This is a genomic window from Halomonas sp. SIMBA_159 (genome assembly GCF_046536035.1).
In the GTDB taxonomy this organism is placed as follows: domain Bacteria; phylum Pseudomonadota; class Gammaproteobacteria; order Pseudomonadales; family Halomonadaceae; genus Vreelandella; species Vreelandella venusta_A.
The window spans coordinates 1-113,605 of sequence record NZ_JAWJBT010000006.1; the positions used below are offsets into that span (position 1 = coordinate 1).

The 113,605-nt window shown below is 57.7% G+C and carries 104 protein-coding genes, 2 tRNA genes and 1 pseudogene (1 of these 107 cut by a window edge); 73 read left to right on the forward strand and 34 right to left on the reverse strand.

The window, feature by feature from the left end:
* Window positions 1–80: 80 nt before the first annotated feature.
* Window positions 81–809 carry a CDP-alcohol phosphatidyltransferase family protein gene (locus R0J87_RS05125; protein ID WP_404465517.1) on the reverse strand — a complete coding sequence of 243 codons (729 nt, stop codon included), beginning with the start codon at window positions 807–809 and terminating at the stop codon, window positions 81–83.
* Between the two features lie 259 nt (window positions 810–1,068).
* Here R0J87_RS05125 and R0J87_RS05130 point away from each other — a divergent pair, with 259 nt between their 5' ends.
* The 4 genes and pseudogenes from R0J87_RS05130 to R0J87_RS05145 form a co-directional block, all read left to right on the forward strand.
* Window positions 1,069–2,049, forward strand: a complete 981-nt coding sequence (locus tag R0J87_RS05130) for a zinc-dependent alcohol dehydrogenase (RefSeq protein WP_498884782.1) — start codon at window positions 1,069–1,071, stop codon at window positions 2,047–2,049.
* A 30-nt stretch (window positions 2,050–2,079) separates the two neighbouring features.
* Entirely contained in the window at window positions 2,080–2,478 is a 399-nt protein-coding gene (locus R0J87_RS05135; RefSeq protein WP_188637931.1) for a 6-pyruvoyl trahydropterin synthase family protein, read from the forward strand.
* Window positions 2,475–4,409: a glycosyltransferase gene (locus R0J87_RS05140; RefSeq protein WP_498884785.1), complete on the forward strand. Its 1,935-nt coding sequence runs from the start codon at window positions 2,475–2,477 to the stop codon at window positions 4,407–4,409. The genes R0J87_RS05135 and R0J87_RS05140 overlap by 4 nt, the downstream gene beginning before the upstream one ends.
* A 3-nt stretch (window positions 4,410–4,412) precedes the next feature.
* A pseudogene (locus R0J87_RS05145) lies at window positions 4,413–5,282 on the forward strand (lysylphosphatidylglycerol synthase transmembrane domain-containing protein); the annotation flags it as partial.
* Between the two features lie 144 nt (window positions 5,283–5,426).
* Here the strand turns inward: R0J87_RS05145 and R0J87_RS05150 are convergent.
* Entirely contained in the window at window positions 5,427–6,257 is an 831-nt protein-coding gene (locus tag R0J87_RS05150) for a RibD family protein (protein WP_498884961.1), read from the reverse strand.
* A 97-nt stretch (window positions 6,258–6,354) separates the two neighbouring features.
* Here R0J87_RS05150 and ribA point away from each other — a divergent pair, with 97 nt between their 5' ends.
* A complete protein-coding gene (ribA, locus tag R0J87_RS05155; RefSeq protein ID WP_404345063.1) occupies window positions 6,355–7,458 on the forward strand; it encodes a GTP cyclohydrolase II RibA in 1,104 nt (367 codons plus the stop codon).
* Here ribA and R0J87_RS05160 read toward each other — a convergent pair.
* From R0J87_RS05160 to R0J87_RS05175, 4 genes are read right to left on the reverse strand one after another with little or no spacing between them, the layout of a single operon-like run.
* On the reverse strand, window positions 7,455–8,255 hold the full coding sequence (locus R0J87_RS05160; RefSeq protein ID WP_498884787.1) for a creatininase family protein: 801 nt from the start codon (window positions 8,253–8,255) through the stop codon (window positions 7,455–7,457). The two genes, ribA and R0J87_RS05160, sit on opposite strands and share 4 nt — an antisense overlap.
* A gap of 56 nt (window positions 8,256–8,311) precedes the next feature.
* On the reverse strand, window positions 8,312–9,115 hold the full coding sequence (locus R0J87_RS05165; protein ID WP_498884789.1) for an FkbM family methyltransferase: 804 nt from the start codon (window positions 9,113–9,115) through the stop codon (window positions 8,312–8,314).
* The gene (gene mdoH / locus R0J87_RS05170; protein ID WP_404345066.1) at window positions 9,116–11,086 is read right to left on the reverse strand and encodes a glucans biosynthesis glucosyltransferase MdoH; all 1,971 of its coding nucleotides are present in this window, start codon (window positions 11,084–11,086) and stop codon (window positions 9,116–9,118) included.
* Window positions 11,079–12,608, reverse strand: coding sequence for an OpgD/OpgG family glucan biosynthesis protein (locus tag R0J87_RS05175; RefSeq protein WP_498884792.1), 1,530 nt, complete (start codon window positions 12,606–12,608; stop codon window positions 11,079–11,081). The genes mdoH and R0J87_RS05175 overlap by 8 nt, the downstream gene beginning before the upstream one ends.
* Before the next feature lie 180 nt (window positions 12,609–12,788).
* Between R0J87_RS05175 and R0J87_RS05180 the strand changes: the two genes are divergently transcribed.
* Window positions 12,789–14,387, forward strand: a complete 1,599-nt coding sequence (locus R0J87_RS05180; protein ID WP_498884794.1) for an alkaline phosphatase family protein — start codon at window positions 12,789–12,791, stop codon at window positions 14,385–14,387.
* Window positions 14,384–15,793 carry a mannose-1-phosphate guanylyltransferase/mannose-6-phosphate isomerase gene (locus tag R0J87_RS05185; RefSeq protein WP_498884796.1) on the forward strand — a complete coding sequence of 470 codons (1,410 nt, stop codon included), beginning with the start codon at window positions 14,384–14,386 and terminating at the stop codon, window positions 15,791–15,793. The genes R0J87_RS05180 and R0J87_RS05185 overlap by 4 nt, the downstream gene beginning before the upstream one ends.
* Before the next feature lie 23 nt (window positions 15,794–15,816).
* Here R0J87_RS05185 and R0J87_RS05190 read toward each other — a convergent pair whose 3' ends face one another.
* The 4 genes from R0J87_RS05190 to R0J87_RS05205 form a co-directional block, all read right to left on the reverse strand.
* Window positions 15,817–16,167, reverse strand: a complete 351-nt coding sequence (locus R0J87_RS05190) for a DUF4870 family protein (RefSeq protein ID WP_188637941.1) — start codon at window positions 16,165–16,167, stop codon at window positions 15,817–15,819.
* A gap of 12 nt (window positions 16,168–16,179) precedes the next feature.
* Window positions 16,180–17,112: a lysophospholipid acyltransferase family protein gene (locus R0J87_RS05195; protein WP_498884798.1), complete on the reverse strand. Its 933-nt coding sequence runs from the start codon at window positions 17,110–17,112 to the stop codon at window positions 16,180–16,182.
* 3 nt (window positions 17,113–17,115) lie between these two features.
* Window positions 17,116–17,520 (reverse strand): DUF4870 family protein, encoded by a 405-nt coding sequence (locus tag R0J87_RS05200; protein ID WP_404465536.1) that lies wholly within the window; start codon window positions 17,518–17,520, stop codon window positions 17,116–17,118.
* Window positions 17,521–17,635: 115 nt separating this feature from the next.
* On the reverse strand, window positions 17,636–18,016 hold the full coding sequence (locus R0J87_RS05205) for a VOC family protein (RefSeq protein WP_285262668.1): 381 nt from the start codon (window positions 18,014–18,016) through the stop codon (window positions 17,636–17,638).
* Between the two features lie 39 nt (window positions 18,017–18,055).
* Here R0J87_RS05205 and R0J87_RS05210 point away from each other — a divergent pair, with 39 nt between their 5' ends.
* The 13 genes from R0J87_RS05210 (at window position 18,056) to R0J87_RS05270 (ending at window position 31,884) form a co-directional block, all read left to right on the forward strand.
* Entirely contained in the window at window positions 18,056–18,694 is a 639-nt protein-coding gene (locus tag R0J87_RS05210) for a class I SAM-dependent methyltransferase (RefSeq protein ID WP_498884801.1), read from the forward strand.
* Between the two features lie 135 nt (window positions 18,695–18,829).
* A complete protein-coding gene (locus R0J87_RS05215; protein WP_404465540.1) occupies window positions 18,830–20,200 on the forward strand; it encodes an MFS transporter in 1,371 nt (456 codons plus the stop codon).
* Window positions 20,201–20,314: 114 nt separating this feature from the next.
* Entirely contained in the window at window positions 20,315–22,111 is a 1,797-nt protein-coding gene (locus R0J87_RS05220; protein ID WP_498884804.1) for an acyl-CoA dehydrogenase, read from the forward strand.
* Between the two features lie 107 nt (window positions 22,112–22,218).
* Window positions 22,219–23,865, forward strand: a complete 1,647-nt coding sequence (locus tag R0J87_RS05225) for an acyl-CoA synthetase (RefSeq protein ID WP_498884806.1) — start codon at window positions 22,219–22,221, stop codon at window positions 23,863–23,865.
* The gene (locus R0J87_RS05230) at window positions 23,814–24,710 is read left to right on the forward strand and encodes a 3-hydroxybutyryl-CoA dehydrogenase (RefSeq protein WP_399842436.1); all 897 of its coding nucleotides are present in this window, start codon (window positions 23,814–23,816) and stop codon (window positions 24,708–24,710) included. The genes R0J87_RS05225 and R0J87_RS05230 overlap by 52 nt, the downstream gene beginning before the upstream one ends.
* Window positions 24,711–24,819: 109 nt before the next feature.
* Window positions 24,820–25,593: an enoyl-CoA hydratase-related protein gene (locus tag R0J87_RS05235; RefSeq protein WP_188637950.1), complete on the forward strand. Its 774-nt coding sequence runs from the start codon at window positions 24,820–24,822 to the stop codon at window positions 25,591–25,593.
* A 76-nt stretch (window positions 25,594–25,669) separates the two neighbouring features.
* Window positions 25,670–26,368: a glutathione S-transferase family protein gene (locus R0J87_RS05240; protein WP_498884808.1), complete on the forward strand. Its 699-nt coding sequence runs from the start codon at window positions 25,670–25,672 to the stop codon at window positions 26,366–26,368.
* Between the two features lie 86 nt (window positions 26,369–26,454).
* Window positions 26,455–26,994, forward strand: coding sequence for a YaeQ family protein (locus tag R0J87_RS05245; protein WP_188637953.1), 540 nt, complete (start codon window positions 26,455–26,457; stop codon window positions 26,992–26,994).
* Between the two features lie 194 nt (window positions 26,995–27,188).
* Window positions 27,189–28,208 (forward strand): lipid A deacylase LpxR family protein, encoded by a 1,020-nt coding sequence (locus R0J87_RS05250; RefSeq protein ID WP_498884811.1) that lies wholly within the window; start codon window positions 27,189–27,191, stop codon window positions 28,206–28,208.
* A 57-nt stretch (window positions 28,209–28,265) separates the two neighbouring features.
* On the forward strand, window positions 28,266–28,586 hold the full coding sequence (locus R0J87_RS05255; RefSeq protein WP_498884813.1) for a hypothetical protein: 321 nt from the start codon (window positions 28,266–28,268) through the stop codon (window positions 28,584–28,586).
* A gap of 63 nt (window positions 28,587–28,649) precedes the next feature.
* Window positions 28,650–29,168: a DUF421 domain-containing protein gene (locus tag R0J87_RS05260; RefSeq protein WP_498884814.1), complete on the forward strand. Its 519-nt coding sequence runs from the start codon at window positions 28,650–28,652 to the stop codon at window positions 29,166–29,168.
* Between the two features lie 84 nt (window positions 29,169–29,252).
* Window positions 29,253–29,570, forward strand: coding sequence for a DUF6693 family protein (locus R0J87_RS05265; protein WP_044627911.1), 318 nt, complete (start codon window positions 29,253–29,255; stop codon window positions 29,568–29,570).
* A gap of 214 nt (window positions 29,571–29,784) precedes the next feature.
* Window positions 29,785–31,884 (forward strand): TonB-dependent siderophore receptor, encoded by a 2,100-nt coding sequence (locus tag R0J87_RS05270; RefSeq protein ID WP_498884815.1) that lies wholly within the window; start codon window positions 29,785–29,787, stop codon window positions 31,882–31,884.
* Window positions 31,885–31,960: 76 nt separating this feature from the next.
* Here R0J87_RS05270 and R0J87_RS05275 read toward each other — a convergent pair whose 3' ends face one another.
* The 4 genes from R0J87_RS05275 to R0J87_RS05290 form a co-directional block, all read right to left on the reverse strand.
* Window positions 31,961–32,191, reverse strand: coding sequence for a DUF2798 domain-containing protein (locus tag R0J87_RS05275; RefSeq protein WP_498884816.1), 231 nt, complete (start codon window positions 32,189–32,191; stop codon window positions 31,961–31,963).
* 23 nt (window positions 32,192–32,214) lie between these two features.
* Window positions 32,215–33,075 carry a glutathione-dependent disulfide-bond oxidoreductase gene (gene yghU / locus R0J87_RS05280; RefSeq protein ID WP_404345083.1) on the reverse strand — a complete coding sequence of 287 codons (861 nt, stop codon included), beginning with the start codon at window positions 33,073–33,075 and terminating at the stop codon, window positions 32,215–32,217.
* Between the two features lie 252 nt (window positions 33,076–33,327).
* The gene (locus tag R0J87_RS05285) at window positions 33,328–33,753 is read right to left on the reverse strand and encodes an organic hydroperoxide resistance protein (RefSeq protein ID WP_498884817.1); all 426 of its coding nucleotides are present in this window, start codon (window positions 33,751–33,753) and stop codon (window positions 33,328–33,330) included.
* 134 nt (window positions 33,754–33,887) lie between these two features.
* Window positions 33,888–34,337 carry a MarR family winged helix-turn-helix transcriptional regulator gene (locus R0J87_RS05290; protein ID WP_498884818.1) on the reverse strand — a complete coding sequence of 150 codons (450 nt, stop codon included), beginning with the start codon at window positions 34,335–34,337 and terminating at the stop codon, window positions 33,888–33,890.
* A 253-nt stretch (window positions 34,338–34,590) separates the two neighbouring features.
* On the opposite strand from R0J87_RS05290, the gene R0J87_RS05295 reads away from it, so the two are divergent.
* The 6 genes from R0J87_RS05295 to R0J87_RS05320 all read left to right on the forward strand — a co-directional run bounded on the left by R0J87_RS05295 (window position 34,591) and on the right by R0J87_RS05320 (window position 40,213).
* Window positions 34,591–35,664 carry a TRAP transporter substrate-binding protein gene (locus R0J87_RS05295; RefSeq protein ID WP_498884819.1) on the forward strand — a complete coding sequence of 358 codons (1,074 nt, stop codon included), beginning with the start codon at window positions 34,591–34,593 and terminating at the stop codon, window positions 35,662–35,664.
* 72 nt (window positions 35,665–35,736) lie between these two features.
* On the forward strand, window positions 35,737–36,363 hold the full coding sequence (locus tag R0J87_RS05300; protein ID WP_498884821.1) for a TRAP transporter small permease: 627 nt from the start codon (window positions 35,737–35,739) through the stop codon (window positions 36,361–36,363).
* A gap of 5 nt (window positions 36,364–36,368) precedes the next feature.
* On the forward strand, window positions 36,369–37,649 hold the full coding sequence (locus tag R0J87_RS05305) for a TRAP transporter large permease (protein ID WP_044627905.1): 1,281 nt from the start codon (window positions 36,369–36,371) through the stop codon (window positions 37,647–37,649).
* A 57-nt stretch (window positions 37,650–37,706) separates the two neighbouring features.
* The gene (locus R0J87_RS05310; RefSeq protein ID WP_498884962.1) at window positions 37,707–38,207 is read left to right on the forward strand and encodes a gluconokinase; all 501 of its coding nucleotides are present in this window, start codon (window positions 37,707–37,709) and stop codon (window positions 38,205–38,207) included.
* A gap of 79 nt (window positions 38,208–38,286) precedes the next feature.
* Complete coding sequence (gene gntR / locus R0J87_RS05315) at window positions 38,287–39,282, forward strand: gluconate operon transcriptional repressor GntR (RefSeq protein ID WP_404345088.1); 996 nt, start codon at window positions 38,287–38,289, stop codon at window positions 39,280–39,282.
* Window positions 39,283–39,370: 88 nt separating this feature from the next.
* Window positions 39,371–40,213 carry an MOSC domain-containing protein gene (locus R0J87_RS05320; protein ID WP_498884823.1) on the forward strand — a complete coding sequence of 281 codons (843 nt, stop codon included), beginning with the start codon at window positions 39,371–39,373 and terminating at the stop codon, window positions 40,211–40,213.
* On the opposite strand, the gene R0J87_RS05325 is transcribed toward R0J87_RS05320, so the two are convergent.
* Entirely contained in the window at window positions 40,167–41,072 is a 906-nt protein-coding gene (locus tag R0J87_RS05325; protein WP_498884825.1) for a DMT family transporter, read from the reverse strand. The two genes, R0J87_RS05320 and R0J87_RS05325, sit on opposite strands and share 47 nt — an antisense overlap.
* Window positions 41,073–41,275: 203 nt before the next feature.
* On the opposite strand from R0J87_RS05325, the gene R0J87_RS05330 reads away from it, so the two are divergent.
* From R0J87_RS05330 to R0J87_RS05340, 3 genes are all read left to right on the forward strand, one after another.
* Window positions 41,276–42,061, forward strand: coding sequence for a MotA/TolQ/ExbB proton channel family protein (locus R0J87_RS05330; protein ID WP_404345091.1), 786 nt, complete (start codon window positions 41,276–41,278; stop codon window positions 42,059–42,061).
* Between the two features lie 3 nt (window positions 42,062–42,064).
* Window positions 42,065–42,934 (forward strand): MotB family protein, encoded by an 870-nt coding sequence (locus R0J87_RS05335; protein WP_498884827.1) that lies wholly within the window; start codon window positions 42,065–42,067, stop codon window positions 42,932–42,934.
* Between the two features lie 109 nt (window positions 42,935–43,043).
* The gene (locus R0J87_RS05340; protein WP_498884828.1) at window positions 43,044–43,466 is read left to right on the forward strand and encodes an OsmC family protein; all 423 of its coding nucleotides are present in this window, start codon (window positions 43,044–43,046) and stop codon (window positions 43,464–43,466) included.
* A 135-nt stretch (window positions 43,467–43,601) separates the two neighbouring features.
* On the opposite strand, the gene R0J87_RS05345 is transcribed toward R0J87_RS05340, so the two are convergent.
* Window positions 43,602–44,081 (reverse strand): PRC-barrel domain-containing protein, encoded by a 480-nt coding sequence (locus tag R0J87_RS05345; RefSeq protein ID WP_498884830.1) that lies wholly within the window; start codon window positions 44,079–44,081, stop codon window positions 43,602–43,604.
* 300 nt (window positions 44,082–44,381) lie between these two features.
* Here R0J87_RS05345 and R0J87_RS05350 point away from each other — a divergent pair, with 300 nt between their 5' ends.
* Complete coding sequence (locus tag R0J87_RS05350) at window positions 44,382–45,347, forward strand: L,D-transpeptidase family protein (RefSeq protein ID WP_498884831.1); 966 nt, start codon at window positions 44,382–44,384, stop codon at window positions 45,345–45,347.
* A 7-nt stretch (window positions 45,348–45,354) separates the two neighbouring features.
* On the opposite strand, the gene R0J87_RS05355 is transcribed toward R0J87_RS05350, so the two are convergent.
* From R0J87_RS05355 to R0J87_RS05370, 4 genes are read right to left on the reverse strand one after another with little or no spacing between them, the layout of a single operon-like run.
* The gene (locus tag R0J87_RS05355; protein ID WP_498884833.1) at window positions 45,355–46,008 is read right to left on the reverse strand and encodes a response regulator transcription factor; all 654 of its coding nucleotides are present in this window, start codon (window positions 46,006–46,008) and stop codon (window positions 45,355–45,357) included.
* Complete coding sequence (locus R0J87_RS05360; protein WP_498884835.1) at window positions 46,008–47,537, reverse strand: PAS domain-containing sensor histidine kinase; 1,530 nt, start codon at window positions 47,535–47,537, stop codon at window positions 46,008–46,010. Before R0J87_RS05360 ends, R0J87_RS05355 begins: the two co-directional genes overlap by 1 nt.
* A 20-nt stretch (window positions 47,538–47,557) precedes the next feature.
* Entirely contained in the window at window positions 47,558–48,226 is a 669-nt protein-coding gene (locus R0J87_RS05365; RefSeq protein WP_498884837.1) for a 2OG-Fe(II) oxygenase, read from the reverse strand.
* Entirely contained in the window at window positions 48,223–48,894 is a 672-nt protein-coding gene (locus R0J87_RS05370) for a CoA pyrophosphatase (RefSeq protein WP_498884963.1), read from the reverse strand. The genes R0J87_RS05365 and R0J87_RS05370 overlap by 4 nt, the downstream gene beginning before the upstream one ends.
* A 94-nt stretch (window positions 48,895–48,988) precedes the next feature.
* Here R0J87_RS05370 and R0J87_RS05375 point away from each other — a divergent pair, with 94 nt between their 5' ends.
* On the forward strand, window positions 48,989–49,546 hold the full coding sequence (locus R0J87_RS05375) for an NUDIX hydrolase (protein ID WP_404345099.1): 558 nt from the start codon (window positions 48,989–48,991) through the stop codon (window positions 49,544–49,546).
* Between the two features lie 6 nt (window positions 49,547–49,552).
* On the opposite strand, the gene R0J87_RS05380 is transcribed toward R0J87_RS05375, so the two are convergent.
* Window positions 49,553–49,864 carry a YqfO family protein gene (locus tag R0J87_RS05380; protein ID WP_404465567.1) on the reverse strand — a complete coding sequence of 104 codons (312 nt, stop codon included), beginning with the start codon at window positions 49,862–49,864 and terminating at the stop codon, window positions 49,553–49,555.
* 124 nt (window positions 49,865–49,988) lie between these two features.
* Here R0J87_RS05380 and R0J87_RS05385 point away from each other — a divergent pair, with 124 nt between their 5' ends.
* From R0J87_RS05385 to R0J87_RS05435, 11 genes are all read left to right on the forward strand, one after another.
* A complete protein-coding gene (locus R0J87_RS05385) occupies window positions 49,989–50,942 on the forward strand; it encodes a sugar-binding transcriptional regulator (RefSeq protein WP_498884839.1) in 954 nt (317 codons plus the stop codon).
* Between the two features lie 164 nt (window positions 50,943–51,106).
* Window positions 51,107–52,429 carry an ABC transporter substrate-binding protein gene (locus R0J87_RS05390; protein ID WP_305947835.1) on the forward strand — a complete coding sequence of 441 codons (1,323 nt, stop codon included), beginning with the start codon at window positions 51,107–51,109 and terminating at the stop codon, window positions 52,427–52,429.
* A gap of 77 nt (window positions 52,430–52,506) precedes the next feature.
* The gene (locus R0J87_RS05395; protein ID WP_062359322.1) at window positions 52,507–53,397 is read left to right on the forward strand and encodes a carbohydrate ABC transporter permease; all 891 of its coding nucleotides are present in this window, start codon (window positions 52,507–52,509) and stop codon (window positions 53,395–53,397) included.
* A 32-nt stretch (window positions 53,398–53,429) separates the two neighbouring features.
* Window positions 53,430–54,281 (forward strand): carbohydrate ABC transporter permease, encoded by an 852-nt coding sequence (locus R0J87_RS05400; RefSeq protein ID WP_159341468.1) that lies wholly within the window; start codon window positions 53,430–53,432, stop codon window positions 54,279–54,281.
* A gap of 11 nt (window positions 54,282–54,292) precedes the next feature.
* Window positions 54,293–55,450 carry an ABC transporter ATP-binding protein gene (locus R0J87_RS05405; protein WP_498884841.1) on the forward strand — a complete coding sequence of 386 codons (1,158 nt, stop codon included), beginning with the start codon at window positions 54,293–54,295 and terminating at the stop codon, window positions 55,448–55,450.
* A complete protein-coding gene (locus R0J87_RS05410; protein WP_498884843.1) occupies window positions 55,447–56,145 on the forward strand; it encodes an HAD family hydrolase in 699 nt (232 codons plus the stop codon). The genes R0J87_RS05405 and R0J87_RS05410 overlap by 4 nt, the downstream gene beginning before the upstream one ends.
* The gene (locus R0J87_RS05415; protein WP_498884845.1) at window positions 56,129–56,914 is read left to right on the forward strand and encodes an L-iditol 2-dehydrogenase; all 786 of its coding nucleotides are present in this window, start codon (window positions 56,129–56,131) and stop codon (window positions 56,912–56,914) included. The genes R0J87_RS05410 and R0J87_RS05415 overlap by 17 nt, the downstream gene beginning before the upstream one ends.
* Window positions 56,915–56,921: 7 nt before the next feature.
* Entirely contained in the window at window positions 56,922–57,542 is a 621-nt protein-coding gene (locus R0J87_RS05420) for a nucleoside/nucleotide kinase family protein (RefSeq protein WP_498884847.1), read from the forward strand.
* A 36-nt stretch (window positions 57,543–57,578) separates the two neighbouring features.
* Window positions 57,579–59,066, forward strand: a complete 1,488-nt coding sequence (locus R0J87_RS05425; protein ID WP_498884848.1) for a mannitol dehydrogenase family protein — start codon at window positions 57,579–57,581, stop codon at window positions 59,064–59,066.
* Entirely contained in the window at window positions 59,066–60,550 is a 1,485-nt protein-coding gene (xylB, locus tag R0J87_RS05430; protein ID WP_498884850.1) for a xylulokinase, read from the forward strand. Before R0J87_RS05425 ends, xylB begins: the two co-directional genes overlap by 1 nt.
* 73 nt (window positions 60,551–60,623) lie before the next feature.
* Window positions 60,624–61,463, forward strand: coding sequence for a fructosamine kinase family protein (locus tag R0J87_RS05435; protein ID WP_498884851.1), 840 nt, complete (start codon window positions 60,624–60,626; stop codon window positions 61,461–61,463).
* A 16-nt stretch (window positions 61,464–61,479) separates the two neighbouring features.
* On the opposite strand, the gene cynS is transcribed toward R0J87_RS05435, so the two are convergent.
* From cynS to R0J87_RS05455, 4 genes are read right to left on the reverse strand one after another with little or no spacing between them, the layout of a single operon-like run.
* Window positions 61,480–61,920, reverse strand: a complete 441-nt coding sequence (cynS, locus tag R0J87_RS05440) for a cyanase (RefSeq protein WP_159341475.1) — start codon at window positions 61,918–61,920, stop codon at window positions 61,480–61,482.
* On the reverse strand, window positions 61,913–62,869 hold the full coding sequence (locus tag R0J87_RS05445; RefSeq protein WP_404465579.1) for an ABC transporter ATP-binding protein: 957 nt from the start codon (window positions 62,867–62,869) through the stop codon (window positions 61,913–61,915). Before R0J87_RS05445 ends, cynS begins: the two co-directional genes overlap by 8 nt.
* A 10-nt stretch (window positions 62,870–62,879) precedes the next feature.
* A complete protein-coding gene (ntrB, locus tag R0J87_RS05450) occupies window positions 62,880–63,737 on the reverse strand; it encodes a nitrate ABC transporter permease (RefSeq protein ID WP_159341477.1) in 858 nt (285 codons plus the stop codon).
* A gap of 2 nt (window positions 63,738–63,739) precedes the next feature.
* Window positions 63,740–65,164: a CmpA/NrtA family ABC transporter substrate-binding protein gene (locus R0J87_RS05455; protein WP_498884853.1), complete on the reverse strand. Its 1,425-nt coding sequence runs from the start codon at window positions 65,162–65,164 to the stop codon at window positions 63,740–63,742.
* A 292-nt stretch (window positions 65,165–65,456) separates the two neighbouring features.
* On the opposite strand from R0J87_RS05455, the gene R0J87_RS05460 reads away from it, so the two are divergent.
* The 5 genes from R0J87_RS05460 (at window position 65,457) to R0J87_RS05480 (ending at window position 74,466) form a co-directional block, all read left to right on the forward strand.
* On the forward strand, window positions 65,457–67,415 hold the full coding sequence (locus R0J87_RS05460) for a sigma-54 interaction domain-containing protein (RefSeq protein ID WP_498884854.1): 1,959 nt from the start codon (window positions 65,457–65,459) through the stop codon (window positions 67,413–67,415).
* Between the two features lie 149 nt (window positions 67,416–67,564).
* On the forward strand, window positions 67,565–69,040 hold the full coding sequence (locus R0J87_RS05465; RefSeq protein WP_404345115.1) for a TolC family outer membrane protein: 1,476 nt from the start codon (window positions 67,565–67,567) through the stop codon (window positions 69,038–69,040).
* A 65-nt stretch (window positions 69,041–69,105) separates the two neighbouring features.
* On the forward strand, window positions 69,106–70,374 hold the full coding sequence (locus tag R0J87_RS05470) for an efflux RND transporter periplasmic adaptor subunit (protein ID WP_498884856.1): 1,269 nt from the start codon (window positions 69,106–69,108) through the stop codon (window positions 70,372–70,374).
* A complete protein-coding gene (locus R0J87_RS05475) occupies window positions 70,374–73,565 on the forward strand; it encodes an efflux RND transporter permease subunit (RefSeq protein ID WP_498884858.1) in 3,192 nt (1,063 codons plus the stop codon). Before R0J87_RS05470 ends, R0J87_RS05475 begins: the two co-directional genes overlap by 1 nt.
* A gap of 226 nt (window positions 73,566–73,791) precedes the next feature.
* Window positions 73,792–74,466 (forward strand): hypothetical protein, encoded by a 675-nt coding sequence (locus R0J87_RS05480; protein WP_498884860.1) that lies wholly within the window; start codon window positions 73,792–73,794, stop codon window positions 74,464–74,466.
* Window positions 74,467–74,478: 12 nt separating this feature from the next.
* Here the strand turns inward: R0J87_RS05480 and R0J87_RS05485 are convergent, their stop codons facing one another.
* The gene (locus R0J87_RS05485) at window positions 74,479–75,405 is read right to left on the reverse strand and encodes an alpha/beta fold hydrolase (RefSeq protein ID WP_498884861.1); all 927 of its coding nucleotides are present in this window, start codon (window positions 75,403–75,405) and stop codon (window positions 74,479–74,481) included.
* 72 nt (window positions 75,406–75,477) lie between these two features.
* Window positions 75,478–76,089: a TetR family transcriptional regulator gene (locus tag R0J87_RS05490; protein WP_404345120.1), complete on the reverse strand. Its 612-nt coding sequence runs from the start codon at window positions 76,087–76,089 to the stop codon at window positions 75,478–75,480.
* Between the two features lie 258 nt (window positions 76,090–76,347).
* Here R0J87_RS05490 and R0J87_RS05495 point away from each other — a divergent pair, with 258 nt between their 5' ends.
* Both R0J87_RS05495 and R0J87_RS05500 read left to right on the forward strand, forming a co-directional pair.
* Window positions 76,348–77,379 carry a succinylglutamate desuccinylase/aspartoacylase family protein gene (locus R0J87_RS05495; RefSeq protein ID WP_404345121.1) on the forward strand — a complete coding sequence of 344 codons (1,032 nt, stop codon included), beginning with the start codon at window positions 76,348–76,350 and terminating at the stop codon, window positions 77,377–77,379.
* 186 nt (window positions 77,380–77,565) lie between these two features.
* The gene (locus tag R0J87_RS05500) at window positions 77,566–79,017 is read left to right on the forward strand and encodes a catalase (RefSeq protein ID WP_498884862.1); all 1,452 of its coding nucleotides are present in this window, start codon (window positions 77,566–77,568) and stop codon (window positions 79,015–79,017) included.
* A 67-nt stretch (window positions 79,018–79,084) separates the two neighbouring features.
* Here R0J87_RS05500 and dusA read toward each other — a convergent pair whose 3' ends face one another.
* Window positions 79,085–80,131, reverse strand: a complete 1,047-nt coding sequence (gene dusA, locus R0J87_RS05505; protein ID WP_498884965.1) for a tRNA dihydrouridine(20/20a) synthase DusA — start codon at window positions 80,129–80,131, stop codon at window positions 79,085–79,087.
* 454 nt (window positions 80,132–80,585) lie between these two features.
* Between dusA and R0J87_RS05510 the strand changes: the two genes are divergently transcribed.
* From R0J87_RS05510 to R0J87_RS05520, 3 genes are all read left to right on the forward strand, one after another.
* Complete coding sequence (locus tag R0J87_RS05510) at window positions 80,586–80,837, forward strand: type II toxin-antitoxin system RelE family toxin (RefSeq protein ID WP_498884864.1); 252 nt, start codon at window positions 80,586–80,588, stop codon at window positions 80,835–80,837.
* A 33-nt stretch (window positions 80,838–80,870) separates the two neighbouring features.
* Window positions 80,871–81,233, forward strand: a complete 363-nt coding sequence (locus R0J87_RS05515) for a helix-turn-helix domain-containing protein (protein WP_498884866.1) — start codon at window positions 80,871–80,873, stop codon at window positions 81,231–81,233.
* A 227-nt stretch (window positions 81,234–81,460) separates the two neighbouring features.
* Window positions 81,461–82,039, forward strand: coding sequence for a hypothetical protein (locus tag R0J87_RS05520; RefSeq protein ID WP_498884867.1), 579 nt, complete (start codon window positions 81,461–81,463; stop codon window positions 82,037–82,039).
* Between the two features lie 20 nt (window positions 82,040–82,059).
* On the opposite strand, the gene R0J87_RS05525 is transcribed toward R0J87_RS05520, so the two are convergent.
* Complete coding sequence (locus tag R0J87_RS05525; protein ID WP_404345131.1) at window positions 82,060–82,584, reverse strand: helix-turn-helix domain-containing protein; 525 nt, start codon at window positions 82,582–82,584, stop codon at window positions 82,060–82,062.
* Window positions 82,585–82,871: 287 nt separating this feature from the next.
* Between R0J87_RS05525 and gltX the strand changes: the two genes are divergently transcribed.
* From gltX to R0J87_RS05540, 3 genes are all read left to right on the forward strand, one after another.
* Complete coding sequence (gltX, locus tag R0J87_RS05530; protein WP_498884869.1) at window positions 82,872–84,350, forward strand: glutamate--tRNA ligase; 1,479 nt, start codon at window positions 82,872–82,874, stop codon at window positions 84,348–84,350.
* Between the two features lie 129 nt (window positions 84,351–84,479).
* Window positions 84,480–84,555: transfer RNA gene (locus R0J87_RS05535), tRNA-Ala, on the forward strand.
* Between the two features lie 50 nt (window positions 84,556–84,605).
* Window positions 84,606–84,681 (forward strand) — tRNA-Glu (locus R0J87_RS05540).
* Between the two features lie 376 nt (window positions 84,682–85,057).
* On the opposite strand, the gene R0J87_RS05545 is transcribed toward R0J87_RS05540, so the two are convergent.
* Window positions 85,058–85,939 carry an NAD(P)-dependent oxidoreductase gene (locus R0J87_RS05545; RefSeq protein ID WP_498884870.1) on the reverse strand — a complete coding sequence of 294 codons (882 nt, stop codon included), beginning with the start codon at window positions 85,937–85,939 and terminating at the stop codon, window positions 85,058–85,060.
* A gap of 113 nt (window positions 85,940–86,052) precedes the next feature.
* Entirely contained in the window at window positions 86,053–87,339 is a 1,287-nt protein-coding gene (gene gltA / locus R0J87_RS05550) for a citrate synthase (protein WP_083026630.1), read from the reverse strand.
* A 488-nt stretch (window positions 87,340–87,827) separates the two neighbouring features.
* Between gltA and sdhC the strand changes: the two genes are divergently transcribed.
* The 9 genes from sdhC to sucD all read left to right on the forward strand — a co-directional run bounded on the left by sdhC (window position 87,828) and on the right by sucD (window position 99,590).
* A complete protein-coding gene (sdhC, locus tag R0J87_RS05555; RefSeq protein WP_217352983.1) occupies window positions 87,828–88,205 on the forward strand; it encodes a succinate dehydrogenase, cytochrome b556 subunit in 378 nt (125 codons plus the stop codon).
* Window positions 88,199–88,546, forward strand: a complete 348-nt coding sequence (gene sdhD / locus R0J87_RS05560) for a succinate dehydrogenase, hydrophobic membrane anchor protein (protein ID WP_062373586.1) — start codon at window positions 88,199–88,201, stop codon at window positions 88,544–88,546. The genes sdhC and sdhD overlap by 7 nt, the downstream gene beginning before the upstream one ends.
* Before the next feature lie 3 nt (window positions 88,547–88,549).
* Window positions 88,550–90,325, forward strand: a complete 1,776-nt coding sequence (gene sdhA / locus R0J87_RS05565; protein WP_188638011.1) for a succinate dehydrogenase flavoprotein subunit — start codon at window positions 88,550–88,552, stop codon at window positions 90,323–90,325.
* Window positions 90,326–90,352: 27 nt separating this feature from the next.
* The gene (locus R0J87_RS05570; RefSeq protein ID WP_404345134.1) at window positions 90,353–91,063 is read left to right on the forward strand and encodes a succinate dehydrogenase iron-sulfur subunit; all 711 of its coding nucleotides are present in this window, start codon (window positions 90,353–90,355) and stop codon (window positions 91,061–91,063) included.
* A 333-nt stretch (window positions 91,064–91,396) separates the two neighbouring features.
* Window positions 91,397–94,231: a 2-oxoglutarate dehydrogenase E1 component gene (locus R0J87_RS05575; protein WP_404345135.1), complete on the forward strand. Its 2,835-nt coding sequence runs from the start codon at window positions 91,397–91,399 to the stop codon at window positions 94,229–94,231.
* A 38-nt stretch (window positions 94,232–94,269) separates the two neighbouring features.
* On the forward strand, window positions 94,270–95,832 hold the full coding sequence (odhB, locus tag R0J87_RS05580) for a 2-oxoglutarate dehydrogenase complex dihydrolipoyllysine-residue succinyltransferase (RefSeq protein WP_498884873.1): 1,563 nt from the start codon (window positions 94,270–94,272) through the stop codon (window positions 95,830–95,832).
* Between the two features lie 114 nt (window positions 95,833–95,946).
* Complete coding sequence (gene lpdA / locus R0J87_RS05585) at window positions 95,947–97,386, forward strand: dihydrolipoyl dehydrogenase (protein ID WP_404345137.1); 1,440 nt, start codon at window positions 95,947–95,949, stop codon at window positions 97,384–97,386.
* Window positions 97,387–97,551: 165 nt separating this feature from the next.
* Window positions 97,552–98,718 carry an ADP-forming succinate--CoA ligase subunit beta gene (gene sucC / locus R0J87_RS05590; protein WP_016914526.1) on the forward strand — a complete coding sequence of 389 codons (1,167 nt, stop codon included), beginning with the start codon at window positions 97,552–97,554 and terminating at the stop codon, window positions 98,716–98,718.
* On the forward strand, window positions 98,718–99,590 hold the full coding sequence (gene sucD / locus R0J87_RS05595; RefSeq protein WP_188638016.1) for a succinate--CoA ligase subunit alpha: 873 nt from the start codon (window positions 98,718–98,720) through the stop codon (window positions 99,588–99,590). The genes sucC and sucD overlap by 1 nt, the downstream gene beginning before the upstream one ends.
* Before the next feature lie 86 nt (window positions 99,591–99,676).
* Here sucD and gpgF read toward each other — a convergent pair whose 3' ends face one another.
* Both gpgF and gpgS read right to left on the reverse strand, forming a co-directional pair.
* The gene (gene gpgF, locus R0J87_RS05600) at window positions 99,677–100,693 is read right to left on the reverse strand and encodes a glucosaminyl phosphatidylglycerol flippase (RefSeq protein WP_404465598.1); all 1,017 of its coding nucleotides are present in this window, start codon (window positions 100,691–100,693) and stop codon (window positions 99,677–99,679) included.
* Window positions 100,671–101,789 (reverse strand): N-acetylglucosaminyl phosphatidylglycerol synthase, encoded by a 1,119-nt coding sequence (gene gpgS, locus R0J87_RS05605; RefSeq protein WP_498884876.1) that lies wholly within the window; start codon window positions 101,787–101,789, stop codon window positions 100,671–100,673. The genes gpgF and gpgS overlap by 23 nt, the downstream gene beginning before the upstream one ends.
* A gap of 381 nt (window positions 101,790–102,170) precedes the next feature.
* Between gpgS and R0J87_RS05610 the strand changes: the two genes are divergently transcribed.
* Together R0J87_RS05610 and R0J87_RS05615 are read left to right on the forward strand one after the other, a co-directional pair.
* Window positions 102,171–102,587, forward strand: coding sequence for a ribbon-helix-helix domain-containing protein (locus R0J87_RS05610; RefSeq protein WP_188638019.1), 417 nt, complete (start codon window positions 102,171–102,173; stop codon window positions 102,585–102,587).
* Between the two features lie 53 nt (window positions 102,588–102,640).
* The gene (locus tag R0J87_RS05615) at window positions 102,641–103,876 is read left to right on the forward strand and encodes an extracellular catalytic domain type 1 short-chain-length polyhydroxyalkanoate depolymerase (RefSeq protein WP_498884879.1); all 1,236 of its coding nucleotides are present in this window, start codon (window positions 102,641–102,643) and stop codon (window positions 103,874–103,876) included.
* An 82-nt stretch (window positions 103,877–103,958) separates the two neighbouring features.
* On the opposite strand, the gene R0J87_RS05620 is transcribed toward R0J87_RS05615, so the two are convergent.
* A complete protein-coding gene (locus R0J87_RS05620; protein ID WP_498884967.1) occupies window positions 103,959–105,899 on the reverse strand; it encodes an exoribonuclease II in 1,941 nt (646 codons plus the stop codon).
* 181 nt (window positions 105,900–106,080) lie between these two features.
* On the opposite strand from R0J87_RS05620, the gene R0J87_RS05625 reads away from it, so the two are divergent.
* The 7 genes from R0J87_RS05625 to R0J87_RS05655 form a co-directional block, all read left to right on the forward strand.
* Window positions 106,081–106,878, forward strand: coding sequence for a Cof-type HAD-IIB family hydrolase (locus R0J87_RS05625; RefSeq protein ID WP_498884881.1), 798 nt, complete (start codon window positions 106,081–106,083; stop codon window positions 106,876–106,878).
* Window positions 106,879–106,994: 116 nt separating this feature from the next.
* The gene (locus R0J87_RS05630; protein ID WP_498884883.1) at window positions 106,995–107,720 is read left to right on the forward strand and encodes a response regulator; all 726 of its coding nucleotides are present in this window, start codon (window positions 106,995–106,997) and stop codon (window positions 107,718–107,720) included.
* 74 nt (window positions 107,721–107,794) lie between these two features.
* On the forward strand, window positions 107,795–109,198 hold the full coding sequence (locus R0J87_RS05635) for an ATP-binding protein (RefSeq protein WP_498884969.1): 1,404 nt from the start codon (window positions 107,795–107,797) through the stop codon (window positions 109,196–109,198).
* A 166-nt stretch (window positions 109,199–109,364) separates the two neighbouring features.
* The gene (locus R0J87_RS05640; protein ID WP_054645203.1) at window positions 109,365–110,645 is read left to right on the forward strand and encodes an ABC transporter substrate-binding protein; all 1,281 of its coding nucleotides are present in this window, start codon (window positions 109,365–109,367) and stop codon (window positions 110,643–110,645) included.
* Window positions 110,646–110,743: 98 nt separating this feature from the next.
* Entirely contained in the window at window positions 110,744–111,658 is a 915-nt protein-coding gene (locus R0J87_RS05645) for a carbohydrate ABC transporter permease (RefSeq protein ID WP_253505931.1), read from the forward strand.
* Window positions 111,651–112,529 carry a carbohydrate ABC transporter permease gene (locus R0J87_RS05650; RefSeq protein WP_498884886.1) on the forward strand — a complete coding sequence of 293 codons (879 nt, stop codon included), beginning with the start codon at window positions 111,651–111,653 and terminating at the stop codon, window positions 112,527–112,529. The genes R0J87_RS05645 and R0J87_RS05650 overlap by 8 nt, the downstream gene beginning before the upstream one ends.
* 19 nt (window positions 112,530–112,548) lie before the next feature.
* Window positions 112,549–113,605: the 5' portion of an ABC transporter ATP-binding protein gene (locus tag R0J87_RS05655; protein ID WP_404465608.1), read on the forward strand. It continues 65 nt past the right edge of the window; the window shows 1,057 of its 1,122 coding nt (coding positions 1–1,057); its start codon is at window positions 112,549–112,551; its stop codon lies off the right edge, out of view.

Genomic DNA, 113,605 nt, shown 5'->3' on the forward strand with positions numbered 1-113,605 from the left:
ACCGGCACAAGTGTTCCTGGGAGAGTATTCAGGAGCGCTGGAAACCGCGGGTGCTGCGCTTAATGTTTGAATTCAGGATATCAATACTCTTGGCGATGTTTATGTAACCACTTAACATCAATGCCAAAAGAGTAAGTTAATGTGATTAATGCACTCAGTGCCAGCAGGCCCGCTAAAAAGGGCGAGGTAAGCGGTGTTAGCGCTAGCAACATGGCCACCACTTGCCATACGCACACGGCTTTGCGGCGGTAGCTCTCATTGAGCGGTGCATTAAGCCAAGGGAAGGGCAAGCTGGCCGCGACAAACAAATAGCGCATGCCGCCAATCAGCAGCACCCAAAGCCCTAAGCCTTCTTCCATGATTAAGCCAACGCACAGCAGCATGATCAGCAGGGCGTCTAGTTCCATATCAAAGCGCGCGCCGAAGGGCGAATGGCTGCGAGTACGCCGTGCGATCCATCCATCCACTCCGTCTAGCAATAGAGCGATGACTGCCACACCTAGCCATAGCCAAATAGCGTGAATGAAGGCGTTATTGACCAAAGCGCCAGCTACTAGCGCCACCAATACGGCGCGCCCAAGCGTCACGCGATTGGCCCAGCCCAGCGGCCCATGAGGCCAAAATGCCATGACCAAGGCGCTAATCAACACATAGAAAGCACTAGCTGCCCACCAGTTGGCCGCACTCGCCATTAATGGACTCAGCAGTGCGCCCAGCCCTGCCAGCACTAAAGCGCCCAGCAGAAGCTCAAGACCGCTAAATAGACGTTTAGGGAGTGAGTAAGAGGAGGTGTTAGACACAGGCGGCATGGTGGCTCACGAAGCGGTGCAATCGTCCGCAGTTGAAATTAGTGATGCAATAATTTATCTATGTACCATTGTTGTATAGGGTGTATGGTTGTCTAAGGTCAGAAAAGTTCCCTTTTTAAATTAAGTTGAAGGTTGGCAAGCGTTAATAGACCGATTGCTTTTCTACGCTAAGCTATAGGGGTGATAATGAAAAGTCGCCAGTGCTTAGTGACGTTAAGATCAACGGATGAAAGCAGCGCTTCAACGATAAGGAAATGTCATGTCGGCGCCTGATACGGCTGTGGCTTTTTGGGTAACGCAACCCGGCCATGGCGCACTGCAGCAAGAAACGCTGCCTGCAATAGGTGAATCAGAGGTTCGCGTTCGCGCCCTGTACAGCGGCGTTAGCCGTGGCACAGAGTCGCTGGTGTTTAATGCCCGCGTACCGGAAAGCGAAACCCAGCGCATGCGCGCACCTTTTCAAGTAGGTGAATTTCCTACCCCGGTTAAGTACGGCTATTGCAGCGTAGGTCGTGTGACCCATGGCCCACGTGAGCTCGTCGATAAATCCGTTTTTTGTCTTTACCCCCATCAAGACCACTACGTGGTACCTGCCGCGATGGTGGTTCCAATCCCAGAGAACGTGCCTGCCCACCGTGCGGTACTAACCGCCAACATGGAAACTGCCCTAAACGGCGTCTGGGACGCTAACCCCATGCTAGGTGAACGGGTGTGCGTCATCGGCGCAGGGGTGGTCGGTGCGCTGGTGGCGTATCTGTGTGCTCGCATCGCGGGGGTTGAAGTCACGCTGGTCGATATCAATCCCGAGCGTGAACCTCTGGCCCGTGCTCTGGGCGTACCGTTTGCCCTGCCTGAGCAGGCCCCTATTGACCAAGACTGCGTGATTCATGCCAGCGGTCATCCAGACGGCCTGCGCTTGGCGATGGGCTTGGCAGGCAATGAAGGCCGCGTGATTGAAATGAGCTGGTTTGGCCAAGGCGATGTATCGCTGCCGCTGGGCGGGGCGTTCCACTCGCAGCGTTTAACTCTGCGCGCCAGCCAAGTAGGCCAACTGCCCGCCAAGCTGCAGCCACGCTGGGATTATCGCCGTCGTTTGAACGTGGCGCTACGCCTGCTCGCCGACCCCACCTTGGAAGCGCTGATCAGCAGCGAATGCGATTTTGCGGACTTCCCTGCGCTGGCCCCTACGCTCTTTGGAAAACAGAGCACCGCGCTTTGTCATCGAATTCGTTACCCCTAACGTAATACCCATTGATGGATAGGAGTTGCCATGTACCGTTTATGCGTTCGTGATCACTTTATGATTGCCCACAGTTTTAAAGGCGAAATTTTCGGCCCTGCTCAGCGCACCCACGGCGCTACTTACGTGGTGGATGTCGTGTTCCAGCGCCCGGAACTGGATCAGGATGGCTTGGTCATTGATATTGGCTTGGCCAGTGAAACGGTCAAAGAAGTGCTTGCGGGCTACAACTTCCGCAACCTGGATGAGGTAAGCGAGTTTACCGGCCAAAACACCACCACCGAGTTCATGGCCAAAGTCATTTTTGACCAGCTCGCTGCGGCGATTAAAGCAGGCCGCATGGGCGAAACCGCTAAAGGTCTGACCAAAATGGATATCAAGCTGCATGAGTCTCATGTGGCATGGGCAAGTTACGAAGGAGCACTATGAGCCAGCGCTTTACCTTACTGGTAGCGGGTGACCCTAACCAGCGCACCGGCGGCTATATCTATGATGCGCAAATCGTCGCTGCGCTGCGTGAACAGGGCGTTCAGGTGGACGTTGTTGGTCTGGAAGGCCGCTTCCCGCAGGCGGATGAAACGGCTGCCCGCGCTCTTACCGGTGCGCTGGAAACCCTGACTGATGGCGAGCGCGTCATTATCGATGGCTTGGCAATGGGGGCGCTGCCTGATGTGGTCGCCCGTCATGCGGACCGGCTGGATATCACTTTGCTGCTGCACCATCCGCTGGGTGATGAGCAGGGGCTGTCCAGTGAAGAGCAGCAGCACCTACACCGCAGCGAGCTTACCGGGCTTGCGGAAGTCGCCCGTGTAATTGTCACCAGCCGTTTTACCGCTCGCCGTTTAAGCGAACTGGCTGAATGCTACTCCCTGCCGATTACTGCACCTATTACGGTAGTGGAGCCCGGCGTTGCACACGCGCCGGTCAGCTCCGCTGCTGAGCAGGGCGAAGCCATTCGCTTGCTGTGCGTGGCCACGCTCACGCCGCGAAAGGGGCAAGATGTGTTGGTCAATGCGCTGGCCCAGGTAGAGAGCGATCAGTGGCAGTGTGACTGTTTCGGCGGCGCGCGCGATGCTGAATTTAGCACTAAGGTTCAGCAGCTGATTGATGAGCACCAGTTGGCTGAGCGCGTCACCCTTCACGGTGAGTGCGATGCCGAAACCTTGGAAGCCGCGTACCAGAGCGCCCACGCGCTGGTGCTGCCCTCTTGGTATGAAGGCTACGGCATGGTGGTCACCGAAGCCTTGGCCCACGGCCTGCCGGTGATTACCACGACTGGCGGCGCACTGCGCGATACCCTGCCAAAAGGCGCAGGTATCAGCGTTGCGCCTGGCGATGTGAAGGCGCTCAGCGCGGCGATTAGCAATTTCTGCACCAACGAAGCGCTGCGCACCGAGCTGCGTGCGGGTGTGGCGGTAGCCCGGGGTGAACTCAACGACTGGCAGGCAGCGGGCGCTGAGTTTGCGCAGGCGTTAAACGATGAAAGCCCGGCCGAACTGTCGGCAGGCAGCCAGTTTGCCGCCAGCTGGCTCACGCTGCGGGAAACCGTGGATAGCCACGCTCGAAGTGAAGCGCTGGTCAGCCGACTTAATGCGTGGCTGGCCAAGCGTGAAGCGCCTGTGACGCTGGCGGATTTAGGCTGCGGCCGGGGTAGCAATATGCAGTTTTTAGCCCCTCGGCTTGCTAGCCCGCAGCAATGGGCGCTGTTTGATCATGACGACGCCCTGTTAAAAGAGGCGCGCAGTCGGGCAGTGCCGCTGCACGATGCGTCAGGCCAGCCGTTGAAAGTAGAAACCCACTGCGCATCGCTCTCCAAGCTCGATCATCCGGCCCTAAAAGCGGTGGACGTAGTCAGTGCCTCTGCGCTGATTGATTTGGTCTCTCAGCAGTGGATTGATGCGCTGGCACAGCAGTGCGCTACGCATCAACAGGCGCTACTAGTGAGTTTAAGCGTCACCGGCGAGTGGTGCTTTACTGATGCGGACCAACAGCCCCTCGATGAGCCAGAAGACCGCTTTGTGCTGGGGCTCTTTAACGCTCACCAACAGCGGGATAAAGGCTTGGGCGAGGCGCTCGGCGGAGACGCCCACCAGGCGCTGTATCACGCCATGGCACAGCAGGGCTACGTAGTAGAAGAAGTGTCAACGCCTTGGCGGTTAGTCGCAGGCAGCCACGAGCAGCAGCCGATGGTCAGCTCGCTGATTAACGGTTGGGCGGAAGCAGCCACCGAACAAGCCCCTGAAGCGGCCACCCGGATTGCCGAGTGGCGCACTGCGCGCCTAGATGCCGTGGAACGCGGCCAAGTGGGCGTTTGGGTGGGCCACCGTGACCTGCTGGCGCTGCCAGCGGCGAAGGGCTAGCCCATGCTTGCCGGGCATTTTCTACGTCGGCCGTGGGTGCAGCGCGGCATCGTCAGCGCTGTGCTATTGGCAGTCGTTGCCCTTTGGGTAGAGCCCGCGGCTATTCTGGCCGAAGTGAAACGCCTGGCTCCTGCGTGGGTGTTGGCGGCACTGGTGATTAGCGTACTGCAAGTCATGCTAAGCGCTTGGCGCTGGAAGCTTACGGCTGGGCTGGTGGATGTTCCGCTGCGTTTTGGTTATGCCTTGCGCGAATACTATCTGGCGCTGTTGGTGAATCAGTTACTACCAGGAGGCGTGCTGGGTGATGCTGGCCGTGCTCATCGCCACGCCCGTCAGGCGGCTTCTAAAGGCAGCGCCTGGCGAGCCGTGGTGATTGAGCGTGCCTCGGGGCAAGTGGGGGTGGCGCTGCTAACGCTGGTGGCGCTGTTCTCTTCGCCTCTCTGGCACGCTGCGCTAGGTGCGCCGCTGTTACTTACCATAGCGGCTAGTCTGGTGGCCGTGCTGGTGGTGTTGGTAGCACTCGGCGAGTGGATGCGGCGTGGACATGGGCTCACGCTTCCTGCTTGGTGTAATGCGTTGGGCCGAGATATTCGTCGAGGGCTGTTGCAGCGTGGCGTGTGGCCGCTGCAGTTGGTCTCTTCACTGGCCATTGTGCTCAGCTATGGCTTCGTCATGGTCTGTGCGGCCAGGGCCATTGGAAGCGAGATGTCGGCCTTAGAGATACTCGCGCTGGCACCGGTGCTGCTGCTGGCCATGTTGGTGCCGCTATCGATTGCCGGATGGGGTGTGCGTGAAGGCGCCGCTGCCGGTATTTGGGTGCTGGTGGGCTTACCCGCTGCTCAAGGGGTGGCGATTTCGCTGGCCTACGGCGTGCTGGTGCTGCTTTCCAGCCTGCCGGGGGTGTGGGTAGCGTTTGCCAAGCGTGCCCACGCTACCCCCAGTTCCTCATTGTCTGGCCCGGCTTCTTCTGGTTCTACTTCCGCTGTTCCCACGTCTGTTTCCACTCCGGCGGATGGGTTAAAAGCCCCTCAGCTCCACGTCGAACAGCGTGTCGTCTCCACACCGGAACGAGCGCATCGTGGGGCGCAGCGCACTCTCAAGCGTTTCGATGGGCGTCATTTGCAGGCCGGGCCTGCCGGAGCCTATCAGCAGCGGGGCCACCATCAGGTGCAGGCGATCAACGCATTGGGCCTCAATGAACTGGGAAATGGTAATACCGCCACCCTCTACCAGCACCCGCTTAAGCCCGCGTGCCGCCAGCAGTTCCACCACATCCGCTGGGGCAAACTGCCCGCTGGCGTTCAAGGGCAGTACACAGTGCTCCGCATGGCTTGCCGCTGGCGCGGCGTCTGGCCCAGTAATATGCAGGGTGTCGACTTCGCCGCTAGTAAACAGCGCCATCTCGCTGGGTACGCGCCCACGCGGGTCAAGTACCACTCTAGTTGGGTGGCGGCCGCTCACGTGGCGCACGGTGAGCTGGGGGTTGTCGGCGGCGGCGGTGCCTGCGCCGACCACCACCGCATCCGCCAGGGCGCGCAGCCGGTGCAGGTGCACCAGGCTCTCATGGCCATTGATGTAGTGGGAGTGGCCGCTTTCCGTGGCAATTCGCCCATCCAGGCTCTGGCCCAGTTGGGCGATCACCCAGTGGTCATGCAGAGCCAGCGGGGTAAGGCAATCCAACAGCGCCTCTGCCTGGGGCGTAACGGCCTGCGGCGATTGCCACTGGCCGCTGCTTACCATCGATATCTCGACAGCGCTGGGCGAACCGTCGCTTTTGGCTGTCAACCACGACCACGCCGTCTCAAGATCGATCGCGTGGGATTGTTCGGTACTGCTGGAGTCGGGCATGACGCCTCCACACTGAAAATAACCTCAGATCATGCGGGGCCATGTTGCCCAACGCAAGCAACCTTTGCCCAACTCATTAGGCAACCTGGAGGCCTACATGTATCAAATTGAACGCGCTATTTTCGATATTCGTCGCGGTTTGCCGGTCGTTATTAGCAGCGGTGAGCAGCGCCTTCTGGTTCAAGCGTTAGAGGGCAGCCGTTCGGTGGATACCCTGGCACGTTTGGCCGGGGCGCGGCCTGCACTGGTGCTGACACGGCACCGTTTGGAAGCGATGGGCTTATCGCTGACCGCAGAGGCTGCCTGTTTGCCTTTAGCGGAGCACGTTAGCGAAAGTGAGCTGCACCAATTAGCGGTAGCGCACTCAGGCAGCCAGCCCAGCGCTCTGCTCAGTGGTTTAAAACCGGCGGGTAGTGCCGAGCGGGGCGCGGTGGCGTTAATGCGCCGTGCGTTGCTAATCCCCGCCGCGTTGACCGCCGTGGTCAGTGACGAAGCTCAGAGTGAGATTGCTGAGCAAATCGCCCAGGGACGGCTGTTGGAAGTAAAGGCAGAAGAAGCCCAGAAGTGTTTGGCGGGAGCGCCGGGCATGCTAAAGCGGGTAAGCGAAGCGAGTATTCCGCTGGAAGACGCCCCCGACAGCCGTTTTGTGCTGTTTCGCGAGCCAGACGGCCTGCGTGAGCACGTAGCGGTGGTGATAGGGCAGCTCGATAGTCTGGATGGCCCGGTGCCGCTGCGGTTGCACTCCGCCTGTTTAACCGGTGATCTGTTTGGCAGCCTGCGCTGTGATTGCGGCGAGCAGTTGCGCAACGCCGTGGCGGATATCCAGGCCATGGGCGGCGGTGTGCTGCTTTATCTTGCTCAGGAAGGACGCGGGATTGGCCTCGCCAACAAGCTGCGCGCCTACACGCTGCAAGATAGCGGGCTGGATACCGTAGATGCCGACCAAGTGCTGGGCTTTGGCGACGATGAGCGCCAATACGCCGTGGCGGTGGATATGCTGAATGCCCTGAGTATTGATCAGGTACAGCTACTCACCAACAACCCGCTGAAAATGTCGGCGCTGCGTGAAGGGGGGATTGAAGTGGTGTCGCGCCAGGCGCTCTATGGCAGCGTGACGGATCATAATCATCGCTACCTGAGCGCCAAAGCCAACCGAGCGGGTCACTTTTTAGATGAGGTGCTAGAAACCCGTAGCCGTTAACGCGTGCCCGCCGCTGGAGCCCCCAGCGGTGGCAGCTGGGCCGTTTCTGCCACAACCTGGGCAAGCTGCGCGGCATAGTGGTGCACTAATCTCCCGCCCAGCGCAGCGTTTGCCTGGGTTGCATCTCCGGCGACGCCGTGCTGGCTTAAGTCCTCTCCTAACCACGCAAAGGCGGCACTGCCTTCAGGGCTCACTAGGGCACCGTTGGTCGGTGTGGCCGGGGCCGTGGGTGTGTAGCCTTCAAGCGTGACTAACTGCGGTGCCAAGTGTTGCATCATGGCGGTTTCCAGCAGGCCGCCGTGTAACCCGTAGCGCAGCTCATCGGCGTTCATAGCGCCTTCCAATGCCGGCAGCCGCGTGTAGGTCGCCTTTACTACGCGCATAGCGCAGCGCCGACGCAACGTGAGCGCGGCTAAGTCCATCACCGCTTTATTGCCGCCGTGGCTATTAATCAGTACTAGCTTATGAATGCCTGCGCGGGCAATGCTTTCACCGTAGGCTTCTAGCGTGGCAATGGCTAACGGTGCGGGCAGGCTGAGCGTGCCTGCGAAACTTGCGTGCTCGTCGCTGGCACCCACCGCGATAGCAGGCAGGCACAGTACCTCGACGTTGACGCCTGAATTCTCTAATTGTTCCAGCATGGCGGCCTGCAACCCCTCACCAATGATGAGATCGGTGCCAAGCGGCAGGTGCGTGCCGTGCTGCTCAATCGCCCCTAGCGTAATCACCGCCACCGGGTCGCGCTGGGCAAGGGCATTCAGTTGAGGGGCGGTGAGATGCTGCCAGTGATAAACCATGAAAATCTCGTTAATGAACGTGTGAATTAGAGAGCGTGCGATTAGTGAACGCGTGATTAGAGAGGCGCGCGGGACACGCTGTGTGAGGAGGCCAGTAGCGGGTGGTTGCTGCGGCAGGCGTAAATATCGCCCGAGGCGAGTTGCTCAGCGCCTTCGGCTAACCAAGAGGCCATGGCGTCTGGCGTCAGCCAGGAGTCAAAGCGGAACTGGCGCTGCTCACCGGCAATGGCGTTAAAGCGGTAATCGCCCAGCCGGTTAATCTGCTCCAGGCAGGCGTGGCTTACTTCAAGCATGCCTGCCACAAACTCCACCGAGAGGGCGGCCACGGGGTGGCTCAGGCCTTGCAACACTTCGGCTTCAAAACCCTCTACATCAATTTTGATAAAGCGTGGTTCGCCAAAGCGTTCAATCAGCGCATCTAGCGTGGTCATCTCTACCCGCAGGGTTTGCTCCCAACGCACACGCTGAAAGCCGGGGTTACGTTCACCTACTTGGCTGCGCCATTCGGTGGCTAGGGTAGAAAGCGTAGGGTTACCCACGCTAATCGCAATCTCGGCATGGCCCGGTTCGGGGCCAACGGCCAGGGGCAGCAGCGTGATGTGGGGACTTTTTAACAGCCGCTGAAACCACTTAGCGAGCGTTGGCTGTGGTTCCAGGGCCACTACCTGGGCACCTAACGCTTGAAAGGCGGCGCTGCGGTCACCTAAGTGAGCGCCAATGTCGAAGGCGATATCGCCCGGTGCTAAAAAAGGCTGATAAAGCCGCTTTAAGCTGCGTTGACGCCCAGGCCGCCAGTAAATAAACAGTGAGCGGGCCAAGCCACTGGCACTGCGAAGCTGCTGTAGCGTCGAAGAGGGCATTTAGTGAGGCTCCTTAGCGCGAGAAGAGGGCGGCTCATTTGGGGCTTTAACCTGTTTGAGCAGTTGGCTGGGCATTTCGCCGTACAGCTCGCTGGGCGGCATGTTCAGCGGGGCAGGCTCTTGGGTATTGATCGCCTGGGGGCTGCGGGCCATAAGGTCCGCAAAATCCTTTAGCAGGATGGGTTTTAAGCTAATGCTGGGCGTGTGTAACAGCCCAAACCGGTGGCTGACGACACCGCCCCAGGTGCCGCTGCTGGAGTATTTTACCAACGGTGCGGCGGCCACTAAGCCCAGCCAGGCGGGGGTTAGCCAGCCAAATGCGGAGGGTGAAAAGAGCATCATCACGCCTGCCCACAGCGCACCGCAAAGTGACATCCATCCAGTATGTCGCCAAGTTTCGCGCCAGCTTAATGAGCGCTCGCCACGGTGCTGGGTTTGCCAGTCGATGGCGCGGCCAATCAGCACGTTAATAATAAACAGGCTATGCCAAGCCATCATTAACGGTGCGATTAAAGCAGCAAACACCACTTCTAGCAGCGTGCTGGCCACCAGCTTAAAGCGCCCGCCAAAGGCGTGTGGGTACTGGCAGAAAGCGAGCAGTAAGCCCAGTAGCTTGGGTGCAATCAACATGCCTAAGGTAGTGCTTAGTAGCCACAAAGAGAGCGCTTGGGGCAGCAGCGGTTCGGCGTTGTCGTCAATGGCGTGGTAGCCCACCATCAGGCTGGTGCATACCAAAAGCCCCAGCCAGACCAGCGATGATAAATAGGCAAAGGCACCAAAAAAGAAGTGCAGTCGGCTGATCGGGTGGAAGCCCGCGCCCGTCAGTAGGCGTAAGTGCTGTAAATTGCCCTGCAGCCAGCGGCGGTCGCGCTTGGCAAAATCAAGCAGGTTGCTAGGCATGGCTTCAAAGCTGTTGCGTGATGCGCTGGCATGCGGGTTGTGCCGGGAGAGCGCCGCCGTGGCTGACGTATCTAACAGCACCTGCCAGCCGCCGCGTTTGAGTAGCGCGGCTTCCACAAAATCATGGCTGAGCAGTTCGCCCCCTAGCGGTGGTTTGCCCGACAGCGTAGGTAGCCCTGCATGGGCCATAAAGGCGCGGGTACGAATAATCGCATTGTGCCCCCAGTAGTTGGCGGCGTCGCCTTGCCAAAAGCTTTGGCCCGCTGCCAGCATGGGGCTATAAAGCGCCGAAGCCAGCTGGGTAAAGCGGCCAAATAGCGTGCGCTGACCCACGGGTATAGGCACCGTCTGGATCAAGCCAACGGTCGGGTAGCGCTGCATCTGATGCACCATGTGCAGCAGCGTATCGCCACTCATTAGGCTGTCGGCATCCAGCACCACCATATAATCGTAGCGGCGGCCCCAGCGGCGGCAGAAGTCGGCAATATTGCCAGCTTTACGCTCGTGGTTATTGGGGCGACGGCGATAGTGAACCGCTAACTGACCCGCCAAACGCTGCTGCAGCGCGGCCACATGGGCGGCTTCTTCTTCGGCGTGGGCGGGGTCTTGCGTATCACTCAGAATAAATACTTCAAAGTGCTTGCTGATCACGCTCGTGGTGTCGTCACCCTGTGGGGTGGGTTGCTGAAGCAGCGAGCGGCAGGTGGCTTCCAGCCCGGCAATGGTGGGTATGGGCGGCTCTGCGTAAATCGGCATCACCAAGGCGGTGCGGCTGACTAAGCGGCTTGTGGTGGGGCGCTCGGCCGTTAAGCGTTTAAGGCTTAACGGGTCCAGACGCAGGGCGCAGATTACAAAACCGCACAAAGCCCCCCAAAAGGCCAGCGCAATCCAGCTAAAGGTGAGGCCAAACAGCGTGAGCATGGCGATTTGCCAGCCCAGGGCTAAATTAGCCACCACCTGTGCCATTGCCACGCAGCCCGCGATGCTAGAGCCGATGACTAACGTGGCTAACAGTGCACGCCGGGCATTGAGCCACGGAATAGACGGTATCAACGCCGCTGAATTATGCATCGGGATACCACACGTAATTCCAAGTTTCGGTGACTGGCTCGCCGTCGCGCATCAGGCGTAAGCGGATATCGCTGGGTGCACTGCTAGGGGGGAGCCTGAACGTCGCGCGTCGGCCGTTATCGGGCAGCACCTTCACCTGGGGCAGCAGCGCTTCGCCATTGATCACGCTAATATCCAGCGTGAGCTCTGCATCGGCTGCCAGCTCCTCTAAAGCGCCGCCGGCAAAGTCGACCACAAACTGGCGCTGCTCGGCGGAAGGGGAGTCGGCTTCACCCGGCACCGCGGCGGTGCCGTGGCGAGTGCGCACCACTTGACCCAGCGAGTGTTCTTCCGGTTGCTCGTTTAGAGTGTAGGTGCGGTAGTGCAAACGCTGGGAGTCACCGGCGTTGAGCGCCTCGTCGGCTACCCAATAGGCCACGATATTGTCGTGGGTTTCATCCGGCGTGGGAATTTCCACCAGCTCTACGTGGCCGTTGCCCCACGCATCCAGCGGCTCGACCCATTGGCTGGGGCGGCGGTGGTAGTTGGCCTCTAGGTCGAGGTAGCGGTCAAAGTCGCGCTCCCGTTGCATCAGGCCAAACCCTTGGGGGGCGTCATCGGTGAAGCTTGAAACCCGTACCTCAGCAGGGTTGCTCAAAGGCCGCCAGATCCATTCGCCGCTGCCGGTATGCATCAGCAGGCCATCGGAGTCATGCACCTGTGGGCGGAAGTCATCGGGCCGTTGGGCGCTGGCCTTACCAAAGGTGAACATACTGGTCAGCGGCGCAATGCCTACTTTCTCGATATCGCTGCGAGCAAAAATTTCAGCTTCGACTTCCGCTTCGGTGTGTTCTCCGGGAGTGAGGGTGAAGCGATAAGCGCCGCTCAGCGATGGGCTATCCATCAGCGCCATCAGCGTAATACTTTCGGCATCGCTGTCAGGGGTGACCAGCCAAAATTCACGAAAGGCAGGAAACTCTTCGCCCTGGGAAGAGGCGGTATTGATCGCCAGCCCCCGTGTAGATAAGCCGTAGGCTTGATGTTGGCCTACCAAACGAAAGTAGCTGGCCCCTAAAAAGACCGCGAATTCGTCCGCGTAGTCGGGGTTGTTGATCGGATAGTGGAGCCGAAAGCCTGCATGGCCGCTGCCGCTAAGATCATGTTCGAGCAGTTCGCTGGCTTCACCGTCGTAGCGAAAGTCATCGGCGGTGAAGTCGAGCGGTACGACCTCGCCGTTTTCAATCCTATTCAACGTCACCGGCGTCTGGAATAGAAAGCCGCTATGAAACAGCTGTAGGCTAAAGGGGGCTTCATCACGCCAGTAGGCGCGTTCAGGATTGAAGCGTATTTGCCGGTAGTCGTCGTAGGTGAGTGCTTGCAGGGCCTCGGGTAGGCTCGCCTCAGGCGCTTGATACGGGGTGGCCGCTAGCTGTTTGGCACGTTCGACAACTTGTTGAAACACAGTATCTTCACTGGCGGAGGCGGGAAGGGCGAGCAACCAACTAAGTGATAGCATCCATTTTGCAGCAGTACGACAACCCATTGGCGAGTTCCTTTCGTTACCTGATAAGAGAGCCTAAAACACGTCATTGTGTGAAATATTTAAACAAAAACTATACGCTTAACAAGTTGGGTTAAAAAATAGCAGTTTAAACGCAGCGACGCGTGTACCGCTTGTCGGTTATACCGCTGATGTTCTCTTCAATGCTAGTGGTGGTGATTGATGCTTCGTCTCCTATTAACGGCCAGTGCGCTCAACATGCTGCTGGTAATGCCTTTATGGTGGCGTTTTGGCACGCTGGGTTCGCCACTCATTGCCTGGGAGGCATGGGTGATTGCTCCAGCCATGCTTCTGTTACCCCCTGGTAGATGGCGGCGTTGGGGTGGCGTATGTGTGGTGAGCGTGCTGGCGCTGGCAACAGCAGCCAATTTAGGTGATGCCGCCACATTTACGGCGTTTGGAAGGCCGCTGAATCTCTATCTGGATGTGCCGCTGGTGCGCTCTATTTACCATCTTCTAGTGGGTAATGTAGGCCAACTTGCGGCAATTTTCCTGATGCTGCTGGGTGGCATCGTGCTGTTTAGCTTGTTGTGGGGGATGCTTCGCCTACTAATCCCCGCTAACGCATTGGTACGCCAAGGTGGGTCTGGCAAGATCGCTGCATGTATGTTGATCTTGGCAACGTGCATGCTGGTATTAGAGGCAAATCGCTACCGTTTGGTTCCCCATACAGCGCTGCCCATGGTCAATACCGCGCGCTTTCAGTGGGCGCAGGTGGTCGATACCCATCGCGCTCGGCATGCATTTACTGAGCAGTTGGAGGAGTCGCCACTGATGGCCCAGGCGCTGCCGGGCTTGGCGGGGCGTAACGTATTACTGACGTTTATTGAGTCTTATGGTGTCTCCGCGCTCGATGACCCGCGTTACAACCGCACGCTGCTACTCACCCTGGAGGATATCAAGCGTCGATTGGCTGACAGCGATGTGCACGTGGTGTCGGGGTTAGTGGAATCCCCTATCCGTGGCGGGCAGTCTTGGCTTGCCCACGCCACCACGCTTAGCGGGCGTTGGATCGACAATCAGCTGTGGTATCGGCTGATGCTGGAGAGTGATCATTCGACGATGATTGATGATTTTCGCGCCACCGGCCAGCGTACGCTGAGCGTGATGCCTGCGATTACTTTAGCGTGGCCCGAAGGCCGTGCTTATGGCTTTGACGAGATCGCCGCTGCTAAAGATATTCCCTATGCTGGGCCGCCACTTAACTGGGTGACCATGCCGGATCAGTTCACGCTGGACTATACCCAACGAGAGCTATTGGGCGATTCGCCGCTGTTTGCGCAGCTCGCGCTGATTTCCAGCCATGCGCCCTGGACACCTATTCTGCCAGTGCTGGAAAACTGGTCGCTGGTGGGCGATGGCAGTATCTATGCGCCCTGGGAAAACGCAGGCGACCCGCCCGAGGTAATCTGGCGAGATTTGGAGCGCATCCGCGACCATTACGCATGGTCGGTGGATTACGCTGTTAGCGTGACAGGGCGCTGGGCTGCGAGAGTGGCCGATGAGCAGACGCTGCTGATTGTCTTGGGCGACCATCAGCCCGCGCCGCTAATTACTGGCAATGATGCCAGCGCCGCCGTGCCGGTGCATATTATTAGCGGCGACCCGGCCTTGCTGGCACCGTTTAAACAGCGCGGCTTTGTGGATGGCATGCTGCCACCTTTAGCCCGCCCGCAGGATGCGCCTCGCATGAGCCAGCTGCGCCACTGGCTGCAGCAGGACTTTGGCCAGGCAGCTCAACTACCAAGGACGACACCATGATTCAACCGGTTATTCTTAGCGGCGGCAGCGGCACCCGGCTTTGGCCGCTTTCTCGCGAACAGATGCCTAAACAGTTTTTGCGCTTAACCGGCGAGCAGAGCCTGCTTCAGCAAACGCTCACTCGCCTTGAGGGCTTAACGACGCTACCGCCGATGCTGATGGGGCACCATTCGCACCGATTTTTGATGGCCGAGCAGCTGCGTGAAGCCCAGCAAGAAGGCCAGATTGTGCTAGAGCCAGCAGGACGCAATACCGCCCCGGCGATTGCCTGCGCGGCGCTGTTGGCGCGGCAATCCGGCGAAGACCCGCTGCTGCTAGTGCTACCCGCCGACCACGTGATAGGCGATGCGGTGGCGTTTACCGATAGCGTGCAGCGTGCCGTGCCGTTGGCAGAGCAGGGCTATTTAGTCACCTTTGGCGTGGTGCCAACCCACCCAGAAACGGGCTATGGCTACATCGCGTGCGGTGATGTGTTGGGCGAGGGCCACCACTTGGCCGCGTTTATTGAAAAACCGGCACTGGAACGGGCTAAAGCACTGCTTAAACAGGGCGACACGCTGTGGAATAGCGGCATGTTTTTGCTGCGCGCCTCCCGCTATTTGGCGGAGCTTGAACGGCTTCAGCCTGACATGCTGGCCGCCTGCCAAGAGGCGGTGGCGTGTGCCCATCGTGATCTGGACTTTCTGCGCTTAGACGAACAGGCGTTTCAGCGCTGCCCCAGTGAGTCGATTGATTACGCGGTCATGGAGCACTGTGCGCAGGCAGCCGTGGTGCCTTTAGACGCTCAGTGGAGCGATATTGGCAGCTTTGATGCGCTGATGGCGACGCACATCCCGGATACGGCTGGCAATGTGGTGACAGGCGATGGCGTACTGAGCGATACCCGCCGCTCGCTCGTGGTGGCGAACCACCGTTTGGTCGCCACGCTGGGTGTTGAAGACCTGATTGTGGTGGAAACCTCAGACAGCGTACTGGTGGCGCATCGAGACCAAGCGCAGGGCGTTAAACAGCTCGTGGCGGCGCTAAGCCAAGCGGGGCGCAGCGAGCCATATACCTCGCCTCAAGTTCACCGCCCTTGGGGCAGTTTTCAGGCCATGGACAGCGGCGAACGCTACCAAGTGAAGCATATAACCGTGCGGCCTGGGGCGCGGCTTTCGCTGCAGCGCCACCATCATCGCGCCGAACACTGGGTGGTGGTCAGCGGCACGGCCAAGGTCACGGTGGACGAGCGCACGTTTTTGGTCAGCGAGAACCAATCCACCTACATCCCGATTGGAGCGCTGCACCGCTTGGAGAATCCGGGCAAAATCCCGCTAGAGTTGATTGAAGTGCAGTCGGGCAGCTATTTAGGGGAAGACGACATTGAGCGGCTAGAAGATGTTTATGCCCGGCAAAGTGATGAGTAGCCGTGCCTGTTTGCCATAGCCAGTTACCAGAGCCAGCTGCCCGGCCGTGCCGGTGGCTGGCCTTTGCGTACCGCTACCCAGCCAAGAATACAGCGCACGCCTAGCCACACCACCAGCAGCGGCCACAGTAGCGTACCGATAAAGATCAGGCTCAGGGTGAACGTGACAAGAAAGTAGAGGCTGCCAATCCAGAACGTGCGGATCATGTAGCGGTAATGGGCCTGCAACCAGGGTGCCGCCTCTTTCCGATAGACATAGGCGATAATCACACCGATTAACAGGGTGATATTGGCCGTGACCAGCCCTGCTAAATAGAGGGCATAAATAATTTGCGGCGGACGCGTATCCTCTTTGGGAAGGTATCGTTCGGTCATGTCTATCCTCACTCAGTAAAGGCGAAATTCGCTAGCATCAACGGTGCCATGGCACTCTTCAACGACCTTACGGTAGCGCTTGTATTCCCACTGATACTGAACGGGATCAAGGGCAATCGAGGCTTCTACGCTGGCATTAACGCCTGTCGCCGACGCCACATCGTCTTCGCTGTATACCTGTTCGTCGGCATCAAGAAAGTGGATCTCGAAGCCCTTGCCGGGCACCCGTAGTGCCACCCCCGTCACCACCCGCGCCTGTGTACGCGCCACTAATTTCGGCAGCAGCGTTGCGGTATAGGCACTGCGGCCATAAAACGGTGCGAAAACGCCGCTGCCCCAGTCCGGCTCTTGATCCGGCAAAATACCAATGGCCTCGCTGCGTTTGAGTGCTTTGAGAAGCGCCGCGACACCCCGAGGGTTGGTGGGTACCAGCTTGGCCCCCATGCGTTCGCGGCCATGGCGAATAATCGGGTCTAAATCGGCAATTTTGGGTGGCTCGTACATCGCGGTAAACGGAAAGTGGCTGGATAGCCAAAAATTCAGCACTTCCCAATTGCCAAAATGGGGGGCCAGTACAATCACGCCGCGCCCTTCGGCTCGCGCGCTATCGAGCTTATCGCGGCCATGTACCGCTAGAATGCTGGCCTCTACCTTTTCGGGCGGTGCCATCCAGGCGTGGCCTAGCTCAAGCATCGTTGCGGTTGAGTGCTGAAGGCTCTGCTTGGCAAGCGACGCCCGCTGGCGGTCAGATGCATCGGGGTAGACCACCTTGAGATTGATCTCGGTGACCATGCGCTCACGTTTGCTAAACCGGTACACCTGCGGCCCCACGAAGGCCGCTACTCGCCATAGCCAGCGCAGCGAAAAGCGGGAGAGAGTTCTCCATAGCCTGGCAATGGCACGGGCTTGAAAGCGCGATGAAGAGGGAGTTGCCTGTTCGGTCATGGGTTACAGCAGCCAGCTATCGACATTGGAGGGCGCACGTTTTTCCTGCAGCCCTTTAAAGCCTTTCACGCAGCGCACGATAAACCACACGGCCAGCGCCAACAGCATAGGAAAGCCGACCAGAATCAGGGTGAGCAGGGTGGCTACGCTGCCGTACAGAAGCCCGATCCAGAAAGTACGAATCTGGTAACGGTAGTGTTCATCTAACCATGCCGGGCCTTTGTCACGATACACATAGGCAATAATGACCCCGATTAGCGACGTAAAGCCCACCACAAAGCTCGCTAAGTAAAGGGCGTAAATCACCATGGCCATGGTAGTGTCTGGGGAGGTGGAGGAGGGTGAAGCTTCCTCCGACGAGTCGTGGCGGTTAACCACTTCGCCTTCCAGCGGGGCGTCATCGCGCATGGGCGTTCCTTCTACGTTCAGATTGACTCAAGCATCCAACGGACACCTTTTCAGCGCGCTATGATAGCGTGGGCGCTGCGACTTATCACCCGCAGGCCCATGTGTGGTTAATGGCCTAGCGAGCTGGACGACAAATTTCCAGCAGGTTGCCGTCAGGGTCGCGCAGGTAAATCGACTCAATCGGGCCGCTGGCCCCCTGGCGGGCCACGGGGCCAAGTTCGACCTCAATGGCCAGCGCATCCAGATGCTGCTTGAATTCATCCAGCGGCAGCTGGCAGCGCAAGCATAAGTCCAGGCTGCCCGGTGTCGGCGTGGCTGAAATAGGCGCAATGTCGGTATCGGTTTGGTGCAGGCGCAGGGCGGTGTCACCCAGCATGAGATCAACGCGCTGGGCGTCGCGGTAACGTACATCCAGGCCCAACACGCGAGAGTAGAAATCCACTGCGCGACCCATATCGGTCACGGTAACCACAAGATGATCCAGACCTGAGAGCATGCCTCTTTCCTTAATACAAACGTAAAACCAGAGAATACGATGATGCGACGCTGTCCGCTATGCCACGCGCAGGAGCCTGCGCTGTACCACCAAGAGCGTCGCCGTGATTACTACCAGTGTGCCACGTGTGCGCTGGTGTTTGTGCCTAACGAGCAGCATTTAAGTGCCGCAGATGAAAAAACTGAGTACGACCAGCATCAAAACTCGCCGCAGGATACGGGATATCGGCGTTTTTTGGGGCGCTTATTTAATCCGTTGGCAGCAAAGCTAGCTCCTGGAGCAAAAGGGCTGGATTTTGGCTGTGGCCCTGGGCCAACGCTCTCGGTGATGTTCGAGGAAGCGGGCTTTGATATGGACGTATACGACATCTTTTACGCGCCCCATGCCGCGCATCTGACTCGCCAGTATGACTTCATTACCGCCACCGAAGTGGTGGAGCACTTGGCGGCACCGGGCGAGGTGCTGAGCCAGCGGGTCGCGCAACTGCTACCCGGCGGCTATCTTGGGCTGATGACCAAGCGGGTCACTAGCCAAGAAGCCTTCGCCCGCTGGCACTATATTAACGACCCGACCCACGTGTGCTTTTTTAGCGAAGCGACTTTCCGCTGGTGGGCCGCTGAACAGGGTTTAACAGTCGAATTTACTGGTAATGACGTGGTAATTTTTAGAAAACACTAATCTACTCGTCACCGGGGCGAAAAAGCATTGACTTTGCGCCGCTGGCAGCAATAATTGCGCGCCCGTTTTCGTGCCTGCTTGATGTGATGGCGTGCAAACGGCAACGATTCAACTATTGAGCAAGGTGAGGTACGCATGTCGCGGCAACTGCTGGCCATGGCGCTAGCGCCCCTACTAGGGCTGTTTATTCTTGGGATTGGCAATGGCTTTCTTGCCACGCTGATTACCGTGCGCTTAGACGCAGCGGGCGAGTCGGCGACGGTGATCGGGATTGTCTCGTCGGCCTATTTTATCGGCCTAGCCCTAGGTGCCCTGGTCAATGACCGTCTGCTGGTGCGTATTGGCCATATCCGTGCTTACGGCAGCTTTGCCTCGCTAGTGGCGGTGACCGTACTGCTGCAAGGGCTGTTCTTCGACCCCTGGGCGTGGTTCGCGCTGCGGTTGATTGGCGGCTGGGCCACGGTGGGTGTTTATCTGGTCATTGAGAGCTGGCTGCTCACGGCGGGTGACCAGAAAGTGCGCGGCCGCCTGCTGGCGCTCTACATGATTTCCCTGTACGCCGCCGGGGTGCTGGGGCAACTGATGCTCGGCGTGACCAGCGCCATGGGCGACACCGCGCCCTTTATGGTGATTGGCCTGTTGGCATCGCTCTCGGTTCTACCGATGGCGATGATTCCCCGCGTCTCGCCGCTGATCGAACACGCTGAACCGCTGCCGCCGCACCGTTTGATTACCATGACCCCCACCGGCGTCATGGGCAGCCTCGGCTCAGGCATGGTGGTCGCCGCGGCCTATACGCTGCTTCCGCTCTATCTGCAGCGCATTGGCATGAGCGTCAACCAGGTAGGTCAGATGATGGCCGTGGTAATTTTGGGGGCGATGCTACTTCAGTACCCCATTGGCCGCTGGTCGGATCGCCACGACCGCCAAATGGTGCTCATCGGTATCAGCGCCTTCTGCGTGGTGATTTCAGCGGCGATGCTGTGGCTGCCGCTTTCCACACCGCTGCTGGCTGTGCTGCTGTTTTTGCTTGGGGGAGGCGTGTTTGCGCTTTACCCGGTGGCCGTTAGCCATGCTGCCGACCGTGCCCCCGCAGGCGCCTTGGTGCGTATGAGCCAGGGCCTTTTGTTGATCAACTCGATTGGTGCCACCATCAGCCCGCTGATGATCTCGCCGGTAATGACCGCCATGGGCGATGCAGGCCTATTCTGGGCGTTTGGCTCACTCAGTTTGTTCTTCGTGCTGTTCTTTAGCTGGCGTCGTAGCGTTCGCCCGGCACCGGTGCCGGTGGCACCGTTTACGGCCACTACGCCGATGACCGCCGCAGGTGCTGAGCTGGTGGTGACCGAGGAATTGGTACAAGGGGCACTTGAGCACGAGCACCTGGAAGACCTTTCTGACGTCGTGCCTGAGGTAGACGTGGCCGAACCGGTGGTAGGGCCGCCCCAGGAAGACGAAATCCATATCACCTACTACGACGACGTAGAAACCGAGGTGCGCAAGTAAGCCGATAAGACGGCTAATAGGTGAGACCTTGGGCTAATGGTGTGGAAGAAGTAGGGAAACTACTATCGGCGATAGTGTTTTTACTATTTCACCGCATTTGCCTGAGGTTTTGCCATGAATTATTACGCCGCGCCGGTCCGCGATCTGCGCTTTGTGCTCGAAGAGATGTTGGAGCACCGCTCCCTAGCGTTGCCGGGGTTTGAAGAGGCGACGCCGGACCTCGTTGAAGCCGTTCTGGAAGAGGCTGCGAAACTGGCGGGCGACGTTTGGGGCCCGCTCAACAGCACGGGCGACCGCCAGGGGGCTAAGCGCCATACCGATGGCAGCGTGACTACTCCAGAAGGCTTTGCCGCCGCCTATCACGCCTATGTTGAGGGCGGTTGGAACGGGATTGGCGTGTCTGAAGAGCTGGGCGGGCAGAACCTACCCGAAGTGGTGGCCAGCGCGGTGCAGGAGATGCTGCACGGCGCGAACATGGCGTTAGGGCTATGCCCGATGCTCACCGCCGGTGCCATTGAGGCGCTGGCCCATCACGGCAGCGATGCCTTAAAAGCGACCTACCTGCCCAAGTTAGTTGAAGGCTCCTGGACGGGCACCATGAACCTCACCGAACCCCAAGCGGGGTCGGACCTCTCCAAAGTGCGCACTAAAGCCGTTCCGGAAGGCGAGCACTACCGTATCAGCGGCCAAAAGATCTACATCACCTGGGGCGAACACGACGCCGCTGAGAATATCATTCACCTCGTTCTTGCCCGTAAGCCCGATGCCCCGGAAGGTAATAAGGGTATTTCCCTGTTCCTAGTTCCCAAGTTTCTGGTGAACGACGATGGCTCGCTTGGCGAGCGAAATGACGTCACCTGCGCCTCCATTGAGCATAAGCTCGGCATTCACGGCTCGCCCACCTGTACGCTGAGCTTTGGGGAAAATGGCGGTGCCGTAGGCTACCTCGTGGGGGAAGAGGGCCGCGGCCTGAACCATATGTTTACCATGATGAACGAGGCACGCCATAAAGTCGGGATTCAAGGCATTGGCGTGGCCGAACGCGCCTGCCAACACGCTTTTGCCTACGCCCACGACCGCACCCAGGGCCGCTCGCCCAAACAGCGGGGCGGCAGTGAATGCACCATTAGCGACCACTTTGACGTGCGCCGTATGCTGCTCTCTATGCGTGCCCGTACCGATGCGCTGCGTGCGCTGGCGCTTTACTGTGCCGGGCAGTTAGATATCGCCCGCCGTGCCGAGAGCGACGCCGAACGCCAAGCCGCCCAAGCCTGTGCCGATGTTCTGATTCCGATTGTGAAGAGCTTCTCGACTGACCAAGCGGTGGATATCGCCTCCATGGGCGTGCAGGTACACGGCGGCATGGGCTACGTGGAAGAGACCGGCGCGGCCCAGCTGCTGCGGGATGCGCGCATTGCGCCTATTTATGAAGGCACCAACGGCATTCAAGCGCTGGACTTAGCAGGCCGCAAACTGCAACGAGACGGCGGCGCGGCGCTCTCTGCACTGCTGGATGACGTGCATAAAACGGCTGAAGCGTTGCGGGGTGACGCATCGCTTGCCAGCTTGGGAAGTGCGCTTTCCGCCGGTGCTGACGACCTGCGCGCCGCCATGGCTCTGGTACTGGAGCAGGGCAGTGACCCCGAGCACGGCCCCGATGCCGTGCAGGCGTACGCCACGCCGCTGTTGAACCTTGCCGGGCACGTGCTGTGCGCTTGGCAAATGGGCATCGCGGCTCTGCACGCTCAACAGGCTTTAAAAGACGGCAGCGATGAGCCGTTTTACCGTGCCAAACTGAGCAGCGCCGAGTTTGTCATTCACCAATGGCTGCCGGTGGGCCGCGCTCAGCGTGCCGTCATTGAGGCTGGCTGGCAGTGTTTTAGCCAGTTTGATAGCCACGTCGCTCACTAACCTTGCCGCCGCCTTTTAGGCGGCGGTGTTCATTAGGCATCGCCCATTCGCGAGCGTCGCTCATAATAGAATCGTCAATAATAAAACCGAGAGTGCAGGAATCGATCATGACCTCCATCTTTGAACAAGACTTACCACCCACCGCTGCCAACCATGTGGCGCTCTCACCGCTCACGTTCATTGAGCGCTCGGCGGCCATTTATCCGGATTACCCCGCGGTAGTGCATGGCGCAACGCGCCGCACCTGGGCCGAGACTTGGACACGCTGCCGCCAGTTAGCCTCAGCTCTTGAAAAGCGTGGCATTCAACCTGGGCAAACGGTGGCGGCCATGTTGCCCAACATTCCCGCGATGTTTGAGGCGCACTTCGGCGTGCCGCTCGCGGGCTGCGTGCTGAATACGCTCAATATTCGCCTCGATGCCGACGCCATCAGCTATATGTTGGCCCACGGAGAAGCTAAGGCGGTTCTAGTAGACCCTGAGTTTGCCGAGGTGATTCAAGCGGCGGTTGCCAAGTTGGAAAGCAAGCCGCTGATTATTGATGTAGCCGACCCAGAGTTTTTGGGAGAAACCCAAGGCATTGGCGAGCTGGAGTACGAAGCGCTGCTGGCCGAGGGCGACCCGGATTACGCCTACCGGCTGCCCAGCGACGAATGGCAGGCGATTTCGCTGAACTACACCTCCGGCACCACCGGCAAGCCCAAGGGCGTGGTGTATCACCATCGCGGTGCCTACCTGAACGCGGTGAGTAATATTCTCGAGTGGGCCATGCCCCATCACCCGGTGTACCTCTGGACGCTGCCGATGTTCCACTGCAACGGCTGGTGTTTCCCTTGGACCATTGCCGCCAATGCGGGCGTTAGCGTGTGCCTGCGCAAAGTCGATCCCAAACGCATCACCGACCTTATTGCCGAAGAGGGCGTCACCCACTTTAGCGGTGCGCCGATTGTGCTCAATGGGTTGGTGAACCTGCCGGCCGATCAAAAGCGGGTGTTCGATCATCCGGTGAAGGTGACCACCGCCGGCGCCGCGCCGCCCGCCTCGGTGATTGCCGGGGTAGAAAAGCTCGGCATTGAAGTGACCCATGTGTACGGGCTTACTGAAGTGTACGGCCCGGTGACCGTATGCGCTTGGCGCGAGGCGTGGAACGAGCTGCCCTTGGAGTCCCGAGCCAAAATCAAGGCCCGCCAAGGCGTGCGCTACCACATGCTGGAAGCGCTCTGCGTGGCCGACCCGGTGACGTTAGAACCCGTCGCTAAAGATGGCCGAACCATGGGCGAGATCTTGATGCGCGGCAACAACGTGATGAAGGGGTATCTCAAAAACGCCGAGGCGACGGAAAAAGCGCTAGAGGGCGGCTGGTACCACACCGGTGATTTAGCGGTGTGGCACGCCGATGGCTATATCGAGATTAAAGACCGCTCGAAAGATATCATCATCTCCGGCGGTGAAAATATCTCCACCATCGAAGTGGAAGATGCCATTTACAGCCATCCAGCGGTTGAAGAGGCGGCAGTCGTCGCGAAGCCTGACGAAAAGTGGGGCGAAACGCCCTGCGCGTTTGTTAAGTTAAAAATCGGCTACGGCGAAGTCACCGAGGCGGATATCATCGCCCACTGCCGTGAGCACTTAGCGAGCTTTAAGGTGCCCAAAACGGTGATTTTTAGCGAGCTGCCGAAAACATCGACGGGCAAAATTCAAAAATTCGTGCTGCGCGAAGAAGCCAAACAGCACCAGTCAGAGGAACAGCAATGAGCGAACAACGGATTGGCGTGGTAGGCGCAGGCACCATGGGGCAGGGCATTGCCCAAGTGGTCGCCGCCAGCGGCTTTAACGTTCGGCTGTACGATGTCGCCGACGAGCAGCTCACCCGCGCCAAAGGAGCCATCGATAAAGGGCTTGAGAAGCTTGTTGCCAAAGAGAAGATGACCGCAGAGGGCAAGCAAGAAGCACTCGCTCGACTCTCTACCACCACGGCGCTAGATGCGCTCAGCGACTGCAGCGTGATTATCGAAGCCGCCCCCGAGCAGCCTGCGCTGAAAGAGAAGCTGTTTCGCGATCTCAGCCATCTGAGCAGCGATGCCATTCTGGCCTCTAACACTTCCTCGTTGTCTCTCACCCGCTTGGCCGCTGTATGCGAGCGCCCTGAGCGAGTAGTGGGTATGCACTTCTTCAACCCCGTGCCGGTACTCAAGTTGGTGGAAGTGATCCGTGCCGAGCAAACCTCGGATGCCACCGTCGAGCGCATTGAAGCGCTGGCCAAAGCGCTGGGTAAAACTGCGGTGCCAGTGGGGGATGCCCCTGGGTTTGCTGTGAACCGTTTGCTAGTGCCGATGATCAACGAAGCCGCGTTTATCGTGCAGGAAGGCACCGCCACGCCGGAAGCCATCGATGAGGCCATGAAGTTGGGTGCTGCCCACCCCATGGGGCCGCTGGCGCTGGCGGATTTGATCGGCCTGGATGTATGCCTCGCGATTATGGACGTGCTGCAGGAGGGTTTTGGCGACCCCAAATATCGCCCCTGCCCGCTGCTCAAGCGCATGGTGGCTGCAGGCTACCTGGGCCGTAAGAGTGGCCGTGGGTTCTATATCTACGAATAGCCAACTGCCGGATTGAAGCGCGACAAAAGAAGTGATTGCCACCCAACCAAGCGTTCGCTAGGGTTGAGTGGTCATCACTCACAAGCGCAATAACAATCAAGGAGCCACCATGAGCGACGCAGTGATCGAGAAGGTTGATAACGACGGTGTAGTGCGCCTGACCATTAATCGCCCCAAAGCCCTGAACGCGCTGAATAGCGACGTGCTCAGCGCTTTGGAAGCGCATTTAGTCGAGCTTGAAGCGCACCCCAACCTGCGGGCGGTATTGATTACCGGCGCTGGGGAAAAATCCTTTGTGGCCGGGGCAGATATCACCGAAATGCGGGATAAAACCCCTGAAGAAGCCCGCGCATTTGCCAGCCAAGCGCTGCGTACCATCAAGCGACTTGAAACGCTGCCCGTGCCGGTGGTCGCGCTGGTGAACGGGTTTTGCCTTGGCGGCGGCTGCGAACTGGCGCTGGCCTGCGACTGGGCCGTCGCCAGCGACAACGCTGTCTTCGGCCAGCCGGAAGTCCTGTTAGGTGTCATTCCTGGCTTTGGCGGCACCCAACGTCTGCCGCGCCGAGTCGGCCCCGCCATGGCGATTGATTTGGTCACTACCGGGCGCAAAATCGATGCCCACGAAGCGCTGCGCATTGGTCTCGTTAACCGCGTAATGCCCCAGGCAGAGCTTGAGAGCTATGTTGAAGAGCTTACCAAACAGCTGAAGGGCAACGGGCCGCAGTCGGTCCGCGGAGCCAAACAAGCCGTTCACGACGGCATGGACCAAGACCTAGACAGCGCCCTGGCGCTAGAAACCAGCCTGTTCGCCTTCTGCTTTGCAGGCCAAGAGCAGAAAGAGGGCATGAGCGCTTTTGTCGAGAAGCGTAAACCCAACTTCTAAATTGTATTTATTAAGTTTAAGTTAAGAAGGGTGGCGGATGCGCCGCCCTTTTTTTATGGCTTACAAGGAGTGCGGCATGTTCGATCTGTATATCGCTAACAAGAATTACTCCTCCTGGTCGCTGCGCCCTTGGGTGCTGCTCAAAGCGCTGGAGATCCCCTTTAACGAGCATTTAATGCCTTTTGAGGGTGGCTTTGGGGAGAGCCACACCACGTTTAAGCGCTTTTCACCGTCGGGCTTAGTGCCGTGTTTGGTCGATAGCGAACACGACGTGGCCGTGTGGGATTCCTTGGCAATTGTCGAGTATGCGGCGGAAAAACACCCGAATGTGTGGCCTGAAGAGCGCGCGGCGCGGGCCTGGGCGCGTTCCGCCAGTGCCGAGATGCATAGCGGCTTTGGTGCGTTGCGGGATGAGTGTTCCATGAACTGTGGCGTGCGCGTGGCGATGGACGAGCTCTCCCCAGGGCTGAAAAGCAACTTGGCGCGTTTAGATGCGCTGTGGCAGGAGGGGCTTGCGCGTTTTGGCGGCCCGTTTCTGGCAGGTGAGCGTTTTACTGCGGTGGACGCGTTTTACGCCCCCGTGGCGTTTCGGATACAAACCTTCAACCTGCCGCTAAGTGAAGCCTCCCTTGCTTATGTGCAACGCCTGTTAGCCCTGCCCGCCATGCAAGATTGGTATGCCGCTGCGCTGAAAGAGACATGGCGTGAGCCGATGCATGAAGCAGAAGCAGTGAAGCATGCCACCCTGCTGAGCGACGAACGCGCGATAGGCTAGTGCGCAGTGTATGGATGGCTGCGCGGTGATCACGCAAATCCGCTACACTGGCGCGCATATCATTAGAGAATGTTGAGATTCATGTTATGGCGCTAAGTGCGACCCCTTATAAAGTCGACGTTAACCTGACCGACCTGGACCGCAACGTCTATGAGACGTTGCGTTTCACGGTGGCTCGCCACCCTTCTGAAACGGAAGAGCGTCTGTGCTCGCGGCTAATTGCTTATATCCTCTGGTACAGCGAATCGCTGGCATTTGGGCGTGGGCTATCAGACGTAGACGAGCCTGCGCTTTGGGAAAAAAGCCTGGATGGCCGAGTGCTGCACTGGATAGAAGTCGGCCTGCCCGATGCCGAGCGCTTAACCTGGTGTTCGCGCCGCGCTGAGCGGGTCTCGCTGCTGGCGTATGGCCGCGTGGATATCTGGGAAAGCAAGGTGCTGCCCGCCGTCGCTTCCTTGAAAAATGTTCACGTGGCAGGGCTGCCCCAAGAGGCACTGGCCACCGTGGCAGCAAACCTACCGCGGGCGATTAACTGGGCGGTCATGATTAGCGATGGTTCGCTGTTTATCACCGATGAAAACGGCCAGCACGAGATCACTCCGCAGTGGTTATTGCGGGAGCGATAGGCATTCATGTGCTAGTTTTTAAATGACGAACTGGCCGCCAGTTCGTCATCACAGGGAAGTGTTTCCAGGTTGAACAGTGCATTACATAAAGTAGCTTGCTATCTATTTGCATGATTACATACAATCAGCAATGTTTGTTGCCCCCCTGCTAATAAGCTGCCTACCTGCCCAGCTCTCAACTCAAGGAATGAGCCATGACGCCGTCTGCCTCTCATCGCAGAGATGAATCTCCTAAAGCCATCTTTTGCAAAGCCGTGCTGCCGTTTGTATTACCGTTCAGCCTGCTGCCCGCTATTGCGTCCGCCGACGATAGTGCGCTTTCCATTAAGCATGAAAACGATGGACTCGCCAGCAGTGATGACGGCCACTTTACCAGTGGCTTCGAACTGAACTGGATGTTTACCCCCGAACCGCAAAGCTGGACACAGCGTTTAGCGGCTGCGTTGCCTGACAGCATTATCAGCCAGGCCGATCGCGCCTCTTACCGCTTAGTGCACCAAATTTATACCCCCAATGTGATTGAGCGCCGCGAGCTGATTGAAGATGATCGCCCCTATGCGGGTTTAGTGTATGGCGGTGTGTCGCTTTATGAAGATAAGCCGATGGGCCGTTGGCAGCAGGCCACCGACCTGCATTTGGATGTTGGCTTGGTAGGTCCTTCCTCGCAGGCGGATAGCATTCAGCGAGAAGTGCACCGCGTGACGGAAAGCGACCGACCGCGTGGCTGGAGAAACCAGCTAGGCGATGAAGCTATCCTTAACCTGACCATGCGCCGCCAGTGGTGGCACGATACTCCCTTGGCAGGTAAACAGTTCTCCCACGGCCCCAGCGTAGGTGCCGCACTGGGTAATCTGCATACCTATGCCAGTGCGGGTTATAGCGTTCGCTGGGGGGATGATGCCCAAGGTATTCCCACGTTGACGCCGAACCCTGGCAGCCGCCATCACATTAACGGTACCAGTGGCTGGCAGTGGTACTTGTTCGCGAATGTGGAAGGGTACTACATGGCGCAAAACCTGACGCTAGATGGCAATACCTTCCGCGATAGTCACTCGGTGGATCGCAACGAATGGATTGCTGAAGCCTCTGCTGGGTTAGCGCTGGCCTGGGAAGATTGGCAGGTGACCTACGCGGTGGTTCAGCGTACCCGCGAATTTGAGGGTCAGGATGAGCAGGATAAATTTGGCGCATTAACGTTGACCAAACGCTTCTAAGTCATTAATCAACATTAAATATACGCAGCGGCTAGCGGCTGAGTAAGGTGAAACGAGATGGCAAATAAGTACCCTCATACACCGGATGGCCGCTACTTTATCGCCAAAGATCAGCTATGGCGCTGCACGGACCCGCGCCTGACGGACGAAGAAAAACGCTGCCATGTTAAAGCGCTGATGAAAGCCCGTCGGGCAGTGCGGACAGCCCAACAGCAAGATGATAAAGAGGCACTGCGACAAGCGCGTGAGGCCGTGCAGGAAGCCAAAGAGGCGCTAGGTGAGCGTGGCCCGGTTTGGTGGCAAGACGGCGCGCCGGATGAGGGTGGCCTTGCCCCACACAATAGCTCGTATGCCCAGTGGTGGGCGTCGCACTCCTAACCTATGGTTGCTACCCTGAGCGATGGAAGAGATGTCTCTTTCATCATTCAGGAGTGAGCACATATGGACATGATCTTTTTTAGCAGTTGGGATAGTTTGGCCCGCACCCTTGTGGTGGGGGTGCTTGCCTATGCAGTGCTGGTTTTGTTTTTGCGCATTTCCGGTAACCGCACGCTATCCAAAATGAACGCTTTTGATCTGATTGTCACCGTAGCCTTGGGCTCTACGCTTGCCACCGTACTGCTATCGAAAGACGTGGCGTTGGCGGAGGGAGCACTGGCACTAGGGCTGTTGATTTCCCTGCAGTTCATCATTACGTGGCTGAGCGTGCGTGTCAGCTGGGTAAAGCGGCTTGTTACGGGAGAACCGATACTGTTGCTGTATGACGGGGAGTTATTGCAAGCGTCGCTAAGGAAAGCGAGGGTGACTCAAAATGAAGTGCGTTCTGCCGTACGCAGCAGCGGGCTTTTACGTTTAGAGGCTGCCCAGGCGGTGGTGCTGGAAACCGACGGTTCGCTGAGCGTGGTGAAGCGCGGGGAAGGGGAAGATGAATCCAGCTTAGCAGGGGTGGGCGGCCCTTAAAGCGCAGGCTTCACCTGCTGGCCGTTCACGGGCAGCGAGCACAGTGGTAATCTGCGCCCCTTTCTTAACACGTAAGGGCGACCTGTGAACATTAAAGCTGACCTCTCGATTCTAGATATTATTGGCCACCTGCTCATCTGGGTGTTGCTCACCATTATTACCTTTGGCATTGCGCTGTTTTTCTTTCCTTACTCCTTCGCTCGCTTCGTGATCAACCGCACCAGCGTGGTGGATAACGCTACCGGTGTGGAACGGAAAATGGTTTGCGATATCAATATCTTCAGCAATGTGGGCCATATTATTCTGTGGATGGTGATCTCATTTCTTACCCTGGGGCTTGGCTATATTTTCTACTTTTACCGGGTGTGGAACTACGCCCTGAATAACTCCCGCCTGCAGTAATTTCCCCACTCGAATCACCAATAGCGCGACTTGGTGCCGTCTGTCTATCATCGATAGGCGGCACGCTAATGAATAAGCGTTTGCACTTAACGTACCTGCCTTTCGGGTTCAACTAGCCTTTCGCCTTCGTTGACATTCTCGGTGTAGATCCTTATATTTTCGCGAATAAAAATTACTATCATTAACATTAATATTCGCTCTGGGATCTTACACGATGAAACCTGTACCTACCTTTCGACTGCGCACGCTGAGCGTCGCGGTTGCCTTAGCCTCCGTTGCTGCTGTGCCGGTAGTCTATGCACAAGAGGGCAGCGTCAATCTGGATACGGTTGAAGTCACCGCTGAATCGGCGGGTCTTTACGGATACAGCGATGCTGAGCGTGAGCCGTCTGTAGGCAAGCTGGATGTGCCGCTGGCCGAGCAGCCCTACTCCATGTCAGTGATTGACCAAGAGTTTATTCAGGATAGCGGTGCCAAAACCATTCAAGATGCGCTGCTGTATACCCCCGGCGTGTATGCGGGCAACTTCGGGTTCGACACTCGTGGCGACAGCGCTAAAGTGCGCGGGCTTGATGCAGGCCGCTATTTGGATGGTTTGCGCCAAGTGTACGGCTCCTACAACACCGTGCGCACCAACGTCTACGCGCTGGAGAGCGTGGAGGTGCTACGCGGGCCATCTTCCATGCTGTACGGCCAAGCGGATTTGGGCGGTATTATCAACGGTGTCTCTAAACTACCCCAAGAGGAGCGCAGCGGTGAGGTGTGGGCGCAGTACGGCTCCTACGACCGCAAGCAGCTGGCGTTGGACGTGACCGGGGCGGCCGATGAAGAGGGCGATTTTCTTTATCGCCTCGTGGCGTTAACCCGCGACAGCGACACTCAGGTGGATCATGTGGAAGATGATGGCTACCTGTTTGCACCGTCGTTTACGTGGCGCCCCAGCGACGCCACCAACATTACGCTGCTGCTTAACCGCCAGGAAAACAAAGGCCAGGTATCGGCACAGTTTCTTCCCCAGGCGGGCACGTTAGAGTCGGGTTCACTGGGCTTTATTGGCTCGGAGCGCTTTGTTGGCGAGCCGGGCTGGGACCGCTACGACCGGGAAAAGACCGAAACCACGCTGTTTGTTGATCACCAGCTCAACGACAGCTGGGCATTTGCTGCCACCGCCCGCTATACCGATTCCAGCACCGAAACCCGTGAGCACTGGGTGGATATCCCCAGCGTGCCCGATGCTGAAGGCAATGTGAACCGCACCATCTTTATGGCCGATGCCCAGACGCGCATTCTCAATATGGATGCCCGCCTGGAAGGCGTGTTTGCGCTTGGCAATACCCAACATACGCTGGTGGCGGGTATCGACCGTCAGGACGCTCGCTGGTCTCAGGATAACTACAGTTCAGTGGCCAGTGGAGGCGGGCAGTTCAACGTCTATAACCCTCAGTATGGCAATCTTCAGCTGGGCTCGCTGAACCCCACTGACCGCCCGGATAATGAGATTGAACAAGTCGGCGTGTATCTGGCGGATCATATCGAAGTAGGGCCAGTGGTCGTCTCAGCGGGCCTGCGCCGTGATTGGGCAGAGAATCGCACGCTGGCGCTGTCTGGCCCCGATACGGTGAGTGATGAAGGTGAAACCACCGGCCGGCTGGGGCTGATGTACCGCTTCGATAACGGCTTCTCACCCTATGTCAGCTACTCCGAAGCGTTCGCCATGAACCTGGGCACCGACGGTACGGCCAATCCAAGCCCCTTGAAGCCCACCACCGGCGACCAGGAGGAGATTGGCTTTAAGTACGTATCCCCAGATCAATCCCTAGCCGTGAGCGCGGCGTACTTTGATATTACTCAGCAAAACCGCATTAGCGATGGCGTTACTCCGGGCGGCGTCGAGCAAGTGGGTGCCGTGGTCGATGGCTGGGAGCTACAGGTAAATAAGCGCTGGCAGCAATTTGAAACCCAAGTCGCGTATACCAACTTGAACGCCACTAACGACGGTACAGGCATACGCCTACCGTATGTGGCTGAAGAGCAGGCTTCCTGGTGGAACCGCCTGTATGTTGGTAGTAACTGGCGTATTGGGGCGGGCGTTCGTTATGTCGGCGACAACGTTGGCTCTGGCGGTGCGCCGGTGGTGCCTTCCAGCACGCTGTATGATGCGATGGTGGGTTATACCCTGGGTGAGTGGGACTTCTCCGTAGACTTGAAAAATGCCACTGATGAAGAGTACATCTCTTGGTGCCGCTATGACGGTGGTGACTGTGGCTACGGCGACCGTCGCAGCGTTACGGCCAACGTGCGCTATCAGTTTTAACGCATCATGACATAACAAACGGGGCCTGCGATGAGCAGGCCCCGTTTGGTTGATGGGACTCAGTGAGTGGACGACCTTAGTGCGGCCGCTTGATCAGTAGCTTCACCAACCGCCGCACGATGGGGGCGACCAAATTGATCACCGGAAGCGCGACGGCAAAGGCAAACAGCCACGCCTTGAGCCAAATCACCACGATCCCTTCCACAAGCCCCACGTTATACAGCGTTATGACCAGCGACATAATGCATGACATAAACAGTGCCATCAGGCATGAAAATATCAGCTGGGCGTATTTCGGATCGAACATCGTACGTTTTCCTAATACGCGAATTAACGCTTATCTTCGGTTTTTTCAGTGAAGTCACTGGCGTCGTGGCGCTCGTGAAGCTGCTCGCTGGGCTCACCCCAGGTGCGGTTCACCATGCGGCCCCGCTGAACCGCTGGACGAGCATCAATCTCTTCGGTCCAACGCAGCACGTTGGTGTAGGTGTGCGCCTCGAGGAACTCAGCGGCCTCATACACGCGATTTTTGACCAGCGCGCCGTACCAGGGGTGAATCGCCATATCGGCAATGGTGTACTCATCGCCTGCCATAAAGCGGTTGTCGGCCAAGTGGCGATCCAGCACGTCTAGCTGGCGCTTTACTTCCATGGTGTAGCGGTCAATCGGGTACTGATACTTCTCTGGTGCATAGGCGTAGAAGTGACCAAAACCGCCGCCCAGCATGGGAGCGCTGCCCATTTGCCAGAACAGCCAAGAGAGGCACTCGGTGCGCTTGGCTGGGTCTGTTGGCAAAAATTCACCGAACTTTTCGGCGAGATAGAGCAAGATAGCCCCTGACTCAAACACCCGCTGGGGCGGGTTCACGCTGTGATCCATCAGCGCCGGGATCTTAGAGTTAGGGTTAGCCTCAACGAAACCGCTGCCAAACTGATCGCCTTCGCCGATTTGAATCAGGTGCGCATCATACTCGGCTGCTGCAATGCCTTTTTCCAGCAGCTCTTCCAGCATCACCGTCACTTTCACACCGTTGGGCGTGGCTAAGGAGTAAAGCTGTAAGGGATGTTTGCCCACCGGCAGCGCTTTATCATGGGTTGCGCCCGCCACAGGACGGTTGATGTTGGCAAACTTACCGCCGTTACCCGGCTCCCACTTCCAAACCCGTGGTGGCGTATAGGTCGTATCGCTCATAGTAGCCTCGCTGTTGAACAGGTGAAAAAGAGCAGTGCCATTGCCTAGCTTGCTGAGTTGTCTCTGTTTTATGGGGTCGTAAAACCTGGGTACAAGGGTAGTTCGTTAGTCCGTTAAATAAAAATGCGCAGGGAAAAAACGAAAAGAGAACGAGTGGCCATGCTGGCCCTAAAGGGAGAATACGGGGGGAGGGCAAAAGGAAAAACGATTAACCGCCGCCTTGCAGGCTGGCAAGGCGGCGATAAAGGTGGCTTACACCAGTGTCAGTGTGACATCGATGTTGCCACGGGTGGCGTTGGAGTAAGGGCAAACGATATGGGCTTTATCCACCAGCGCTTGAGCTGCGTCCTTTTCCAGACCCGGCAGGCTGATTTTCAGCTCGACTTCGATACCAAAGCCGGTAGGAATGGCGCCAATACCAACGCTGCCATCAATTTGAGTATCAGCGGGCAGTGTGACTTTCTCTTGGCTAGCCACGTGCTTCAGCGCGCCCAAAAAGCAAGCGGAGTAGCCCGCTGCAAATAGCTGCTCTGGGTTGGTGCCTTCGCCACCTGCGCCACCCAGCTCTTTCGGGGTGCTCAGTTTGACATCCAGCGCGCCGTCGGAAGATTTAGCATGGCCCTCACGGCCACCAGTGGCGTGAGCATGGGCACGGTAGGCAATCGTTTCAATCGACATAAGGTGTCTCCTGTTAATAAGACGTTGGTTCAGTGAATCGTTGGTGTGGTCAGTCTGTTTTAATTTAGTGCAGCTTTATTTTGTGCGCAAGTTAAATGGGTGGAAATAACTTAGCGTCATGGAAGAGAGTAACACTACTTGGCTTTTTGCAGGCTATCGCGTAGCTGAACCAAGTCTTCTTTTAGCTGTGTTAAGGCCTCTACCGATTTTTCACTGGCATTTACCACACAGCTAGGGACATGACGCGCCTGCTCACGCAGCGAACGGCCTTTGTCGGTGAGAAACAGCTCCACCACGCGTTCATCTTGCACGCTTCGCTGGCGGCGCAGTAGCTGGTCGGCCTCCAAACGCTTGAGCAGTGGGGTCAGCGAGCCAGGATCAGTCAGTAAGCGCTTACTGAGTGTCCCTACGGTAATGCCATCTTCTTGCCAAAGTACCAGCATGGCTAGGTACTGCGGGTAAGTAAGCCCTAACTCTTTCAAAAGCGGTTTGTAGATTTTTGTCATCATCAACGATGTTGAATAGAGGGCGAAGCAGAGCTGATGGTCTAGCTCCAGTTCGCTACAAGGGTCTAACGCAGGCATGTGGACTCCAGGACAAGATGCATAGCGGGTAATGTAGCGCGCTAGGCGGTGAGTGGCTATCCCTAGACGTTGGTCGTAAGTTGGCAGTTTTGCTTTGACACCTAAGCGAATGGTCACTAGCCTTCGCTTATTGAATGTTACCGGTAACACAGCGACGTAACAGGCGCGATAGCACGGCAGCGTTCATAACCGCTCAGCAATCAGCAGTTCATCACTCAGCACTCAACAACAATGAATGTTTGGAGATCACGTCATGACAGCGATTTGGCGCAGCACGCTTACCCTAGTGGGTGCAACGACCCTTACTTTTGGCATGGCACATGCCCAAAGCCCCGAGCTTTCTGACCCGCCTGCCATTGAAGGGGATGTCGTAGCTGACCACGGCAGCCACACCCTACGCATGGGCATTGGCCTTTCTGAAACCTCTCCGCAGTTTCTTTCCAGCCAGTACTTTGGCGAGATCCTAGAGCAGCGCACCGATGGCCGTATTACGGTCAACGTGTTTCCCAACAGCCAGTTGGGCGACGATGTTCAGATGATGGAAATGCTGCAGACCGGCACGCTAGACATGACGTATCCATCAAGCTCAGCAACCACAGGCTATGTGCAAGCGCTGTCGGCGTTTGATCTACCGTTCCTGCTGCCCAGCCGTGAAGCGGCCATTGCTGTGATGCAGAGCGACGTTGCCCAAGAAATGCTGGATGGCTTTGAAGGCACCGGCCTAAAGGCACTCACTTTCTCTGAAAACGGCTACCGCCAGCTCTCTAACAGCGCGCGCCCGGTGGAGTCACCGGAAGACGTGGCAGGCCTAGACGTGCGTGGTTTGAGCGTACGTACCATGCAGAACCCAGTGCACCTGGCGATTTGGGAAGCACTCGGTGCTAACCCCACGCCGATGGCGTTTGGTGAGCTGTTCTCTGCCCTGGAGCAGGGCGTGGTCGATGGCCAGGAGAACCCCTGGAGCACCATCCTGACCTCTAACTTCAACGAAGTGCAGGACTACGGCACCGAAACTCGCCACGTCTACACGCCGTTCATCATGATGCTCTCTGAGCGTACTTGGGAGCGTATGGCCCCTGAGTATCAAGAGCTGGTGCTGGAAGCCGCGCGTCAATCCGCTGAGTACGAAATTCAGCTTTCTGCTGAATACGATGATTGGTCGCGGGATCAGCTAGAAGAGCGCGGTATGCAGATCACTCGCTTGAGCGATGAGCAGCTGGCCGCCTTCCAAGAAGCCGTACAGCCTGTTTATGAAGAGTGGGCGCCGCGCATCGGCGAAGACCTGATCGCTGAAATTCAGCAGATCGTAGAAGACAGCAGCAACTAATACGCACCGTTTAGCGCACCATCGGGCAGGCCATTGTGCCTGCCCGACTTGTCAGTGCCCCTTGGAGTTCTTATGACACCCTCCTCAACACCTCCCCACGCTGAATCCTCTTTAACAGCGCCCACGATGGAAGATCCGTCGGTCTACTTAGACGATCCCAACCGTAAGCTGCTGGAAATCGATACCGAAACACGCCAAGGCCCGGCGCTGTTTCGCTGGCTAACGCTTGGCATGGAGTATTTGATTGGCGCAATTTTAGTGGCGCTGATTGTGGCGGTGTCTAGCAACGTGGTGGGCCGTTCGCTGTTTAACCACTCGCTGCCTTGGGTCGACGAGCTGGCGCGTATGCTGTTTATCTGGCTGGTGTTCATTGGTGCCGCCGCCGCGTTTGCCCGCTATGAGCACATTGCCGTTGATGCGCTGGTGCGGCGTTTGCCGCTGCGCTTTGCGCACATGCTGTACTGCTTACAGCACCTGATTATTGCCGGTCTTATGCTGGTCATGGTGTTTGGCGGCTATCAAGTGCTGTCACGCTCTAGCGGGCGCTCTGCGATTATGGGCGTGCCTCTCAGTTTGGTCAGCCTTTCCCTCGTGCTCTGCGTCATCTTTATCGCCGCTGTGTCGCTTTGGCGGGTATGGATGAGCGTACGCATTATTGTTCAACCACACGGCCAGTCGGCCAACGCACAAGGGGAGTAATCGTCATGCTGTGGATTTTTCTCGCCATTTTATTAGTGTCGATTGTGATTGGCCTGCCCATCGCGTTTGGTTTAGGAGTGGCGGCGCTGGTCATGGCAGTGCTCTCAGATATTCCGCTCTCGATCATGATTGAGCAGTCTATTCGTGGGGTGAACAGCTTCCCGCTGCTGGCCATTCCGTTCTTTATTCTGGTCGGTGAAGTAATGAGTAACGGCGGCATTGCACGCCGTTTGATGGAACTAGCCGGTGCGCTGGTGGGCTTTATGCGCGGCGGCCTGGGCCAAGTGGCCATTACCGGGTCTATGTTTTTCGGCGGTATCAGCGGTTCAGCCGTTGCCGATACGGCGGCCACCGGCTCGATGATGATTCCCTCCATGAAGCAGCAGGGCTACACCGCGGCCAACGCTACGGCGATTAACACCGTCTCATCGGTGATCGGGATCATTATTCCGCCTTCTATCCCGCTAATTCTTTACGGCATCGTCACCGAAACCTCGATCAGCCGCCTGTTTATCTCCGGCATCGTACCGGGGCTGCTGATTGGTGCTGCACTTATGGTCACGACCTATATTCTGGCTAACAAGCAGGGCGGTGGCGTGCGCCAGTTCCGCTGGGACGTGCTGTGGAAAGCCTTTAAAGACGCCTGGCTGGCCCTGGTGCTGCCGGTGATCGTGATTGGCGGCATTATCGGTGGCGTGTTTACTGCCACAGAAGCAGCCGTGGCGGCGCTGCTCTACTCGTTAGCGATTTCTCTGCTGGTGTATCGCGAGTTTAAGCTCAGCGAACTCATGGGCATGCTGATTCGTACCGCTAGGCTCACTGGCATGGTGATGATGCTGCTGGCTTTTGCCACCGTCATTGCCTGGTTCTTAACCATCAATATGGTTCCACAAACGCTGGTGCGTCAGGTTCAGGCGATTACCCAGGAGCCGTTCCTGCTGCTTCTCATTGTGGCGGCACTCCTTCTACTGGTTGGCTTTGTAATGGACCTCACGCCCGCCATGGTGATCATGGCGCCGATGCTCGCGCCTATTGTGACCTCGGTGGGCGTTGATGCTGCCTACTTTGGCGTGCTGATGGCCTTTATTCTGGGGATTGGCCTACTCACGCCGCCAGTAGGCACCTGCCTGTATGTGGGCTGTGGCGTGGGCAAAGTCTCCATGGAGTCGCTGGTCAAAGCCATGCTGCCTTACTACGCCGCGCTGCTGGTCGTGCTGGTGCTGCTCATTGCCTTCCCAAGCATAGTGACTTGGTTACCTGACCTCACCGCCGTTCGCGGTAACTGATAGGAGTCGCGAGTGACTACTTACTCAGCTCATAACGGCTCACATCGTATTCTCGTCATGGGTGTGTCAGGGTCGGGGAAGTCGCACATTGGTCAGCAGCTAGCGGCCAGTATGGGAGCCACCTTTATTGATGGCGACGACCACCACTCGCCAGCCAACGTAGCCAAGATGGCCAGCGGTACACCGCTGAACGACGATGACCGTCGCGACTGGCTAGCAACCCTGGCTGGGCTATTTGCCGAGTATAAGGCGCAAGATACGTCGGTGGTGATTGCCTGCTCCGGCCTGAAACGGCGCTACCGTGACCGCCTGAGAGAGGGGGATAGTGCGCTGCGTATCCTTTACCTGGAAGGCTCCCATGAACTGCTGCGCGAGCGCTTAGAAACCCGCGCCGGGCACTTTTTCAAAGGCGATAGCATGCTGGCCAGCCAACTGGCCGACTTGGAGCCACCGCAGGCGGATGAAGCCGTAACGCTTTCTATCAGCCTTACGCCCGCCGTAATCGTAGAGCGTTTTAGCGCCACGCTGGTACCCGAGCAGCGCCGCTCATTAGGCTAAAGGAAGGGATAGGCGAGGGGCCCTACTATTCGCTATGGTAGGGCCCGAGCGCCATCCACTGTACAAGGCAGCGACGCCATTGAAGAAAAAACGCCCTACATTACAAGATATTGCGGATCGCGTTGGTGCCACCAAAATGACCGTGAGCCGCTGTTTGCGCGACCCGGAGACGGTGTCGGAAGGGCTTCGGGAGCGCATTTTTAGCACCGCCGAGCAGATTGGCTACATTCCTAACCGTGCCCCCGACTTGCTATCCCGTGCCACCAGTCACTCCATTGGTGTGTTGGTGCCCTCGCTGACCAACCAAGTATTTGCTGATGTCATCGTTGGTATCGAAGCCTATACCGAGCCAGCAGGCTACCACCTAATGCTTTCCCACTACGGCTACAGCCAGGAGCTTGAGGAGCGCAGCCTTGCCTCGCTGCTGTCGTATAACGTTGACGGCGTGATTTTGTCGGACCGTGACCATACCCCGCGCAGCCTGCGGATGTTGGAAACAGCGGGTATTCCCATTGTGGAAATTATGGATACTCACCGCCCACCGCTGCAGCAGGCGGTGGGCTACGATAACGTCCGTGCCGCTTACGATATGGTCAGCGAGATGATTCGCCGAGGACGTCGTCAGGTGATCTATCTTGCCGTGCGGCTCGATGAGCGTACCCGTCAGCGCGAACAGGGGTATCGTCAAGCCATGGAAGAGCAGGGGCTAACGCCGGTAACGCTGCAGAGCAGCCAGCGCTCCTCCTACACCGTCGGTGCCGCGCTCATGCAGGAAATTCAGAGCAACTACCCTGAAGCCGACGGTATTTTCTGTACTAACGATGACGTTGCCGTGGGCGCTTACTTTGAGTGCCTGCGCCAGGGCGTTAACGTGCCGGGGAAAATGGCGATTGCTGGGTTCCATGGCCACGATGTGGGGCAGGCCATGACGCCACGGTTAGCCAGTGTAGTGACTCCCCGACAGGCAATTGGTGAGGCGGCGGCCAAGGCGTTGCTGGCGCGTATTCGCGGTGAAGCGCTAACGCAGAAGGTGCTGGATTTGGGGTATCGCATTGAGGCGGGTAAAACGCTATAACAGCCATGCTAAAAACTGTTTGGCTGCTTACGATAACCTCGTTAGGCTAGCGTTTTATTCTGCTATGCCCTGAGCTTAAGAGGCCGCTGTGAAGATAACTCAACTAACGGTTTATCCGGTGAAATCCCTGCAGGGGATCGATGTAACCCAAAGCGAGATCCATACCCACGGTCTCGCTTGGGATCGTCGCTGGATGCTGGTGGATGCCCAGCAGCGCTTTGTCACTCAGCGGCAGTTGCCCGCTCTGGCGACGGTGTCGGTGGCGTTAACGTCCGATTCGCTCGTGCTTTCTCACCCTACCGTTGAGCCGATCGCCATCTCGCTAGAAGAGCCTGCGGGCAACCTGCGGCTGGTCTCGGTATGGGACGATCACTGTAAAGCGCTGCCGGAGGGCGAAGCGGTGTCCGAGTGGCTGGAAGCCGCCTTGGGCGAGCAGGCCAAAGGCATCAGCCTGGTGCGCTTTGCCACCACGTTCACCCGGACAGTGGAAGAGGACTTTTTGGCGGGGGGCGAAGCCCACACCTACTTTGCCGATGGCTACCCCTTTTTGATCACCACCACCGGCTCGCTAGATGCTTTGAACAGTGCGCTGGTCGCGGGAGGCAATACGCCGGTTCCTATGAACCGCTTTCGGCCCAATATCGTGGTGGCCTGCGATGACGCTTGGCAAGAAGACCGCTGGGTGGCTATCAAGAGTGATACCTACCAGCTCACTCTGCGCAAACCCTGCCAGCGCTGCAAAATCACCACCGTCGACCAGCAAACAGGCACCGTTCCTACCCAAGCCGAGCCGCTAAAAACGCTCTTAGCGTTGAATACCCAGCCCCATTTGAAGGGCGCTCACTTCGGCCAAAATGCCACCTTAACAACAGGGGATGGCGGCGTTATTCGTGTGGGGGATGAGGTGACGGCAGTGCCCCGCGAGGCCTAAAGCGCAGCAGCTTCGTGGCAATCGCGGTGCCCAGTAGGGTAATCACCATGCCTGCCACGACTTGCAGGCTTAGTGTTTCATCCAGTAGCAGGTAGCCCCAAAGGAGCGCACTCACCGGTACCAAAAAGGTGACTGTTGAGGTGGCGGTGGCACCTGCGCTGGCGAGCAAACCAAAGTAAAGTAGGAACGCCAGCGTGGTGCTGAGCATGGCCAGCGCCAGGGCATTGCCCCAGGCCAGTGTGCTCACCGGCTCGCTTGGCCATAGCCATATACCGGGAATCAGTAATACCAACGCCGACATAGCGCTACTGCCCGCGGCGAGTACTCGCGTGGGCAGGTGGCTAAGGCGTGTTTTCGAGTAGTTGCCTGCAATGCCGTAGCAGAACGTGGCGCCTAAGACGGCAATAATAAACCAACCGTCGCCGCCTAAACCGAAGTCCAGCCGATTCGCTGAGAGTATATAGACGCCTAGCAGGGCCAGTGCCAGCCCTACGTACTGCTGTCGCTGTATGGGCGTGGCAAAAAAGGCGGCCCCTAACAGCGCGGTAAAAATCGGCGTGGTGGCGTTAATCAGTGACGTAAAGCCCGCCTCCAGGCGTGTGGTTGCCAGCGCTAGAAGCGAGAAGGGCAGCACATGGTTAACGATACCCAGCAGCAGCAATGGCCCTTTGTGCTGCCAGATCAAGCGTAAATAGTGCAGGCTCAATAACAGTGGCAGCAGCAGTAGGGCACCAATCCCCATGCGTACTAATACCAGCGGCACTGCCCCAAACTCTGGCGCTGCCACGCGCATAAAAATAAACGACAGCCCCCATAACGATGAAAGCAGTAAAAGGCGCAGTGCGTCGGCCGATGACATGGTGTGTCCTTACGTGGAAAAACGCAGTGTTAAGTGCTCGTCAGCTTATCCATAAAGCGTATGAAAGCGAAGTGGCTACAAGGAGATAAATAGGATTGTCAATATTTGTCATGTGACTAAATTGACGTTGACGCCTATGATGGGAGTCTCTACTGTCTCAGCCAATCGTAGGATTGCAATTGATGACCCGTTGAGGAAACGCCGTGGATCTCGCAACGCTGATTGGCTTGGTAGGAGCTGCCGTGCTGGTAGGTGCCTCTGTGATTATGGGCACGTCGCCGGAAGTGTTTATGAACCCTACCGGGTTGCTGTTAGTGGTTGGAGGAAGCTTATTTGTTGTTTTAGCTAAGTTCAGTATTACCCAGTTTAAGTTTGCGTTTAAAGCAGCAGCGCGGGCGTTTAAGTTTCAGTTACCCAGTATTCAAGAGAGCATCGATGAGTTAGTGGAGCTTTCTAAAGTGGCTCGTCGAGAAGGCATGATTGCCTTAGAGAGCCGTGAGGTAAACTCCCCGTTTCTAAAGAAAGGTCTGCAAATGCTGGCAGACGGCTTTAGCGCCGATATGATCAAAGAGATGATGGAGAAGGAGCGCTTACTGACCCTAGAGCGCAACGAGGCCGGTGGTCAGGTCTTCTCTGCGCTTGGCGAAGTGTCGCCCGCCATGGGGATGATCGGCACACTCGTGGGGCTGGTGCAGATGCTCTCGAATATGGGCGACCCTTCCTTGATCGGCCCGGCCATGGCGGTGGCGCTGCTCACCACTCTGTATGGCGCGATGATCGCCACGATGATCGCCACTCCCTTGGCCGACAAACTATGGGTGCGCATGAACCAAGAATCTAAAATGCAGGAGCTATGGATAGACGCGATCCTCGCCATCAAGGGAGATAAAAACCCGCGCGTACTTGAACAAATGCTGACGATTTATCTACCGCCTGAGCATCGCTCGACGGAGACCAGCGAAGAGCGCAGTGCGGCGAGCGAGCGATAAACCATGGCACAAAAGCAGACCAATATTCCCGCTTGGATGGTGACCTACGCTGATTTGATGTCGCTGCTGCTGTGCTTTTTTGTTCTGCTGCTGTCGTTTGCTGAAATTGATGCGCAGAAGTTTCGTCGTGTAGCGGATGAGCTTTCCAAAGCGTTCGGGGTGCAGCGAGACATCGAAGCGATGCAGATACCGATGGGCACCAGTGCCGTCATGCAAAACTTCTCGCCAGCGACGCCCGATCGCACGCTGATAGAAGAGGTGCGCCAGCGCACCATGCAACAGCAGCCTCAGCTTGAGTCGATGCGTAATATTCTGGAAACCCAGCAGCGCCAGCGCAGCCTGCAGGTGGCGGGCAGCGTCGAGTCGCTGCTAGAGGCTTCCCTGCCTGAAGGCGTAGCGGAGATTACGGTGGATGAGTACCGCGTGGTGGTGCGCATTGCCGAAAATGGCACCTTTGATTCGGGCACCGCCACGGTCACTCCAGCGTTTGCCAGCCTTTTGGAAGAGCTTGCCATGCTGCTGGGGGAGTTAACCGGCACCGTGTCGATTGACGGACATACTGACAATATCCCCATTCGCACCGCTCAGTTCCGTAGCAACTGGGATCTGTCGGCCATGCGGGCTGCTTCGGTGGCCAACGTCCTGGCCAATTCCGGAGCGATCACGCCTGAGCGGCTGTTCATTCAAGGGTTTGCCGAAACGCGGCCGCTTGCCGCTAACGATACGCCGGAAGGCCGTGCCGCCAATCGCCGAGTAGAGCTGACCATTGATGCCAGCGCGCCCTTGGAAGAGCGGGGAGAGCGCTCCATGGAGTCGCTGCAGGCAAGTGCATCTGAGACACCACCCCCGTTGGCTGCGGTCACCTCACCGTAAGACGAGAGCCGTAGAATCACCGCCTAGAATCAGCTACGCTGAGTAAGCACCGAACGTAACACTGCGTTCACCCTGCGAGAAGCACACTACCCTAGGAAAGGAGAACAGAATGGATAGTAAAGCAAGCGCACATTGGGAAGGTGGTCTGAAAGATGGCCAAGGTAAAGTCGCCACTGAAAGCGGTGTACTGGATGCAGGTTACTCCTTCAAGCAGCGTTTCGAAGGCGAGCCCGGCACCAACCCTGAAGAGCTGATCGGTGCCGCTCACGCCAGCTGTTTCTCCATGGCTCTGTCGATGATTCTGGGCGAGAAAGGCTATACCGCTGACTCTATTGATACCCAGGCACGAGTCACGCTATCGCAAAGCGATGCAGGTTTTGATATCTCCAGCATTCACTTAGACGTGGAAGCCAGCATAAACGGTGCCGACGACGCTGCTTTCCAGGAAGCCGCTGAAACTGCCAAGGCCAACTGCCCGGTATCCAAAGTCCTCAAGGCTGACATCACCATGTCTGCCAAGCTGAAAGGCTAATACCCAGAGCGCTGCCTTAAAGCGGCGCTCGGCAGCATTGTTGAATGGCGCTGCCGTTAATACGAAAAGGGCCTTGCCGAGTGGCAAGGCCCTTTTTGCAAGCAATGACTGCTAAGCAGCCATGGGCGGTACAGATTAGCTCTGTGTCTCGCTCACGTTATTAGCGTTCTCTTCGCTATTGTTCATCTCGGTGTCGCGCTCCGTATGAAGGTCGCCGTCGCGCTCGTACTCTTGTGCCTCCTCCAGGGCTTCTTCCGAAGCGTTGACGGAAATCACGTACTCTTCATCGTCCTCGCCTTTCGTCAATTCCAGGGAGTCCCATTCGATAGCGACATTTTTTTCGCCCATCCCCAGGAAGCCACCTACACCAACAACCACGGCGTTGATTTTGCCATCTTCATCAATGATCAGGTCATTGATGGTGCCGATGTCTTCATCGTTTTCAACGCTGCTGTGCACCTGATTGCCCGTCAGCGAATCAGAGTGAAAGGTGTTGTCCGGTGCGCTGGTTAAATAAGAGGCTTCCATACCGTTGCTACTGTCACTGGCCTGAGTAATGCCTGCAGTGGCCATCAGTGCGGGAAGGATGAGTGTGCTGAGAAAGATCGGTTTCATCGAGATTGCTCCTTGCGTGGTGATGAGGAGGACTCGCCGCGTGTGCGTGCATCGCACAAATGGCGCCTCTCACTGTCCGACGTTGCCCTGCACTTCGCTGTGCAAGGACACTTCTCAAGGTAGGAGCTGGCGCGCGCTTTGCAATCTCAATAGCGAACTCTTAATCAGTATCAAGAAAGAAAAGCGGCGACGTTAAAAGCGCTGCGACAGTCTGGCGAATTGACCCACCGCCCGTAGCTGGGCATATTCATAGCCACTATGGCCTACCGCACAGCGGTTGCTGCATATAAAGGAGACCCCATGACCCTGACTGCCCCCTCACTGCCGTTTCAGCAGTTGAAACAGCATCTAGCCAGCGGCGTAGTGGCGCTAAGCACTTGGCTAATGGCAACCGGTGCGTTGGCTAATGACGCCGAGCTGCCGAAAGGACACTTTTCACTGCCTGACGCGGGCAATATGGTGGGCGAGGTCTATACCGTCACCGCCAGCGAAGAGGATACGCTGCTGGACATTGCCCGGGAGCACAACGTGGGCTACGAAGAAATTCGCATGGCCAACCCGGATGTCAGTATCTGGGTGCCGGGCGAAGGCACCGAAGTCACCATTCCTAGCCAGTTCTTACTGCCCGACGAACCCCGCACCGGCATTGTGATTAACGTCGCCGAGCTACGCATGTACTACTACCCCGAGGTAGAAAATGGCGAAGCGCCTCGGGTAGAAACCTACCCCATTGGCATTGGCCGCGACGCTTACAATACGCCGCTGGGTATTACCGAAACCACCATGCGCTTGGAAAACCCCGCCTGGTATCCGCCTGAGTCGATCCGTCGCGAGGCAGCCGAGCGTGGCGATGCCCCCCCGGCGGTAGTGCCGCCTGGCCCGGATAACCCGCTGGGGCAGTACGCGATTTTGTTGGATATCCCCGGTTATCTGATTCACGGCACCAACCAGCCAGACGGCATTGGTATGCGCGCCAGCCGTGGCTGTATTCGCATGCACCCTGAAGATATTGAATCCGTCTTCTGGCGTGTGCCGGTCGGCACGCAGGTGAATATCATTGATGCACCGATCAAACTTGGCCGGAATGCCGACGGCGAGGCCTACATTCAGGCGTTCACTGCCACGGATGAGCAGGCGTTTGGCATGGAAACGCTGCTGAATGTGGTGGAGTTGATTGAAGCGCACGAAGGCGAAGGCCGTGCCAACTATGAGCAGGTCAGTCGCGTGTTAGAAGAGGCTAACGGCCAGATTGTGCCGTTAAGCTAACCCTCGCCTAAGTGGAGACAGGCAGTAGTGTAGGCACCAATGACAGCGCTACTGCCTGGCGCACCAGCTCCGCCACATTAGTTGCCCCCATCGCCTTCATCGCACGCAGCCGATACACCTCAACCGTTTTGGCGCTAATACCCATATGGTCGGCGATCTCGCGGTTCGTCATTCCTTCTGCGACGTGAACCACAATGCGCTGCTCTTTCGGGCGCAGCGCCTCAAAGCAGGCTTTTAGCTGCGCTATTGCCTGCTGACGCTGGTGCTGCTGTTCGGCACTGCTGAGTGCCCTTTGCACGACTTCGATCAGCTGCTGATGATTAAACGGCTTCTCGATAAATTCAAACGCACCGTTTTTCAGCGCCGCCACCGCCATGGGCACATCGCCATGCCCCGTCATCATGATGATCGGCAGGCTGGCGTGCCGGTCGACTAGCTGCTGCTGCACCTGCAGCCCGCTCATCCCCGGCATGCGAATATCTAACAGCAGTGCGCCAAAGGCATCATGGGCGGTGGCTAAAAAGGTATCACCGCTGGCAAAGGCGTGAGTGGTTAACCCCACTGATTCCAGTAGCCACACCAGCGATTCCCGCAGAGCGTCATCGTCGTCAACCACCGCAATGACGCTGGGAGGTGGTGAAGTGTGAGTAGGCGAGAGCATTAGGCGTCGGTCTCCGTTCGCAGTGATACGTCAAAACAGGCGCCTTTAGCGCTGTCGGTGCGCAGGGAGAGGGCGCCTCCCATACTCTCCACCAGCGTACGGCTAATGGCCAGCCCCATGCCGAGCCCTTCATCGCGGGTGGTAAAGAAAGCGTCAAAAATTATTTGCTGGTGCGCTTTTTCCACCCCCGGCCCCTCGTCCTCAACGCTTAGCGTGATCTGGCGCTGGCCGCTTCGCCGGGCGCTGATGCAGACCACCTTGGCGTCGTTCACCCGGCGACTAGCGGTCAGCGCGTTCAGCAGTAAGTTCACGATGACCTGCTCCAGGGCAATTGGGTCGGCGTAGATACGCGGTAATCCTTGGGGCAGCTGCGGCGTCAGGGTGATCGATGCTTGCTGATACTGCCACTCGCAGAGCCGACAGGCGGCCGCGATGACGTCTGCCAGCACTAGCGGGCGCACTTGGTGGCTGCGCTTACGTACAAAGCTGCGCAGGTGGCGCAGACGCTGGGCGAGCCGCTGTACCTGCTCGTCAATGCGCTCCAGAGGAAGCAGCAGCTCGCTTGCCGGAGGGGCAGGCTGCTGCTGGCACTTTAACAGCGCACCGCTGGTGTAGTTGGCAATGGCGCCTAAGGGCTGATTCAGCTCATGGGCGATATTGGAAGCAAGTTCGCCCGCAGCGGCTAGCCGGTTAGCGTGGGCAATCTGCTCTTGGTGGCGTCGCGCCTGGGCTTCGGCGGCTTTGCGGGCGCTAATATCGCGATTCACCAAGGCAAACTGGCCAGGCTCGGCCCCCCGGCTGCGGTGGGCCAGCACCACGCTGAGCACCGGCACACAGCCGCTCGCGGTGCGCATCTCCAGCTCACCGCTCCAGGAGCCATAACGCTCCACGGCGGGAAATACCACTTCATTTAATAAGCGCAGCGAGTCGGCTTGATATAGCTCACTGAGCGCAGTGGACGAAGCCGTGGGCAGAGCAAAGCAGCGGCGAGCGGCTTCGTTAGCGCTGAATACCCTCTGATTCGGCCCTAAAAACAGCACGTAGTCGGTGGTGGATTCGACCACTTGAGCTAAGCGCTCGCGAGTGGCTTCGGCCTCAATGCGACGCCCAACGTCTCGTGAGACACACAGGATATCAAGTAACTCTCCGGTCTCGGCATCCCGCCGGGTGCGGCTGGTGGTTTCAAACCATACGTAATGGCCCGCCTTGGCGCGAAAACGATAGGTTTGCTGATAGAAACCGTCGTGGTAGTAAACCCGTGGCGATTTGTTCAGCAGGTCGCTTAGATCTGCCGGGTGAAACAGCTGATAGGCGGAGACGCCGACCAGCTCGTCGGGTTCATAGCCCAGCAGCTCCCGCGCGGCTTGAGAGGCATACAAAAACGTGCCGTCCCGGGCGTGGCGGGAGATCAGGTCGGTGGTGCTCTCTGCCAGCCACTGATAGTGGCGCTTTTCCTCTTCAAGTGCGGCGTTACGCGCTTCCAAGGCAGCCACTTTCGCCGCTAGGGCGGCCGCTCTTTCAGCACTCACAGACATGTCTCGCTCATCATTTAGCGGGCAGGATCCAATACACCGCCCATTGATGCATTGCGGCGGAACCAGCCCGCAATGCTGGCGCGGGGCTGGCGGGTGGGCAGCACTTCGTGGGGAATGGTTTCCGATAAAAAGCAGGCAAAGGTGCCGGCTTCGGGCACCACGCGGGCCACTTCCAGAGCTGGGTCATCCGGATGATAAATCACCATTTCACCGCCGCCGTCGCTCGGCCAGTCGGGGTTCAAGTAGCCGACGGTGGAAATCACTCGGTTGGCCCGCCCGCGAAAGCTGTCCAGGTGGCGCTGGTAGAAGGCACCGGCGGGGTAGTGGGCAAAGTGGGCCTCGTACTCAAACAGGCCAAGAAACAGCGCTTGGTTGAGCGACTGCTGCAGTTCCGCCATGGCGTTCAAATAGCGGCGTTGGGCTTCGCTCTCTCGGTCTAGCCAGTGGATAGCATCGCCTCGGATATCTTTACGCAAGTGGTGCTGCTGGCCTCGGCCAATGCCCGCTTCATCCAGCGCGTCGTGTTCGGCGAGGTGGAGGATCTCGCGGTGCAGCGCTTGACACAGAGTCGAGTCGATTACCCCTTTCCCCACATACCAACCTTGTTCCACCAGCGCGTCGACCAGCTCCAAATGGGCTTGCGGGTCAAGGGCGGGAGAGTCCAGTTCAGATAAAGCGATCATTTCGTGATTCTCGTAACGGGCGCGCGTTCGGCTTTGGCCGAGCGACTGCTTGTGGGGGTGTGGCGTTCGGGGTAGTGGCGTAAAGCACCGGGCGGGCGCTGGTAAAGGTCAATGTTCATACCAAACCCTTCGGCCAGCAGCTCCACTAGCATCATTGCCGATAAGCCCCAAATCACATGGCCATCTACCCGATAGCTGGGCACATAGTGGGCAACGCCATCGACGGTAATCACATCGGTATGGGTGCGATGGTCGTCTAAAAAGTGGCTGAGCGGGACTTCAAAAATAGCGTCCAGCTCCGCTGGGTCTGCCACCAGCGGTAGATCCGGCGGAATAATACCCACCCAGGGCGTCACGCGAATGCCGTGCAGCGAAATCACATCCGACAGCCGCCCTAGGGGCTTCACCAGCCCAGGGACTAACGCAATCTCCTCTTCCGCTTCCCGTAGCGCCGTGGCGTACAGGTCGGCATCCTCTGGCTCACGCTTACCGCCTGGAAAGGCGACTTGGCCACGGTGGGTATTTAAGTGGCTGGCCCGGCGTGTAAATAGCAGTGTGGGGGCAGGGCGTTCCACAATGGGCAGTAAAACGGCGGCTTCCGGCAGTGCTATGTGGTCTAGGCGTTGAGGGATATGCTGTTGCAGCTGTTGGCGCAGTTTCTCTAACATAGGGATTCCCGTTGCTTTGCTCTCTTTTACCCAGCCACGGTGATCATCGTCAAGCACGTTGATGCCTCGACCCACCAGCCGTAGAGAAAACGCGATGAACTTTTGTAGTCAGTGTGGTGAGAAAGTCCGGTTTGCCGTTCCCGAAGGAGACGACCGCCCCCGCTACCTGTGCGACGGCTGCGGCACGATCCACTACCAAAACCCCCGTATCGTGGCGGGTACGCTGCCGGTGAGCGGCTCCAAAGTACTGCTCTGCAAGCGCGCGATCTCCCCTCGAAAAGGGTATTGGACGCTACCGGCGGGGTATATGGAAAACGCCGAAACTACCCAGCAGGCCGCGACGCGGGAAACCTGGGAGGAGGCCTTTGCCGAGGTCACGCTGGGCGACTTGTACACGCTGATTGATCTACCGCATATCAACCAAGTGTATATGATTTTTCTTGCCGACTTGATGGGTGGCTTTGGTGCCGGGCCTGAGAGCCTTGAGGTGGCGCTGTTTGAAGAGCATGAGATTCCTTGGGACGCATTAGCCTTCCCAACCATCGAGCGCACGCTGCGCCACTACTTTGCCGACCGTGAAAACGCTGCGTTTCCACTGCATATCAGCAAAATTACGCCTGAAGATCGCGAGCGCTATGTGGGTAGCGCCTAGCTTTTTCTAAAGGTCGGCAAGCTGCCAAACGTCGTAGGCGACTTCTTCATAGGGGTGCGCCAGCTTGAGCGCGGCAATGGCAGCTTGAATATGTTCGTCGGCGCAGACCAGCTCGACTTTGAACTCTTCAACGGTTTCCAGCCTGCCGACCTGGCCAATATGCGGTTCGGCACCCTTCATTGGGCGGAACTGCCCGGTGCCTCGGGTCTGAAAGCAGACATGCTCGTAATCGCCAATGCGACCAGCGCCGGCTTCAAAGACGGCGTTTTTGACGCTGTCGGCATTCTCAATCGGAACAAAAAACGCGAGTTTATACATAGCAGCTACCTCTGTGCATCGTAATACGTCGTCAGGCGCTTATGTTAGCGGATAGGACACTACTGGTCCTGGCGAAGGCTTTGTATGATGAGGTTTTTTTAACGACAAGGCGGCAAACCCATCCATGGATAAGTTTGAAGTAAAGCTCGACCAAGCGGCGAGAGCCGCCTGGATGTCCTATGTCGGCGGAATGACCCAGGATGAGATTGCCAATCAGCTTGGCGTCTCACGCCCTGGCGTACAGCGCTTGCTGGCCCTGGCGCGCCAAGAGGGGCTGGTAAAAGTGCATATCGACCACCCCATCTCAACCTGCATGGCGCTGGGCAGCGCCTTGCGCGAGCGTTTTCAGCTCACCTACTGCGATGTGGTGCCTGCGGACACCCAGGCCCCCGAAAGCGGCGCGTACTATTTGGCCGTGGCGGGGGCAGAGCGCATTGCGCGGCTGGTGGAGCGCAGCGAGCCGCTGACGCTCTCGCTGGGAACTGGGCGTTCGGTGCGTGCGGCAGTGGAAGCGCTAAGCCGTGTGGAGCGGCCACAGCATCGTTTTGTATCGCTGGTGGGTAACGTAGCCCGTGACGGCTCCGCTAACCGCTATGATGCGGTAATGGTGTTGGCGGATAAAACCGGTGGCGAGCGCTTTTTGTTGCCTGCCCCCGTAGTGGCAGAGTCGCTGTCGGAAAAAGAGGCCATGCTGTCCCAGCGCTTGTTTAAAGCGATTGCCGATGTGGCGAGAGAGTCAGAGGCTGCCTTTATCGGCATTGGCCGTATTGACCGCCAAGCCACGCTTTTCCAAGATCACTTCATTAGCGAAAGCGAGCTGGATGAGCTGCTGGGCCGCGAAGCGGTGGGGGAGCTGCTGGGTTGGCCGCTGAACCGGCGCGGGGAGGTGATTGATTGCTCGATTACCCGGCGGGTTACCAGCCTACCGCTGGAGCGTTTTGGAAAGCACCTGATGGTGGGAATTGCCGGTGGCCGAGATAAAGCGCCTGCCATTTTAGCCGCGCTGCGCGGTGGCTGGCTGAAGGGCTTGATCACCGATGAGGTCGCCGCTCGGCATATCATCGAAGCCATTGAGTGAGTGGTGTTTTCGCACTTGCAACATGCAAGCGATTGAATAAATTAGCGTAAAGTCTAACGCGGCAAGCTTTGCTTTTTTTTGGCTCGCGTACGATCATTTGTTCGGTTGGTGATCAATAAGATCAAGGCAACAACAATGCCAATATTTGCCAAGAGGAGTGCTGTATGCGTCTCGCGCGTCATTTGCCCGTCACGACCCTAGCCGCTGCTATTGCGGTAGCTGGCCAAGCCCAGGCTCAAACTGAGATCACCGTCGCCACGGTGAACAATAATGACATGGTCATTATGCAGAGCCTGACCGATGCCTTTGAGCAAGCGCACCCGGATATCACGCTGGACTGGGTGGTGCTTGAGGAGAACGTGCTGCGTCAGCGTATGACCACGGATATTGCCACCGGCGGTGGGCAGTTCGACGTGATGACCATCGGCACTTATGAAGTGCCTATTTGGGCCGAGCGCGGCTGGCTGGAGCCGCTGGACAGCTTGCCCGATGACTACAACGAAGACGATCTGCTGGCATCGGTACGCGATGGCTTAAGCCTGGACGGCACTCTGCACGCGCTGCCGTTCTATGCGGAAAGCTCGATGATGTATTACCGCACCGATCTGTTTGAGCAGGCAGGTATCGAGATGCCCGAGCAGCCCACCTGGACGCAGGTGCGCGACTGGGCCGAACAGCTCCACGGTAGCGAAGAGGGCCTGGCGGGTATCTGTTTGCGCGGCAAGCCGGGCTGGGGCGAGAACATGGCCTTCGTCTCAACGCTGGTGAATACCTTCGGCGGCCGCTGGTTCGATGAGCAGTGGAATCCGGAGCTGAACTCCGAGGCGTGGAATAACGCGATTTCGTTCTACGTAGACCTGCTCAGCAACTACGGCCCGCCAGGCGCCAGCTCCAACGGCTTTAACGAGAATCTCGCGCTCTTCTCACGCGGTAACTGCGCCATGTGGGTCGATGCTACCTCGGCGGCAGGCAAGCTCTACGACGAGAGCGAATCCGACGTAGCCGGTACGCTTGGCTTTGCACCCGCGCCCATCGCGGAAACTCCCAAAGGTTCCCACTGGCTGTGGTCCTGGGCACTGGCTATCCCAGCTTCATCTGAGCATAAAGAGGCAGCTCAAGCGTTCATTACCTGGGCTACTTCTGAAGAGTATATCGAGCTTGTCGGTGAGACTAATGGCTGGACCAGCGTACCGCCGGGTACTCGTGAATCCACCTACGCTAACGAGCAGTACACCTCAGCCGCGCCGTTTGCTGGATTCGTACTTAACGCCATTAAAGAGGCCGACCCCACCGACTCTAGCCTAGAGCCGAACCCCTATGTGGGCGTGCAGTTTGTGGGTATTCCTGAGTTCCAATCGATTGGCACTCAGGTAGGCCAAACCATTGCGGCGGCGCTGACCGGTGATACGTCGGTTGAGCAGGCGCTAGATAGCGCCCAGCGTGCTACTGAGCGCACGATGCAGCGGGCGGGCTACATCGAACGTTAATGCACTCCTGCGCCTGCCCGGCCACGGGCAGGCGTTTTCGGTGGTTCTCGCAGGTCTGTTTTCTTGCAGGTATTTCCATGAATAGAACACGTGCTTCTGGCCGTACGGTCGGCGGGCTGAGAACGCTTTCGCTTCAAGCGCCCGCCGTAACGCTGCTCCTGCTCTGGATGATTGTGCCCCTAGGCATGACCATCTGGTTCTCTTTCCAGCGTTACAACTTACTGATGCCCGAGATGACCGGCTTCGCCGGGCTGGAAAACTATGAGTACCTGCTGACCGACCCCGCGCTTTGGTCGGCCATGGGCACCACGCTGCTGCTGGTGGGGTGGGTGCTGGTGATTACCGTGGTGGGCGGTACGCTCTTAGCGGTTCTGTTTCAACAGGATTTTGCCGGGCGGGGCATTGCCCGCGTATTGGCGATCTCTCCCTTCTTTGTCATGCCAACGGTGAGCGCGCTGGTATGGAAAAACATGATGATGCACCCCTCTAACGGGGTGTTGGCGTGGTTAGCACAGTCGTTGGGGCTGCCCGCGCTGGACTGGTTCTCATCGCTACCGCTGACCTCCATCATCATCATCGTCTCGTGGCAGTGGCTGCCGTTTGCGCTACTGATCCTGCTGACGGCGATGCAATCGCTGGATGAAGACCAAGTGGAAGCCGCACGTATGGATGGCGCGGGGCCGCTGGCGATTTTCTTCTTTATCACGCTACCGCACCTAAAGCGTGCGATTAGCGTGGTGATCATGATTGAAATGATCTTCCTGCTGACGATTTTTGCCGAGATCTTTGTCACTACCTCCGGAGGCCCGGGGCTCGCCACCACCAACTTGGCTTATTTGATCTACATCCAAGCGCTGCTGGATTTCGATGTGGGTATGGCCTCGGCGGGTGGGGTGATCGCCATCATTCTGGCCAATATCGTCGCGATTTTCCTTGTCCGTATGGTCGCTAAGAACTTAGAAGACTGACCCCGGCACCAGGGCGTCTTGGGAGCATTTCAATGACAACTCATCGTAATAGCGCACCAGCACACACTCGCTCGTTGCCCATCCGGCAACTGGTATTGACCCTGTTGGGCTGGTCGATCGCGCTGATTATCTTTTTCCCTATCCTGTGGATGGTGCTGACCGGTTTTAAAACCGAGACGGCGGCGATAGCCGACCCCAGCTTTATCTTTTCGCCCACACTGGAAAGCTACCAGGAGGTGCAGGCACGCTCGGGCTATGCCCGTTTCGCGCTGAACAGCATCGCGGTAGCGTTTGGCTCTACGTTTTTAGCGCTGCTCATCGCTATTCCTTCGGCCTATGCCATGGCTTTTTTGCCCACTAAGCGCACCAAGGGCACGCTACTGTGGATGCTCTCCACCAAAATGCTGCCGCCGGTGGGTGTTCTGGTGCCTATCTACCTGATTTTCCGCGATGTCGGGCTGCTGGATACCCGCACCGGACTGATCATTATTTATACCTTGATGAACCTGCCCATCGTGGTGTGGATGCTCTACACCTTCTTTAAAGATATGCCCAAAGACATTCTCGAAGCGGGCCGGATGGACGGTGCCTCCACTCTGCAGGAAGTGTTCTTCCTGCTACTGCCGCTGACCCTGCCAGGGATTGCGTCGACTGGGCTGCTCTCGGTGATTTTGAGCTGGAACGAAGCGTTCTGGAGTCTCAACCTCACCTCGTCGAAAGCCGCGCCGTTGACCGCCTACATTGCCTCGTTCTCAAGCCCCGAAGGGCTGTTCTGGGCCAAGCTGTCGGCGGCTTCTACCATGGCCATCGCCCCCATCCTAATCCTCGGCTGGATGACCCAAAAACAAATGGTGCGCGGCCTGACCTTTGGCGCCGTCAAGTAAAGGAGTTCCCCATGGCAACCTTACAACTCAAGAACATTACCAAGCAGTTTGGCGACACCAAGGTCATCAAGGGCATTGATCTCGACGTTAACGATCGTGAGTTCGTGGTGTTCGTTGGCCCTTCGGGCTGCGGTAAATCCACGCTGATGCGTATGATCGCGGGCCTGGAGAGCGCCAGCGACGGCGATATTCTCATCGATGGCAAGCGCATGAACGAGGTGGGCCCCGCCGACCGCGGTTTGGCGATGGTGTTTCAAAGCTATGCGCTGTACCCGCACATGACCGTTGAGGGCAACATGGGCTTCAGCATGCGCTTGGCCGGTGTGCCCAAAGAGGAGCGCCGCGCCAAGGTGCTGGAAGCTGCCAAGATCCTTCAGCTTGAGCCGCTGCTGGATCGCAAGCCCAAAGCGCTGTCCGGCGGGCAGCGCCAGCGGGTGGCGATTGGTCGAGCGATTGTGCGCAACCCCAGCATCTTCCTGTTCGACGAACCGCTCTCCAACCTAGACGCGGCGTTGCGGGTGCAGATGCGTATCGAGCTGGCGCGGCTGCATGAAGAGCTGGATGCCACAATGATTTACGTGACCCACGACCAGATAGAAGCCATGACCATGGCCGATAAAATCGTCGTGCTACACGATGGCGTGGTGGAGCAGGTGGGTTCGCCCATGGCGCTCTATCACCACCCGCGTAACCGCTTTGTGGCAGGCTTTATCGGCTCGCCCAAGATGAATTTCTTCAGCGTCGAGCAGCAGTCCATTGGCTATGATGGCGTCACCGTGCGCCTGCCCGGGGGGCGGCCCTGCACCATTCCCGTATCGGGCGAGCAGCTCGCCAGCGATGAAGCGCTGGAGCTGGGTATTCGTCCTGAGCACCTACAGCTGGATGAAAACGGCCCGCTGAGTGGGCAGATTAAAGTGTTGGAGCGCTTAGGCGGGCAGACCTCGCTGTACGTGCAGATGGGCGAGCTGCTGATCACCATCATGGCCGATGGCGACGTGGCCTACCGGGTGAATGATACCGTGCAGTTTGGCTTTGCCTCCGAGCGTGCTCACCTGTTCGATGCCCAAGGCTTGGCGCTAGAGAGCCTGTCACAGCACCCGCTGGCCAGCCTAACCCGTCAGGATAACCGTGCGGCGACCGAGCCTGCTGCGCCAGGAGCGCAGGTATGAAGGTGCTGATTTTTGATTGCGACGGCGTTCTGGTGGATAGCGAAGCCCTGGCAGAAGAGACCTTGGAAACCCACCTTGTGCAGTGGCTGCCGGATTTGGATATCCCGACGCTACTCAGCCAAGCCCTGGGTATGACGACCGCCGACATTCTCCGCCATCTAGCGCAGTTAAGCCGGCATCCGCTGCCACCTAATGCCTCTGAGGTAGTCGATAGCGCCATAGAAGCGCGTCTGGCACGAGAACTCACCGCTATTGCAGGGGTTCACGACGCCGTTAGTGGTATCGATTTACCTAAAGCCGTGGTCTCCAACAGCCGCCGCTGCCGCGTATTGGCATCGCTTGCGACAACGCAGTTGGAAGAGGCGTTGGGCGATGTGCCGATTTTCACGGCCGAGCAGGTCGATAACCCTAAGCCGGACCCAGCAATTTACCGCTTGGCGGCGCATGAGCTTGGCTGCCCGCCCAACCGCTGCCTAGTGGTTGAGGATAGCGTGGCAGGCGTTACCGCTGCGCATGCCGCCGGCATGCGGGTGATTGGTTTTGTGGGCGCCAGCCATATCGACGACGAGCAGCCTGACCGCCTGCTCGCGGCGGGTGCTTGGCGAATTTTGCCCCATATGCGCGGGCTTCGCGCCTTAGTGGACGAGTGGCAATTACATCTGCAAGGACAAGATAACAATGAAACTGCTCAATAAACGTGCCGTGATTACCGGCGGTGCCCGCGGCATCGGACTCGCCATTGCCCAGCGCTATTTGGCTGAAGGGGCCCATGTCGTGGTGGCCGATATCGATGCCAAGGCCATTGAAGATGCACTCACCACGCTGAAGCAGGATGCCAGCGCCGAGCGGGTCATGGGCGTGGTGCTGAACGTGTGCGACCAAGGCTCTATCGATGCCATGGTGGAGAGCGTCACCGAGCGCTTTGGCGGCATTGATATTTTGGTCAATAACGCGGCGGTGTTCGATATGGCGCCGGTGCTGGAAGTGACCCAGGCCAGCTTCGACAAACAGTTTGCGGTGAACACCAAAGGCATCTTTTTCACCCTGCAGGCCGTGGCCTGCGCCATGGTGGCCCAAGGTCAGGGAGGCAAAATTATCAATATGGCCTCCCAGGCGGGCCGACGTGGCGAACCGCTAGTGAGTGTTTACTGCGCCAGCAAAGCCGCCGTGATTAGCCTGACCCAGTCCTGCGGGCTCGATTTGATCAAGCATCGCATCAACGTCAATGGCATTGCCCCCGGCGTGGTGGATACCCCGATGTGGGAAGAGGTCGATGCGCTGTTTGCCCGTTTTGAGAACCGCCCGCTGGGCGAGAAAAAGCGCCTAGTGGGCGAGGCGGTGCCCTATGGCCGCATGGGGCTGCCGGAAGATCACACCGGCGCCGCCGTGTTTCTCGCCAGCCAGGATAGCGATTACGTCGTCGCCCAGACGCTCAACGTCGATGGCGGCAACTGGATGAGCTAAGACGCCCATGAGCCCTGATCTTGTTTCGTTAAGCCACCAACTGCTGGATGCCGCCGAAGGCAAGCCGCGCTTTATGGTTGCCCTGGCGGGGCCGCCGGGGGCCGGAAAATCCTACCGCAGCGCGCTGCTCTGCGAAGCGATTAATCAGCTGCGCCCGGGGCATGCGGCGGTGGTGCCGATGGATGGCTACCACTTCGATAACGCCGTACTGGGCGATGAACAGCTGCCTGTGAAAGGTGCGCCGCACACCTTTGATGCCGAAGGGTTGCATCACGATTTAATGCGCATCCGCCGGGCGGATAAGCCGGTGGCCGTGCCGGTCTTTGATCGGCCTCTGGACCTTGCCCGTGCCGGTGGGCGGCTGATTACCCCCGCGCATCGCATTGTGATTGTGGAAGGCAACTATCTGCTGCTGGACCAAGACCCGTGGCGCTCGCTGCACGCGCTGTTTGACTGGACGTTAATGATCGACGTCGACGACGCCGTACTCGTGGAGCGGTTGGTGAACCGCTGGCTCTGTATGGGCCAAGACCACAGCGGCGCGCTTGAGCGCACCCACCAAAAAGACATGCTGAACGCCGCGCTGGTCAAAACCAGCAGCGTGCCCCCAGACCAGCGCTGGCGCTAGGACGCGCTTGCCCAGCCAATAACCCGGAGAGTGACGATGACCCAGCTTAATAACCACAGTGTGGGTTCCCTCAGCGCGGCGGTTGAGACGCCGACCTATGATCGTCAGGCCGTGACGCCTGGCATCGTCCATATTGGCGTCGGTGGTTTTCATCGTGCCCATCAGGCGATGTACGTAGATGCGCTGATGAACCAAGGCGAAGCGTTGGATTGGGGCATTGTGGGCGTGGGGGTCATGCCCGGCGACAAACGCATGCAGCAGGCCCTCGCCGCACAAGACTACCTTTACACCCTCGTGGTCAAGCACCCTGACGGTGAGTATCAGCCTCGGGTGATTGGCAGCATGGTGAACTACCTGTTTGCCCCGGAAGACCCCGAGGCGGTCATCGAAACCATGGCCGACCCCGCGATCAACATTGTGTCGCTCACCGTTACGGAGGGCGGCTACAACTTTCATCCGGTGTCCGGCGAATTCAACCTAGACGCCCCCCAGGTGCGCGACGATCTCGCCCATCCTGAGCGCCCCTCCACCAGCTTTGGCTTGGTGGTGGAAGCCTTGGTACGCCGCCGGGCACGGGGTATTGCGCCGTTTACGGTGATGTCCTGCGATAACATTCAAGGTAACGGCGATGTCGCCAAGCGCATGTTCAGCGCCTATGCCCGCGCCCGCAGTGAACAGCTGGGCGACTGGCTAGCCGCCGAGGTAGCGTTCCCCAACGCCATGGTGGACCGCATCACGCCGGTGACCGCGCCCACGGATATCGAAGAGCTCTCCCAGCGCTTTGGCGTTGAAGATGCCTGGCCCGTGGTGTGCGAGCCCTTTACCCAGTGGGTGCTGGAAGGTCACTTCCCCTTGGGCCGCCCGGCGTTCGAGAAGGTCGGCGTTCAAGTTGTCGAGGATGTCGAGCCGTACGAACTCATGAAGCTGCGCCTGCTCAATGCCAGCCACCAAGCGCTGACCTACTTTGGCTATCTGGCGGGCTACCGCTACGCCCATGAGGTGTGCCAAGACCCGCTGTTTGTCGAGTTCTTGCTCGGCTACATGCGCGAAGAGGGCACACCGACGCTGGCCCCCGTACCGGGGGTGGATTTAGAAACCTACCGGCTGACGCTGATCGAGCGCTTTGCGAACCCGCAAATCAGAGACACCTTGGCGCGGCTGTGCGCCGAAAGCTCGGATCGCATTCCTAAATGGTTAGTGCCGGTGATTCGCCAGCAGCTTGCCCAGAGCGGTGAGATTGAGCGCAGCGCCGCCGTGGTGGCCAGCTGGGCACGCTACGCCGAAGGCGTCGATGAGCAGGGGCAGACCATTGAAATCGTAGACCGCTTGCGCGCGCCGTTAATGGCCATTGCCGCCAATAACCGCACCCATCCAGCGGCCTTCGTGGAAAACCGGGAGCTGTTTGGCGACTTAGCGGACCAGCCTCGCTTCCTTAACGCCTACCTGGAGGCGCTGAAGTCGCTGCATGAACGGGGCGCACGGGCTACTCTTGAGGCTCTGGTCGCGTCCAAAGGAACGTTGTGATGTATATCGGGGTGGATTGCGGTACGCAAAGTACCAAAGTCGTGGTGGTTGATGTGGAGCGGGGCGTCATTCTGGGCGAGGGCAGCCGCCCGCATCGCCTGGATGAAGGGGAGCATGGTCGCCGGGAGCAGGCGCCGGCGGAGTGGCTGGCGGCGCTCAAAGGCGCGTTCTTTCAAGCGATTGAGCGCGCCGGGATCGATGCCAAGCAGGTGCGCAGTATTGGTGTGTCTGGCCAGCAACACGGCATGGTGGCACTCGATGCCGATGGCGTGCCGGTGTATCCCGCCAAGCTGTGGTGCGATACCGAAACCAGCGCTCAAAATAGCGCACTAGTGGAAACGCTGGGGGGCGAGGCGGGCTGCCTGGAGAAGCTGGGCCTGGTGCTGCAAACTGGCTATACCGCTTCCAAAGTGGCCTGGCTACGCGAGCATCAACCAGATGCCTACCAGCGTATTGCTACGCTCTTGCTGCCCCATGACTACCTGAATTTCTGGCTGACTGGCGAACGGGTTACCGAGGCAGGCGACGCCTCGGGCACCGGTTACTTTGATACCCGCGCCCAGTGCTGGCAGAAAGAGGTGTTTGCCGCCATTGCGCCGGAGCTCGACCCTGACCGGGTACTGCCTCGGATCATTGACGCCCATGAACCTGCTGGCCGCGTGCGCCCGTTAGTGGCTCAGGAGCTGGGGCTAGGCGATAACGTGGTGGTCTCCTCCGGCGGTGGCGACAACATGATGGGGGCGATTGGCACCGGCAATATTACCCAGGGGCTGGTCACGCTCAGTTTGGGCACTTCCGGCACGGTGTGTGCTTACTCACCTAATTCCGTGGTGTGTGACAGCGCCATGGTGGCGAATTTTTGCGCCAGCCACGGGGGATGGCTGCCGCTGATCTGCACCATGAACGTGACCTCGGCAACGACTCGCGTGCGTGAGCTGTTTGGGTTGGACTTGGCTACCTTTGGCGAACAGGTAGCCAGCGCCCCGATTGGTGCCGAGGGCGTCACCGTGCTGCCGTTTTTTAACGGCGAACGGGTGCCCATGCTGCCCGATGCCACCGGCGATTTTCTCGGGTTGACCAGCCTGAATATGACCCAGGCCAACCTCTGCCGAGGCGTGATGGAAGGCGCGACCTTTGGACTCCGCTATGGGCTGGAGCTGCTAGGCGAGCTAGCCGCGGGCACCAGCCAGATTCGATTGATTGGCGGCGGGGCGAAAAGCCCGGTGTGGCGGCAAATGGTCGCTGATATTACCAACACCCAGGTGATTTGCCCCGAGATTACCGATGCCGCCGCACTGGGGGCAGCCATTCAAGCGGCCTGGTGCGATCTACAGCCCGAGGGCGTTAGCCTGGCATCGCTCTGCGAGCGCCTGGTGCATCTGGATGCGGCATCGCTGGCGGAGCCTGATGCCGAGCGTGTGGCCGCCTATGAAGGTGCCTATCAGCGCTATTTGGCCGCGCTATGGCAGCGCCATACGCTGTAACCACCCATTGCCTCCATGGCCGATTGCCTTGTACCGTGATCCACTCAACCACGGTAACGCAGCGGAGAATGCCATGGAGGCTAGCTTACGCCATCTGCTCACTACTCACGATATAGCGCCCACCGGCGAGCTAGAGCCTCTAAGCGGCGGCGACAGTGCGGCGGTGTATACGTTAGCCACGCGCCAGGGGCGGGTGATTGTGAAGCATGACGATCCCGAGCGTCTCAGGGGTGAGGCAGAAGCGCTGCACGCCCTGGCCGGAGCCAATACCTCGCTCATTATTCCCGAAGTGCTCGGCCAAGCGGAAGGCTGGCTAGTGATGGAAGCCCTGGAGACTCAGCCCGCCAACAAGCAGGATGCGACCGCGCTGGGAGAGGGCCTTCGCCAACTGCACGGCGTGATAGGCACCTCCCACGGTTGGCATGAGGACAACGCCTGCGGATTGACCCCGCAGCCCAATGCGCTACTGGCTGACGGGCGGCAGTTTCAGCGTGAGCGGCGCCTGCTCCCACTTTGCGAGACCTGCTTTCAGCGTGGTTTGCTTGATAGCGCGCTACGTCGCCGCATCGAGCAGCAGGCCGAACAGCTGGAGCGCTGGTTGCCGGATGCTCCTGGGAGTTTGGTTCACGGCGACCTGTGGTCGGGCAATGTACTGACCACGCCCCGCGGGCCAGCGCTGATCGACCCGGCGATTTATCGCCACTATCCCGAAACCGACCTTGCCATGCTGACGCTGTTCGGCTCCCCCGGTGACGCGTTTTTTGAGGCCTACTGGAATGGCAACGCCCCGGCCGACTGGCCGAGGCGTGAAGCGCTGTTTCAACTCTACCCATTGCTTAACCATCTGCTGCTGTTTGGTGCCAGTTACCGCAGTGGGGTCGAGCGCAGCGTAACGCTGCTGGAACGCGATTAAGCGCGCGCTATTAACGTTACCAGGACTTATAAGGCAGGAATTTGCCGTTCAGGGTCAGCAGTACTCGGTCGCCTTTCGGGTCTTCGATTTTGTCCACTTCCATGGTGAAGTCGATGGCGCTCATGATGCCGTCGCCGAACTTCTCTTGCACCACGTCTTTCAGCGTTTCGCCGTACACGCCGACCACTTCGTAGAGGCGGTAGACGAACGGGTCTTGGGGGATGGCTTCATCCCACGCTTTTGTGGGGAAGGCCGTGAGCGCGGTGGCGACGTCGCCATCCACTTCGAGTACGTCGCAGAGCTTATGGGCGATATCGGCGCTGGCGCTGTTCATGCCGTAGCAGGCAGAGGCGACCCACACCGGTGACATGCCGACGGCGCTGGCAATGTCATCCCAACTCATTTTTTTACGGGCTTTGGCAGCCAGCAGGGTATGGCGCATTTCGAGCTTATCCATGACGGACCTCCTTAGGAGTGAACTTCACTAGGTTTTCTTGTGGTTCGGTGGCAGGGGATGCTGGGGTTGAATCTGTAGTGGTTTCTGCAGACGCTAGCTGTACCGGGTTCACCGGCGTCGGGTAGCGCAGGCCTTGGCCGTCGAACTCCTGGGTGCGCAGCTCGCTGGAGCGGTTCACCAGAAAATCGACCAGGTAGTTACGAATCGTGTAGAAGTGCGGATGCTTGACGATCTCTGCCCGCTGGCGGGGCCTTGGCAGGTCAATCTCCACCGCTTCGGCGATACGCGCTTGGGGGCCGTTGGTCATTAAGAAGATGCGGTCGGCCAGTAAGATCGCTTCGTCCACATCGTGAGTGATCATGAACACGGTTTGCTGATCCTGGCTCCAGATTTTGATCAGCTCGTCTTGAATGACGCCCCGGGTCAGCGCATCCAGCGCGCCGAACGGCTCATCCAACAGCAGCAGTTTGGGCTTGGTGGCAAACGCCCGGGCGATGCTCACCCGCTGGCGCATACCGCCAGAGAGCTGAGAGGGCTTGCGGTCTACCACCTCTTTCAAGCCGACCATTTCCAGGTATTTCATGCTGTGGTCGGTGACTTCCCGGTCGCTCCACGCTTTCCAGCGGGCGCGTACGCCAAAGCGAACGTTTTCAAGCGCGGTGAGCCAGGGCAGCAGGCTGTAGTTTTGAAACACCACGCCACGCTCAAGGCCAGGGCCACTGATCTCTTTGTTCTCCATCACCATGGAGCCTTCAGAGAACTGATCCAGCCCGGCGAGTGCGTTCATAATGGTGGATTTACCGCAGCCAGAGTGGCCGATGATGCACACAAACTCGCCCTTCTTGAGCTGAAAACTAATGTTCTCAAACACCGTTAGCGGTTCTGCCTCTTTACTGGCACCGGGGAAGCGCTTGGCAGCTTTCTGTACCTCTACAAAAGCATGACTCATGGTCGGCTCCTTATTCGGCGTAAGTGACAAAGCGGGCAATATAGGCAAGCGACATATCCAGCAGCATGCCCACCACGCCGATCATCAGGATGGAGAAGATCACGCTGGTCAGGTCGAGGTTGTTCCACTCATTCCAGACGTAGTAGCCAATGCCGGTGCCGCCCACCAGCATCTCGGCAGCCACGATGACCAGCCAGGCAATGCCGATGGAGATCCGCATGCCGGTCAGAATGGTGGGTGCGGCCGCAGGTAGAATCACTTTGAAGGCCGTTTGCAGCGACGACAGCTCGTGGGTGCGGGCCACGTTCACCCAGTCGTTGCGCACGCCCGCCACGCCAAAGGCAGTGTTAAGCAGCATTGGCCAAATAGAGCAGATAAAGATCACGAAGATGGCGGAGGCTTCAGAGTCGCGAATGATGAACAGCGCCAGCGGCATCCAGGCCAGCGGCGAGATAGGCCGCAGCACTTGAATAAACGGGTTGAGCGCTTTGTACGCCAGGGGCGACATGCCAATTAAAAAGCCAATCGGAATCGCCACCAGCGCGGCCAGCAGGTAGCCGCTGAGCACGCGGTAGAGCGAGTAGCCCAACTGAATGCCAATGCCTTTGTCGTTGGGGCCTGCATCGTAAAAGGGGTTAGAAAGCTCCTGCCACGCTTTCACGGCGATTTCCGAGGGCGGCGGTACTTTGGCGCTCTCATCGGCCCCGGCCAGCAGCTGTTCGTACTCGCTTAGCGCCTCGCCGCCGCCCATCAAGGGCGATTGGTTCAACCCTTCCCAGACGCCCAGGCCAACCACGAGCAACATAATGGCGAGAATCGTGGCGCGGGCGTTCAGGCTTAATTTCCATTCGGTGGTGGTGCGGTCCATGGTTAGCCCCTCCGAATGGCGAAGCTTTCGACATACGCTTCAGGCTGGGTGTAATCAAAGGTTTTACCCATGATTTGGTAGTTGCGGGCGGTCTCTTCGGGCGCTTCGTACCCCAGCTCGCGCATCACGGTCTGGGCATCGGTGGCCAGGTACACATCCCGGGCAATCTGCTGATAATCCACGTCGCCTTCGATATAGCCCCAGCGCTTCATTTGCGTCAGGATCCACACCGCCATGGAGTGCCAGGGGAAGGGGTCGAAATCGATGCGGTCCGGCACGTTCTGCACGCCGCCTAAACCGTCGGCAAAGCGCCCGGTGAGTACCTGTTCAATCACCGTGACCGGCTGGTTCAGGTAGTTCGTCGGGGCAATGGCTTCGGCAATTTCTGAGCGGTTAGCGGGGTCTGAAGAGTACTGGGTAGCATCGATAATCGCCCGCAGCAGTGCGCCGTAGGTGTTCGGGTTTTCGCGGGCAAAGCGGGCGCTGGTGGCAAAGGCGCAGCAGGGGTGGCCGTCCCAAATCTCTTTGGTCAGCAGGTGAATAAAGCCGATGCGTTCAAACACCGCGCGCTGGTTGAAGGGGTCGGGGGATAAGAAGCCGTCGATGTTGCCTGCCCGCAGGTTGGCGACCATTTCGGGCGGCGGAATTACGCGAATTTGAATATCTTGATCCGGGTCTAAGCCGTGCTCGGCCACGTAGTAGCGCAGTAGGAAGTTGTGCATGGAGTACTCGAACGGTACGCCAAAAGTGAAGCCTTTCCACTGCTGCGGATCGCGCTTATCCAGGTGGTCGTTATGTAGCACAATCGCCTGGCCGTTGATGTTTTCTACGGCGGGCATAATGAACGGCTCTGGGGTAGAGCCTGCACCGAGGGTCATCGCCAGCGGCATGGGCGTTAGCATGTGCGCCGCGTCGTATTCGCGGTTGAGGGACTTGTCCCGCGCTACCGCCCAGCCAGCGGTTTTAATCACCGAGACATCCAGGCCGTAGCGCTCATAAAAGCCCATGGGGTGGGCCATGATGATGGGCGTGGCACAGGTGATCGGAACAAAGCCGACATTAAGCTGGGTTTTCTCAAGCGGCCCTAACCTCTCTTTTACTGCGGCTTTAATCGAATCCAGGGGGAACAGGCTCGCCAGAGCGGCGGCGGCGGTGCCGCCACCTACCAGCTTCATAAACTGGCGGCGGTGCATGTCGCTATGGCCAAACATGCCGCGCACCAGCGCGCTTTCGACCATGCGATCCATCACATCATCGGCACTGCTCGGCGTGGCTGCCGCTGTTTTCGAGGTTGGCTGAGTAGAGGATGTAATAATACTGGGTTGGGAAGAGTGGCACTGATGACAATCGCACTGCCGTCCGTGAATCAGTGATTGGCGATGATCAAACGGGTTGCCAAGACTGCTGTGGTCGTTGTTCTCTTTCATGGACGTTCACCTCACAGGAGCAAAAGGGCTTTAAGCTGCGCCGTCTTGGTGCGGAACGTGTCCCTGCGGCGCTACTTAGTAGATAGCGACTTACGTGCCATAACGTCTTATTTTGAATTTAATTATTTAAAATCAGTAGTTTACTATTTTGTATGGCGGAATTTTTCGAGTGGCAAAAACTCACGATATTTCGTTGATAACGATATTTCGTTGTTTAAATAACGAAAGTTCGTGATTGGCCCGTTGTTTGTATGGAGTAAGCGACATCCTGCTGGCAAATGAGGAGCCTGCGATGCACGCTGCCACCCTGAAAGATGACGCTCACCCGCCCTTAACGCTGATGGCTCACCACACGCCGTTGGCCATGGTGATTATTGACCCTCTGAGCGACCGCTTAATTGATGCCAATACCGCAGCGCGCCAACTGCTGTTGATTCATCATGAGCAGCCGCTCGCCACTCCCTTTAGCCACCGTCTAAGCGCTTCATTGCCGCTATGGGTCAGCTTTACCGATGAAGTGCTGACTACCGGCCAAGGATGGTCGGATGATTTGGTGCTGTTGGATAGCGTCCGCCAGCCTCGCCGTGTTGAGGTCTATGGGCAGCGCTTACACGACTCCTCACAGCTATTGCTGACGGTGATTGATCGCAATAAAGCCGAGCAGCGCCGCGCCAAGGCGGAGCTCAGCCGCCAGCACCGCCAGGGAGAGGTGGGCTGGCAGCGGGTCGAGCAGGTGTTCGAGCGTATCGAAAAGCAGAACCAGCTGATTCTCAGCGCCGCCGGGGAGGGCATTTATGGCCTGGATGCGGAGGGGAAAACCACCTTTGTAAACCCAGCCGCCGAACGTATTCTCGGCTGGAGCACAGAGGATATGGTGGGCCACGATGCGCACCTAATGTTCCACCACACCCACGCCGATGGCAGCCATTTCCCGGTACAGCAGTGCCCTATTCATGCCTCGTTTAGCGATGGCCAGGTGCACCATGTGGATGACGAGGTGTTCTGGCATAAAAATGGTGAAGCCATTCCCGTGGAGTACACCAGCACGCCGATTTTTGAAATGGGCCGCCTAGTGGGGGCCGTTGTGCTGTTTCGCGATATCCGCGAGCGCAAGCACGCCGAGCAGCAGCTGCGCGATGCGCTGGAAGAGGTGGAGTCGCTTAAGCGTCGGTTGGAGCTGGAGAACCAGTACTTGCAGGAGGAGATTAAAGCCGAGGTGAATCACCGCAATATCGTCGGCAACAGCCCGGCGGTCGCCAAACTGATCCAGCAGATTGCCATGGTCGCGCCGACCAGCGCTAACGTGCTGATTAGCGGCGAATCGGGCACTGGCAAGGAGCTGATTGCCCGGGCGATTCATGCGGGCAGTACCCGCAGCGACCGGCCATTGATCCGCGTGAACTGCGCCGCCATCCCCCGCGACCTATTTGAGAGTGAGTTTTTTGGCCATGTAAAAGGCGCCTTTACCGGTGCGGTACAAGACCGGCCAGGGCGCTTTGAGTTGGCCCACGGCGGCACGCTGTTTCTGGATGAAGTGGGGGAGATCCCGCTGGAGCTACAAAGCAAGCTGCTGCGCGTATTGCAGGATCAGCAGTTCGAACGGGTGGGGGATAACCGCACCCGCGAAGTGGATGTGCGGGTGATTGCGGCGACCAACCGCGAGCTAAAAGAGATGATTGATACGGGTGGGTTTCGTGAGGATCTCTATTTTCGCTTGAACGTTTTCCCCATCGATTCGGTGCCGCTGCGCAAGCGAATTGAAGATGTCCCGCTGCTAGCACGCCACTTTTTGCATCGTGCTTGCCTAAAATTCAATAAGCCGGGGGTGCGCATTCCACCGGCACAGTTAGAGGTGCTGACCCGCTACCCGTGGCCGGGCAATATTCGTGAGCTGGAGAACGTAATTGAGCGCCAAGTGATTGTGACCCAGGATCAACGACTCTCCTTTGATGATCTTTTATTGATAGAGCCAGCCCATCGTTATACGCCCTTAAATATAGAGGCGCAGGATTCTCCTGTGACGCCTGATTTCCCAATGACCGAGCAGGCGTTCTGCCAGCATCAGCGCGACAATGTTTTAAAGGCATTAGAGGCCGCGAATGGCAAGGTCTCGGGGGTGGGTGGCGCCGCTGAGCTGTTGGGCATTAAGCCCACCACGCTGGCATCTCGACTGCATAAGTGGGGTATCGACCCTCGGCAATGGCGCAAGCGTCGTCACAAAAGTGACTCAGCCAACGGTGCGTTGGACTAAGGTAAGGAATGATTGGCTTGACAAGCGAGTTGTACACACAAATTTGCCAAGTTCAAGTCTAGCATACATACATGAATGTAACTATAATGCCACTCTTTCAGAATGGCGCTCTGCCGCGCCGTCTTACGTTGACACCTAGAGGCAATCCCATGCGACTAGCACACTGGGCAGTCAATGCCCCCCTTCGCCCGCTGTTGTTAGCAGTGCTCACGTCTTCGTTCATTCTGCCTGCCCAAGCGGCCGACTTGGTGACCATTACCCGTGATGCGCTGAATAACAACGCTGCCCTGGCCTCTGCACGGTCTGAGTTTTCCAGCGTCGAGGCGGCACGAGACGTTGCACGCGGCGGGCTTTTGCCCCAGGTAAACGCCTCTGGCAGCGCCGTCCACAACGAGCAGTTTGAGAGCCAGGGCTCTGCCCGTGCTACCGGCACAGGAACGGGGGCAGGTGCCAGTGCTGGCGCGGGTGTTAACGATGATAGCTACAACACGGTGTCGCTGACGTTGGAGGCCACACAGGCGCTATTTAATGCCGTGACGCGCCAGGAAGTGAGCCAAGCAGAGCGCCAGATTGATCAGCAGGTTTACTTGCTGGCCGCCACCGAGCAGCAGCTGCTGATTGATGTGGCCAGTGCCTACTTCGATATTCTACGTGCCCACGAAGTGCTGGAAGCGCGGTTAGCGCAAGAGCGCGCGATTGGCCGCCAGCTTGAGCAGGCCCGTGAGCAGTTTGAAGTGGGTCTGATTGCCATTACAGAAGTGGAAGAAGCACGGGCGAGCTTCGACCAATCCCGCGCAGACCGCATTGCTGCAGAGAGCAACCTGCAAGTGGCGTTTGAAGTGCTGGAGCAGCTCACCGGCCAGCGGTACGCCAGCATTGAGGCTCTCGGTGACAGCATGCCGATTGCGCTACCTACGCCGACCGATCGTAACTATTGGGTAGAGCAATCCCTGGAGCGTAACCCGCAGGTGCTCGCTCAACAGGCAGGTATTGAAGTGTCCCGCGTAGGTGTGGAGCTTGCCCGTGCGGGTCGCCTGCCTACGGTGCAAGCGTTTGCCAACTATCAATATGCCGATAGCGACAGCGACGTAGTCAGTGGTTACGACACTTCTGCCCAGGTGGGCGTGTCAGCGAACGTGCCTATTTATACCGGCGGTAGCACTAGCGCCAGCATTCGCCAGGGCACCTTCCAACTGGAAAGCAGCCAATATGACTTTGAGTCTCAGCGCCGCACCACCATCCAGCAGGTTCGCTCGCTGTATACCCAGGTTAGCAACAACGTTGAAACGGTCGAAGCGCGCCAGCAGGCTATCGTTTCCAACCGTAGCGCCCTGGAAGCGACCCGCGCCGGTTATGAAGTGGGAACCCGTAATATCGTGGACGTGCTGAACGCCGAGCAAAACCTCTACAACGCCATCGCTAACTACGCTGAGGCGCGTTACGACTATGTCGTTAACTTGCTGTCGCTGCGCCAGCAATCGGGACTGCTCGATGTGGAAGCTATCGAAGAAGTGAACGCATGGCTCACCGGTGATGATGTCAACTTCACCCTGCCGGAAAGCAACGAACCCGACACCTATCAGCGCGCTATGGATATTGGCGCACCGCCGACGCCTGGCGCTTAACTATCGCTGCGCGTGCCACTGTGGCTACCGGTTAATGTTTAGAAAAATGAATGGGAAATCGACGCATGAAAAGAGTGATTCACTCAGGTAGAGCGAGTTTAGTGACGCTGATAGCCGCGTTGGCGCTCACGGCATGTGGTCAGGAGCAGCCACAAGAGGAGCAGGGCCAGCAGCAGGAAGCGCCGCCCCACCCGGTGGAAGTCACTGAGATAGCGCGTCAAGACATACCGCTGGATAAATCGTACCCCTCGCTGCTGCGTAGCGACAGCGAAGTGACGCTGGTGGCGCGAGTGAGCGGTTTTCTGGAGGAGCGGCATTTCGAGCCAGGCCAAATGGTGGAGCAGGGCGACCAGCTTTACACCATTGAGCCCGACCTGTATCAGGCCACCGTTAATCAGCGCGAAGCCGACCTGCAAAGTGCCCGCGCTGAACTATCCCGTGCCCAGCGTGATGCTCAGCGTTTCGAGCAACTGCTGAGCCAAAACTCCGTCAGCCGCCAGCAGTACGACCAAGCACTTGCCGAGCAGCGCGTGGCGCAAGCCAACGTTGCCCAGGCAGAAGCAGCGCTGACCAGCGCTAATCTGGATTTAGGCTATTCCAATGTGACCGCTCCGGTCTCTGGCATGATCAGCCTAAGCCAGATTAACGTTGGTAACTTGGTTAACTCGGGTACTGAACTAGCCACGATTACTCCGCTGGACCCGCTAGAAGTTCGCTTCCAGCTGCCCCAACGCGACGCCTTTGAACTGCGTCGCCAGCTAGGCAATGAAGGGGATGCTTCCCAAATCACCGCTCGCCTGCGGGTGCCGGGCTTAGACGGTAGTGAAGGCAGCGAGCTTGAGGGCCGCCTGGATTTCCTTGGTTCGCGGGTGGATACCGGCACCAGCACCGTGCAGGCCTCGGCTACCTTTGCCAATCCCGATGGCGCGGTATTGCCCGGCCAATTCGTACGCGTGCGCATCGAAGGTTTGAAACGCTTCGATGTACTGGCCGTGCCGGAAATTGCCGTAACCCAAGGTCTGATGGGCCCGCTGGTCTACGTGCTGGATGACGAGAACAAAGCTCGCGAACGCACTGTTCAGTTAGGCGAAGTCGCAGGCCCCTGGCAAATCATCCGCGATGGCTTGGAGCCAGGTGACCGCGTTGTCGTCGGCGATCCGGCTGGCTTGGAGGCGGGCGTCGTGATCGACCCTCAGTCGTTTAGTGGCGACGCTGCTGACCTCGTGGAAGAGACCGAGCAAGAAGAAGCCCAGGAAGAAGCGGAAGCCGCCGACGCGATGCAACAAGCCGACGGCGCACAACCCGCTGCTGAAGGGGAAGAGGGCGCGCAATAATGAATTTCTCTAACTTCTTTATCAGCCGCCCGATTTTTGCCACGGTACTGGCAATTATCGTCACGCTGGTAGGCGTGATGGCCATGCGGGTGCTGCCGATCGAGCAGTACCCTAGCGTGGTGCCGCCCACGGTATCGGTTCAGGCCCAGTTCCCAGGGGCGGATGCCGAAACCGTGGCACAGACGGTGGCTGCGCCGCTGGCCGAGGCGATTAACGGCGTCGAAGACATGCTCTACATGACCTCCAACAGCGCCGATAATGGCACCATGAGCCTGAGCGTGGCGTTCAACATCGGCACGGATGGCGACATCAATACGATCAACGTCAATAACCGTGTTCAGGGGGCGCTGTCGCAGCTGCCCGAGGCCGTCCAGTCTCAGGGAGTGACCGTCGAGCTGCGGTCAGACTCGATCCTGATGCTGGTGGCCTTGACCTCCCAGAGCGGTGATTATGACAAGATCTATATGCAGAACTACGCCACGCTCAATATTCTCGATGAGCTGCGCCAAGTGCCTGGGGTGGGTAATGCCGAGGTACTTGGCGGTGGCGAGTTTGCCATGCGTATCTGGATGGACCCTGACAAGCTAGCGCAGTACGACCTTACGCCTAGCGAAGTGGCCAGTGCCATTCGTGCTCAGAACACCGAAATCCCCGCCGGTAACTTGGCCGCGACGCCACAAAGCGAGCCGCGCGCCTATACCTATACGATTACCGCCGGTGGACGTCTCACGAGCACTGACGACTTCCGCGAAATCTTCCTGCGTACCAACCCCGATGGCTCATCGCTGCGTCTGGAAGACGTCGCAAGGATCGAGCTGGGTGCCTCCTTTTATGGTGTCGATGCGCGTTTGAACGGCGATGCCATGACGCCGATCATCATCAACCAGCAGCCGGGGGCCAACGCGCTGGAAACCGCGGATGCGGTGCGCGCTACCATGGAGGAGTTGTCCGGGCGTTTCCCGCCGGGCCTGGAGTACGTAACTCCTTATGATACGACGCTGTTCATCGATGCCTCGGTCGAAACGGTCATCAAGACGTTCATCGAAGCGTTCCTGATCGTTATCGTGATTCTGTTTATCTTCCTGCAGAACTGGCGCTTTACCGTCATCGCCATGTCGGTGGTGCCGGTATCGGTGATCGGTACCTTCGCAGGCTTCTATCTATTCGATTTCTCGATCAACCTGCTGACGCTATTCGCGTTGGTGTTGTCGATAGGTATCGTGGTGGATGACGCGATACTGGTGGTCGAGAACGTCGAGCGGGTCATTAGCGAAGAGGACGATATCAGCGTTCGTGACGCGACGATCCGCGCTATGAAGGAAGTGGGCGGGCCGGTTATCGCCACGTCACTGATCATGGCGGCGGTCTTTGTGCCGGTGGCTTTCCTGGGCGGGTTTACCGGGCAGATCTATCAGCAGTTTGCGATCACCGTGGCCATTTCGGTAGCGCTGTCGGCGTTGATGGCGTTGACCTTTACCCCAGCCCTGTCGGCGATCTTCATCAAGCACAACTTGCACCATTCCAAGCAGTCGGCCTTTAGGCGTGCCATCAGCACGCCACTGCGTCTGTTCGACCGCTTCTTTGCCGGTTTTACCGCCGTGTACATGTGGTTCGTCAAGAAGCTGGTGCGCTTCTGGGTGCTGGCGTTGGCGCTCACCGTGGCAGTGGGCGCGGGCTCCTATTGGCTCTACGCCAACACGCCCTCGACACTGGTGCCCGAGACCGACCAGGGAATCGTGCTGGCGAGTATCTCCTTGCCGGATGCTGCCTCGCTGAGCCGTACCCAGGCATACATGGCGGAGCTGAGCGAGCAGATCGAAGCGATTCCAGGGGTCGAGTACTCTTCTGCGGTGGCGGGCTATGACATTCTGTCCAGCGCGGTGAATACCGCACGCGGCATCATGTTCATCAACATGAAGCCATGGGCGGAGCGTGAGCTCACTGCCAATGAGCTGGTTGGCCGCATCATGCAGCTGGGTGCCAGTATCGATGGCGGTTCGGCGATGGCCTTCAACGTGCCGCCGATCATGGGACTGTCTACCACCGGTGGTTTCACCGGTTACCTGCAGTCGTTCGACGGGGCGTCTACTCGGGAACTGTATGAAGCCTCGCTGCAAATCATGCAGGCCGCGAACCAGCACCCTGTATTGAACCGAGTGTTCACGACGTTCAACGTAAACGTGCCCTCGTACCGGGCGGAGATCGACCAGCAAAAAGCGCTCAGCTACGGCGTCGCGCTTGAGAATATCAATTCGGCGCTGGCGAACACCTTTGGTAACGGGTTCGTGAACTACTTCAGCTACCAAAACCGTAACTTCCAGGTGTACTTGCAGAACGAAGACGAGTTCCGTAAAACGCCGGAAGACGTCAACAACGTCTACGTGCGCGGCGGTAATGGTGAGCGTATCCCGCTCTCTGAGTTCGTCACCCTCGAACGTCAGACGGGGCCTGCGGTCGTGTCACGGTTTGGGGTCTACGCAGGGGCGCAGTTCCAGGGTAACCCGGCACCGGGCTACAGCTCGGCTCAGGCCATCGAAGCCATGGAAGAAGTGGTGCAGGAGACGCTGGGTGATAACTGGGGCATGGGCTGGACCGGTACGGCGTATCAGGAATCCAACCTGGGGAATACGGCAACGCTTGCGATCGTGTTCGGTATCCTGATGGTGTTCCTGATCCTAGCGGCGCAGTACGAAAGCTGGTCGTTGCCGCTGGCGGTACTGACCGCCACGCCTTTCGCATTCCTTGGCGGTATTGGGGGGATCGTGCTGCGTGGTTTGGATACCAGTGTCTACGTGCAGATCGGCATGCTAGTGGTGGTCGGTCTGGCGGCGAAGAACGCGATCTTGATCGTCGAATTTGCCGAGTTACAGCGTAAAGAGCTTGGCAAAACGATTCGCGAGGCGGCGATTACCGCTGCTGAGCTGCGCTTCCGTCCCATCGTGATGACCTCGCTGGCGTTCATCTTCGGTACCTTGCCGTTGGCATTGGCAACCGGTGCTAGTGACGTTAGCAGCCATCACATTGGTACTACGGTCGCGATGGGTATGGCATCAGTAGCGATTCTGGGCAGTCTGTTTATTCCCAGCTTCTACGCCATGATTGCCACTGTCTCTAACTGGCTTTACCGCAAACGCCATCCTCACACGGATAGCCAAGAGCAGACTGCGATAGGCCAAGACTCCTCGTCATAGCCGTTCGTAAGGTCTACTGCGGGCACCCTATTTAGGGTGCCCGTTTTTTTATAGACATGTTTTTACAGGGTCACTGATACGCGTCAAAAGAGCGTCGTCACAAGCCGATAAGATGGGCTACGCTAGTAGAGACCACCGTTTTTAGCTCGTGCTAATAAACGCTAATAAATAAAGCTTGGGTCAGGCGAAAACAAGACCGGGCAAACAGCCTGGAGGAGAACACGCCATGCAAACTCTCATGTCGGCTGCGCTGCAGTTTCCCACTATTGTCTTTACTCTTTTGTTGGGGCTGATAGCGCTTTATTGGCTGCTGGTGATCATCCGGATTGCGCCTTTAGAGCTGTTTGAGCGCGACAGCCTGCGTGATGACCATATGGCCAGTACCTTAGTGTCGCTGGGTTTTGCAGGGGTGCCTGCAACGCTGGCGCTCAGTTTTTTAGTGCTTTTTGCCGGAGCGCTATCGTTAGCCATTGAGCTATTGGCACTACGCTGGATGGCACTGGGGTTGCTCAGAGTGCCGGTAGGTGTGCTCGTCGTGTGGGCATCGCTTGCCATCGCATCGCCAATTGCCGCAGCGGTATGCCACGGCATTCAGCGGGCGCTTCACCGTTACCAGCCTTTTAAACGCCGCTGTTTGCTAGGGGCAACGGTGGTGGTAGCGGAGCGGGAAAACGACGAATACGCTACCGCGACGCTGCTAAACGAGCCCAACAGTGCGGTTAGGCTGCACTGCAAAGCCGGAGATTGCCCTCAGCCTGGCGAGCACCGGGTGTTGGTGAAGTATCTGGCGGATGAAGGTGCCTACCGGAGCGTCCTAGAACAGCACTACATGGATACACGTGTACGTATCAATAAACTGCGCCTTAAGCATAAGCACCACCCTAATGGTTACTCCACTTAACGTACGCTTATATTAATGAAACCAGCGCCGCCACTGCTTCGCTAACCAGTGCAAAAAAGTAGGCGAGGCGGTGGTCGCTTCTTTGGTCGCACGGAAAGTGTCCAGCGGTGTGTCTAAGAAGCGCTGAATAGGCGCTACCTGGGCATCGCTATTGAGCATCGGCGCATGGCCACAGCCCTCTGCGGTAAAGGTTTGCAGAGCAGGCTGAGCTTGGGCCATTTTGGGGAGCGTTTCGGCATCGAGTAGAGTAGAGGTTTCCCCACGAATCACCATCAAGGGGCAGCGAATATTCGCCCAATCAGCCCACATATCCCGTGGCGTATCGTGGATAAACTGCTCACCGATACGTGGGTCAAAGTGGTAGGTCCAGCTGCCATCGGGCAGGCGGCGTGCACTGCTGAGGGCAAGCTCGCGCCACTCCTCATCACGGGTAATGCCGAAGCTGGCGTAGTGTTTGGTTAGCTCTGATTTTAAGTCAGCAAAGTTATTAAAGCGGTGGGTAACGCCGAAATAGCTCGAGAGCGCAATCAGGCCCTCTTTGTTTAGCTCTGGCCCAACATCGTTAAGAATCAGCCGGGAGATGCGGGAGTGGTGCTGTTTATCTGCGGCGATCAGCATGCCCAACAAACCGCCCATCGACGTTCCGAGCCAATCCACCTGTTCGAGCTGGTAATGATCTAGCAGTGCAATAGCGACGGTGAGGTAGTGGCTGTAAAGATAATCGTGAGCGGGGAAAAGAGACCAGCTGGAAAGCCCGCGACCTGGAGTGTCGGGGGCGATAACCCGCCATTCACTGCCCAACGTATGCGCCAGCGCAGCAAAATCGCCACCGTGACGGGCCAGCCCGTGCCACGCGATTAATGTGCGTGGCGCGTCGGGGTTCCAGATGCGTACAGCGATATCCAGTTCACGTACGCGGACAAACTCTAAAGCATCCATACACGGCTCCTTTCAAAAGGTAGGCTCAGTATAGGCGCTATGCTGCGGTGCAGTAAGAAAGTGTTCCTAACGCTAGCGGTGAAGCATGCTGATGACAGCATCAATCAATTCACCGCCCCGTGTACGCAGGGAAAATGCTTCAGGGTTACGTAGCCAATCGTGGAACAGACCACCCAACGTAGACTGAATTAACCGTGTGGCCACTTCTGGCGAGATGTCTTCACGTAATAGCTGCTGCTGCTGCGCAATTTGAAAAACCGCCAGCATCTCATCGAAACACTCTTGAGCAATCTCATCCTGCATCTCAATGGGATTAATGTCGCTGAAAAACTCACAGCGGTGCAGCAAGATAGATAAAATGCGCTGATGGGAAGGCTGTTCTAGACGGTTCAAGCCCGCCAGGCATGCCAGCCGAATTGCTTCCAACGGAGACACCGTGGGGTCAGCGTTATTGACCTCTTCCATCAGCGACTGGAACGGCATGCGCACCCGTTGCACCAGTGCTTTAAACAGGTCGCCTTTGTTTTTAAAGTGCCAGTAGACAGCGCCACGGGTAAGGCCAGCATGGCGGGCAATTTGCTCCAGCGATGTGCGTGCAACGCCTTTAGCGAAAAACACCTCTTCAGCAGCATCCAACAGCGCTTCGCGAGTTGCAGCAGCCTCCGCTTTGGTTTTTCTTGCCATGAAACCGTTACCTCAATATCGACACGTGATAACGCTATTTTATCTGAAGCGCCGCGTTTTTTACATTCAAAACTGTATGGATAGACGCTTAAGTTGATAATCTAGGTTATCAAGCTCGTTACTTGATGCTAAAAAGCGTATAAGATTTATTTGAAAACAGTGTTTTAAAATCCTGTACTAGAACGCTGTGTTAAAACCCTGTGGCCACATCGCTCTGGCCAGTCAGGTTCTGTCTCATCGTACGTTTAAGGAATGGCAATGGCGCGAGCACCTTTCTCCCTAGCTGGGCACACCGTGATGCCTGGCCAACGTTTGCAAATCGATGTGCCGGTGGCGCGCCTATACACCCATACGCCGCTGCATATTCCGGTCGAGGTGGTCCACGGCCGCAAAGAGGGGCCGGTGATGCTGGTCTGCGGCGGCATCCATGGCGATGAAATCAACGGTGTTGAAATTGTGCGTCGTTTGCTGCGCTCCAAAGCGATTAACAGCCTGCGCGGCACGCTGATTGCCGTGCCGGTGGTCAACGTATTCGGCTTTTTGCAGCAAACCCGCTACCTGCCAGATCGGCGTGATTTAAACCGCTGCTTTCCAGGCAGCGAAAAGGGCTCGCTGGGTGGCCGCATTGCGGCACTGTTTCGTGAAGAGATTGTCGACCATGCCACGCATATTATCGATCTTCATACCGGTGCTATTCACCGCACCAACTTGCCGCAAATCCGTGCTCAGCTGAGTGCGGGTAGCGAAACCGAGCGCATGGCCGACGCTTTTGGCGCGCCGGTCATTTTGAACGCTGAACTGCGCGAAGGCAGCCTGCGTCACTATGCCCAGAATCGTGGCATTCCGGTACTTACCTATGAAGCGGGTGAGGCGCTGCGTTTTGACGAGTGGGCGATTGCCCCCGGCGTGCGAGGCGTATTACGTGTCATGCGGCGTTTAGGCATGTTAGCGGGGGAGCAGCGTCGCCGTTCAGCAGCGCCGGCAGAGCTTGCCAACGGCTCAAGCTGGGCGCGTGCGCCGATTGACGGCATTCTTCGCCCCAAAGTGCGTTTGGGCGCGCGGGTTGCTAAAGGGGAAGTGCTGGGTAAAGTGGCCGACCCGTTTGGCAACGATGAGGATGAAGTACGCTCAATGGCGGACGGTATTGTGATTGGCATGAGCCGTTTACCGCTAGCGAATGAGGGTGAAGCGCTTTATCACATTGCTCGATTTGATGAAATTGAAGAGGCAGAAACAGCGATTGAAAGCTTCCAATCCAGCTTGGTGCCGCCACCCGATGCGATGTACTGATCGTTCTCATAGAGTTAGTCTATTAGGCTAATAGCTGACTAATCAGCGCCACGGATGGCGCGATACCGCCTTGTTGACTATACCTGTGTGGGTGCCGCCTTAGCTTACGTTAAACACGGCTTAGGAAGACGGTGCTTTCCAGTGGTGCAGACCGTGCCATGTCGAGCGTGACAAGGAGGAAGAGCAATGAGCAGTAGCCAGCATCCCACCACTAATGAAGCAGGTATTCCGATATCGAGCGACGAACATTCGCTATCGGTAGGCGCGGATGGCCCGATCGTCATGCACGATCACTACCTGATGGAACAAATGGCGGCGTTTAACCGGGAAATGATCCCTGACCGCCAGCCCCACGCCAAAGGCAGCGGTGCCTTTGGTCATTTTGAAGTCAGCCAAGATATTAGCCGTTACACCAAAGCGAAATTTCTGCAGCCGGGTACGAAAACCGATGTACTGATCCGTTTTTCCACCGTGGCGGGGGAGAGCGGTAGCCCGGACACGTGGCGCGACCCGCGCGGCTTCTCGATTAAGTTCTATACCGAAGAAGGCAACTTTGACATGGTGGGTAACAACACCCCCGTGTTCTTCGTGCGCGACCCGATGAAGTTCCAGCACTTCATCCACTCCCAAAAGCGCCGTGCGGATAACGGCCTGCGCGATCATGACATGCAGTGGGATTTCTGGACGCTGGTGCCCGAATCTGCCCACCAAGTGGCGTGGCTAATGGGCGACCGCGGTGTGCCCGCCACATGGCGGCATATGAACGGCTACTCCAGCCACACTTATATGTGGGTGAACGAGGAGGGGGAGCGGTTTTGGGTGAAGTATCACTTTAAAACCGATCAAGGCATTAAGTGCATGACCCAAGAGCAGGCCGACCAGATGGCCGGTAGCGATGCGGATTACCACCGCCGCGACCTGTTTGAATCGATCAAGCGCGGCGATTACCCCACTTGGACGCTGCACATGCAGATCATGCCGTTTGAGGATGCCAAGACCTACCGCGTTAACCCCTTTGACCTTACCAAAGTGTGGTCGCATAAAGATTACCCGCTGATCGAAGTGGGCAAGCTAACGCTAGACCGCAACCCCACAGATTTCCATAGCGAAATTGAGCAGGCCGCGTTCGAGCCCAACAACATGGTGCCGGGCACCGGGCTTTCGCCGGATAAAATGCTGTTAGCGCGCTCCATTTCCTACGCCGACGCTCACCGTGCGCGGTTAGGGGTGAACTACAAGCATATTCCGGTTAATACGCCCAAGAGCCCCGTACATAGCTATGGCCAGGGTGGCGCAATGCGCATTCGTCACGCCACCGACCCGGTGTACACGCCCAATAGCAAAGGCGGCCCCAAGGCAGACGGGCAGCGCTATCCGGAAGATGCGGTGTGGTCGACGGATGGGCAATTCGTGCGCGCCGCGTACACGCTGCGCAAAGACGACGATGACTGGAGCCAAGCGCACGCATTGGTGCGTGAGGTGATGGACGATGCCCAGCGCGACCGTTTGGTTTCCAACGTGGTGGGGCACCTTTCTGGTGGCGTGACGGAACCGGTCTTGGAACGCGCCTTTGAGTACTGGCGCAATATTGATCAAGAAGTGGGCAAGCGTATTGAGCAAGGCGTTCGCGCGCAGTAGCCCCTCAAAAGAAAACGCCCAACGATAAAATCGTTGGGCGTTAGCTAAACCGTCAGCCCGTTGGCCGTTAGGTCACGGGCTGGTTGGTCGTATTCTCCTCAAAAGCTTCCACTTCGAACTCAGGCTCGCGAACCAAGCCGAGCGCGTCATCAAACAAGCGTAAGCCCGCGCCCTCTTTATGTGCGTGCTCCGACAGGTGACGACGGAACCGACGCCCGCCAGGGCAGCCTTGGAAAAGCCCCAGCAAATGCCGCGTAATGTGGTTCAGCTTGGCCCCTTCATCCAGCCGCTGCTGAATGTACGGGCGAAACGCCGTGGCCGCTTCCAAGCGTGTACGGGCAGGGCCCGGCTCGCCAAATAGCTGCTCGTCCACACCCGCCAGTAGCCACGGATTTTGGTACGCTTCACGACCCACCATCACGCTATCCACCTGTTCAAGCTGCGCTTGGCACTCCGCCAGGGTTTTAATCCCGCCGTTGATACCAATATGCAGCTCAGTATGGCTCTGCTTTAGCCGATGCACGCGGGGGTAATTCAGCGGTGGGATATCGCGATTCTCTTTCGGCGATAACCCCTGCAGCCACGCCTTGCGGGCGTGCACGGTAAACACTTCACAGCCTGCTGAGGCCACAATATCAATAAACCGCGCTAAATCCGCGTCTTCATCCTGGTCATCAATACCAATACGACACTTCACCGTGACAGGAATCGACACCGCCGCCTGCATGGTTTTCACCGCCGCCGCCACTTTTTCGGGATGGCCCATGAGGCACGCGCCAATCATATTGTTCTGCACCCGGTCGCTAGGACAGCCAACGTTCAGATTGACCTCATCATAGCCCCACGCCTGCGCAATCGCCGCGCATTCCGCCAGCTCACCCGCATCGCTGCCCCCCAACTGCAAAGCAATCGGATGCTCCACTTCGCTATAGCCCAAAAAGCGCTCGCGGGGAGAACCATGCAGCACCGCCCCAGTGGTCACCATCTCGGTATACAGCAGCGCCCGCTTGGTGAGCGTGCGTGCGAAGGCCCGGTAATCTCGGGTGGTCCAGTCCATCATGGGGGCGACGGAGAAAGTTCTATCCAGCGCCGGGCGGGCGGTGCCAGACTTCATGCGGGTTTGAGCGTTTGTGGTATCATTCATAACTGTTCATATTTACAGTGATTAAGCGGCGTTTTTCGTGGTTCGTTGGCACCAATTTGGTACTTGAGCCGCTTTGGATTTGGCACATCGAGGGGGCAAGTATGGCAACGATTCGCAAGCGCCGTAAGAAAGGACGGCAGTTTCTCATATCTAGTGCAAATTCGCATTGCCCGCCGTGGGCAACCAGACGACTTAGAGTCGAAAGCATTCTCTAGGAAGGCAATGGCTGAGGAGTGGGCGAAGCGACGAGATTTAGAGCTGGCCGCGCCTAGCGGTATGCTTATAAACGCTACCTGCATGAGTTTGTCGACGGGGTAGGCCGCAGCAAGAGAGCCACCAAGCAGAGCAGTTCAGGGCTTAGGTGCGTGTTAGCTTTTAGCTAAAATATGTCGATATTTATTCGCTGCTGGCTATAATGATGGTGATGAAAACGATCTCTTACCGTAAAAGCGCGTTAAAGGTGTTGCAGCGAATGCCACGGCCGGAGTCGAGGCGCATACAAGGCAAAATCAAGGCCTATGCGGAAGACCCGGAAAGCCAGCGCAATAACGTGAAAGCGTTGAAGGGGAGCGAGTATATTCGCCTGCGGGTAGGTGATTGGCAGGTGATCATCGACGAGCGCGGCGATGTGCTGGATATCATTAACATCGGTGCCCGTGGCGGTGTGTATCAATAGCGCACCCATAACAGCTAATGAACAGGAGGCGGCATGAGCGTCCCTCAAATTATTCAAACGCCCACCGGTGAGAGGTTGGTGGTACTTCCTGAACAGGAGTACCACGCACTACTTGCACGGTTGGAAGATCAGGACGATATCGACGCAGCCAACGCTGTCGTAGCGCGCGGTGAAGAGTCGTTTCCCGAGACGGTCGTGGATGCACTGCTGGAGGGTGTGTCTCCTGTGAAGGTGTACCGCGAATACCGTGGGCTGCGTGCAGGGGAGTTGGCGGCAAAAGCAGGCATTAGCCAGGGCTACCTTTCCGAAATAGAGTCGGGTAAAAAAAACGGCTCGCTGGGTGTGCTGAATCGCATTGCGGCTGCTTTAGAGGTTGAGTTAAGTGACCTAACTTAACGTCCATTTTTTCCTTGTAGATAGTTGAGCAGCGCCCCGCCTTAAACGGTGGGGCGTTTTAGTTGGTGGGATAGGTCGCGCTGAAGTACCGACTGTACATAAGAGCGCACCGTTGATGTGCGTTCGTACAAACCCCTGCATCACTTTGCGTATTTTGCGGTCAAAAGCGGTATGGTGAGAGCCATTGCTGGGTAGGCAGGCGTGGATCATTGAGATGAGGAGTCGTTATGGGGAAAACGCTAGGTTATGTGGGCGTGGCGCTAGTGGGAACCCTGCTGTTGTCCGGCTGTAGTGGGCCTGAGGAGGAGATTGCACAGACCCAGCCGCATTCAGTGGCCGAAGAGCGTGCTTCTGAACCAGAGCTACCCACTTTGCAGATGGAGCCGCTGAATGTGGCTATTTCGACATCCGCATCGCTCCGCGCTGATCGTCGCTTAATGGTAGAGGGTGAGACGAATCTGCCCGATAACGCGCAGGTGCAGGTGATTCTTGAGCGGGAGCTGAGTCGCGTACGTTGGCAAGCGCGTACTCGGGTGATGAACGGCCAGTTTGAAGCGGGCCCGTTTGGCTCAGGCAGCGGCCTGCCGGATGGCGGCTACGTGGTCACTGTGCAGTTAGGCGAAGCCACTGTGCAGCCCGAAAGCGTGCAGGCACGTATCGGTACGCAGGGTGAGTATCTGGCGGGAGAGCTCGTCAGCCAATCCCGCCACGGGTTAGGGCAGGTAGCCACCTACTCGCGCCGTTTCTTGGTGGGCAGTGAACCAAGACGAACGCGCGACCAGGTGGATGTTATTGAGGACAACTAGGGGATGGGGAGGTAGTTGCTTTAGGCAGGACACCAGTGTGCTAACAGCACGGCATGAATCGAAGTGTCGCTGGGCGCTTTTGCAAAGTGCTCAATGACAAAACGGTCATCACGCTGGATAAGGTAATGGCCTGCTTTGTGGAACACATGCGTCGGGCCAAGCAGGAGTAAGTCACCGGATGCAACGGGCGAAAAATCCGTGTCTTTACCTGGAGTAGCCATCACGCAGGGCGCTTTCCAGTCAATCTTCAGCGGCAGGTGATGCGGGACAGTAATCGTTGTTGCCTGAACCTGTTCCCAGGGGAGGGGACCTGTATGGCTCAGGGTTAACAGCTGAGGTGCACTGTCACCTTCTAAAAGGGTTGCCAGCGAACAATCAAGGGCATCGGCGAGCGCCACTAAGCGCTCGTGGCCGATCTGTTTGATCGCCCCGGACTCCCAGTAAGAAATGGTGACATCTGACACGCCAACTTTACGAGCAAGGGCAGCTTTGTTGAGCTTGGCCCTAAGCCGCAGTTGCTTGATACGTGAGCCTAGCGATTCCATTTCGTTTTCCTATCGATGAGCTAAATCAGCTCGTTGAATGTACTTCCACCCGTTAAGGCGGCGCTCTGATCATACAGAAGAAGGTGCAACCCATTCTCATGTATGAACACGAATCATAGGTACTACGCCATACTAAGCGATTGTGCTTTAACGCGCATCTTCCTATCTACGATCCTTAAGCTTTCGATCAGACGCTTTTAAGGCAAACTCGTTCCCTCACGAAGGCTGTTGGTTGTTCTTAGGGTGCGTATAATGGCGCCACGCTTAACTGCCAAAAGGACATGTTGATGACCGTACGTACTCGCATCGCGCCTTCTCCTACCGGAGATCCGCACGTAGGCACTGCCTACATCGCGCTGTTTAACCTTTGCTTCGCTCGTCAACACGGCGGCCAGTTCATTCTGCGTATTGAAGATACTGACCGTGTGCGCTCTACCCCCGAATCAGAACAGATGATTCTCGACTCCCTGCGCTGGTTGGGTCTTGAATGGGATGAAGGCCCGGACGTAGGCGGTCCTCACGGCCCTTACCGGCAAAGCGAGCGAGGCGACATTTACGCGCAGTATGCCCAACAGCTGCTCGACGCGGGGCACGCTTTTAAGTGTTACCGCACCAGCGAAGAGCTGGATGAGCTGCGTGAATCGCGTAAAGAAGCGGGCCTACACTTGGCACTAAAGCCAGCAGATCTAGCCCTGGCGGCTGAAGAGCAGGCTCGTCGTGAGCAAGAAGGCTGGCCGTACGTGATTCGTATGAACGTGCCCAGCGAAGGCGTGTGCGTGGTTAGCGATATGCTGCGCGGTACGATTGAGGTGGATTGGGCGCAGGTGGACGCGCAAATCCTCATGAAGTCAGACGGTATGCCCACGTATCACCTCGCTAACGTGGTGGATGATCACCTGATGGGCATCACCCATGTGCTGCGTGGCGAGGAGTGGATCAATTCCGCGCCTAAACACCAGTTGTTGTATGAGTATTTTGGTTGGGAAATGCCGCAGCTGTGCCACATGCCGCTACTGCGTAACCCTGATAAGTCTAAGCTCTCCAAGCGTAAAAACCCGACGTCGATTAATTATTATCGCCGGATGGGCTTTTTACCACAGGCGGTGACTAACTACCTGGGGCGCATGGGCTGGTCGATGCCTGATGAGCGCGAAAAATTCAGCTTAGCCGACATGATGGCAGAGTTTGATATTCAGCGTGTTTCTCTGGGTGGACCCGTGTTCGATCTGGAGAAATTAACGTGGCTAAACGGCGTTTATATCCGCGAGGACCTGGATGACGATGCCCTGCTGCAGGCGCTACGTGAGTGGGCATTTAACGATGCCTACGTGAAGCAGATTTTGCCGCAGGTACGCCCTCGGGTAGAGACGCTGTCTCAGGTAGCGCCATTAGCGGGGCACTTCTTCTCTGGGTTACCTACGCTGACGAAAGATGATTTCGACAGTGTGAAGCTGGATAACGAAGAGCTGGTCAAACTGCTGCAGTTCTTGGTGTGGCGTTTTGAAAATGTTCCGGCTTGGCATAAAGAAGCCTTGATAGCGGAAGTCAAAACCTTGGCAGAGCACTTTGAGCTTAAAATGAAGGCGTTCCTGGCGCCTGTGTTTATTGCGATTACAGGCAGCACGTCAAGCACGTCGGTGATGGACGCCATGGCCATTTTAGGCTCAGACGTGACCCGTGCACGTCTGCGTAGCGCGATTGAGGTGCTGGGCGGTGTCTCTAAGAAGCAGGCGAAACGCTTCGAAAAAGAGTACCGCGATCTGTAACACATCATCGTTCTTGGCGATGGAAGGGCGCCGCGCGATCGTAGCGTGAGAGCGTGGCGTTTTCTTCGACAAATAGGCTTGACGAAGATCAGGCGAATCAGTAATATACGCTCCGTCTTCAAGACATGTGGGGCCTTAGCTCAGCTGGGAGAGCGCAACACTGGCAGTGTTGAGGTCAGCGGTTCGATCCCGCTAGGCTCCACCAATATCAGCCATGCTGATACTGTACTGTCGAAGGCTTTTTAGGTCAGATACGTCCCATTCGTCTAGTGGTCTAGGACACCGCCCTTTCACGGCGGTAACAAGGGTTCGAACCCCTTATGGGACGCCACCTCGTTCTATCTGCTTCCTCAAAATATTCTTATTAGCAAACAGCAATGAGTTTTCTCACTTGCTCTTTTTGCATTCCCGCCGTTTAGAACTTGCGTCTATTTCACGCGTTTTTTGTCAATATTGTGCTTGACTTGTCCACTTTTGCATCTCTGTGAAAGGGGTTGTGCACAACCACATAAATATGAAGCAAAAAATCAGCGATTTAGCTAAATATCTTTAAAATCAATAGCTTATATTAGATCAAAAAATGATCAATTTAAGGCTGGGTCACTGTTCATGGCGATTCTGGGACGTTTTCTAGTGGTTGTGAACAGGGTTATCCACAGATAGTGTGGAAAACCCTGTCCAGGCTGGCAGTGTTAAAAAGTCAAGCGTTATTCAGGCTTGCGCAGGCGCTTTAATAACGATGAAGTATCCCACCGGCCGCCTTCCATTCGCTGTACGTCGGCATAAAATTGATCGACCAGCGCGGTGACGGGAAGGGTGGCATTCAGCCTGCGTGCTTGCTCTAGGCAAATGCCCAGGTCTTTGCGCATCCAGTCAACGGCAAACCCGTGGTTGTACTCATTAGCGATCATGGTTTTGTGACGGTTCTCCATCTGCCAAGAGCCCGCCGCCCCTTTGGAGATCACGTCAATCACTTGATGCTGATCCAGCCCTGCCTGCTCGGCAAAGTGCAGTCCTTCCGCGAGCCCTTGAACTAAGCCGGCAATGCAGATTTGATTGACCATCTTGGTGAGCTGGCCGCTGCTGGCGGGTCCCATTAGCGTAACAGCGCGGGCGTAATGATTAAGAAGGGGGGCGACCGCGTCAAAGTGCGCCTGCTCGCCACCGCACATAATCGTCAGCGCGCCATTCTCAGCGCCTTGCTGGCCGCCTGAAACGGGTGCATCGATAAACGCTACGCCCTGTTCACGGCAAGCGGCATCCAGCTCCAGGGCTAAATCGGCCGACGCAGTGGTGTGGTCTACTAGGTAGCTGCCGCTGGCCATGGTGGTGAGTACGCCATCATTCCCCGTGGTGACCTGACGAACGTCGTCGTCATTACCGACGCATACCAGCACTAAATCAGCGCCTTTGGCGGCTTCAGCAGGGGTTGGGTGGGCTGTGCCGCCAAACGCCTTGGCCCACGCCTCTGCCTTGCTCTGGGTGCGGTTATACACGCGGGTGGTCAGGCCTTGCTTGGCGAGGTGGCCCGCCATGGGGTAGCCCATCACGCCTAAGCCGATGAAGGCAACAGTGGTTATGGATTGCATAAAACACCTTTGTTGTTGGTAAGTCGTGGGTTAGGAGCAAACAAAAGGCCACCCTTGGGTGGCCTTTGTCATCCTATGCATCCATCAAAGTGGATCGGTGCGTCAACAGCCGATTACTTTGTTGGATAGTCACGTTTTTCGTGACCAATATACAGCTGGCGCGGACGGCCAATTTTGTAGCTTTCGCTCAACATTTCGTGCCAGTGAGAGATCCAGCCAATGGTGCGTGATACCGCAAAGATCACGGTGAACATATTGGTCGGAATGCCCATGGCTTTCAGGATGATGCCAGAGTAGAAATCAACGTTCGGGTACAGTTTGCGCTCGATGAAGTACTCATCTTCCAGGGCAATCTGTTCCAGGCGCTTGGCGATTTTGAGCTGCGGGTCGTCGGCCATGCCTAGCTCGGCCAGTACTTCGTCGCAGGTCTCTTTCATCACTTTGGCGCGCGGGTCGAAGTTGCGGTAAACGCGGTGACCAAAGCCCATCAGCTTGAACGGGTCGTTCTTGTCTTTGGCTTTATCCACGAAGCGCTGAATGTTCTCTTCTGAGTCGTCACCAATCTCATCGAGCATATTCAGTACGGCTTCGTTCGCACCGCCGTGGGCCGGGCCCCACAGAGCCGCGATACCGGCGCTGATGCAGGCAAACGGGTTGGCGCCGGTAGAGCCTGCCAGGCGAACAGTCGAGGTAGAGGCGTTTTGCTCGTGGTCCGCATGCAGCATAAAGATGCGGTCCATAGCTTTCGCGTATACCGGGTTGATTTTGTACTCTTCGCACGGATTGCTGAACATCATGTAGAGGAAGTTCTCTGCATAGCTCAGGTCGTTGCGCGGGTAGTTGAAGGGCTGACCAACGTTATACTTGTGCGACATTGCCGCCAGAGTCGGCATTTTAGCAATGAGGCGAATAGCGCTGATCACCCGATCTTCTTCCTGGGTGATATCCATGTGGTCATGGTAGAAGGCTGCTAAGCCGCCGACCACGCCACACAAAATCGACATCGGGTGCGCATCACGGCGGAACCCTTTGAAGAAGTTGTTGATCTGGTCGTGCACCATGGTGTGATTGCGAATGCGGGATTCGAAATCAGCGTACTGCTCGTCGTTAGGCAGTTCGCCAAACAGCAGGGTGTAACAAACTTCTACAAAGTTCGACTCTTTAGCCAGTTGGTCGATGGGGTAGCCGCGGTGCAGCAGTACGCCCTTACCGCCATCAATATAGGTGATTGCGGACTGGCAGGAAGAAGTGGCCATAAAGCCGGGGTCGTAGGTAAACAGGCCTTCAGCACCTAAGCCGCGCACGTCGATAACGTCGGGGCCAAGTGTGCCAGAATACATGGGTAGCTCGATCGTTTTATCAAGACCGTCTACCGTCAATGTCGCTTTCCTGTCAGCCATGCAGGCCTCCTTTCGAATTCGGTTTGGGACGTAAAGTCGTTGTTTCGCATACCGCGCCGGCGAAAAGGCTTGCCCACTATAGAAGTGTGCGACATTTTGTCAATTAGCCTAAGCGCTATGCATGCTTGTACAGATATTGTTGTTTTGAACAATTTTTGTATATGATGAATAGGGTGTTCATAGTAGCGAAGTGCCAGAGGATTGACGATACGTTATCAGGCTTATCAAACCATCAATCTGCTGTCACTATAACCATGCTGCATCGCAAAATCGACTCGGGTTGGCGGCATTTTTCTTGCACCATGGTCGAGTTAAGCCTGAGATCGGTTTGTCAGCAGGGGCTAAGGTTCTTATAATCCACGGCGCGCGACCGGCAGGTAGGTGGTCGTGCCCGACTTGGCAACGGCCGAGCCCCTTCCAGCAACCACTGCCCGCTCGGGCTATGCCCGACCTGTCGCAGAGCGGGCCAAGAGAGTGTGTATAACGCCGTGAATAGCAAACGACCCGTAAACCTAGACCTAACTACGATACATTTCCCACTGCCGGCGCTAACGTCGATTACACACCGTATTACGGGTGTCATCCTGTTCGTTGGTCTGATCTTCGCTTTTTGGGCGTTGGGTAAATCCCTGTCATCTCCGGCTGGCTTTGACGCTGTCAGCAGTGCCTTAGCTAATAACTTCTTCGCCAAGTTTGTTGCGTGGGGGCTGCTGTCTGCCCTGGCATTCCACTTTGTGGCGGGCATTAAGCACCTGCTGATGGACGCCAATATTGGTGTGACCTTAGAAGGTGGCGTTAAAAAGGCACAGGCTACCGTCGTAGTGAGTGCGGTTCTGATTATTCTGGCAGGAGTTTGGGTATGGTAACCAACATCACAAGTTTTGGCCGCAGTGGTCTATCCGACTGGCTGATGCAGCGCGTGTCTGCAGTGATCCTGGCCCTTTATACGGTCTTCGTGGTTGCCTACCTGCTGTTTAACCCGAACCTGGATTACTACACCTGGAGCGGACTGTTTGAGCAGACTTGGATGCGCATTTTCTCGCTGCTCGCGTTTGTTTCCATCGCCGCGCACGCCTGGATCGGTTTGTGGACAGTCACCACCGATTACCTCAAGTCCACTCGCCTGCGCGTGGGTGCCCAGACGCTGATCATTCTGGCCATCTTCGTGTACCTGGTGTGGGGCATTCAAATTCTGTGGGGAGCTTGATACATGTCTAACCTTCGTAGCCTGACATTTGACGCCATCATCATCGGTGGCGGTGGCTCTGGCCTGCGTGCTGCACTTGAACTGGCGAAATCCGGTAAAAAGACAGCCGTACTGTCCAAAGTGTTCCCGACACGTTCTCACACGGTTTCTGCTCAGGGTGGTATTACCTGCGCAATCGCGTCCGCTGATCCAGACGACGACTGGCGCTGGCACATGTACGACACGGTCAAAGGCGGCGACTATATCGCTGACCAGGATGCCGCTGAGTACATGTGTTCTGAAGGCCCCAAAGCGGTGTTTGAACTTGAGCACATGGGCCTGCCGTTCTCGCGCTTCGATAACGGCCGTATTTATCAGCGTCCGTTCGGCGGTCAGTCGAAAAACTTTGGTGAAGGCGGTCAGGCAGCACGTACGTGTGCGGCCGCTGACCGTACCGGTCACGCGCTGCTGCACACCCTGTACCAGAACAATCTCAAGAACAACACCACGTTCTTGAACGAATGGTACGCGGTCGATTTGGTCAAGAACGCCAGCGGTGATGTCGTGGGCTGTATCGCCATGTGCATCGAAACCGGTGAAGTGGTTCACGTTAAATCGAAAGCCACGGTTCTGGCCACTGGTGGTGCGGGTCGTATTTACGCCTCTACCACAAATGCCCTGATCAATACCGGCGACGGTATCGGTATGGCGCTGCGCGCCGGCTTCCCGATGCAGGACATGGAAATGTGGCAGTTCCACCCGACCGGTATTTACGGTGCGGGCACCTTGGTCACTGAAGGTTGCCGTGGTGAAGGTGGTTACTTGGTCAACAAGGATGGCGAGCGTTTCATGGAGCGCTACGCGCCCAACGCCAAAGACCTGGCAGGCCGCGACGTTGTTGCGCGCTCCATGGTCATGGAAATCCTTGAAGGCCGCGGCTGTGGCGAGAAGGGCGACCACGTCTTCCTGAAGCTTGACCACCTGGGCGAAGAAGTCCTTGGCAAGCGTCTGCCGGGTATCGTTGAGCTGTCCAAAACCTTCGCCCACGTTGATCCGGCGAAAGACCCGATTCCGGTCGTTCCGACCTGCCACTACATGATGGGCGGTATTCCGACCAACATTCATGGCCAAGCAATTACCCAAGACGAGAATGGCAACGACCATATCGTTAACGGTCTGTTTGCCTGTGGTGAAGCGGCGTGTGTATCGGTACACGGTGCTAACCGCCTGGGCGGTAACTCACTGCTGGACTTGGTGGTCTTCGGCCGTGCGGCGGGTATGTTCATCGAAGGCGCGCTGAACGAAGGTATCGAGTACCTCGACGCTTCTGAGTCAGACATCGAATTCGCGATGAAGCGTATTACGCGCTGGAACGAGTCTGAAGAGGGCGGCGAGAGCATTCCTGAGCTAAAAGCACAGCTGCAAGACATTATGCAGAACTCTTTCGGTGTATTCCGTGAAGAGAAAAACATGCAAGAGGGTGTCAAAAAGCTGGCGGACCTGCGTGAGCGTATTGGTAAAGCTCACCTGCCGGACAAATCCAACGCCTTTAACACCGCACGTGTGGAAGCGCTGGAGCTGGACAACCTGATGGAAGTGGCAGAAGCAACGGCGATTGCTGCCCTTGAGCGTAAAGAGAGCCGTGGTGCACACTCGCGCTACGACTACCCTGACCGTGATGATGTCAACTGGCTGAAACACTCGCTCTTCTTCCCAGCGACCAAAGAGCTGAAGAAGCGCGACGTTAACTTCAAGCCAAAAACCGTTGATACGTTCGAGCCTAAGGTTCGCACCTACTAATCTCCGCACTGACGAGAGGGAGTCACCATGTCCAATCTTCAGGTATCCGTATACCGTTATAATCCGGAAACCGACTCCGCGCCCTATATGCAGGAGTTTCAGGTCGATACCAAAGGCCGCGATCTGATGGTGCTAGATGTGTTGCACCTGATGAAAGAGCAAGACAGCGGTTTGGCCTATCGCCGTAGCTGCCGTGAAGGCGTGTGCGGTTCCGATGGCATGAACATGAACGGCAAAAATGGCTTGGCATGCATCACGCCGCTGTCAGACGTTGTGAAAAGCAACAAGCTGACGCTGCGCCCGCTGCCGGGTCTCCCGGTCATTCGCGATATGGTAGTTGACATGGGTCTGTTCTATAAGCAGTACGAGCGCATTCAGCCGTACCTTCAGAACGACACGCCAGCGCCCGCCATTGAGCGTCTGCAGTCGCCGGAAGAGCGCGACAAGTTGGATGGTCTGTACGAGTGTATTTTGTGTGCATGCTGCTCCACATCGTGCCCGTCGTTCTGGTGGAACCCGGACAAGTTCGTTGGTCCTGCTGGCCTGCTGCAGTCTTACCGCTTCCTGGCCGATAGCCGCGATACCGCTACCCGCGAACGCCTCACCAGCTTGGAAGATCCGTTCTCTGTCTTCCGCTGCCGCGGCATCATGAATTGCGTGGCGGTGTGCCCGAAAGGTCTCAACCCGACCCGCGCAATTGGTAAAATTCGTGAAATGTTGCTCGCAGACGCGACGTAACTGCCTAATCCTATGAAGAAAAAGCGTCTACCACGTAAGTTGCAGCATAAAGCTACTTAAATCGTAGCGCTTCGCTTGTTATCATAGGGGCAGTCATGGTGCGGCGACGCGTCGCACCATGACCAGCCAAGTTTAAAAGCCGGTGCTTTAAGTACCGGCTTTTGAGCATGAACTGGTAATGAAACGCGTCGCAAATACGTGTATGAATAAGGGCTTCCGGCCTCCGGTCGGCGCCGCCGGCAAACGTCCCGCCCCGCCGGCAGGGCAATAGCGATGTCGTTGCTAGCATGCAGCGATGCCGATACCACCCCATCAGTGCAGGGTGACCGAGAGATGCAACAAGGCATAATGGAGTTGATGTGGCGTTCCTCTCACGTTAGTGGTGGCAATGTCCACTACGTGGAAGCGCTTTACGAGCAGTACCTCGCCGATCCTGATTCTGTCTCAGAAGAATGGCGCAGCTATTTTGATCAGCTGCCACGTTCTGAGGGCAGTGCCTCCCACGATGTTCCACTAAGCCCCATTCGTGATCAGTTCTACCAGCTGGGCCGTGAAAGCCGCCCGGGCCGGGTAGTCGCCGCCTCCGACAGCGGTGAGAACAAAAAGCAGGTCAAAGTCCTGCAGCTGATCAACGCTTATCGCTTCCGTGGCCATCAAAAGGCCAATATCGACCCGCTTGGGCTGCGTAATCCCACCCCCGTCCCCGACCTCGATTTATCGTTCCATCAGCTCTCTAAAGCTGATCTCGATACCGAGTTCCAGACCGGTTCGTTTTTCCTTGGTATTGATAAAGCACCGCTGCGTGTCATCGTTGATGCGCTGGAGCAGACCTACTGCCGCTCCATCGGTTGCGAGATCATGCATATCGTGGATACCGAAGAGAAACGCTGGCTACAGCGTCGGTTTGAATCGGTACGCAGCGCGCCTAAGTTTAGCGACGACGTGCGTAAGCACGTGCTGGAGCGGCTGACTGCGGCGGAAGGTTTGGAAAACTATCTGGCATCGAAGTATCCGGGTACCAAGCGTTTCGGTCTGGAAGGCGGTGAGTCGTTCGTACCGATGATGGACGAGCTGATTCAGCGAGCAGGCGGTTACGGCACTAAAGAAGTCGTCATCGGCATGGCCCACCGTGGCCGCTTAAACCTGCTGGTCAATATTCTGGGTAAAAACCCCACGGATCTGATCGACGAGTTCGATGGCAAGAAAGTCATTGAGCGTGGCTCCGGCGACGTTAAATATCACCAGGGCTTCAGCTCGAACGTCATGTCACCGGGTGGCGAAGTTCACTTGGCGATGTCGTTTAACCCGTCGCACCTGGAAATCGTAGCGCCGGTTGTCGAGGGCTCTGTACGCGCTCGCCAAGACCGCCGTAACGATGATGAAGGCAGCAAAGTACTGCCCATCAACGTCCATGGTGATGCCGCCTTCGCCGGCCAGGGCGTGGTGATGGAGACATTCCAGATGTCTCAAACCCGTGCCTATAAAACAGGCGGCACGGTGCATATCGTCATCAACAACCAAGTGGGCTTTACGACCTCTAACCCCTTGGATGCACGCTCCACGGAATACTGTACTGACATTGCTAAAATGGTTCAGGCGCCGATTTTCCATGTCAACGGCGATGATCCTGACGCAGTGATCCACGCGACCCAAGTGGCGCTGGATTACCGCCAGCAGTTTAAGAAAGACGTTGTGATTGACCTGGTGTGCTACCGCCGCCGTGGCCACAACGAGGCTGATGAGCCGTCAGGCACCCAGCCGATGATGTACGCTAAGATTAAAGACCACGCTTCTTCACGCACCCTGTACGCGCAGCGTTTGGTGGAGCAGGGCGTCATTACTGAAGAAGACGCTAAGGCCATGGTAGAAACCTACCGTGATGACCTAGTGGCTGGTAATCACGTTGCCAATGCGCTGGTACAAGAACCCAACACTTCGCTGTTTGTGGATTGGGCACCTTACCTTGGTCATGAGTGGACCGGCGACGCCGACACCACCTTCGATATGAAGCGCCTTCAGCAGCTAGCCGCGAAGATGTGCGACATTCCCGACGGTGTCGATGTTCAGCGCCAGGTTGCCAAGATCTATGAAGACCGTCGCAAAATGCAGGCGGGCGGTATGGGGCTCAACTGGGGCTTTGCGGAAACGCTGGCCTACGCCACGCTGTTGGACCAAGGCCACCCGATCCGGATTACCGGTCAGGACGTGGGTCGCGGTACGTTCTCTCACCGCCATGCGGTGGTGCACAACCAAAAAGATGGCTCCACCTACGTGCCGCTGCAGAACATGTCTGACGGCCAGCCACGTTTCACTATTCACGACTCCTTCCTATCAGAAGAAGCCGTATTGGCGTTTGAGTATGGTTACTCGACCACCGCCCCGAATGACTTGGTTATTTGGGAAGCGCAGTTTGGTGACTTCTTCAACGGCGCCCAGGTGGTGGTGGATCAGTTTATCTCCTCGGGTGAGACCAAGTGGGGCCGTCTGTGTGGTTTAACCATGCTGCTGCCACATGGCTATGAAGGCCAGGGTCCTGAGCACTCTTCTGCCCGTTTAGAGCGCTTCTTGCAGCTGTGCGCCGAGCACAATATGCAGGTGTGCGTACCGACCACGCCCGCGCAGATTTATCATCTGCTGCGTCGTCAGGTTATCCGTCCGCTGCGTAAGCCGCTGGTGGTGATGTCGCCGAAATCGCTGCTGCGCCACAAAGAAGCAGTGTCGAGCCTGGAAGATCTCGCCCACGGCAAGTTCCATATGGTGCTGCCGGACCAAGCGAATCTCGCTGCCGATAAAGTGACTCGCGTGGTGATGTGTGCTGGTAAGGTCTACTACGACTTGGCTAACTGGCGCGCTGAGAACGAGCGTGACGATACGGCGATTATTCGTCTAGAGCAGCTCTACCCCTTCCCGAAAGAAGAGCTTCTGGAAGTGCTCCAGGCGTATGCCAATGTGGAAGACATCGTGTGGTGTCAGGAAGAGCCTCTGAACCAGGGCGCCTGGTACTCCAGTCAGCACCACATGCGTGCCGTGGCCGATATGTTGAAAGACGGCCTAGGACGTGAGTTGAAATTCGCAGGGCGTCCCGCCTCGGCTGCTCCGGCAGCGGGCTACATGTCCGTCCACACTGAACAGCAGCGCCAGCTGGTGGAAGACGCTTTTAACCTATAAGCGCCCACCGGATTTAGAGAACATATAAGGGAAACGACATGGCTATTGATATCAAAGCGCCAACCTTTCCGGAATCCGTTGCCGAAGGCACTGTAGCTGCGTGGCATAAAAAGCCGGGCGATAGCGTCGAGCGTGACGAGCTGATTGTTGAAATCGAAACCGACAAAGTGGTGCTCGAAGTCGTCGCACCGGAAGCGGGTACCCTGACCGACGTGATGGCCGAAGAGGGCGATACCGTTGAGTCTGAGCAAATCTTGGGCAAAATTGGCGATGCCAGCGCGTCTAGCAGCAAAGAAGATAGCGTTTCTAAAGAGAGCTCTTCTAGCGATAGCAGCGCTGAAAAAACCGAATCAAAAGCAGAGTCTAAGCCTGCTGGCGGCGGTAAAAAGCATGATGTAAAAGCGCCTAGCTTCCCTGAGTCTATCCAGGAAGGCACCGTTGCCACTTGGCACAAGAAAGTAGGCGAAGCGGTTAAGCGCGATGAAGTGCTGGCCGACATCGAAACCGACAAAGTCGTGCTGGAAGTTGTTGCTCCTGCTGACGGCGCTCTGGCTGAAATTAAAGCCGAAGAAGGCAGCCAAGTAGAATCGGAAGCGGTTCTGGCGATCTTTGCTGAAGGTGCTGGTGGCGAAAGCGGCAGTGATTCAGCGCCCGCAGCTGCCGATACCAGCAGCGACGATGAAGGTGCCGATGAGAAAGTCGGTGACAAAATCCTCGCGCCTGCGGCACGTAAAATGGTGGCCGAGCACGATCTGGATGTTTCCAAGATCGAAGGCACCGGCAAAGGCGGTCGCATTCTGAAAGAAGATGTTCAGAAAGCAGTGAAAGATGGGTCTGCTAAGAAAGCGGCCAAGTCTTCTGCACCGGCCAAAGCCGCTGCGGCGCCTGCGGTGCAGGGTGAGCGTGAAGAGAAGCGCGTACCGATGACCCGTCTGCGTCAAACCATCGCTAAGCGCTTGGTTCAGGCACAGCAAACCGCTGCCATGCTGACCACGTACAATGAAGTGGACATGACTGAAATCATGGCCCTGCGTGCTCAGTACAAAGATACTTTCCAAAAGACCCACGACATCAAGCTGGGCTTTATGGGCTTCTTTGTAAAAGCAGCTTCTGAAGCGCTCAAACGCTTCCCGGACGTGAATGCCTCTATCGACGGTACCGATATCGTTTACCACGGTTACCAAGATATCGGTGTTGCGGTATCCACCGACCGTGGCTTGGTCGTACCGGTTCTGCGTGACACCGACAGCATGAAAATTGCTGACGTTGAGCGCACCATTGTCGATTTCGGCAAGCGCGGCCGTGACGGTAAGCTGGGCATGGACGACATGATTGGCGGTACCTTCACGATCACCAACGGTGGTACGTTCGGCTCCCTGATGTCCACGCCGATTATCAACCCGCCGCAAACCGCTATCCTGGGCATGCATAAAATCCAGGATCGCCCCATGGCGGTGAATGGTAAGGTCGAGATTCGCCCGATGATGTATTTGGCGCTCTCCTACGACCACCGCATGATTGATGGTAAAGATGCGGTAAGATTCCTGGTGACTATTAAAGAGCTGCTGGAAGACCCGGCTCGCTTGCTGCTGGACGTATAACGAAGCGCGCTGATCCGCCTTCGCTGTTAATGTAACGTTCTATGCAATCGCACTTTGCCTCCTGCCTGGTTTAGATCAAAACGGGGGGGAGGCAACCAAGCTAAAGGAGCCAACATGGCTGACAAGTTTGATGTGATCGTTATCGGTGCAGGACCTGGTGGCTACGTAGCGGCTATTCGCGCTGCGCAGCTGGGCCTGAAAGCCGCCTGTGTTGAAAAATGGATTGGTAAAGAAGGCAATGTCGTTCACGGTGGTACGTGTTTGAACGTTGGCTGTATCCCATCCAAAGCGTTGCTTGAAGCCTCGCACAAGTTCGTCGAAGCCAAGCACGATTTCGATGATATGGGTATCAATGCCGGCGACGTCACTATGGACGTCAAAAAGATGATGGCTCGCAAGGACAAGATCGTTAAGAACTTGACCGGCGGCATCTCTGGCCTGTTCAAGGCCAACGGCGTTACCGCGATTGAAGGCACCGGTAAAGTGGTCTCTGGCAAGCAGGTTGAAGTCACTGGCCTAGACGGCAATACCACCACGTATGACGCTGACAATATCGTCATCGCGGCGGGTTCTGTGCCGGTTGAAATTCCGCCGACCCCGCTGACCGAAGGCCTGATTGTTGATTCCACCGGTGCGCTGGAATTCCAGGAAACGCCGAAGCGTCTTGGCGTTATCGGTGCCGGTGTTATCGGCCTTGAGCTGGGCAGCGTATGGAACCGTTTAGGTTCTGAAGTGACCGTACTGGAAGCGATGGACTCCTTCCTGCCGATGGTCGACACCGCGATTGCCAAAGAGACCCAGAAACTGCTCAAGAAGCAGGGCATGGATATTAAACTGGGCGCTCGTGTGACCGGTTCGGAGTCAAAAGGCGAAGAAGTTGTCGTCAAGTACACCGATGCCAACGGCGAACAGGAAATGACCTTCGATAAGCTGATCGTTTGTGTTGGCCGTCGCCCCTACACCAAAGGCGTCATCGCTGACGGTGTGAGCGTTGAGCTGGACGAGCGCGGTTTCATCTTCGTTGACGACCAGTGCCGCACCAACGTGCCGGGCGTTTACGCCATCGGTGACTGTGTACGCGGTCCGATGCTGGCGCACAAAGCGTCTGAAGAAGGCATCATGGTGGCGGACATCATCGCCGGCCACAAAGCCGAGATGAACTACGACACCATCCCGAACGTGATTTACACCTTCCCTGAAGTGGCATGGGTCGGTATGACTGAGCAAGATGCCAAAGCGAAGGGCATCGAAGTTAAAACTGGCAGCTTCCCCTTCGCGGCCAGCGGCCGTGCCATGGCGAACAACGCTACCGAAGGCAGCGCCAAGATCATTGCCGATGCGGAAACTGACCGTATCCTCGGTATGCACATCGTAGGTCAGCACGCGGGTGAAATGATCGCCCAGGGCGTGATCGCGATGGAATTCGGCTCTAGCGCTGAAGACCTCGCGCTGACCTGCTACGCGCACCCGACCATGTCGGAAGCCGTGCACGAAGCGGCACTTGCGGTAGAAGGCCATGCGATTCATATGGCAAACCGTAAGAAGCGTAAGTAATTCGCTAAGCAACAACCAAGCGCCACCGTCAGGTGGCGCAACACTTTCAGCCCTGCGCGGTAGCTTGTAGGAAACTGAAAGTACGGGGATGGTCAGGGCGGTACAGATACGCTGTTAAGTCAACTGATCATCGTTCGAGTCACATGCAACCAATGGCATGAATCGATGAACCTTCACGAGTATCAAGGCAAACAGCTGTTTGCTGATTATGGTCTGCCAGTGTCCAAAGGCTTTGCCGTGGACACTCCCGAAGAAGCAGTAGAAGCGTGCAAAAAAATCGGCGGTGACATGTGGGTGGTTAAAGCCCAGGTTCACGCTGGTGGCCGCGGTAAAGCGGGCGGCGTTAAGCTGATTAAAGACCCGGCAGAAGCTAAAACCTTCGCCGAGCAGTGGCTGGGTAAAAACCTGGTGACTTACCAGACTGATGAAAAAGGTCAGCCGGTTGCTAAAATTCTGGTAGAGACCTGCACCAACATCGCAGACGAGCTCTACCTGGGTGCGGTTGTTGACCGTACTACCCGCCGTGTGGTCTTCATGGCCTCTACCGAAGGCGGTGTTGAGATTGAAACCGTCGCCGAAGAGACGCCGGAAAAGATCCTCAAAGCTGAAATCGATCCGCTGGTCGGCGCACAGCCCTACCAAGCTCGCGAGCTGGCCTTTGCGCTGGGTCTGGAAGGCGATCAGGTGAAGCAGTTCACCAAGATTTTCCTGGGTCTGTCCAAGCTGTTCCACGACAAAGATCTGGCACTTCTTGAGATCAACCCGCTGGTCATCACTGACGAAGGCAACCTGCACTGCTTGGATGCCAAACTGGGCCTGGATAGCAACGCCCTGTACCGTCACCCGGACCTGCAGGCCATGCGCGATCCTTCCCAGGAAGATCAGCGTGAAGCCGACGCGGCGAAGTGGGAACTGAACTACGTTGCTCTCGACGGTAACATCGGTTGCATGGTGAACGGCGCAGGCCTGGCCATGGGCACCATGGACATCGTCAACCTGAGTGGCGGCAAACCCGCTAACTTCCTGGACGTTGGCGGCGGCGCGACCAAAGAGCGCGTCGCAGAAGCGTTCAAGATCATCCTGTCTGACGACAACGTGAAAGCTGTTCTGGTGAACATCTTCGGCGGTATCGTTCGTTGCGACATGATTGCTGAAGGCATCATCGGTGCCGTTGAGCAAGTGGGCGTTAACGTCCCGGTTGTCGTTCGCCTGGAAGGTAACAACGCTGAATTGGGCGCTGAAAAACTGGCGTCTAGCGGTCTGAACATCATCGCTGCTACCAGTCTGACCGACGCGGCTCAGCAGGTTGTAAAAGCAGCGGAGGGCAAGTAATGAGCATCCTGATCGATAAGAACACCAAGGTCATCTGCCAAGGTTTCACCGGTGGCCAGGGCACGTTCCACTCCGAGCAGGCGATTGCCTATGGCACGCAAATGGTCGGTGGTGTTACGCCGGGCAAAGGCGGCCAGACGCACCTGGGCCTGCCCGTTTTCAACACCGTGAAAGAAGCGGTTGAGAAAACTGGTGCAGAAGCCAGCGTGATCTACGTACCGGCACCGTTCTGCAAAGACTCGATCCTTGAAGCTGCTAACGCTGGCATCAAGCTGATCGTGTGCATCACCGAAGGCATCGCGACCCTCGACATGCTCGAAGCGAAAGTAAAATGCGACGAGCTGGGCGTACGCCTGATCGGCCCGAACTGCCCGGGCGTAATCACTCCCGGTGAGTGCAAAATCGGTATCATGCCGGGTCACATTCACCAGCCGGGCCGCGTAGGTATCGTTTCCCGCTCTGGTACCCTGACTTACGAAGCCGTTAAGCAGACCACTGACCACGGTTTCGGTCAGTCTACCTGTGTTGGTATCGGCGGCGACCCGATTCCGGGTTCTAACTTCATCGACATTCTCGAGATGTTCGAGAAGGACCCGAAAACCGAAGCGATCGTGATGATCGGCGAAATCGGCGGCACCGCCGAAGAAGAAGCCGCGGCTTACATCAAAGCCAACGTTTCCAAGCCGGTGGTTTCCTACATTGCCGGTGTGACTGCACCTCCTGGCAAGCGTATGGGCCACGCGGGCGCCATCATCTCTGGCGGTAAAGGTACTGCCGATGAGAAATTTGCGGCTCTTGAAGACGCCGGTGTGAAAACCGTTCGTTCTTTGGCGCAAATTGGCGACGCGCTGAAAGAAGTAACCGGCTGGTAAGCCGCGCACTTTTTTCGTGACGCTGAAAAGGGCACCTTCGGGTGCCCTTTTTGCGTTTGAGGAGGTTAAGTAAAGCGGTGAGGAGGCTAGCGCTGACGCAGCAGACGCGCGCTGTAGAGCATTAGCAGCGGCGCGCCGGCGGCAAGATACAGGTGGTAGCTAATCAGCCGCCAGACCAGCACGGCAGCCGCGGCCTGCTCCCGGCCCATTAAGGGCAGCAGCAAGCTTCCTACACCCACTTCAGCCGCCCCCGCGCCGCCAGGGAGAAAGCTGAATTGGCTGGCGGCCATGGCCAGCATCTGGGTTAAAAACGTCCAGAGCCAGTCGGCATGTCCACCGATGCCAATCACCGCTAGGTAAAGCAAGCTGTAGCGCAGCAGCCAGTGCAGGGTTGTGAGTGCCAGCATCGCTGCCAGCGTGGCTTTGGGTAGCGCCAGCGTCATACGCAGCGCATGGCGACAGCGTAACAGCCGCCGGACCAGCCAGCGCCTGCGGCTAGGGCGAATCCAGGCCAGCCACTGGCGTCGAGTACGCAGCAGCTTCGGTAAGTACCCCATCATCAGCGAGACGCCCACCGCTAACAGCGCCAATCCCAGTAACGAGAGCTGTACCAGCCCCTGGTGTGGCCACTGGGCATCACCGAAAACCGACATCGCCACCAAACCGCTCAGCATTAGCAGAAAGAACAGTAGGTCGCACCCCTGGTCGATGAGAAACACGGCGGTGCCTTTCGAGGGCGAAAAGCCCCGCTGGGCAAGTAGTAACAGCAGCGTGGCCGGGCCGCCGCTACCGCCTGGCGTCGCGCAGAGCGCGCACTTCGCCGCCAGCTCGATGCCCAGCGCGCCCCGCTGCCCAAGCTGGCCGGCGCGGCCGTTCAGCATCAGGCGCAGCCGGGCGGCGTTCAAGTTCCAGCACAGCGCCGCCATGGCGATCATCAGAACCAGCAGGCCAATGGGAAACTGCGCCACATGCTCAAACGCTTGGCTGCCACCCGCAAGCGATGTGAGCACCAGCGGCGCTACCAGGGCAGCCAGCAGTAGAACGCCGTGTAGCGGACGAAAGCGCAGCAGCCGTTGAGGTTTAGCGGCGGAGGGCAAGGGCATCAGGCTGTTCGAGTCCACAGAGATCGACATAGTGCGTGAGCAGCGAGCCAATGACGCTATCCCAGCTAAACTGGCGCTCCACGTAATGTCGCGCGTAGCGTCCGCTGGCGGCAATATCGTTGCTAAACAGCGCGGAGCAGGCGTCCGCCATCGCGTCAGGGTCAAGCGGCTGGCAGAGCACGCCCGCGCCCAAGGGCACGTTCTCAATCAGCGCGCCTGCCCGCGCGCCAATCACCGGCAGGCCGCTGGCCATCGCTTCCTGGGCCACCAGCCCAAAGGTTTCGCGGGTGCCCGCATGCAGCAGCGCATCGCTACTGGCAAGCGCCCTGGCCACTTCATGGCTACCGCAGCAGCGGTTGACCACCGTGACATTGCTGGGCACTTGAGTCGGCATGCCCGGCCCCATCAGCAGCAGGTGGTAGTCGCTGCCAAGCGCCCGCATGGTGGCTAGCAGTACGTCGATATTCTTTTCTCGCGAGAAGCGGCCGACAAAAATCAGCAGCTTCTTATCTTCAGGAATACCCATGGCCGCACGGAAGCCGGGGTCGCGCCGTGAAGGGTGAAACTGCTCTAAATCAACCCCCAACGACTGCACGCGCACGTTAGGCACGCCCCACTCGGTGAGTCGGTTGGCCATCGCATGGCAGGGAGCCAGTACGCTATCAAAGCGCTGGTACAGGTCCACCACGTAGCGAATCAGCCGTTGGCGAACATGACGGCCAAAACGGTCACCCATCAAGTGGGGTAAATCCGAGTGATAGAAACCCACCACCGGCACGCCCAAGCGCTGGCCAGCCTCCAGCGCGGCCCAAGCGGTGACGTAAGGGTCGCCTGCTTCGATTAACGTGGGGGAGAGGTCTACCAAAGCATCACGCCAAGGGCGGCGGCGCAGCGGGAATCGATAGCCCTGCCCAAGGGGTAGGTGCAGCGCCGGTAGCGTGTGGTGGTCGCCTAAACTATCACGCTCAGGCCCCGGCACCAGCAGGCTGGTGCGAAGGTTAGGCGTGCGCGAGAGCACGCGGTGTTTAGCCTGTAAATAGGTGCGAACGCCGCCGCTTGCCGGGGCGTGAAACATAGTCACATCGGCGATGTGCAAGGTAACCTCCGAGCCACATGAGTGTCATCGAATTACCTTAGGATAGAAATAAGTCAATTCGGCGACAATTGAGCCGCCACTTTTTATTTCCTGCGAACCGTTTCCAGCTTTCTATTTCATCCCATTCCACTTTTCACCCCCATTGCCAGCTATCGGCTTTGTTGCCGATGGACGTTCTCTTGTGCGTGTTAGTTGACTGTTTGCCGAATCAGGCTAATATAACATCTATATGGATGGTATATGGATTCTAATTGGATGGTTTAGAGATTGGTGACGTGCTGATATTTGTAACGTGCTTACATTGGCGGCACGGTTTCAAAAGCCTCACATCCAGCAACATCCACCCGCCGATTGATGATTGAGCACAACGAGGAAGGACACATGAGCGTGCATGAACTGCGCCGTAAGGGCGGTGATTCCAGTGAAAAGATCACCATTAACCTGGGGGTGGTTGACCTGGGGCAGATCGACCTGCTGGTTCAGGAAGGCTTTTACTCCAACCGGACCGATCTAATTCGCACCGCTATTCGTAATCAGTTAGCGACCCATGCTGAGGTCGTCAAAGAGACCGTGAGCCGTAAGGCGTTTGTATTGGGCCTTGAGCATTACAGCCGTGCAGATCTAGAGGCGCTGCAGTCAGCCGGGGAGACGTTGCAAATTCAAGTGCTGGGCATGGCCAGCATTGCCGACGACGTGACGCCTGAGCTGGCCCTTGCCACTATCGAGTCCGTGGTGGTTTTGGGCGCACTTCATGCCAGCAAAGCGGTGAAAGCCGCTCTGGCGGATCGCATCCACTGAACGACTCACTCAATAAGCGCTGACCACGCCATCATTGAATAAGGATATTGAAAATGATCGATGTCACGATGACGAAGCGAATGGAAGAAGCAACGCGGCTCACCCGCGCGGGAAAACTACAAGAGGCCATGGCGCTTCTCCAGGGCGGCAGTCCCGACGTTAGAAGCGCAGAAACACCGGATAACTCTTTTCAGCACGGTAGTTATCAGCACAGCAGTTATCAGCAAGGCGATACTTTTGATGGGACCTGTGAGGTCATTGATGGAGAAGCCACCGTATCGAAGCCCGAGCCTTCTGAGTCGCCAGCGGGAACATTCTCGCCCGGTGATATTCAGATGCCGGCAGCATGGCGCGATAAGTGGATGAAGTATCGTGGTGGCATGGCGCAAGCCGAGCAAGCGCCGAGCCCCAGCGAGAAACCGCAGCCAGGCGCGTTTACTGGCGGTCGGTTTACCCACCCTGTGGGGTCGCGTGATTACAAACTATATATTCCTAGCGGCTATCATGGGCAGGCGCTGCCGCTGGTAGTGATGCTGCATGGCTGCACGCAGAACCCTGATGATTTCGCTGCCGGAACCGAGATGAACCGGTTAGCCGAAGAGCAGCTGTGCTGTGTGCTTTATCCCGCTCAGCCGATGACCGCGAATAGCTCGAAATGCTGGAACTGGTTTAAGGCCGAAGACCAGCAGCGTGAGAAAGGTGAACCCGTCATCATTGCCGCCATGGCCCGCCAGATCATCGATACCCACGGGCTAGATGAAACGCGGGTCTATGTGGCTGGGCTTTCTGCAGGCGCGGCCATGGCAACTACCCTGGCGATGACCTACCCAGACCTGTTTGCGGCGGTAGGCGTGCACTCCGGGCTACCCCACGGCGTCGCCCAAAGCCTTCCCGATGCGTTAAGTGCCATGCAAGGAGGCTCCGGGCCGCTGGGCGGTGGGAAAACACAAGGCACTCATTGGGCATCGGATGTGCCCGTGATTATATTTCATGGAGATCGTGACACCACCGTGCACCCTAGCAATGCGCAACGCGTGGCCGCCCAGTACCGTCAATCACGCCAAGCAGGGGCGGAGGTGGAGCAGGGAAGTGTGGCGAATGGCCACTCCTATACCCGTACCACGCACCATGACGCGAAGGGTAAGCTCCAAATGGAGCAGTGGCGCATTCACGGCGCGGGCCATGCCTGGTCAGGGGGCAGCGCTAAGGGCAGCTATACCGACCCCAAAGGCCCCAATGCCTCTCAGGAAATGCTGCGTTTCTTCTTGCAGCACCAGCACGCTGAATAAATGCTCTCACCTATCACTGCCACAGACACAACAACGGCGCCGTAAGGCGCCGTTGTTGTGTAGTGAAGCTTAGAAGAGAGTGCTAAGCGGCGGGCTTGGCTACCAGCGAGCGCGTCTCTTCACGGGCTTCCGTGAGTGATACGCGCAGGCTATCGCCTAGCTTGAAGCGCTCTTCGCCTTCGATCTGAATGCGGCCCTCTTTGTCATCAATCACCACTTTATCGCGGTCACTGTGCATCAAAGGGGCAGGCACGAACGCCGTCGCGCCGTTCTCGATCAGGCGAACTCGCATGCCGCCACGGTTGATCGCCATGATCTCTGCATCGAAGGTATCCTGATTCTGCGCGGCCGGGGTCAGGTAGCGCACGTAGAGCCAATCTTTCACGTCGCGCTCGGCCATGCGGTTCAGGCGGCGGCGCTCGGTGAGCTGCTCGGTGAGTTGCTGGCTGGCTTCAGCCGGTGCCTGCTCGCCCTTCAGCACGCGCTTGATCAAGCGGTGGTTGACCATATCGCCATACTTACGAATCGGCGAGGTCCAGGTGGCGTAGGCGGGCAGGCCCAGGCCGAAGTGCGGGCCAGGCTGGGCCGACATGCTGGTGAAGCCCTGGAAACGGCGCAGGCGCGCATCCAACCAAGCGTCGTCGCGGCTCTCAAGCGCACGCTTTAGCTCTTTATAGTGGGCAAGCTCGGTGAGTGCTTCCTGGGCCACTTCGATTTCCTGAGTCGCCAGGAACTCTTGTGCCGCTTCGGCTTTTTCCGGCTCGAAAGCGCGGTGCACGTTAAAGATGCCGTGGCCGATATGGCTGGCCAGGAAATCCGCACAGCAGGCGTTGGCGGCAATCATCGACTCTTCGATCATGCGGTTGGCTATGCGGCGGTCTTCGGTATGAATCCCCAGCACGTTGCCCGCTTCATCCAGATCAAACACGTAATCCGGACGATCTTTAAATACCAGCGCGTGCTCGTTACGCCACGCGGTACGCGCTTCGGTCAGCTCACGCAGGGCGTGTAGCTGCTCGGCAATATTATCTGCTGGTGCCCAGTCGCCTTGGCCGTCAACCCAGTCAGAGACGCGCTCGTAAACCAGCTTAGCGTGGGACTTCACGTTGGCCGCGAAGAAGCGGTAGTCGCCCAGGCTGCCGTCGGCGTTAATGTTCAGCGTGCAGGCCAGGGCAGGGCGCTCTTGGCCTTCCCATAGTGAACACAGGTCATCGGCTAGCTGCTCGGGTAGCATGGTCACGTTCTGGCCCGGCAGGTACACGGTAAATGCTCGGACGCGGGCTTCCAGGTCAGCAGCGTGGCCCTCTTCCACATAAGCGGTGGGGTCGGCAATCGCAACGCTCAGCTGCCAGCCGCCTTCCGGGCGTGCTGCTACGTGCAGCGCGTCATCCATATCGCGGGTTTTTTCGCCGTCGATCGTGAAGTACGGCTGCTCGGTGAGATCTTCGCGGGTGAGGCCTTCATCGTGCAGCGGCCAGTCGGTGCCGGCATCCGGGCACTCTTGCTCCAGCGCGTGGCGAGCAAGCGTCACGCGCCACGGCACGGCCGGGTTATCGGCTTTGGCCACTAGCTCATCAATCTGAGTGAAGAAGCCGCGGTCGTTCTCTTTTAGCGGGTGACGCACCAAACGCGCTACGACCCAATCGCCGTCGGCAATCGAGTCTTCATCCAGACTGTTTTTGATGCGTGCTTTTAGAACGTTGCGAATCGAGGGGTGGTCCGGCACCACCGCAAGGCGGCCTTCGCGCTTTTGCACGCGAGCAACAAAGCGGTCTAAACCGGCTTCAATAAGCTTTTCAGGCTCAACCGATTTTTTATCGCCGTTCTCGTGAATCACGGCTTCCACACGGTCGCCGTGCAGCACCTGTTTCATGGCGGGGGGCGGCACGAAATAGGATTCGCCGCTATCAGTTTCAAGAAAACCAAAGCCTTTTTCTGTGGCTTTGATCACCCCTTCAGCGCGCGGGGTGGTTTCACGGATCTGTTGCTTGAGCTGGGCAAGCAGGGAGTTGTTTTGAAGCATGTGTTCAATCAGTTGGCGAGAGTAGGTTGCCACTATACGGATTCCCACTGGCCGCGCCAATCGTTGCCCCTGGGGAAGTGGCGACTGCGACGGCAGGTCAATGACTTACTTACGGTTGGCTGAATCGGTTAAGCTGAGCGAACTGCCACGCTAACCCTGCTAACGCACAAGGAGTGCTTTTATGACCCCTCGCCTGATCGTTTCCGACCTGGACGGTACGTTGCTGGGCAGCGACCATCGGTTACATGACATCACCGTGGAGGTGCTCCAAGAGTTGGTTCAGCAGGGGCACCATTTGGCGCTGGCCTCTGGCCGCCACTACCACGATATGCGCGTATTCCGCGACGAGCTGGGCGTGCCTGCTCACCTAATCAGCACCAACGGGGCCTACACCCACGATCCGGACGATGGCTTGGTGAGCGCGTCGCATCTCAACCCGGATCACGCCCACACGCTGATTCATTTACCCCGACCGCCCCAAGTGCGCCTCACCCTTTACCGCGAAGCGGGCTGGCATGTGGATGCCGAAGCGCCGCACCTGCTTTCACTGCACGCCTCGACGGGCTTTCGCTATGAGGTTGTGCCACCGGAGCAAATGGACGCCAACGGCGTAGGTAAAGTGCTCTATTTAGGCGACCCGGACGCGCTGGCAGAATTGGAGGCTCAGGCCCAAGCGGCGCATGGTGATGGGCTGCACATTACCTACTCCACGGTGGACTCGCTAGAGATTATGGCGGGCGGGGTGAATAAGGGCGTGGCGCTCGCTGCGTTGCTTGAGTCGCTTGGGCTCACCGCCGCCGACTGCCTGGCCTTTGGCGATAATCTCAACGACACCGAAATGCTCACCCTGGCAGGCGAGGCCCAGGTGATGGCCAACGCCCATCCGGCGCTGTTTGACCGTGTGCCAGAAGCCCAGCGGATCGGCCACCACGGCGAAGCAGCGGTGGCGTCGTTCCTGAAGCAGCGCTTTGGGCTTTAGCATTTGTCGCTGTCATTTTCGCTCTGCCACCTTAGTCGATAGCCGCTTGCGGTAGGCGGAGCGCTCCACCATCATCTAGCCCCTAAAACGATAATAACTTAGGGGCGCTTTCCACGATGACAACCACGCCTGCGACCTTGATGGTGGTCGACGATGACCCGGAGATTCGCGAGCTGCTGGCGGATTACCTGGGGCGGCACGGTTACCACGTGCTGACCGCAGAGGGGGCGGATGCGCTCTACCAACAGCTTGCCGAGCACACGCCCGATTTACTGATCGTCGATGTGATGATGCCGGGGGATGATGGTTTTACCATCTGCCGTGAGCTACGCAAAACTAACGACACTCCCATCATTATGCTCACCGCCAGCGCTGACGATACCGACCGTATCTTGGGGCTGGAATTAGGGGCCGACGACTATATCGGCAAACCCTTCAATCCCCGCGAGCTGCTGGCGCGCATTAAAGCGGTACTACGCCGCACGCGCCCGGCGGCCGCAGCGGCCGCCCCTCAAGAAGCGCGCTGGGTACGCTTTGGTGAGTGGCAGCTCGACCGAATGACGCGGGAATTAGTGGATCACACCGGCGAGCGCACCGCGCTTTCCGGGGCAGATTTTCAGCTGCTCCAAGTGTTTTTAGAGCGCCCCGCCCAGGTGATTACTCGCGATGATCTCTACACCCTGACCCGTGGCCGCGATGCGCCGCCGTTGGACCGCTCGATTGACGTGCACGTGTGTCGGCTACGTCAGCGCTTAGGTGAAGATGCCCAGCATTCACAGCTGATTCGTACCGTACGCGGGGCGGGCTACGTGCTCACGGCCAGGGTAGATGCGGCGTCGTGACGTCGTGGCGACGCTGGCTGAAACGGCACTCGCACTGGCTGCCCGGCAGCCTGCGCGGGCGCTTCGTCATTATTATGATTGCCGGGGTGCTGGCCGCCCAGGTGGCGAGCTATACCATTTGGACCTCTCAGGTGCGCGCCAGCCAGCTCGAACAGCTCGATGAGCTCTCCAGCAATATGGCGTTTAGCATCGCCTCCACCATGAAATTCTTCCGTTCGCTGCCGGTGGACTATCGGCATATCGTGCTGGATCAACTGCGCAGCATGGGCGGCACGCGTTTTTTTGTTAGCGTGAACGAGCGGCGTATTCCCGTGGCGGATATCGGCAGCGGCCCGGAAAAAGAGGTGGTGGTGAGCAACGTGCGCACCATTCTGACCCAGCAGCTCTCGATTGATGATGTGGTGGTGGAGTTCTCCCGCCCGGAAACCCTACGGGTCTTCAATAATGAAGTGCTGCTTTACGACCTGCCGCCCCGCTGGGGCCAGCACAGCCTGTTAATGGAACCCCTTTCGCCGCCCATTCTGGTGGTGCAGCTGGAGCTTGCTCCCGATACCTGGCTCTATGTCGCCACGCTGCTGGGCGTGCCGGATATTTTCAGCGGCTACCGCTGGCTCTCAGAAGAGCGGCTGCTGGCGGGCATCGTCGTGCTGCTCACCGTGCTGGCGCTGTCGCTATTGGGCATTACCAGCGTGACGCGGCCGCTGGCAAGGCTCTCCCGGGCGGCGCGTCAGTTAGGTGATGACCTGGACAGCCCGCCGCTGAAAGAGAGCGGGCCCAAGGAGGTAGCGGCCACCGCCGTAGCGTTTAACCGCATGCAGCGGCGTATTCGCGAGCAGGTGGAGGAGCGCGAGCGGCTCTTCTCTGCAATCTCCCACGACTTAAAAACGCCGATTACCCGCATGCGCTTACGGGCCGAAATGCTGGATGACTCGCTTCAGCGCGAGCGCTTCTGCGCCTCGCTGGATGAGCTATCCGAGTTGGTCAAAGGCGCGCTCGCCTCGGTCAAGGGGTTAGACCTGCATGAAGAGCCTCAGCCAACGGATCTCAACGCGCTAACGACCGAGCTGGCCGAGGCGCTGCGCTTGCAGGGGGGCGAAGTGCAGGTGGCAGGGCAGGTGGCGCCACTAACGGTCAAACCGCTGGCGATGAAGCGCTGCCTGGCGAACCTATTAGAGAATGCGGTGTTTTACGGCCAGCGGGCGAGGGTAACGCTGGAAGAACAGGCGGGCGTGGTGCGCCTACATATTCACGACAGTGGCCCTGGCATCCCTAAGGATCAGCTTGGCCGCGTGTTTTCACCCTTTGTACGCCTGGAGGTGTCCAGAAGCCGCCACACCGGTGGAAGCGGCCTGGGGCTAGGCATTGCCCGGCATATCGCTCGTGCCCATGGGGGCGATATTACCCTTACCAATCACCCCGCAGGCGGCTTGCTGGCCACGCTAACGCTGCCTCGCCAATCAAGTGTTACAGACTTGTAATACATCGCTAACACTATGCAGGACTCGGTAACTCCCGTTATGCGACTCGCTGTCGTACTCTGCTAAAAGCCGTTTTGCACCGCGTGTGTCACGGCATTACAACAGCGACAGCCGCCAAGCCTTTCAGGGCTGGTGTTCGCGATAACAACAATAGCAGGAGCTACCCATGCTGATTAAGCAGTTGCCCACGTTTAAAAAATCCGCCCTCGCACTGGCCTTAGCGGCAGGCACCGCCATGGCCGCAGGCACTACCCAAGCAAGCGATGTAGAAGTACTCCACTGGTGGACGTCCGGTGGTGAAGCCCGCGCGGCCAACGTCCTCAAAGAGCTACTCGAAGCCGAAGGTTACGGCTGGCAGGACTTTGCGGTGGCCGGTGGTGGCGGTGAAACTGCGATGACGGTGCTTAAATCCCGCGCCATGTCAGGTAACCCACCCTCCGCCGCGCAAATTAAAGGCCCGGAGATTCAGGAGTGGGGCGAGCTTGGCCTGCTGGGCGACTTAAATGAAGTGGCGGATGCCGAAGGCTGGAACGACCTGTTACCAGAAATTGTGGCCGATATTATGCGTTACGATGGCCAGTACGTAGCCGTGCCCGCGAACGTACACCGGGTTAACTGGCTATGGGCCAACCCGGATGTGCTGGAAGCCGCTGGCGTAGAAATGCCCACCACCCTAGACGAGCTGTTTGCCGCCGGGGAAGCCATTCGTGAAGCGGGTTTTGTGCCGCTAGCCCACGGTGGCCAGTCCTGGCAGGATGCCACCGTGTTTGAAAGCGTGGTGTTAGGCAGCCAAGGCACCGAGTTTTACCAGCAGGCGCTGGTGGAGCTAGACCCAGAAGCACTGGGCGGCGAGCAGATGGTCGCCGCACTGGAAGACTTCAAACGCCTGCGCGAGCTGATGGATGAAGGCATGCCGGGCCGCGATTGGAACATTGCCACCGCAATGGTGATTGAAGGCGTGGCCGGTTTCCAGTTGATGGGTGACTGGGCGAAGGGGGAATTCACCGCCGCGGGTCTGACCGCCGGTGAAGACTACCTGTGCGCCGCCGCTCCGGGCACCGAAGACGCCTTTACCTTCAACATCGATAGCCTGGCGATGTTCCGCGTGACCGATGATGCCGAGCGTGAAGCTCAGCACACGCTGGCGCGCTTGGTGTTAGAGCCCACCTTCCAGGAAGCCTTCAACCTTGCCAAAGGCTCCATTCCCGCGCGTCCTGACCTGGATATGAGCGAGTTCGACAGCTGCGCCCAGCAGTCGATGGCTGATTTCCAACGTACCGCTGAAGAGGAGGGGTTAGTGCCCAGCATGGCCCATGGTATGGCCGTTCGTGCCGACGTTCAGGGGGCTATCTTTGACGTCGTGACCAACTACTTCAACGACGCCGATATGCCCGCCGAAGAGGCTGCCCAGCGACTGGTCAGCGCCGCAGAAGCCGCTTCGTTTTAAGCGCGGCACCGTTGGCAATAGCGCAAGCACGCGCTGAACGTACGTAACCAGCGCCGCCGCAACGGCGGCGCTAGCGGTTGACTGGCGAGGAATTCCCCATGAGCGAAACCCCAACGCGCACCGCGTTGCGGCCAACGGCCTCTGGTCGGCTGCAGGCCTGGCTGCCAAGGCTAGTGCTGGCACCCTCGGTGGCGGTGTCTCTGTTTTTTGTTTACGGCTTTATGCTGTGGACCTTTGTTCTATCACTCACCAGCTCGCGCATGCTGCCCAGCTACGATTTTGTCGGGTTTGGCCAGTATGCGCGGCTGATGGCCAACGAGCGCTGGTGGGTGGCCTCTACCAACCTGATGATCTTTGGCACGCTGTTTATCGTGATCTGCTTAGTGCTGGGTGCGCTGCTGGCGATGCTGCTGGATCAAAAGATTCGTCAGGAGGGCGCGCTACGCACGGTGTATCTCTACCCCATGGCGCTGTCGTTCATCGTCACGGGGGTCGTGTGGAAGTGGCTGCTGAACCCGCAGCTAGGCATTCAGGCCATGGTGCGCAGCTGGGGCTTCGAGTCGTTTGAGTTCGACTGGATCGTTGATCCGGATATGGCGGTGTACACCTTGGTGATCGCCGCCGTTTGGCAGGCCTCTGGCTTCGTAATGGCGCTCTTTCTAGCCGGTCTGCGCGGTATCGACGATAGCATTATCAAAGCTGCCCAGCTTGATGGCGCGAGCCTGCCGCGCATCTACTGGCGGGTGGTCATGCCCTGCCTGCGCCCGGTGGTATTCAGCGCGGTGATGATTCTCGCCCACATTGCGATCAAGAGTTTTGACTTGGTAGTGGCCCTCACCGGCGGCGGGCCGGGTTATGCAACGGACTTACCCGCCACCTTTATGTACACCCACGCCTTTAACCGCGCGCAAATCGGCCTGGGCTCTGCCAGTGCCATGCTGATGCTCGGCGGTGTGCTGGCCATCCTGATTCCTTACCTCTACTCCGAACTAAGGAGCCGCAAACATGGCTAATGTGATTCGTCGCCAAACGCCTGCGGCCAAGTTGTGGCGGGTCGTGCTGTACGCGGTGCTGGTCATCGCCGCGCTGTTCTACGTGCTGCCGCTGGTGGTCATGTTGATGACTTCCATCAAACCGCTGAGCGAAATCAGCGCTGGTACGTTGCTGTCGTTACCGCAAAACCCGACGCTCGAACCTTGGACAAAAGCCTGGGGCGAAGCCTGCACCGGCATGCGCTGCGAAGGCGTGGGCGGTTATTTCTGGAACTCCTTTGCTATCGTCATTCCTGCGGTGCTGATCTCCACCGCCGTAGGAGCGCTGAACGGCTACGCCCTGACCAAATGGCGCTTTAAAGGCTCCGAACTGGTGTTTGCGCTGATGCTGTTTGGCTGCTTTATTCCGTTTCAGGTGGTGCTGCTGCCTATGGCACAAACCCTGGGCTGGCTGGGGCTTTCCAGCTCGCGGGCTGGACTGATCCTGGTGCACGTGGTGTTTGGTATCGCCTTTACCACGCTGTTCTTCCGCAACTTCTACGTGGGCATTCCCAACGAGCTGGTGTCGGCGGCCAAGCTGGACGGTGCCGGGTTTTTCCGTATTTTCTGGCGCATCCTGCTGCCGGTGTCCGCCCCTATCATCGTGGTGTCGGTGATTTGGCAGTTCACCCAAATCTGGAACGACTTCCTATTCGGCGTGGCGTTCTCGGCACACGACACCCAGCCGGTTACCGTGGCGCTCAATAATTTGGTGAACACCTCCACCGGCGTGCGCGAATACAACGTCGATATGGCCGCCGCCATGATTGCCGCACTGCCCACCCTGGTGGTGTATGTGCTGGCGGGTAAATATTTCGTGCGTGGGCTAACGGCAGGCTCCGTAAAGGGCTAATAACAATAGGATTTTGATAATGGCAGCGTTAGAGATTCACAACGTACGCAAAGAGTTTGGCAGCGAGCGGGTGCTGAAAGATGTCAGCATCTCCATCGATTCCGGCGAGTTTTTGATTCTGGTGGGGCCATCCGGCTGTGGTAAATCCACGCTGATGAACGCCATTGCAGGCCTTGAGCCGGTCACCAGCGGCAATATTTATATCGACGGCGAAGACGTCACCTGGCGCACCCCCGCCGAGCGCGATATTGCCATGGTGTTCCAGTCTTACGCCCTGTACCCCAGTATGACTGTGCGCCAAAACATCAGCTTCGGCCTAGAGATGCGCAAAGTGCCCAAGGCCGAGCGGGAAGCCGCCGTGGAGCGGGTGGCCGATCTGCTGCAAATCTCCCACCTGTTAGAGCGCAAGCCCGCCCAGCTCTCCGGCGGCCAGCGCCAGCGGGTGGCCATGGGGCGCGCCCTGGCACGGGAGCCTAAAGTCTATCTGTTCGACGAGCCGCTCTCGAACCTGGACGCCAAGCTGCGCGTGGATATGCGTACCGAGATCAAAAAGCTCCACCAGCGTTTAGGTACCACCATCGTCTACGTTACCCACGACCAAGTAGAAGCCATGACCCTGGCAGACTGCATCGCGGTGATGCGTGATGGCCATATTCTGCAGTTAGGCAGCCCTGATGAGGTCTATAACAACCCGGTGGATATGTTCGTAGCGGGTTTTATGGGTTCACCATCGATGAACTTCATCCGCGCTACGCTGGAAGCCGACGGCGATGGCTATGCACTGCGCATTGCCACCCCCGACGAAGCCGACCTGCTGCTGCCATGGCCAGCGGCCCGCCATACGGCAGGGCTAGTGGAGCAGCTCGACAAGCCGGTAATTCTCGGCCTGCGGCCTGAACATTTCAGCGAAGAGGATGTGCGGCTGAGCGAGCAGGCCGAAGGCACGCTGCTGGAAGCCAAGGTGAGCGTGGTGGAGCCGACCGGAGCTGATATTCTGCTGCGTTTGCCGCTGGGTGAGCAGGAGATTACCGCGCGGGTCGGGCCAAAGTGCCAAGTGGTGCCAGGCGAGCGCTTGG

Bases quoted from the DNA above. Each gene is read 5' to 3' on its own strand.
- R0J87_RS05125 (WP_404465517.1), bottom strand. From the start codon at position 809: ATGCCGCCTGTGTCTAACACCTCCTCTTACTCACTCCCTAAACGTCTA.
- R0J87_RS05130 (WP_498884782.1), top strand. From the start codon at position 1,069: ATGTCGGCGCCTGATACGGCTGTGGCTTTTTGGGTAACGCAACCCGGC.
- R0J87_RS05135 (WP_188637931.1), top strand. From the start codon at position 2,080: ATGTACCGTTTATGCGTTCGTGATCACTTTATGATTGCCCACAGTTTT.
- R0J87_RS05140 (WP_498884785.1), top strand. From the start codon at position 2,475: ATGAGCCAGCGCTTTACCTTACTGGTAGCGGGTGACCCTAACCAGCGC.
- R0J87_RS05150 (WP_498884961.1), bottom strand. From the start codon at position 6,257: ATGCCCGACTCCAGCAGTACCGAACAATCCCACGCGATCGATCTTGAG.
- ribA (WP_404345063.1), top strand. From the start codon at position 6,355: ATGTATCAAATTGAACGCGCTATTTTCGATATTCGTCGCGGTTTGCCG.
- R0J87_RS05160 (WP_498884787.1), bottom strand. From the start codon at position 8,255: ATGGTTTATCACTGGCAGCATCTCACCGCCCCTCAACTGAATGCCCTT.
- R0J87_RS05165 (WP_498884789.1), bottom strand. From the start codon at position 9,115: ATGCCCTCTTCGACGCTACAGCAGCTTCGCAGTGCCAGTGGCTTGGCC.
- mdoH (WP_404345066.1), bottom strand. From the start codon at position 11,086: ATGCATAATTCAGCGGCGTTGATACCGTCTATTCCGTGGCTCAATGCC.
- R0J87_RS05175 (WP_498884792.1), bottom strand. From the start codon at position 12,608: ATGGGTTGTCGTACTGCTGCAAAATGGATGCTATCACTTAGTTGGTTG.
- R0J87_RS05180 (WP_498884794.1), top strand. From the start codon at position 12,789: ATGCTTCGTCTCCTATTAACGGCCAGTGCGCTCAACATGCTGCTGGTA.
- R0J87_RS05185 (WP_498884796.1), top strand. From the start codon at position 14,384: ATGATTCAACCGGTTATTCTTAGCGGCGGCAGCGGCACCCGGCTTTGG.
- R0J87_RS05190 (WP_188637941.1), bottom strand. From the start codon at position 16,167: ATGACCGAACGATACCTTCCCAAAGAGGATACGCGTCCGCCGCAAATT.
- R0J87_RS05195 (WP_498884798.1), bottom strand. From the start codon at position 17,112: ATGACCGAACAGGCAACTCCCTCTTCATCGCGCTTTCAAGCCCGTGCC.
- R0J87_RS05200 (WP_404465536.1), bottom strand. From the start codon at position 17,520: ATGCGCGATGACGCCCCGCTGGAAGGCGAAGTGGTTAACCGCCACGAC.
- R0J87_RS05205 (WP_285262668.1), bottom strand. From the start codon at position 18,016: ATGCTCTCAGGTCTGGATCATCTTGTGGTTACCGTGACCGATATGGGT.
- R0J87_RS05210 (WP_498884801.1), top strand. From the start codon at position 18,056: ATGATGCGACGCTGTCCGCTATGCCACGCGCAGGAGCCTGCGCTGTAC.
- R0J87_RS05215 (WP_404465540.1), top strand. From the start codon at position 18,830: ATGTCGCGGCAACTGCTGGCCATGGCGCTAGCGCCCCTACTAGGGCTG.
- R0J87_RS05220 (WP_498884804.1), top strand. From the start codon at position 20,315: ATGAATTATTACGCCGCGCCGGTCCGCGATCTGCGCTTTGTGCTCGAA.
- R0J87_RS05225 (WP_498884806.1), top strand. From the start codon at position 22,219: ATGACCTCCATCTTTGAACAAGACTTACCACCCACCGCTGCCAACCAT.
- R0J87_RS05235 (WP_188637950.1), top strand. From the start codon at position 24,820: ATGAGCGACGCAGTGATCGAGAAGGTTGATAACGACGGTGTAGTGCGC.
- R0J87_RS05240 (WP_498884808.1), top strand. From the start codon at position 25,670: ATGTTCGATCTGTATATCGCTAACAAGAATTACTCCTCCTGGTCGCTG.
- R0J87_RS05245 (WP_188637953.1), top strand. From the start codon at position 26,455: ATGGCGCTAAGTGCGACCCCTTATAAAGTCGACGTTAACCTGACCGAC.
- R0J87_RS05250 (WP_498884811.1), top strand. From the start codon at position 27,189: ATGACGCCGTCTGCCTCTCATCGCAGAGATGAATCTCCTAAAGCCATC.
- R0J87_RS05255 (WP_498884813.1), top strand. From the start codon at position 28,266: ATGGCAAATAAGTACCCTCATACACCGGATGGCCGCTACTTTATCGCC.
- R0J87_RS05260 (WP_498884814.1), top strand. From the start codon at position 28,650: ATGGACATGATCTTTTTTAGCAGTTGGGATAGTTTGGCCCGCACCCTT.
- R0J87_RS05270 (WP_498884815.1), top strand. From the start codon at position 29,785: ATGAAACCTGTACCTACCTTTCGACTGCGCACGCTGAGCGTCGCGGTT.
- R0J87_RS05275 (WP_498884816.1), bottom strand. From the start codon at position 32,191: ATGTTCGATCCGAAATACGCCCAGCTGATATTTTCATGCCTGATGGCA.
- yghU (WP_404345083.1), bottom strand. From the start codon at position 33,075: ATGAGCGATACGACCTATACGCCACCACGGGTTTGGAAGTGGGAGCCG.
- R0J87_RS05285 (WP_498884817.1), bottom strand. From the start codon at position 33,753: ATGTCGATTGAAACGATTGCCTACCGTGCCCATGCTCACGCCACTGGT.
- R0J87_RS05290 (WP_498884818.1), bottom strand. From the start codon at position 34,337: ATGCCTGCGTTAGACCCTTGTAGCGAACTGGAGCTAGACCATCAGCTC.
- R0J87_RS05295 (WP_498884819.1), top strand. From the start codon at position 34,591: ATGACAGCGATTTGGCGCAGCACGCTTACCCTAGTGGGTGCAACGACC.
- R0J87_RS05300 (WP_498884821.1), top strand. From the start codon at position 35,737: ATGACACCCTCCTCAACACCTCCCCACGCTGAATCCTCTTTAACAGCG.
- R0J87_RS05305 (WP_044627905.1), top strand. From the start codon at position 36,369: ATGCTGTGGATTTTTCTCGCCATTTTATTAGTGTCGATTGTGATTGGC.
- R0J87_RS05310 (WP_498884962.1), top strand. From the start codon at position 37,707: ATGGGTGTGTCAGGGTCGGGGAAGTCGCACATTGGTCAGCAGCTAGCG.
- R0J87_RS05325 (WP_498884825.1), bottom strand. From the start codon at position 41,072: ATGTCATCGGCCGACGCACTGCGCCTTTTACTGCTTTCATCGTTATGG.
- R0J87_RS05335 (WP_498884827.1), top strand. From the start codon at position 42,065: ATGGCACAAAAGCAGACCAATATTCCCGCTTGGATGGTGACCTACGCT.
- R0J87_RS05340 (WP_498884828.1), top strand. From the start codon at position 43,044: ATGGATAGTAAAGCAAGCGCACATTGGGAAGGTGGTCTGAAAGATGGC.
- R0J87_RS05345 (WP_498884830.1), bottom strand. From the start codon at position 44,081: ATGAAACCGATCTTTCTCAGCACACTCATCCTTCCCGCACTGATGGCC.
- R0J87_RS05350 (WP_498884831.1), top strand. From the start codon at position 44,382: ATGACCCTGACTGCCCCCTCACTGCCGTTTCAGCAGTTGAAACAGCAT.
- R0J87_RS05355 (WP_498884833.1), bottom strand. From the start codon at position 46,008: ATGCTCTCGCCTACTCACACTTCACCACCTCCCAGCGTCATTGCGGTG.
- R0J87_RS05365 (WP_498884837.1), bottom strand. From the start codon at position 48,226: ATGATCGCTTTATCTGAACTGGACTCTCCCGCCCTTGACCCGCAAGCC.
- R0J87_RS05370 (WP_498884963.1), bottom strand. From the start codon at position 48,894: ATGTTAGAGAAACTGCGCCAACAGCTGCAACAGCATATCCCTCAACGC.
- R0J87_RS05375 (WP_404345099.1), top strand. From the start codon at position 48,989: ATGAACTTTTGTAGTCAGTGTGGTGAGAAAGTCCGGTTTGCCGTTCCC.
- R0J87_RS05380 (WP_404465567.1), bottom strand. From the start codon at position 49,864: ATGTATAAACTCGCGTTTTTTGTTCCGATTGAGAATGCCGACAGCGTC.
- R0J87_RS05385 (WP_498884839.1), top strand. From the start codon at position 49,989: ATGGATAAGTTTGAAGTAAAGCTCGACCAAGCGGCGAGAGCCGCCTGG.
- R0J87_RS05390 (WP_305947835.1), top strand. From the start codon at position 51,107: ATGCGTCTCGCGCGTCATTTGCCCGTCACGACCCTAGCCGCTGCTATT.
- R0J87_RS05395 (WP_062359322.1), top strand. From the start codon at position 52,507: ATGAATAGAACACGTGCTTCTGGCCGTACGGTCGGCGGGCTGAGAACG.
- R0J87_RS05400 (WP_159341468.1), top strand. From the start codon at position 53,430: ATGACAACTCATCGTAATAGCGCACCAGCACACACTCGCTCGTTGCCC.
- R0J87_RS05405 (WP_498884841.1), top strand. From the start codon at position 54,293: ATGGCAACCTTACAACTCAAGAACATTACCAAGCAGTTTGGCGACACC.
- R0J87_RS05410 (WP_498884843.1), top strand. From the start codon at position 55,447: ATGAAGGTGCTGATTTTTGATTGCGACGGCGTTCTGGTGGATAGCGAA.
- R0J87_RS05415 (WP_498884845.1), top strand. From the start codon at position 56,129: ATGAAACTGCTCAATAAACGTGCCGTGATTACCGGCGGTGCCCGCGGC.
- R0J87_RS05420 (WP_498884847.1), top strand. From the start codon at position 56,922: ATGAGCCCTGATCTTGTTTCGTTAAGCCACCAACTGCTGGATGCCGCC.
- R0J87_RS05425 (WP_498884848.1), top strand. From the start codon at position 57,579: ATGACCCAGCTTAATAACCACAGTGTGGGTTCCCTCAGCGCGGCGGTT.
- xylB (WP_498884850.1), top strand. From the start codon at position 59,066: ATGTATATCGGGGTGGATTGCGGTACGCAAAGTACCAAAGTCGTGGTG.
- R0J87_RS05435 (WP_498884851.1), top strand. From the start codon at position 60,624: ATGGAGGCTAGCTTACGCCATCTGCTCACTACTCACGATATAGCGCCC.
- cynS (WP_159341475.1), bottom strand. From the start codon at position 61,920: ATGGATAAGCTCGAAATGCGCCATACCCTGCTGGCTGCCAAAGCCCGT.
- R0J87_RS05445 (WP_404465579.1), bottom strand. From the start codon at position 62,869: ATGAGTCATGCTTTTGTAGAGGTACAGAAAGCTGCCAAGCGCTTCCCC.
- ntrB (WP_159341477.1), bottom strand. From the start codon at position 63,737: ATGGACCGCACCACCACCGAATGGAAATTAAGCCTGAACGCCCGCGCC.
- R0J87_RS05455 (WP_498884853.1), bottom strand. From the start codon at position 65,164: ATGAAAGAGAACAACGACCACAGCAGTCTTGGCAACCCGTTTGATCAT.
- R0J87_RS05460 (WP_498884854.1), top strand. From the start codon at position 65,457: ATGCACGCTGCCACCCTGAAAGATGACGCTCACCCGCCCTTAACGCTG.
- R0J87_RS05465 (WP_404345115.1), top strand. From the start codon at position 67,565: ATGCGACTAGCACACTGGGCAGTCAATGCCCCCCTTCGCCCGCTGTTG.
- R0J87_RS05470 (WP_498884856.1), top strand. From the start codon at position 69,106: ATGAAAAGAGTGATTCACTCAGGTAGAGCGAGTTTAGTGACGCTGATA.
- R0J87_RS05475 (WP_498884858.1), top strand. From the start codon at position 70,374: ATGAATTTCTCTAACTTCTTTATCAGCCGCCCGATTTTTGCCACGGTA.
- R0J87_RS05480 (WP_498884860.1), top strand. From the start codon at position 73,792: ATGCAAACTCTCATGTCGGCTGCGCTGCAGTTTCCCACTATTGTCTTT.
- R0J87_RS05485 (WP_498884861.1), bottom strand. From the start codon at position 75,405: ATGGATGCTTTAGAGTTTGTCCGCGTACGTGAACTGGATATCGCTGTA.
- R0J87_RS05490 (WP_404345120.1), bottom strand. From the start codon at position 76,089: ATGGCAAGAAAAACCAAAGCGGAGGCTGCTGCAACTCGCGAAGCGCTG.
- R0J87_RS05495 (WP_404345121.1), top strand. From the start codon at position 76,348: ATGGCGCGAGCACCTTTCTCCCTAGCTGGGCACACCGTGATGCCTGGC.
- R0J87_RS05500 (WP_498884862.1), top strand. From the start codon at position 77,566: ATGAGCAGTAGCCAGCATCCCACCACTAATGAAGCAGGTATTCCGATA.
- dusA (WP_498884965.1), bottom strand. From the start codon at position 80,131: ATGAAGTCTGGCACCGCCCGCCCGGCGCTGGATAGAACTTTCTCCGTC.
- R0J87_RS05510 (WP_498884864.1), top strand. From the start codon at position 80,586: ATGAAAACGATCTCTTACCGTAAAAGCGCGTTAAAGGTGTTGCAGCGA.
- R0J87_RS05515 (WP_498884866.1), top strand. From the start codon at position 80,871: ATGAGCGTCCCTCAAATTATTCAAACGCCCACCGGTGAGAGGTTGGTG.
- R0J87_RS05520 (WP_498884867.1), top strand. From the start codon at position 81,461: ATGGGGAAAACGCTAGGTTATGTGGGCGTGGCGCTAGTGGGAACCCTG.
- R0J87_RS05525 (WP_404345131.1), bottom strand. From the start codon at position 82,584: ATGGAATCGCTAGGCTCACGTATCAAGCAACTGCGGCTTAGGGCCAAG.
- gltX (WP_498884869.1), top strand. From the start codon at position 82,872: ATGACCGTACGTACTCGCATCGCGCCTTCTCCTACCGGAGATCCGCAC.
- R0J87_RS05545 (WP_498884870.1), bottom strand. From the start codon at position 85,939: ATGCAATCCATAACCACTGTTGCCTTCATCGGCTTAGGCGTGATGGGC.
- gltA (WP_083026630.1), bottom strand. From the start codon at position 87,339: ATGGCTGACAGGAAAGCGACATTGACGGTAGACGGTCTTGATAAAACG.
- sdhD (WP_062373586.1), top strand. From the start codon at position 88,199: ATGGTAACCAACATCACAAGTTTTGGCCGCAGTGGTCTATCCGACTGG.
- sdhA (WP_188638011.1), top strand. From the start codon at position 88,550: ATGTCTAACCTTCGTAGCCTGACATTTGACGCCATCATCATCGGTGGC.
- R0J87_RS05570 (WP_404345134.1), top strand. From the start codon at position 90,353: ATGTCCAATCTTCAGGTATCCGTATACCGTTATAATCCGGAAACCGAC.
- R0J87_RS05575 (WP_404345135.1), top strand. From the start codon at position 91,397: ATGCAACAAGGCATAATGGAGTTGATGTGGCGTTCCTCTCACGTTAGT.
- odhB (WP_498884873.1), top strand. From the start codon at position 94,270: ATGGCTATTGATATCAAAGCGCCAACCTTTCCGGAATCCGTTGCCGAA.
- lpdA (WP_404345137.1), top strand. From the start codon at position 95,947: ATGGCTGACAAGTTTGATGTGATCGTTATCGGTGCAGGACCTGGTGGC.
- sucC (WP_016914526.1), top strand. From the start codon at position 97,552: ATGAACCTTCACGAGTATCAAGGCAAACAGCTGTTTGCTGATTATGGT.
- sucD (WP_188638016.1), top strand. From the start codon at position 98,718: ATGAGCATCCTGATCGATAAGAACACCAAGGTCATCTGCCAAGGTTTC.
- gpgF (WP_404465598.1), bottom strand. From the start codon at position 100,693: ATGCCCTTGCCCTCCGCCGCTAAACCTCAACGGCTGCTGCGCTTTCGT.
- R0J87_RS05610 (WP_188638019.1), top strand. From the start codon at position 102,171: ATGAGCGTGCATGAACTGCGCCGTAAGGGCGGTGATTCCAGTGAAAAG.
- R0J87_RS05615 (WP_498884879.1), top strand. From the start codon at position 102,641: ATGATCGATGTCACGATGACGAAGCGAATGGAAGAAGCAACGCGGCTC.
- R0J87_RS05620 (WP_498884967.1), bottom strand. From the start codon at position 105,899: ATGCTTCAAAACAACTCCCTGCTTGCCCAGCTCAAGCAACAGATCCGT.
- R0J87_RS05625 (WP_498884881.1), top strand. From the start codon at position 106,081: ATGACCCCTCGCCTGATCGTTTCCGACCTGGACGGTACGTTGCTGGGC.
- R0J87_RS05630 (WP_498884883.1), top strand. From the start codon at position 106,995: ATGACAACCACGCCTGCGACCTTGATGGTGGTCGACGATGACCCGGAG.
- R0J87_RS05635 (WP_498884969.1), top strand. From the start codon at position 107,795: ATGATTGCCGGGGTGCTGGCCGCCCAGGTGGCGAGCTATACCATTTGG.
- R0J87_RS05640 (WP_054645203.1), top strand. From the start codon at position 109,365: ATGCTGATTAAGCAGTTGCCCACGTTTAAAAAATCCGCCCTCGCACTG.
- R0J87_RS05645 (WP_253505931.1), top strand. From the start codon at position 110,744: ATGAGCGAAACCCCAACGCGCACCGCGTTGCGGCCAACGGCCTCTGGT.
- R0J87_RS05650 (WP_498884886.1), top strand. From the start codon at position 111,651: ATGGCTAATGTGATTCGTCGCCAAACGCCTGCGGCCAAGTTGTGGCGG.